106 protein-coding genes, 2 tRNA genes and 2 pseudogenes (2 of these 110 only partly in view) are annotated in these 113,531 nt (G+C 72.7%); 61 read left to right on the top strand and 49 right to left on the bottom strand.

From position 1 onward, the window contains the following. Both DQE82_RS04725 and DQE82_RS04720 read left to right on the top strand, forming a co-directional pair. Positions 1-534: the 3' portion of a hypothetical protein gene (locus tag DQE82_RS04725; protein WP_199495925.1), read on the top strand. It extends 249 nt beyond the left edge of the window; 534 of the gene's 783 nt are visible here — the last part of the coding sequence; the start codon falls outside the window, past its left edge; the stop codon is at positions 532-534. Positions 535-727: 193 nt separating this feature from the next. Next, positions 728-801, top strand: a tRNA-Ala gene (locus DQE82_RS04720). A gap of 57 nt (positions 802-858) precedes the next feature. On the opposite strand, the gene DQE82_RS04715 is transcribed toward DQE82_RS04720, so the two are convergent. From DQE82_RS04715 to DQE82_RS04690, 6 genes are all read right to left on the bottom strand, one after another. Continuing rightward, positions 859-1,554 (bottom strand): proteasome protein, encoded by a 696-nt coding sequence (locus DQE82_RS04715; RefSeq protein WP_069087203.1) that lies wholly within the window; start codon positions 1,552-1,554, stop codon positions 859-861. 122 nt (positions 1,555-1,676) lie between these two features. Further along, positions 1,677-2,120 carry a DUF3592 domain-containing protein gene (locus tag DQE82_RS04710; RefSeq protein ID WP_147265122.1) on the bottom strand — a complete coding sequence of 148 codons (444 nt, stop codon included), beginning with the start codon at positions 2,118-2,120 and terminating at the stop codon, positions 1,677-1,679. A 36-nt stretch (positions 2,121-2,156) separates the two neighbouring features. After that, positions 2,157-2,957 carry a methyltransferase domain-containing protein gene (locus tag DQE82_RS04705; protein WP_113972081.1) on the bottom strand — a complete coding sequence of 267 codons (801 nt, stop codon included), beginning with the start codon at positions 2,955-2,957 and terminating at the stop codon, positions 2,157-2,159. Positions 2,958-3,009: 52 nt separating this feature from the next. Next, positions 3,010-3,393 (bottom strand): hypothetical protein, encoded by a 384-nt coding sequence (locus DQE82_RS04700; RefSeq protein WP_181373821.1) that lies wholly within the window; start codon positions 3,391-3,393, stop codon positions 3,010-3,012. Positions 3,394-3,426: 33 nt separating this feature from the next. Continuing rightward, positions 3,427-4,860: a rifampin monooxygenase gene (gene rox, locus DQE82_RS04695; RefSeq protein ID WP_113972080.1), complete on the bottom strand. Its 1,434-nt coding sequence runs from the start codon at positions 4,858-4,860 to the stop codon at positions 3,427-3,429. 72 nt (positions 4,861-4,932) lie between these two features. Continuing rightward, positions 4,933-5,871, bottom strand: coding sequence for a helix-turn-helix domain-containing protein (locus DQE82_RS04690; RefSeq protein WP_113972079.1), 939 nt, complete (start codon positions 5,869-5,871; stop codon positions 4,933-4,935). Positions 5,872-5,965: 94 nt separating this feature from the next. Between DQE82_RS04690 and DQE82_RS04685 the strand changes: the two genes are divergently transcribed. Beyond that, positions 5,966-6,973, top strand: coding sequence for a saccharopine dehydrogenase NADP-binding domain-containing protein (locus DQE82_RS04685; RefSeq protein ID WP_113972078.1), 1,008 nt, complete (start codon positions 5,966-5,968; stop codon positions 6,971-6,973). Between the two features lie 54 nt (positions 6,974-7,027). Here the strand turns inward: DQE82_RS04685 and DQE82_RS04680 are convergent, their stop codons facing one another. Then, entirely contained in the window at positions 7,028-7,486 is a 459-nt protein-coding gene (locus DQE82_RS04680; protein ID WP_051611237.1) for a lamin tail domain-containing protein, read from the bottom strand. Positions 7,487-7,775: 289 nt separating this feature from the next. Between DQE82_RS04680 and DQE82_RS04675 the strand changes: the two genes are divergently transcribed. Further along, the gene (locus DQE82_RS04675; protein WP_113972077.1) at positions 7,776-9,884 is read left to right on the top strand and encodes a cellulase family glycosylhydrolase; all 2,109 of its coding nucleotides are present in this window, start codon (positions 7,776-7,778) and stop codon (positions 9,882-9,884) included. A 110-nt stretch (positions 9,885-9,994) separates the two neighbouring features. After that, a complete protein-coding gene (locus tag DQE82_RS04670; protein WP_113972076.1) occupies positions 9,995-10,864 on the top strand; it encodes an alpha/beta fold hydrolase in 870 nt (289 codons plus the stop codon). Positions 10,865-10,870: 6 nt separating this feature from the next. Here DQE82_RS04670 and DQE82_RS04665 read toward each other — a convergent pair whose 3' ends face one another. After that, complete coding sequence (locus DQE82_RS04665) at positions 10,871-11,335, bottom strand: hypothetical protein (protein ID WP_113972075.1); 465 nt, start codon at positions 11,333-11,335, stop codon at positions 10,871-10,873. 103 nt (positions 11,336-11,438) lie between these two features. On the opposite strand from DQE82_RS04665, the gene DQE82_RS04660 reads away from it, so the two are divergent. Further along, complete coding sequence (locus DQE82_RS04660) at positions 11,439-11,894, top strand: hypothetical protein (RefSeq protein ID WP_124778959.1); 456 nt, start codon at positions 11,439-11,441, stop codon at positions 11,892-11,894. A gap of 236 nt (positions 11,895-12,130) precedes the next feature. Here DQE82_RS04660 and DQE82_RS04655 read toward each other — a convergent pair whose 3' ends face one another. The 4 genes from DQE82_RS04655 to DQE82_RS04640 all read right to left on the bottom strand — a co-directional run bounded on the left by DQE82_RS04655 (position 12,131) and on the right by DQE82_RS04640 (position 15,167). Beyond that, a complete protein-coding gene (locus DQE82_RS04655; RefSeq protein ID WP_043326835.1) occupies positions 12,131-12,322 on the bottom strand; it encodes a hypothetical protein in 192 nt (63 codons plus the stop codon). Between the two features lie 116 nt (positions 12,323-12,438). Next, positions 12,439-13,158: a VOC family protein gene (locus tag DQE82_RS04650; protein WP_113972074.1), complete on the bottom strand. Its 720-nt coding sequence runs from the start codon at positions 13,156-13,158 to the stop codon at positions 12,439-12,441. A 128-nt stretch (positions 13,159-13,286) separates the two neighbouring features. Next, positions 13,287-14,435, bottom strand: coding sequence for a DUF4352 domain-containing protein (locus tag DQE82_RS04645; RefSeq protein ID WP_113972073.1), 1,149 nt, complete (start codon positions 14,433-14,435; stop codon positions 13,287-13,289). A 75-nt stretch (positions 14,436-14,510) separates the two neighbouring features. Beyond that, positions 14,511-15,167, bottom strand: a complete 657-nt coding sequence (locus DQE82_RS04640) for a 4'-phosphopantetheinyl transferase (RefSeq protein WP_043326831.1) — start codon at positions 15,165-15,167, stop codon at positions 14,511-14,513. A gap of 129 nt (positions 15,168-15,296) precedes the next feature. Between DQE82_RS04640 and DQE82_RS04635 the strand changes: the two genes are divergently transcribed. Beyond that, positions 15,297-15,566, top strand: coding sequence for a hypothetical protein (locus tag DQE82_RS04635; RefSeq protein WP_113972072.1), 270 nt, complete (start codon positions 15,297-15,299; stop codon positions 15,564-15,566). A gap of 51 nt (positions 15,567-15,617) precedes the next feature. On the opposite strand, the gene DQE82_RS04630 is transcribed toward DQE82_RS04635, so the two are convergent. The 3 genes from DQE82_RS04630 to DQE82_RS04620 form a co-directional block, all read right to left on the bottom strand. Continuing rightward, entirely contained in the window at positions 15,618-16,391 is a 774-nt protein-coding gene (locus tag DQE82_RS04630; RefSeq protein ID WP_113972071.1) for a peptidase, read from the bottom strand. 2 nt (positions 16,392-16,393) lie between these two features. Continuing rightward, entirely contained in the window at positions 16,394-17,689 is a 1,296-nt protein-coding gene (locus DQE82_RS04625; protein WP_113972070.1) for a VWA domain-containing protein, read from the bottom strand. A gap of 286 nt (positions 17,690-17,975) precedes the next feature. Then, complete coding sequence (locus DQE82_RS04620) at positions 17,976-19,655, bottom strand: dolichyl-phosphate-mannose--protein mannosyltransferase (RefSeq protein WP_043326824.1); 1,680 nt, start codon at positions 19,653-19,655, stop codon at positions 17,976-17,978. 92 nt (positions 19,656-19,747) lie between these two features. Here DQE82_RS04620 and rsmI point away from each other — a divergent pair, with 92 nt between their 5' ends. Then, the gene (gene rsmI / locus DQE82_RS04615; RefSeq protein WP_370446783.1) at positions 19,748-20,587 is read left to right on the top strand and encodes a 16S rRNA (cytidine(1402)-2'-O)-methyltransferase; all 840 of its coding nucleotides are present in this window, start codon (positions 19,748-19,750) and stop codon (positions 20,585-20,587) included. Positions 20,588-20,647: 60 nt separating this feature from the next. On the opposite strand, the gene DQE82_RS04610 is transcribed toward rsmI, so the two are convergent. After that, a complete protein-coding gene (locus DQE82_RS04610; RefSeq protein WP_233514586.1) occupies positions 20,648-21,475 on the bottom strand; it encodes a hypothetical protein in 828 nt (275 codons plus the stop codon). Positions 21,476-21,602: 127 nt separating this feature from the next. Here DQE82_RS04610 and metG point away from each other — a divergent pair, with 127 nt between their 5' ends. Further along, the gene (gene metG / locus DQE82_RS04605) at positions 21,603-23,405 is read left to right on the top strand and encodes a methionine--tRNA ligase (RefSeq protein WP_043330658.1); all 1,803 of its coding nucleotides are present in this window, start codon (positions 21,603-21,605) and stop codon (positions 23,403-23,405) included. Positions 23,406-23,462: 57 nt separating this feature from the next. Here the strand turns inward: metG and DQE82_RS04600 are convergent, their stop codons facing one another. Together DQE82_RS04600 and DQE82_RS04595 are read right to left on the bottom strand one after the other, a co-directional pair. Beyond that, positions 23,463-24,314, bottom strand: coding sequence for an alpha/beta fold hydrolase (locus DQE82_RS04600; RefSeq protein WP_043326820.1), 852 nt, complete (start codon positions 24,312-24,314; stop codon positions 23,463-23,465). A 61-nt stretch (positions 24,315-24,375) separates the two neighbouring features. Next, complete coding sequence (locus DQE82_RS04595) at positions 24,376-25,620, bottom strand: hypothetical protein (protein ID WP_113972068.1); 1,245 nt, start codon at positions 25,618-25,620, stop codon at positions 24,376-24,378. A gap of 81 nt (positions 25,621-25,701) precedes the next feature. On the opposite strand from DQE82_RS04595, the gene DQE82_RS04590 reads away from it, so the two are divergent. The 6 genes from DQE82_RS04590 (at position 25,702) to DQE82_RS04565 (ending at position 31,594) form a co-directional block, all read left to right on the top strand. Next, a complete protein-coding gene (locus DQE82_RS04590; RefSeq protein WP_113972360.1) occupies positions 25,702-26,607 on the top strand; it encodes a TatD family hydrolase in 906 nt (301 codons plus the stop codon). Positions 26,608-26,686: 79 nt separating this feature from the next. After that, entirely contained in the window at positions 26,687-27,556 is an 870-nt protein-coding gene (gene rsmA / locus DQE82_RS04585) for a 16S rRNA (adenine(1518)-N(6)/adenine(1519)-N(6))-dimethyltransferase RsmA (protein ID WP_030501155.1), read from the top strand. An 84-nt stretch (positions 27,557-27,640) separates the two neighbouring features. Next, positions 27,641-28,594, top strand: coding sequence for a 4-(cytidine 5'-diphospho)-2-C-methyl-D-erythritol kinase (locus tag DQE82_RS04580; protein ID WP_043326815.1), 954 nt, complete (start codon positions 27,641-27,643; stop codon positions 28,592-28,594). A gap of 63 nt (positions 28,595-28,657) precedes the next feature. Beyond that, the gene (locus DQE82_RS04575; protein ID WP_113972067.1) at positions 28,658-30,457 is read left to right on the top strand and encodes an ABC-F family ATP-binding cassette domain-containing protein; all 1,800 of its coding nucleotides are present in this window, start codon (positions 28,658-28,660) and stop codon (positions 30,455-30,457) included. A 97-nt stretch (positions 30,458-30,554) separates the two neighbouring features. After that, a complete protein-coding gene (locus DQE82_RS04570) occupies positions 30,555-31,010 on the top strand; it encodes a DUF4383 domain-containing protein (protein ID WP_043326811.1) in 456 nt (151 codons plus the stop codon). Positions 31,011-31,126: 116 nt separating this feature from the next. Further along, positions 31,127-31,594, top strand: a complete 468-nt coding sequence (locus DQE82_RS04565) for a DUF4383 domain-containing protein (RefSeq protein WP_043326810.1) — start codon at positions 31,127-31,129, stop codon at positions 31,592-31,594. Between the two features lie 24 nt (positions 31,595-31,618). On the opposite strand, the gene DQE82_RS04560 is transcribed toward DQE82_RS04565, so the two are convergent. Further along, entirely contained in the window at positions 31,619-32,296 is a 678-nt protein-coding gene (locus DQE82_RS04560; protein WP_174534858.1) for a TetR/AcrR family transcriptional regulator, read from the bottom strand. 69 nt (positions 32,297-32,365) lie between these two features. Here DQE82_RS04560 and DQE82_RS04555 point away from each other — a divergent pair, with 69 nt between their 5' ends. From DQE82_RS04555 to DQE82_RS04515, 9 genes and pseudogenes are all read left to right on the top strand, one after another. Then, positions 32,366-33,226 (top strand): helix-turn-helix domain-containing protein, encoded by an 861-nt coding sequence (locus tag DQE82_RS04555; protein ID WP_069087187.1) that lies wholly within the window; start codon positions 32,366-32,368, stop codon positions 33,224-33,226. A gap of 15 nt (positions 33,227-33,241) precedes the next feature. After that, positions 33,242-33,313, top strand: a tRNA-Gln gene (locus DQE82_RS04550). A gap of 76 nt (positions 33,314-33,389) precedes the next feature. Then, positions 33,390-34,955, top strand: a pseudogene (glmU, locus tag DQE82_RS04545) (bifunctional UDP-N-acetylglucosamine diphosphorylase/glucosamine-1-phosphate N-acetyltransferase GlmU); the annotation flags it as partial. A gap of 56 nt (positions 34,956-35,011) precedes the next feature. After that, complete coding sequence (locus tag DQE82_RS04540) at positions 35,012-35,992, top strand: ribose-phosphate diphosphokinase (RefSeq protein ID WP_030501163.1); 981 nt, start codon at positions 35,012-35,014, stop codon at positions 35,990-35,992. 284 nt (positions 35,993-36,276) lie between these two features. Continuing rightward, entirely contained in the window at positions 36,277-36,972 is a 696-nt protein-coding gene (locus DQE82_RS04535; RefSeq protein WP_013283957.1) for a 50S ribosomal protein L25/general stress protein Ctc, read from the top strand. Between the two features lie 100 nt (positions 36,973-37,072). Beyond that, on the top strand, positions 37,073-37,663 hold the full coding sequence (gene pth / locus DQE82_RS04530; RefSeq protein ID WP_030501165.1) for an aminoacyl-tRNA hydrolase: 591 nt from the start codon (positions 37,073-37,075) through the stop codon (positions 37,661-37,663). A 39-nt stretch (positions 37,664-37,702) separates the two neighbouring features. Then, on the top strand, positions 37,703-38,536 hold the full coding sequence (locus DQE82_RS04525) for an inositol monophosphatase family protein (protein WP_043326804.1): 834 nt from the start codon (positions 37,703-37,705) through the stop codon (positions 38,534-38,536). A 79-nt stretch (positions 38,537-38,615) separates the two neighbouring features. Continuing rightward, positions 38,616-39,527: a sulfate adenylyltransferase subunit CysD gene (cysD, locus tag DQE82_RS04520; protein ID WP_030501167.1), complete on the top strand. Its 912-nt coding sequence runs from the start codon at positions 38,616-38,618 to the stop codon at positions 39,525-39,527. Next, positions 39,527-40,828 (top strand): sulfate adenylyltransferase subunit 1, encoded by a 1,302-nt coding sequence (locus DQE82_RS04515; RefSeq protein WP_030501168.1) that lies wholly within the window; start codon positions 39,527-39,529, stop codon positions 40,826-40,828. Before cysD ends, DQE82_RS04515 begins: the two co-directional genes overlap by 1 nt. Before the next feature lie 100 nt (positions 40,829-40,928). Here DQE82_RS04515 and galK read toward each other — a convergent pair whose 3' ends face one another. Together galK and galE are read right to left on the bottom strand one after the other, a co-directional pair. Then, positions 40,929-42,083 carry a galactokinase gene (gene galK / locus DQE82_RS04510; RefSeq protein ID WP_113972066.1) on the bottom strand — a complete coding sequence of 385 codons (1,155 nt, stop codon included), beginning with the start codon at positions 42,081-42,083 and terminating at the stop codon, positions 40,929-40,931. Next, a complete protein-coding gene (gene galE / locus DQE82_RS04505) occupies positions 42,080-43,066 on the bottom strand; it encodes a UDP-glucose 4-epimerase GalE (protein ID WP_043326801.1) in 987 nt (328 codons plus the stop codon). The genes galK and galE overlap by 4 nt, the downstream gene beginning before the upstream one ends. Before the next feature lie 177 nt (positions 43,067-43,243). Here galE and DQE82_RS04500 point away from each other — a divergent pair, with 177 nt between their 5' ends. The 6 genes from DQE82_RS04500 to DQE82_RS04475 all read left to right on the top strand — a co-directional run bounded on the left by DQE82_RS04500 (position 43,244) and on the right by DQE82_RS04475 (position 47,810). Then, a complete protein-coding gene (locus DQE82_RS04500) occupies positions 43,244-44,260 on the top strand; it encodes a hemolysin family protein (RefSeq protein ID WP_222949268.1) in 1,017 nt (338 codons plus the stop codon). A 33-nt stretch (positions 44,261-44,293) separates the two neighbouring features. Then, positions 44,294-45,319, top strand: coding sequence for a tryptophan--tRNA ligase (gene trpS / locus DQE82_RS04495; protein ID WP_043326798.1), 1,026 nt, complete (start codon positions 44,294-44,296; stop codon positions 45,317-45,319). 17 nt (positions 45,320-45,336) lie between these two features. Next, positions 45,337-45,924, top strand: a complete 588-nt coding sequence (locus DQE82_RS04490) for a 2'-5' RNA ligase family protein (protein WP_043326796.1) — start codon at positions 45,337-45,339, stop codon at positions 45,922-45,924. 56 nt (positions 45,925-45,980) lie between these two features. Next, positions 45,981-46,922, top strand: coding sequence for a YhjD/YihY/BrkB family envelope integrity protein (locus tag DQE82_RS04485; protein ID WP_043326794.1), 942 nt, complete (start codon positions 45,981-45,983; stop codon positions 46,920-46,922). After that, positions 46,919-47,293: a GntR family transcriptional regulator gene (locus DQE82_RS04480; RefSeq protein ID WP_113972064.1), complete on the top strand. Its 375-nt coding sequence runs from the start codon at positions 46,919-46,921 to the stop codon at positions 47,291-47,293. The genes DQE82_RS04485 and DQE82_RS04480 overlap by 4 nt, the downstream gene beginning before the upstream one ends. Positions 47,294-47,366: 73 nt before the next feature. Next, positions 47,367-47,810 (top strand): hypothetical protein, encoded by a 444-nt coding sequence (locus DQE82_RS04475; RefSeq protein WP_043326791.1) that lies wholly within the window; start codon positions 47,367-47,369, stop codon positions 47,808-47,810. A gap of 6 nt (positions 47,811-47,816) precedes the next feature. Here DQE82_RS04475 and DQE82_RS04470 read toward each other — a convergent pair whose 3' ends face one another. From DQE82_RS04470 to DQE82_RS04460, 3 genes are all read right to left on the bottom strand, one after another. Continuing rightward, entirely contained in the window at positions 47,817-48,179 is a 363-nt protein-coding gene (locus DQE82_RS04470; RefSeq protein ID WP_043326789.1) for a VOC family protein, read from the bottom strand. Between the two features lie 162 nt (positions 48,180-48,341). Then, the gene (locus tag DQE82_RS04465; RefSeq protein ID WP_043326786.1) at positions 48,342-49,976 is read right to left on the bottom strand and encodes a glycoside hydrolase family 13 protein; all 1,635 of its coding nucleotides are present in this window, start codon (positions 49,974-49,976) and stop codon (positions 48,342-48,344) included. Between the two features lie 297 nt (positions 49,977-50,273). Next, positions 50,274-51,353 (bottom strand): LacI family DNA-binding transcriptional regulator, encoded by a 1,080-nt coding sequence (locus DQE82_RS04460; protein WP_043326785.1) that lies wholly within the window; start codon positions 51,351-51,353, stop codon positions 50,274-50,276. Between the two features lie 199 nt (positions 51,354-51,552). Here DQE82_RS04460 and DQE82_RS04455 point away from each other — a divergent pair, with 199 nt between their 5' ends. The 12 genes from DQE82_RS04455 to DQE82_RS04400 all read left to right on the top strand — a co-directional run bounded on the left by DQE82_RS04455 (position 51,553) and on the right by DQE82_RS04400 (position 66,568). Further along, a complete protein-coding gene (locus DQE82_RS04455) occupies positions 51,553-52,806 on the top strand; it encodes a maltose ABC transporter substrate-binding protein (RefSeq protein WP_043326783.1) in 1,254 nt (417 codons plus the stop codon). Continuing rightward, positions 52,806-54,449: an ABC transporter permease subunit gene (locus tag DQE82_RS04450; protein WP_043326781.1), complete on the top strand. Its 1,644-nt coding sequence runs from the start codon at positions 52,806-52,808 to the stop codon at positions 54,447-54,449. Before DQE82_RS04455 ends, DQE82_RS04450 begins: the two co-directional genes overlap by 1 nt. Next, positions 54,446-55,345, top strand: coding sequence for a sugar ABC transporter permease (locus DQE82_RS04445; protein WP_043326779.1), 900 nt, complete (start codon positions 54,446-54,448; stop codon positions 55,343-55,345). The genes DQE82_RS04450 and DQE82_RS04445 overlap by 4 nt, the downstream gene beginning before the upstream one ends. 142 nt (positions 55,346-55,487) lie before the next feature. Continuing rightward, entirely contained in the window at positions 55,488-57,299 is a 1,812-nt protein-coding gene (locus DQE82_RS04440; protein WP_113972063.1) for a glycoside hydrolase family 13 protein, read from the top strand. 162 nt (positions 57,300-57,461) lie between these two features. Further along, positions 57,462-57,803 carry a hypothetical protein gene (locus DQE82_RS04435; RefSeq protein WP_043330653.1) on the top strand — a complete coding sequence of 114 codons (342 nt, stop codon included), beginning with the start codon at positions 57,462-57,464 and terminating at the stop codon, positions 57,801-57,803. A gap of 277 nt (positions 57,804-58,080) precedes the next feature. Next, the gene (locus tag DQE82_RS04430; protein WP_043326775.1) at positions 58,081-59,151 is read left to right on the top strand and encodes a BMP family protein; all 1,071 of its coding nucleotides are present in this window, start codon (positions 58,081-58,083) and stop codon (positions 59,149-59,151) included. Positions 59,152-59,360: 209 nt separating this feature from the next. Beyond that, positions 59,361-60,929, top strand: a complete 1,569-nt coding sequence (locus tag DQE82_RS04425) for an ABC transporter ATP-binding protein (RefSeq protein ID WP_181373783.1) — start codon at positions 59,361-59,363, stop codon at positions 60,927-60,929. Between the two features lie 173 nt (positions 60,930-61,102). Continuing rightward, complete coding sequence (locus DQE82_RS04420; RefSeq protein ID WP_369830096.1) at positions 61,103-62,290, top strand: ABC transporter permease; 1,188 nt, start codon at positions 61,103-61,105, stop codon at positions 62,288-62,290. A gap of 2 nt (positions 62,291-62,292) precedes the next feature. After that, a complete protein-coding gene (locus DQE82_RS04415; protein WP_043326769.1) occupies positions 62,293-63,573 on the top strand; it encodes an ABC transporter permease in 1,281 nt (426 codons plus the stop codon). A 103-nt stretch (positions 63,574-63,676) separates the two neighbouring features. Further along, positions 63,677-64,378: a cytidine deaminase gene (locus tag DQE82_RS04410; protein WP_043330652.1), complete on the top strand. Its 702-nt coding sequence runs from the start codon at positions 63,677-63,679 to the stop codon at positions 64,376-64,378. Positions 64,379-64,518: 140 nt separating this feature from the next. Beyond that, entirely contained in the window at positions 64,519-65,799 is a 1,281-nt protein-coding gene (locus DQE82_RS04405) for a thymidine phosphorylase (RefSeq protein WP_043326767.1), read from the top strand. Between the two features lie 88 nt (positions 65,800-65,887). Further along, a complete protein-coding gene (locus DQE82_RS04400) occupies positions 65,888-66,568 on the top strand; it encodes a DUF4272 domain-containing protein (protein WP_043326765.1) in 681 nt (226 codons plus the stop codon). Positions 66,569-66,574: 6 nt separating this feature from the next. On the opposite strand, the gene DQE82_RS04395 is transcribed toward DQE82_RS04400, so the two are convergent. Both DQE82_RS04395 and DQE82_RS04390 read right to left on the bottom strand, forming a co-directional pair. Next, on the bottom strand, positions 66,575-67,426 hold the full coding sequence (locus DQE82_RS04395) for a putative RNA methyltransferase (protein WP_113972062.1): 852 nt from the start codon (positions 67,424-67,426) through the stop codon (positions 66,575-66,577). 3 nt (positions 67,427-67,429) lie between these two features. Beyond that, on the bottom strand, positions 67,430-67,915 hold the full coding sequence (locus DQE82_RS04390; protein ID WP_043326762.1) for a MarR family winged helix-turn-helix transcriptional regulator: 486 nt from the start codon (positions 67,913-67,915) through the stop codon (positions 67,430-67,432). Positions 67,916-67,972: 57 nt separating this feature from the next. Between DQE82_RS04390 and DQE82_RS04385 the strand changes: the two genes are divergently transcribed. From DQE82_RS04385 to DQE82_RS04370, 4 genes are read left to right on the top strand one after another with little or no spacing between them, the layout of a single operon-like run. Then, positions 67,973-68,599, top strand: a complete 627-nt coding sequence (locus DQE82_RS04385; RefSeq protein ID WP_113972061.1) for a YitT family protein — start codon at positions 67,973-67,975, stop codon at positions 68,597-68,599. After that, positions 68,587-69,156, top strand: coding sequence for an NADPH-dependent FMN reductase (locus tag DQE82_RS04380; protein ID WP_043326759.1), 570 nt, complete (start codon positions 68,587-68,589; stop codon positions 69,154-69,156). Before DQE82_RS04385 ends, DQE82_RS04380 begins: the two co-directional genes overlap by 13 nt. After that, positions 69,153-69,566, top strand: coding sequence for a PPOX class F420-dependent oxidoreductase (locus DQE82_RS04375; protein WP_113972060.1), 414 nt, complete (start codon positions 69,153-69,155; stop codon positions 69,564-69,566). The genes DQE82_RS04380 and DQE82_RS04375 overlap by 4 nt, the downstream gene beginning before the upstream one ends. Before the next feature lie 51 nt (positions 69,567-69,617). Next, a complete protein-coding gene (locus tag DQE82_RS04370) occupies positions 69,618-70,694 on the top strand; it encodes an adenosine deaminase (protein ID WP_043326756.1) in 1,077 nt (358 codons plus the stop codon). Here DQE82_RS04370 and DQE82_RS30990 read toward each other — a convergent pair whose 3' ends face one another. After that, on the bottom strand, positions 70,695-71,033 hold the full coding sequence (locus tag DQE82_RS30990; RefSeq protein ID WP_223201242.1) for a hypothetical protein: 339 nt from the start codon (positions 71,031-71,033) through the stop codon (positions 70,695-70,697). Positions 71,034-71,492: 459 nt separating this feature from the next. Here DQE82_RS30990 and DQE82_RS04360 point away from each other — a divergent pair, with 459 nt between their 5' ends. From DQE82_RS04360 to DQE82_RS04345, 4 genes are all read left to right on the top strand, one after another. Then, positions 71,493-75,158, top strand: a complete 3,666-nt coding sequence (locus tag DQE82_RS04360) for a sensor histidine kinase (protein ID WP_064447624.1) — start codon at positions 71,493-71,495, stop codon at positions 75,156-75,158. Then, positions 75,155-75,559 carry a roadblock/LC7 domain-containing protein gene (locus tag DQE82_RS04355; RefSeq protein WP_013283992.1) on the top strand — a complete coding sequence of 135 codons (405 nt, stop codon included), beginning with the start codon at positions 75,155-75,157 and terminating at the stop codon, positions 75,557-75,559. Before DQE82_RS04360 ends, DQE82_RS04355 begins: the two co-directional genes overlap by 4 nt. A gap of 100 nt (positions 75,560-75,659) precedes the next feature. Further along, complete coding sequence (locus DQE82_RS04350; protein WP_030501200.1) at positions 75,660-76,037, top strand: DUF742 domain-containing protein; 378 nt, start codon at positions 75,660-75,662, stop codon at positions 76,035-76,037. A gap of 1 nt (position 76,038) precedes the next feature. Further along, the gene (locus DQE82_RS04345) at positions 76,039-76,632 is read left to right on the top strand and encodes an ATP/GTP-binding protein (RefSeq protein ID WP_030501201.1); all 594 of its coding nucleotides are present in this window, start codon (positions 76,039-76,041) and stop codon (positions 76,630-76,632) included. A 120-nt stretch (positions 76,633-76,752) separates the two neighbouring features. On the opposite strand, the gene DQE82_RS04340 is transcribed toward DQE82_RS04345, so the two are convergent. The 3 genes from DQE82_RS04340 to DQE82_RS04330 form a co-directional block, all read right to left on the bottom strand. After that, positions 76,753-77,973, bottom strand: a complete 1,221-nt coding sequence (locus tag DQE82_RS04340; protein ID WP_113972059.1) for an ABC transporter substrate-binding protein — start codon at positions 77,971-77,973, stop codon at positions 76,753-76,755. Positions 77,974-78,107: 134 nt separating this feature from the next. Further along, the gene (locus DQE82_RS04335) at positions 78,108-80,501 is read right to left on the bottom strand and encodes a transposase (protein ID WP_113972058.1); all 2,394 of its coding nucleotides are present in this window, start codon (positions 80,499-80,501) and stop codon (positions 78,108-78,110) included. A gap of 40 nt (positions 80,502-80,541) precedes the next feature. Next, positions 80,542-81,531 (bottom strand): DNA primase, encoded by a 990-nt coding sequence (locus DQE82_RS04330; RefSeq protein ID WP_113972057.1) that lies wholly within the window; start codon positions 81,529-81,531, stop codon positions 80,542-80,544. A gap of 115 nt (positions 81,532-81,646) precedes the next feature. Here DQE82_RS04330 and DQE82_RS04325 point away from each other — a divergent pair, with 115 nt between their 5' ends. Next, positions 81,647-81,988, top strand: coding sequence for a PadR family transcriptional regulator (locus DQE82_RS04325; RefSeq protein WP_043326746.1), 342 nt, complete (start codon positions 81,647-81,649; stop codon positions 81,986-81,988). Between the two features lie 48 nt (positions 81,989-82,036). On the opposite strand, the gene DQE82_RS04320 is transcribed toward DQE82_RS04325, so the two are convergent. From DQE82_RS04320 to deoC, 10 genes and pseudogenes are all read right to left on the bottom strand, one after another. After that, a complete protein-coding gene (locus DQE82_RS04320; protein WP_043326744.1) occupies positions 82,037-82,720 on the bottom strand; it encodes a permease prefix domain 1-containing protein in 684 nt (227 codons plus the stop codon). A 67-nt stretch (positions 82,721-82,787) separates the two neighbouring features. Next, positions 82,788-84,584: pseudogene (cydC, locus tag DQE82_RS04315) on the bottom strand (thiol reductant ABC exporter subunit CydC); the annotation flags it as partial. Continuing rightward, on the bottom strand, positions 84,527-86,206 hold the full coding sequence (gene cydD / locus DQE82_RS04310; protein WP_113972056.1) for a thiol reductant ABC exporter subunit CydD: 1,680 nt from the start codon (positions 86,204-86,206) through the stop codon (positions 84,527-84,529). The gene cydD and the pseudogene cydC, both read right to left, overlap by 58 nt. Continuing rightward, positions 86,203-87,210 (bottom strand): cytochrome d ubiquinol oxidase subunit II, encoded by a 1,008-nt coding sequence (locus DQE82_RS04305; protein ID WP_113972055.1) that lies wholly within the window; start codon positions 87,208-87,210, stop codon positions 86,203-86,205. Before DQE82_RS04305 ends, cydD begins: the two co-directional genes overlap by 4 nt. 11 nt (positions 87,211-87,221) lie before the next feature. Next, complete coding sequence (locus DQE82_RS04300; RefSeq protein WP_113972054.1) at positions 87,222-88,469, bottom strand: cytochrome ubiquinol oxidase subunit I; 1,248 nt, start codon at positions 88,467-88,469, stop codon at positions 87,222-87,224. A gap of 103 nt (positions 88,470-88,572) precedes the next feature. Continuing rightward, positions 88,573-89,478: a M56 family metallopeptidase gene (locus DQE82_RS04295; RefSeq protein WP_043326742.1), complete on the bottom strand. Its 906-nt coding sequence runs from the start codon at positions 89,476-89,478 to the stop codon at positions 88,573-88,575. A gap of 9 nt (positions 89,479-89,487) precedes the next feature. Further along, positions 89,488-90,015 (bottom strand): BlaI/MecI/CopY family transcriptional regulator, encoded by a 528-nt coding sequence (locus DQE82_RS04290; protein ID WP_113972053.1) that lies wholly within the window; start codon positions 90,013-90,015, stop codon positions 89,488-89,490. Between the two features lie 734 nt (positions 90,016-90,749). Further along, positions 90,750-91,574: an aldehyde dehydrogenase family protein gene (locus tag DQE82_RS04285; protein ID WP_064447630.1), complete on the bottom strand. Its 825-nt coding sequence runs from the start codon at positions 91,572-91,574 to the stop codon at positions 90,750-90,752. Beyond that, positions 91,567-92,997, bottom strand: coding sequence for an aldehyde dehydrogenase family protein (locus tag DQE82_RS04280; protein ID WP_113972052.1), 1,431 nt, complete (start codon positions 92,995-92,997; stop codon positions 91,567-91,569). Before DQE82_RS04280 ends, DQE82_RS04285 begins: the two co-directional genes overlap by 8 nt. 5 nt (positions 92,998-93,002) lie before the next feature. Next, complete coding sequence (gene deoC / locus DQE82_RS04275) at positions 93,003-93,962, bottom strand: deoxyribose-phosphate aldolase (RefSeq protein ID WP_030501215.1); 960 nt, start codon at positions 93,960-93,962, stop codon at positions 93,003-93,005. A gap of 136 nt (positions 93,963-94,098) precedes the next feature. Between deoC and upp the strand changes: the two genes are divergently transcribed. Next, positions 94,099-94,731 (top strand): uracil phosphoribosyltransferase, encoded by a 633-nt coding sequence (gene upp / locus DQE82_RS04270; RefSeq protein WP_043326733.1) that lies wholly within the window; start codon positions 94,099-94,101, stop codon positions 94,729-94,731. 100 nt (positions 94,732-94,831) lie between these two features. Further along, positions 94,832-95,506 carry a GPP34 family phosphoprotein gene (locus DQE82_RS04265; RefSeq protein ID WP_069087165.1) on the top strand — a complete coding sequence of 225 codons (675 nt, stop codon included), beginning with the start codon at positions 94,832-94,834 and terminating at the stop codon, positions 95,504-95,506. An 86-nt stretch (positions 95,507-95,592) separates the two neighbouring features. Here the strand turns inward: DQE82_RS04265 and DQE82_RS04260 are convergent, their stop codons facing one another. Continuing rightward, positions 95,593-97,257, bottom strand: coding sequence for a phospho-sugar mutase (locus DQE82_RS04260; protein ID WP_104113237.1), 1,665 nt, complete (start codon positions 97,255-97,257; stop codon positions 95,593-95,595). Between the two features lie 49 nt (positions 97,258-97,306). Further along, entirely contained in the window at positions 97,307-99,328 is a 2,022-nt protein-coding gene (locus tag DQE82_RS04255; RefSeq protein WP_043326728.1) for a serine/threonine-protein kinase, read from the bottom strand. Positions 99,329-99,531: 203 nt separating this feature from the next. Between DQE82_RS04255 and DQE82_RS04250 the strand changes: the two genes are divergently transcribed. Together DQE82_RS04250 and DQE82_RS04245 are read left to right on the top strand one after the other, a co-directional pair. Further along, entirely contained in the window at positions 99,532-101,115 is a 1,584-nt protein-coding gene (locus DQE82_RS04250; protein ID WP_043326726.1) for a methylmalonyl-CoA mutase, read from the top strand. 595 nt (positions 101,116-101,710) lie between these two features. Continuing rightward, positions 101,711-102,970, top strand: coding sequence for an amidohydrolase (locus DQE82_RS04245; RefSeq protein ID WP_043326724.1), 1,260 nt, complete (start codon positions 101,711-101,713; stop codon positions 102,968-102,970). Here DQE82_RS04245 and DQE82_RS04240 read toward each other — a convergent pair. Further along, a complete protein-coding gene (locus DQE82_RS04240) occupies positions 102,927-103,928 on the bottom strand; it encodes a DUF4349 domain-containing protein (RefSeq protein WP_113972051.1) in 1,002 nt (333 codons plus the stop codon). The two genes, DQE82_RS04245 and DQE82_RS04240, sit on opposite strands and share 44 nt — an antisense overlap. A gap of 124 nt (positions 103,929-104,052) precedes the next feature. Here DQE82_RS04240 and DQE82_RS04235 point away from each other — a divergent pair, with 124 nt between their 5' ends. The 4 genes from DQE82_RS04235 to DQE82_RS04220 are packed head-to-tail and all read left to right on the top strand — an operon-like array spanning position 104,053 to position 107,394. Beyond that, a complete protein-coding gene (locus tag DQE82_RS04235) occupies positions 104,053-104,682 on the top strand; it encodes an MBL fold metallo-hydrolase (protein ID WP_043326720.1) in 630 nt (209 codons plus the stop codon). 2 nt (positions 104,683-104,684) lie between these two features. Continuing rightward, complete coding sequence (locus DQE82_RS04230) at positions 104,685-105,611, top strand: hypothetical protein (RefSeq protein ID WP_064447636.1); 927 nt, start codon at positions 104,685-104,687, stop codon at positions 105,609-105,611. Positions 105,612-105,648: 37 nt separating this feature from the next. Then, positions 105,649-106,389: a hypothetical protein gene (locus DQE82_RS04225; protein WP_064447637.1), complete on the top strand. Its 741-nt coding sequence runs from the start codon at positions 105,649-105,651 to the stop codon at positions 106,387-106,389. 42 nt (positions 106,390-106,431) lie between these two features. Next, positions 106,432-107,394 (top strand): GNAT family N-acetyltransferase, encoded by a 963-nt coding sequence (locus DQE82_RS04220; RefSeq protein ID WP_043326715.1) that lies wholly within the window; start codon positions 106,432-106,434, stop codon positions 107,392-107,394. A 75-nt stretch (positions 107,395-107,469) separates the two neighbouring features. Here DQE82_RS04220 and DQE82_RS04215 read toward each other — a convergent pair whose 3' ends face one another. After that, positions 107,470-107,925 (bottom strand): gamma-glutamylcyclotransferase, encoded by a 456-nt coding sequence (locus tag DQE82_RS04215; protein ID WP_030501227.1) that lies wholly within the window; start codon positions 107,923-107,925, stop codon positions 107,470-107,472. Positions 107,926-108,031: 106 nt separating this feature from the next. Here DQE82_RS04215 and DQE82_RS04210 point away from each other — a divergent pair, with 106 nt between their 5' ends. Next, a complete protein-coding gene (locus DQE82_RS04210) occupies positions 108,032-109,435 on the top strand; it encodes an NAD(P)H-quinone dehydrogenase (protein WP_043326713.1) in 1,404 nt (467 codons plus the stop codon). Positions 109,436-109,452: 17 nt separating this feature from the next. Here DQE82_RS04210 and DQE82_RS04205 read toward each other — a convergent pair whose 3' ends face one another. The 4 genes from DQE82_RS04205 to DQE82_RS04190 form a co-directional block, all read right to left on the bottom strand. Next, the gene (locus DQE82_RS04205; RefSeq protein WP_113972050.1) at positions 109,453-110,106 is read right to left on the bottom strand and encodes a DUF998 domain-containing protein; all 654 of its coding nucleotides are present in this window, start codon (positions 110,104-110,106) and stop codon (positions 109,453-109,455) included. 95 nt (positions 110,107-110,201) lie between these two features. Continuing rightward, positions 110,202-110,534 (bottom strand): helix-turn-helix domain-containing protein, encoded by a 333-nt coding sequence (locus tag DQE82_RS04200; protein WP_113972049.1) that lies wholly within the window; start codon positions 110,532-110,534, stop codon positions 110,202-110,204. Continuing rightward, positions 110,531-110,899 (bottom strand): type II toxin-antitoxin system RelE/ParE family toxin, encoded by a 369-nt coding sequence (locus tag DQE82_RS04195; RefSeq protein ID WP_064447641.1) that lies wholly within the window; start codon positions 110,897-110,899, stop codon positions 110,531-110,533. The genes DQE82_RS04200 and DQE82_RS04195 overlap by 4 nt, the downstream gene beginning before the upstream one ends. A 53-nt stretch (positions 110,900-110,952) precedes the next feature. Continuing rightward, the gene (locus DQE82_RS04190; RefSeq protein ID WP_043330647.1) at positions 110,953-111,576 is read right to left on the bottom strand and encodes a DedA family protein; all 624 of its coding nucleotides are present in this window, start codon (positions 111,574-111,576) and stop codon (positions 110,953-110,955) included. A gap of 496 nt (positions 111,577-112,072) precedes the next feature. Here DQE82_RS04190 and thrS point away from each other — a divergent pair, with 496 nt between their 5' ends. Further along, positions 112,073-113,287 carry a threonine--tRNA ligase gene (gene thrS, locus DQE82_RS04185; RefSeq protein WP_113972048.1) on the top strand — a complete coding sequence of 405 codons (1,215 nt, stop codon included), beginning with the start codon at positions 112,073-112,075 and terminating at the stop codon, positions 113,285-113,287. A 70-nt stretch (positions 113,288-113,357) separates the two neighbouring features. On the opposite strand, the gene DQE82_RS04180 is transcribed toward thrS, so the two are convergent. Next, positions 113,358-113,531, bottom strand: partial view of an ABC transporter ATP-binding protein gene (locus tag DQE82_RS04180; RefSeq protein ID WP_043326707.1) — the end only. 1,881 nt of this gene lie beyond the right edge of the window; 174 of the gene's 2,055 nt are visible here — the last part of the coding sequence; its start codon lies beyond the right edge, outside the window; the stop codon is at positions 113,358-113,360.

The following is a 113,531-nucleotide window of genomic DNA, read 5'->3' as shown; positions in this document are numbered from 1 at the left end:
GTCTCCGCGCCACCGATGCGCCGCCGTTCCGGCCGGCTCCGGCCCGTCTCCGCCGTCCCGGCCCAGTCCCGCCGACGGAACTCGCCCCGGCGGCGGCACACCCCGGCGATCTACCGCCGGCGCCGGGTGCTCGCCGCGCTGCTGCTGCTCAACCTGGTGGAACTGGGCGGCGTGGTACTTGTCGGACCCGGGTTCTGGATCAGCGTCTCGGTCACCGGCACGCTGCTCGTTGCGTACGTCGTGCACCTGCGGCAGCGTGCCCTCGCCGAACGTCGGCGGCGGCGCGCGGACGCCCGGGAGGCGGCCTGGCTGGCCGCCCGCCAGGCCGAGGTACGCCGCGAGCAGGCCCGGCGCGCGGCGGCCCGGCGGGAGGCGCAGCGCCGGCTGGCCGCCCAGCGCGAGGCGGTCCGGCGTACGGCGATGGGGCTGGACCGTCCCGCGGACCTGCCACCCGCGGCGAGCGGCGGCTCGGTGTCCTACCGGCGGGCGGGTGGCCTGCGCGGACGCCCCTACCAGTCCGGACGAGGCGCCTGACGCCCTCGCCCGGCGCGGCCCTCGTCGCCCGCGGCGGGCGATCTTGGAAGAAATGGGTCGCTCTGGGAGCCGCTTTCTTCCAAGATCTACGTGGGCGGTGGGGCGGTTCGCGTCGTGGGGGCGCTACCTGTTAGCCTTGTCGCCGGCCCACCCGGTGAAAGCTGGGTGGGACCGACGCCGGTTCGCCGGCGGAGGGGCTGTGGCGCAGACCGGTAGCGCACCTCGTTCGCATCGAGGGGGTCAGGGGTTCAAATCCCCTCAGCTCCACCCAGTTCAAAGGCCGTTTCCCGTGATGGGAGACGGCCTTTTTCGAACCCGCTCGCGTCAGTCGAACAGCTGGTCAAGCGCTTTCTGTTCGAGGTCACGCCAGCGCTGGACGTCCTTCAGCGCCTTGGCGATCTCCTTCTCGTCGAGATGGTGGGCGCCTTCCTCCCGGATGCACGCGACGCTGAACGGCCTGCCGACCGACGGCGAGGTCTGCTCCAGCGCCTCCAGCACCCGTACCACGCCCACCACGCCGTACTCGACGGTGCGCGTGGTCATCCGGAAGTGGGACAGCAGCGCGCCGGCCTGCTGAGCCATCGGCGCGCCGGAGCCGATGGCGTGGAAGCCAACGTCCTCGTAGCGGCCGATGAGCCCGTTCGGGTTGATCTCCACGATCCACGGCCCGCCCTGGCTGAAGCCGGCCGCGAGCAGGTACGCCGACACCCCGCCGCCGGAGCCCTCGCCGGGCACGTCCGGGATGTAGTTCTCGTAGTGCTTCTTGAAGACGGGCAGGACGCGCTCCTGCAGCTCGCCGCCGATGTCCGGCGCTTCGAGGATGGCGGTGGCCGAGTCCTGGAGGAGGGGGCGCAGGTCGTTCAGCACTCCGCGCGCGCCGCTGCCGCCCCAGGCGGCGCAGTCGCCGAGCGGGTGCAGCTTCTGCGCGGGGAAGCTCAGACCGCGGTCGCTCTCGGTGATCTGGGAGTCCGCGCCGATCACCACCCCGTCGCTGCAGACAACGGCGAGTACGACGGTCATGGGGTCCTCCTGTGCAGGGGTGCGGGGTTGGGGCGCGAGGTACCCGGCATCCCGCCTGCCTACACCCGGCAGGGACGTCCGTGTGGCGGCTGACACCGGCCACAAGCCGGCGGTGCCCAGAATCAGACTGGGCGGTCTCGGTGAAGGCGCCACCCGGCAAACCCAGCGCCCGACAGCAGGGCGGTGGCGGCCACGAGGTTGAATACCGCGACGCGCTGCGCGCCGTGGTTCTCGGCGTCCTCCACCCCCGGCGCGAGGTCGTCGGGGTTGTAGCGGATGCGTACTCGATCGCCCTCGTCGAGCTCGGGGCTGCAGCTCGTGCACTCCGCGCTCAGGGGTTCGCCGCTACGAGGTGTGAACTCCACGGTGACCTTGCTGGCGCGCCCATGACGGTCGACGTCGACGACTGTGGCGTCTGTGGTGCGGCCGCGGTTCGCGAGGCCAATCGCGGTCGTGCCGTTATAGAAGGCGGCGCAGCACATGAAGGCGGAAGAAGCGGTGAGGATGATCAACGCGCCAATCAGCTTGCGTTGTCGCGGGTGAAGTTGTTCCCAACTTTCGTCCACGTCGCGATGCTAAGCACCGACGTCAACGGTGATGCGCTACGACGACGGCTCGTGGAAGTAGACGGTGGCCGCGGTGAGGAAGAACGTGACCGCGTACGTGAACCGGCCTGCCTCGACCGCCTCGTCGAACTGCTCCTCGAACGCGCGAGCTTCGGCAGGGTCGAGTACGCCGCGCTGAGCCGCCGTACCGGCCCAACTGCGCAGGCCGAGAACGTTGTCGGCGGCGTTCGGGTCCCGTACCAGCAGCGTGCGGGGTTCGACGGTGACCTCGGCCAGGCCGAGCGTGGCGAGAATGCCGGCGTGCTGGTGAGCCAGGGTGCCGTTGCGGAGCATGACGTCGGCCCGGAATCTCAGCACGCGCCGGGCCAGATCCTGGTCGGCGATGTCGAGCACCTGCGTGTCGTAGTCGGGATCGGCGAGAACGATCCGGCCACCCGGGCGGACGACCCTGGCGAGCTCCCTGATCGCGGCGCGGGGATCGGCGAGGTGCTGCACGGTGCGGTCGGCCCAGGCGCCGTCGATCGAGTCGTCGAGGAACGGCAGCTGATGCGCGTCGGCGACGGCGCACCGGGTCAAGCCACGGGCTCGCATGGCGACGGCCATGGTCAGGGAACGATCCACCGTCAGCACGGTGACGTCGTGATCGTCCCTCAGGCGGACCGCGCTCGCCCCGGTGCCCGCACCGACGTCGAGGTAGCGCCGGCCGGGCGACGGGCGGAGCAACTCGCGTACCCGCTGCTGGTATGCCTGGTAGAAGGGCTCGCCGCTCAGGCGGTCGAGCACGCCCACCCACGATTTCGGGTCCGGCTGCCGGTCGACATCGGTGAATCCGTGCACGGACTGGAGCCTATTTCGCCGCTGTCGGTTGAACCCGCAGCGCCGACGCGCGTCAGCGGGGCCGCTTGTCCTCGACGTGGACGACGGTCAGCTCATGGCCGTCTCGATCTCGCTTGTGGCGCCCGTACAGACCGACAGCAAGGTCGCTGTCGTCCGAGACCTCGTCCGGGCCGACGTAGGTCAACACGTCGTGGTGATGGCCGTAGACCGCCCAGCCGGGGCCGGGATCGAGCGTGACGGTACCGAAGTCCGCGGACGGCGAGCCGACGTGGACGGGGCCGTACTCGCGCAGGATCTCGACGGCCTGTGCGGCGAGGTCGACGCCCGGCGCGGGGTCCGGCAGGACGACGCACGTGCCGTGCGCGAACACGACCCAGGACTTGCCGTCTCCCAGGATGATGCGACGCCAGGTGTCGGCCAGGTTGTCGTCGGACATGAAGCTGATCATTGCCGAGTCCGTGCGCCGTCGCTACCCGCGAACCGTCCCGCCGCCGAACCATCTGGTCAGCGCGCCCTCCAGCGTCCGCTGGTCGTCGCCCACCCAAACCACGTGACCGTCCGGCCGCAGCAGCGCCGCCGGCACGTCCAGCTCGTCGCCGGTGCCGGCGACGAGCCCGACCCGGTCGGCCCAGCCGTCCACCGACAGCTTCCCGGTCCCGTCCAGCAACAACCCGCCGCCGGTACGCATCAGCTCGTACAGGCGTCCCTGCGGCAGCGGTACGTCGCGCAGCCGCCGTCCGAGCAGAGGATGACCCTCGCCGACGTCGTACCTGACGCTGATCGCGGTGACCTTCTCGATCAGGAAGCGGTTGACCTCGTCGAAGTCCATGAGCTGCGTCAGCACCTGCCGTACCGCCTGCGGTCCGGGCTCGTTCGTGGTCAGCAGCATCTGCGCGCGCGTGTTCGTCAGCACGTCGGCGGCCACCGGGCGCCGCTCGGACTCGTAGGTGTCGAGCAGGTCGTCCGGCGCCCACCCGTTCACCTCCGCCGCCAGCTTCCAGCCCAGGTTGAACGCGTCCTGGATGCCGAGGTTGAGCCCCTGCCCGCCCAGCGGCGGGTGGACGTGCGCGGCGTCGCCGGCCAGGAACACCCGCCCGACCCGGTAGTGCTCGGCCAGGCGGGTCGCGTCGCCGAAGCGGGACAGCCAGCGGGGCGAGTGCACGCCGAAGTCGGTGCCCGCGTACGCGGTCAGTTGCCGTTTGAAGTCCTCCAGCGTCGGCGGTGCCGAGGTCACGTCGGCCGCCGGCACGACCACCCGGAACACGCCGGGCGTGCCCGACGGGCCGAGCCCGAACCGCTTCTCGGTGCGGCGTACCTCGGTCATGATCGTGGTGATCTCGTCCGGGGAGGCGGTCACCTCCATCTCGCCCAGCAGCGTGTCGACTGTCGACGGCTCGCCGGGGAATCCGACGCCGAGCAGCTTCCGGACGGTGCTGCGCCCACCGTCGCAGCCGACGACGAACCGCGCCCGCAGCGGCGGCGCACTCGCGGAGTCGAGGTGGACGGTCACGCCGCCGTCGTCCTGCTCCAGCCCGGTCACCGCACTGCCGCGCCGGATCTCGGCCCCGACCTCGGCCGCGTGGTCGGCGAGCAGCCGGTCGGTGAGCGTCTGCGGGATGCCGAGCACGTACGGGTGGGCGGTGTCCAGATCGGCGGGTGCGGGCTTGTCGATGCCGGCGAAGAACCCCCGGATCGGGTGCGTGCCGCCGTGTTCCAGGAACCGCTCCAGCAGCCCGCGCTGGTCCATCACCTCGATGCTGCGGACGTGCAGCCCGAGCGAGCGCACGTACGGCGGCGGCTCGGCGTCGCGCTCCAGCACGAGCACGCCGATGCCCTGGAGGCGCAACTCGCTCGCCAGCATCATGCCGGTCGGCCCGCCGCCGACCACGATCACGTCGAACACAGCTTCCCCCGTGCCGATTGTCAGGCGACCGTCCCCTCGGGCGGCACGAACCGACCATAGCCGCTGTGCCGGTCAGCCTCGGCGGAACGTCCGGCGGTAGGTGTCCGGCGGCACGCCAACTGTGCGGTGGAAGTGCCGGCGCAGCGTCGTCGCCGTACCCATGCCTGATGCCTCGGCGACGGCGTCGATGCTGTCGTCGGTGTTCTCCAGCAGTTCCTGCGCCCGCCGGATGCGCTGGGTGGCCAGCCACTGCGACGGCGTGGCGCCGGTCGCGGCGGTGAAGTGGCGGACCAGGTTGCGGGTGCTCATATTGGCCTGGCGGGCCAGGTCCGCGACGGTCAGCGGGCGGTCCAGCCGCGCCATCGCCCACGGCAGCAGCGCGGCGAGCGGGTGGTCCTCGCGGGCCGGGACCGGCGTGGTGACGAACTGGGCCTGGCCGCCGGCGCGGTGCGGCGGCACGACCAGGCGGCGGGCGACCGCGTTGGCGACCGTGGAGCCGTGGTCGCGGCGGATCAGGTGCAGGCAGAGGTCGATGGCGGCGGCCTTGCCGGCGGAGGCGAGCACGGTGCCGTTGTCCACGTAGAGCACGTCCGGGTCGACGTGGACGCGGGGGTAGCGGGCGGCGAGCGCCTCGGTGTGCGCCCAGTGGGTGGTGGCGCGCAGCCCGTCGAGGATGCCGGCGGCGGCGAGCACGAACGCGCCGGTGCAGAGGGAAACCATCCGAGCGCCCGCGTCGTGGGCGGCGCGGACCGCGTCGACCAGGTCGGACGGCGGGTCGGCGTCGGTGTCCTCGATCGCCGGGACGATCACCGTGTCGGCGCGGGCCAGGTGGTCCAGCCCGTGGTCGGGCGTGACGGCGAACCGGCCGACGCCGATCGGGCCGGGGCCGCAGACCACCAGGTCGTACCAGGGGTCGGCCAGCCCGGTCGGGTCGCGGACGAAGATCTCGCAGGCCGCGGCCAGTTCGAAGTGCAGCATCCCGTCGGTGGCGGCGAGCGCGATGGTGGCCATGTCCGAAACTGTACGGGCATTGGCGTTTGCGACACTGGCCCCGCCCCGGCCAGCCCGGCGAGGATCATTCCAGTCGATCTTCTGAGGGGGCGTCATGCGGGTGGCGGTGTTCGGGGCGTACGGGCACACCGGGCGGTTCGTGGTGGCGGAGCTGCGTGAGCGGGGGTACGAGCCGCTGCCGCTCGGGCGCGACGCCGGGAAGCTGGCGGCCGCGTTCCCGGAGGGGGAGCACCGGGTGGCGTCGGTGGACGATCCGGCCTCGCTGGACCGGGCGCTGGCCGGGGCAGCGGCGGTGGTCAACTGCGCCGGGCCGTTCGCCTCGACCGCGGGTCCGCTGATCGAGGCCGCGCTGCGCGCCGGGATTCCCTACGTCGACGTGGCGGCCGAGATCGAGGCCAACCGGGACACGTTCGCGCACCACGCCGAGCGTGCCGAGGCGGCCGGCGTCGCTGTGGTGCCCGCCATGGCGTTCTTCGGCGGACTCGGTGACCTGCTGGTCACCGCCGCGATGGGGGACTGGACGGCGGCCGACGAGGCGCACGTCGCGTACGGGCTGAGCAGCTGGCACCCGACGGCCGGGACGGTCGCCTCCGGCGTCGTGTCGCGCGAGCGCCGCGACGGCCGGCGGGTCCGCTTCACCGACGGGCGACTGGTGTACGCCGACGGCGACCTGCCCCGGCTGGACTGGGAGTTCCCGGCGCCGCTGGGGGTGCGGCCGGTGCTCGGCGAGTTCACCATGGCCGACGTGGTGACCGTGCCGAGTCACCTGGACATCCCGGAGGTGTGCACGTACATGACCGCCGACGCGGCCCGCGACCTGGCGGCGGGGGACGCTCCGGCCGCTGTGGACGAGCGGGGCCGGTCCGCGCAGACGTTCGCCGTCGACGTGGTCGTGCGTGCCGGTGACGTCCGGCGGCGGGTGGTCGCGCACGGGCGGGACATCTATGCGATCAGCGCGCCGCTCGCGGTCGAGGCGGTGCACCGTTTGCTCACCGGGCGTGCCCGGGCCAAGGGTGTCGCCTCGGCCGGCCGGATCTTCGACGCGCCGGACTTCCTGCGCGCGCTGTCGGACCACCTCACCGTGCGGTCGCTCGCGGCGTGACGGACGGAGACGGCCGGCCCCCCGGATCGGGTGGGCCGGCCGTTTCGCGGGTGGTCAGCAGCTGGTGTAGCCGCGTCCGCCCTTGCCCCAGCTGCAGCTGTCGACCAGGCTGCCGGAGGGGTTGCGCAGGTAGGCGGTGTCGCCGTCGTTGTTCCAGACGTACGCGGCGCGGCCCCAGTAGCGGTGGGTGCCCTTGTTGGTGCCCTTGCCGGTGTGGATGACGATGCTGTTCCCGGCGGCCACCTTGAAGTCGCCGGTGAACGAGTAGACGTGGCCGGCCTTGTCGCGCACGTAGTAGCCCTTGAGGTTCTGGACCGTCTTGCGCTTGTTGGTCAGCTGGACGTACTCGGCGTTCAGGCTCGCGTTCGAGCGGGTGTCCTTGCCGGGGGAGTCGTAGTACACCTTGGTGATCATGAAAGGCGGCGTGGCGGCCTGGGCCGGAGCGGCGGCGGCGAACGTGCCGGCGAGGGCGATGGTGATCGCCGACGCGATGCCGAGAAGCCTTCTGCGCACGATGTCCCCTTGAGGTCAGAGCGGTGTTGGCGGGCGAGAGCGTAGCGAGGATTCCCGGCCGAAATTGTTCCCACGAGGCGTGTCCGGCGGGTTTCGGACCGGCTGGCGGGTCCGGTGTGGCCGGTCGTCGAACCGGCCCGGTCGGTGGGGTGAGGCCGGGACGCCGGAACGGTTACGCATCCACATGCGCCGATTGACAATGTTTGGAATCCAAACTTATTCTCGCGCTGGGCGGGTGCGCGCCCCGCCCTCCCCGTCCACGCGCCCACCCCACCACGAAGGAACCACCATGTTCCGCTCTTTCCGTACCGCCCGATTGCGGGTCGGCCTGGTCGCGGCGACCGCCGCCACACTCGTGGCCGGCACCGCACTGCTGGCGACGAACGCCCAGGCGGCGGCCGGCTGCCGCGTCACCTACACGACCGCCAGCCAGTGGCCCGGCGGCTTCACCGCGAACGTCGACGTGACGAACCTGGGTGACCCGGTCAACGGCTGGAACCTGCGCTGGACGTTCCCGTCCGGCCAGCGGGTCACCCAGGCGTGGAGCGCCACGGTCACCTCCTCCGGCGCCGACGTCACCGCCACGAACGTCGGTTACAACGGCGCGATCGCCACGAACGGCACCGTCTCGTTCGGCTTCAACGGCTCCTGGACCGGCGCGAACACCGCGCCCACCGCGTTCACGCTCAACGGCGTGGCCTGCACCGGCGGCGTCGGCGGAACCACCCCGCCGCCGACCACGACGCCACCGCCGACCACGACGCCGCCCCCGACCACGCCGCCGCCCACCACCCCGCCGCCGGCCGGCAACGCCATGGCCGCCGTCGCCGCCATGCAGCCCGGCTGGAACCTCGGCAACTCCTTCGACGCGGTCGGCGCGGACGAGACCGCCTGGGGCAACCCGCGGGTCACCGAGGCGTTGCTGGACAACGTCCGGGCGCAGGGCTTCAACAGCATCCGCATCCCGGTGACCTGGAGCAACCACCACGGCGCCGCGCCGAACTACACGATCGACTCCGCCTGGCTCAACCGCGTACGCGAGGTGGTCGGCTGGGCGCTCGCTGACGGCTTCTACGTGGTGCTCAACATCCACCACGACTCGTGGCAGTGGATCAACACGATGCCCACCGACCGCACAGGCGTGCTGAACCGCTACAACGCGCTCTGGACCCAGATCGCCGCCGCGTTCAAGGACTCCTCGCCGAAGCTGACCTTCGAGAGCGTCAACGAGCCGCAGTTCACCGGCAGCTCCGGCGACGCGCAGAACGCCACGCTGCTCAACGAGCTGAACACGTCGTTCCACCGCATCGTCCGCCAGTCCGGCGGGAACAACGCCACCCGGTTGCTCGTCCTGCCGACCCTGCACACCTCCGCCGAGCAGGCCCGGGTGGACGAGCTGGTCAGCACGTTCAACACGCTCAACGACCCGAACCTGATCGCCACCGTGCACTTCTACGGGTACTGGCCGTTCAGCGTGAACGTCGCCGGCGGCACCAAGTTCGACGCGACGGTCCAGCAGGACCTGACCGACCAGTTCGACCGCGTCTACAACGCCTTCGTCACCCGCAACATCCCGGTGATCATCGGCGAATACGGGCTGCTCGGCTTCGACCGGCACACCGGCACCATCGAGCAGGGCGAGAAGCTGAAGTTCTTCGAGTTCCTCGGCCACTACGCGCGCAGCCGCAAGCTGACCACCCAGCTCTGGGACAACGGCCAGCACTTCGACCGCACGTCGTTCGTGTGGAAGGACCCCGAGCTGTTCGCGCAGATCAAGTCGAGCTGGACCACCCGCTCCGGCACCGCGTCCAGCGACCAGGTGTACGTGCCGCGCACCGGCACGATCACCGCCAAGAGCCTGACGCTCAACCTGAACGGCACCACGTTCCAGGGGCTGCGCCAGGGCACCACCGACCTGGTCAACGGCACCGACTACACGGTCTCCGGCAGCACACTGACGCTCACCGCGTCGGCGCTCAGCCGGCTGGTCGGCTCCCGCGCGTACGGCGTGAACGCCAACCTCCAGGCACGCTTCTCCGCGGGCGTGCCGTGGCGGATCAGCATCATCACGTACGACCCGCCGGTGCTCTCCAACGCGACCGGCACCACCGCCGCGTTCACGCTCCCGGCGCAGTTCCGCGGCGACCAGCTCGCCACCATGGAGGCCAAGTACGCGGACGGCAGCAACGCCGGCCCGCACAACTGGACCTCGTACAAGGAGTTCGACGTGACGTTCGCGCCGAACTACACCGGCAACACGATCGCGCTGAAGCCGGAGTTCTTCGCCGAGGTCAACGACGGTCAGCGGGTCACCCTGACGTTCCACTTCTGGAGCGGCACGAAGCTGACCTACTACGTGACGAAGTCCGGCAGCACCGTCACCGGCACGGTGAGCTGACGGCGACGGCACGGCTCGCGGCGGTGGGCGTCGACACCGCCGCGAGCCGGTCCCGGCGGAGTTCCCCGCCGGACCGATGAGTTCCCGGGCCGGCGACGGTCGACAGAGGCATGAACACGCTTACTCTGCAGACGCCCGAGGTCGACCTCGTCTACGACATTCGCACGACGACCGCCGCCGACGCCGGACACCGCCCGCTGTTCATGATCGGCCAGCCCATGTGCGCCGACGGCTTCGCCACGCTGGCCTCGTACTTCCCGGACCGGACCGTCGTCACGTACGACCCGCGCGGGCTCGGGCGCAGCGTCCGCAAGGACGGCCGCGGCGACGACGTGCCCGAGGTCCAGGCCCGGGACGTACGCGACATCATCGACGCCCTCGGCACGGGACCGCTGGACATGTTCGCCAGCAGCGGCGGCGCGGTGACCGCGCTCGCCCTGGTGGCCGCGTACCCGGACGCGGTGGCCACGCTCGTGGCGCACGAGCCGCCGCTGGTGCAGGTGCTTCCCGACGCCGAGGCCGCCCGGCGGGCCATGGCCACCTGCCAGGAGGCGTACCAGAAGAGCGGCTGGGGGGCGGGTATGGCGGCGTTCATCGCCATGACGTCGTGGCGGGGCGAGTTCACCGACGAGTACTTCGCCCAGCCGCTGCCCGACCCCGCCGCGTTCGGCATGCCGACCGAGGACGACGGCAGCCGGGACGACCCGCTGCTCTCCGACCGCGCCGCGGCGGTCACCCGCTTCCGGCCGGACGTGGACGCGCTGCGCGCGGCGCGTACCCGGGTCGTCGTCGCGGTGGGCGAGGAGTCGGCGGACACCTTCACCGGACGCACGTCGGTGGCCGCGGCCGAGCTGCTCGGCGGCAAGGCCGCGGTCTTCCCCAGCCACCACGGCGGATTCCTGGGTGAGGAGATGGGCCACGCCGGGCAGCCGGAGGCGTTCGCGCGCCGGCTGCGGGAGATCCTCGACGGCGCCGCCTGACCGGACTCAGGCGCGGCGCACGTCGGTGACCATGACCGGGTAGGGGCCGGCCGGCATGTCGGCGCCCGCCTGGTCGGCGGGAACCACGTTCTCCATCCGCAGCCGCAGGGTGGCCGGGTCGGCGGTGTCCACGGTGATCCGCCACTGCCATCCGTCGCCGTACCCGGCGCTCAGCTCGACCGCCGCCGCGCCGCCTGCCGTGCCGGTCAGCGTCATCGGCGTCGGCTGCTGGTGCCACGAGTCGCCCCACCAGGCGACGAGCGAGCCCGGCTGCTCGCCGGCGGCGATCACCAGCAGACCGTCCTGCGGCCCGTCGCCCGGATGGGCCCACGAGTACGACACGGTGGTCAGGTGTCCACCGGCGGCGGTCGCGACAATGGCGGTGGCCGGCGACTCGGCGAGCGGATCGGCGGGCATCAGACGGAAACCGCTGGTGCCGGCCCAGGACCCGGTGACGTCAGTGAGAACCATCGCCCCAGGATAGGAACCACCCCCGACACCGCCCGCCGATGCGGATCACGCGGCGCGCCACCGGGCCCGGTCCTCGCCGGCCTTGCGCGTGCACCGCATCAGCGTGCCCTTGACGGTACGGCCGGTCGCGCCGACCGGCGAGCAGAAAGCGCCAGGGTGGACGGCGCCCTGGACGGTGCCGGTGGACGGCCTGGTGGTCCGGGGCGCGCTCGTGGTCCGCTTCGGTGTCGGCTTGGGCGTGGTCCGCTTCGGCTTCGGCCGGGGCGCCGGACGCGCGGTCGCGGTCTGCGGCGACGGCTCGGCGGCCCGCGTCGTCGGCGGAGCGGACGGCGAGTCGGTCGGTGCGGCGACGTTCGAGGGCGAGCCGGACGAGTGGGCGGCAGGGGGCGGATCGGCGCTGCGCGCGGTCGCGGTCGAGGCGGCGCTGATCGACGCGGGCTTCTCGTCCGTCGCGCCGCCGACGGCGGCGATCCCGCCGCCGCAGCAGCACAGCACCAGCACGCCGCCGGACACGAGCACGGCTTTCGTGCCGCCGGAAAGCCGGCGCCACCAGGACTGATTCGGTATCGGCCATGATCTCTGCGGTGATGGCTTGGTCACGCAACTCAGTCTGCTTGCGTCATCAATGATTGCGATTGGTCAACTGGTGCGTTTCGCATCGACGCTCGGCGACCCGTGCCGCCGATCCGTCGAGACACACAAGCCGATCATCGTGGATGACCGGACGCCGAGAGATCTTGGAAGATTTCGGCCCCTATGGCAGCCGTTTGCTTCCAAGATCTGCGGTACGGGGAGCTAGGCGGTGAAGTTGTCGTCGGCGTCGCGGGCGTCCTCCTGGATGTGCTCGCCGGGGCGCTTGCCGCGGATCTCGTCCAGTTCCCGCACCCGGTCGGCCTCGGCGTGTTCGTCCTGGTTCAGGTCACCCAGACGGGCCCGGGCCGGACCGGCCAGGTTCTCCAGGTCGTTGTTCGCCCGTTCGACGCTCATGCCGCCTCCCCGGATCGTCGCGTGGCGGCCCTCGCCGCCTGCCACGTCGCGTCCCCGCTGACCCGCACGGCAAACCGCCGCCACCGGATCGGCGTCAGCCCGCATCCGGCCGGCGGTCATGCGGTCGGCAGAGCCGTGAGCAGCTCCTCGGCGTGCCGCAGCGTGTCGGCCAGCCGGACGCGCGACTCGTCGTCCAGTGGGACCGACCGGGCCTGCCGTACCCGTTCCCGGGCGGCCTCCGGCTCCCCGAGTTGCAGCGCCATCTCGGCCCGGTAGACCAGCGCCTCCACCAGGACGGCGGGTTCGTCGGCCGCGTCGGGCCGGGCCAGCGCGCCGTCGAGGATGCGCGCGGCCTGAGCGGGATTACCGCGCGAGTCGCCCTGCATCACGGCGTTGCCGAGCGTACGGGCGAGCCCGCCCCGGTCGTCGTCGGCGTCCGGCGTCGAGGCCCGGGCCACGAACCGGATCCAGTTGCCGCCAGGATCGACGATGCTGAACCCGGAATGCCCGTCCTGGTTGCGGCGGGGCCGGGGCCGGGTCATCCGGGGTACGCCGGCGACCAGCACCTTGCCGTACGTGGCGCGCATGCCGTCGGCGAAGGCGCGGTGCAGGACGGTCAGGTCGTCGACCACCACCAGGCAGGAGCCGTACGAGTCGGCGGGGTCGAACCCGGGCATCCCGAAGAAGTGCAGGTTGAGGTCCTCCCGGCGCAGGGCCAGGTACGGGTTGGGGCGCTCCTGCCGGTGCGTCACCTCGAAGCCGAGCGCCTGGTAGAAGGGCGCCACGTCGTCAAGTGAGCGGCAGGGCAGCAGCGGGATGGTCGTCTCGTTCGCCATGCTCCGAGCCTGGCCACCGGGAGCGCCCACGCGCACATGGAAAGGCCCGAACGGCCGACGGGCATTGTCCGAACGGGCACCGGGGCCGGTCCGAGACGGACCGGCCCCGGTGCGGGGTCAGGCGCGGGTCAGGGCTTCCAGGACCCGGCGGTACGGAAGCGGTGCTTGTACTCGACGACGCCGTTCTGGTCCTTGACGTCGAAGATGAGCTGACCGCTGCGCTTGGAGCCGGCGGGCAGGTTGTTGCCCGAGGTCATCAGCTTGCCGCACCCCGAGAAGGCGCCACCGATGCCGTTCTCCTCGGTGCCGTCCTCGGCCACCCAGGAGAAGTAGAACGGGTTGATCGAACCGGTGCCCTTGGTGATCTCGGCGGTCACGTCGGCGATCAGGAACATGCCCTTCTTCGGGCCGGGCATGATCTCGTTGCAGGCGGAGTTCCGGGTCCGGAAGTTGCCGACGGTGATCTCGATGGTGCCGTCGGTGTCGTTGACGATCAGCTTGTCGCCGGCCGGCATGTTGAAGGTCTTGTCGTCGGTGGTGCCCGGCTGCGGCGTGCCGGTGGGGCCGCCGGTCGGGGTCTGCTCGTCCGGGACGCCGTAGGTGACGCCCGGCGTGGGCAGCGAGTCAACCGCCTCCTGGGCCTTGTTCACGCCGCTGTAGACGGCGAAGATGCCGCCACCGCAGCAGAGCAGCAGCAGGAGCGCCGCGACGATGCCGATCGTGATCCAGACGTTCTTGTTCGACTTCTTGGCCGGCGGTCCGAACGGCGCTCCCGGCTGATACGGCGCGCCTGCGGGCGGGTACGGCTGCCCACCGCCCGGCGGCGGGTAGCCCCCCGGCGGCTGATACGCCGCGCCCGGCTGCTGGTACTCACTGCCCGGGGGCGGGTACGCGGTGCCCGGCTGCTGGTACTCGCCTCCCGGCGGCGGGTACGGCGCGCCCGAGGTCGGCGGCGCCGGCGGGAACGCCTGGGTGGGAGCGGGCGGCGGGTACTGCTCACCCGGCCCCGGCTGCGGCGGGTACGGCGCCCCGGAGGCCGGCGGATACGGCGCTCCCGACACCGACGGCTGCGGCGGCCCCGACACCGGCGGCTGCGGCGTGCCCGGAGGCGGTGGGTAGGGCGCGCCCGAGATCGGGGCCGTCGGCGCGTCCGGGGCGGGCGGCGGCTCGTAGGGGTCGCTCGGCGGCATCGGCGCGGTGGGGAACGCCTGCGTCGGCGGTTCCGGCGGCTGCTGGTTCGGGTCCGGTGACCCGGACGGAGGCTGAGGTTGGCTCACCGTACTCCTTGGGGCGCCTTCGGGATTTCAGTCGGAACGACGGTACAAGCCGGGGTCAACCCGGCCGACAGGGCGTCATCGATGTGGCAGGACGGCGGCGGTGCGGACCAGATCGTCGTCCACCGCGAACCGTCCGGTCACGCGCGACGGCGGGTCGGCCACCGGAGCGGCGGCGAGCCGGGCCGGCTCGATCTCGGCGTGGAACGTGCCCGCCTGCGGGTCGAGCGTGACGCGCGCGTCGGCGAAGCCCAGCCAGGTCCCGACGAGCGGGTGCCAGACCTTGTAGACGGTCTCCTTGGCGCTGAACAACACGGTCGGCCAGGGCATCCCGGCCGGCAGCCGGGCCAGGTCCGCCTCCTCGTCGGGGCGGCACACCTTCCGTCGTACCCCGGGGGAGAGCGGGCGGTGCCGCTCGGCGTCGATGCCGACGGCGCGCACGTCGGCGGCGCGGGCGGCGGCGGCCGCGCAGTAGTCCCGGGTGTGGGTGATCGCGCCGACGACGCCGGGCGGCCAGACCGGGGCCCGGTCCGCGCCGGCCGGCACCGGCGTGCCGGTCAGGCCGAGCGTGGCGAGTGCCCGGCGGGCGCAGACCCGGCCGGCGGTGAAGTCGCGGCGGCGGTGCAGCACCGCGCGCTCGCCCAGGGCGGCTCGTTCGGCCGGGAGCAGCTCGCCGGACCAGTCGGCCGGGCCGGCCACCGACACGGCGACCACGGCCGGCAGCAGATCACGCACGTGCGACGGATGACGGAGGCACGCGGTGAACGTACCGTAACGCTGGGGCGTGCGGTGGCGCTGAAGGTGTGTTGCGGGGAGGCAACCGGCCCATCACGACCACGATTCCGAACAGGGAAGGAGCGGCGGATGACGCGTGGCGCGGAGGCACCGGGGAGGCGGGACGGCGAGCACGTGCCGGTGACCCCCGACTGGACCTGCGGCTCGTGCGGTGACGAATGGCCCTGCGCCACGAAACGTCACCACCTGCTGAGCGAGTACCACGTGGATCGGGCGTCGTTGAGCGTCTATCTCGGCTCCTGCCTGGCCGCGGCCACGCAGGATCTGCGCTCCGTGCCGGTCACCGCGCTCCAGGACCGGTTCATCGGCTGGGTGCCGCGCGGCTCGAGGACGATCTGAGCTCCCGGTGGCCGTCGTGTCGGGTTCACGACGGCCACCGGGAGTGGTCCTTCAGCCGCGGCGGGGCCGCCGGGTGAGCGCGAAGCCCACCACGCCGGCCACGGCGGCGAGCACGCCGCCCACGCCGGTCCACACCCAGCGCGAGCCCGCGTCGGGGAGCCAGCCGGTCAGGTCGGTCTCCTCCTCGGCCACCGGCTCGGGGGTCGGCTCGGCGGCCAGCACCGTGCCGGCCCTGGTGTTCGGCACCAGCGGCGCGGCCAGCTCGCCGTCGTCGCCGGACGCGCCGCCCTCGTCGGTGGCGCCGACGAGCATCTCCACCTCGACCGGCAGGCCGAGGTCGGGCTCGGGCAGGTCGGTGACGGAGAGCCGGACGTAGTAGGTGCCGGGCAGCGGGTCGCCCGACCACGGCTCGGCCCACGGCCGTACCCGACGCAGCGTGCAGCCGAGCGCCACGCTCGTGGCCGCCGCGTCCGCTGTCGGCGTCTGCGCGCCGGCCGTGCACGCCTGCCGGCGGCGCAGCCCGTCGAAGACGTCGACGGTCCAGGTGGACGCGCCGGTGCGTCGCTTCGGGAACCTGACGGTGGCGGTGATCTCGTGCACCTGCCCGGCGTCGGCCCGGAACGACCAGTACAGGTGGTCGCCGGTCGACGCGCCCACCTGCACCGGCTGCCCGGCGGTGACGGTGGTGGCGGTGAGGAACGAGGTGCCGGCCTTGGTCACTGTGGTCGCGCCCGGTGACGGACTGGGCGCGGCCAGGGCCGCCGCCGGGGTGAGCGCGAGACCGACGGCGGTGGTCGCCGCCGCGGCGCGGATCAGCGTACGCATGCTCAGTTCACCCTCCACGTGTGCACCCACCAGCGGGTGAGCAGTCCGGCGGCCAGCCCGGTGAGCAGTCCGGCCAGCGTGAGCAGGAGCAGCAGCACCCAGCCGCGGCCGAGGTCCGGCCCGTCCGGGGCGGGGGAGGCGGCGACCACGTCGACCGTGAGCTCCACCGGCATACCCGGCTGGGTCTGCGTGCCGGGCTTGGCCGCGAAGGAGTTGCTGACCACCAGGCAGACGGTTCGCACGGCCTGCTCCGCGCCGGGACTCGGCTCCGGGCTCGGGCCGTCGTCGTCCTCCTCCTCGGCGGCCGACCAGCGCAGTCCGGCGGAGACCACGTCGGTGCGCCCGCTTCCGGCGTCGACGCCGCGGACCAGTTCCCGCCCGTCCGGCGCGGTGGCGCGCAGCAGCACGCCGTAGTCCGGGTTGACCGGCCGGTCCAGCGCGACGCTCACCGAGGCGCGCAGCTCCTGGCCGGGCCGCACCGGCACCCGGTACCAACGGTGCTCGGAGAACGCCTCCCGGTCGCTGTAGACGCCGGGGGCGAGCAGCGGCGCGCCCTGGCACGCCGCGCCGCCGCCGACCACCGCCGGGGTGGCCGTGTACGTGTCCCGGGCCCGGTCGACGAGCTGCTTGATCCGGCCGGTCAGCTCGTCGGCGCTCTGCGCCGCCGTGTAGGTGCCGCCGGTCGCGCCGGCGATGCAGAGCAACTGCTTGCGTACCTTCTCGTCCGGGGCGAGGCCGAGCGTGTCCACGACGAGCCGGGTGCCCTGGGCGGCCAGCTCGCGCGCCACCTCGCACGGGTCGGGCGGGGCGCAGGTGTCCTCACCGTCGGTGATCAGCACGATCCGGCGGGCGGTGCTGCCGGTGCCCAGGTCCTGCGCGGCGGAGCGCAGCGCCAGCCCGACCGGTGTGAAACCGGTCGGTCGCAGCCCGGCGACGGCGGCCTTGGCCTGGGTACGGTCCACCGGGCCGACCGGCACGATCTGCTGGGTGTCCAGGCAGCCCTGCTTCTTGTCCTTGCCCTGGTAGGTGGCGCCGAGCACCCGGATGCCGAGCTGTGTCTCGTCCGGCAGGGCGTCGACCACCTCGTTGAACGCCTGCTGCGCGACGGAGATCCGGCTGCGCCCGTCGATGTCCCGGGCCCGCATCGAGCCACTGACGTCGAGGACCAGCTCCACCTTGGGTGGCTCGGCGACGGGCTCGGAGGTCTCGTCGTCGGCCCCGGCGGGGCTCGGTCCGATCAGCGCGGCGGCCGTCAGCAGTCCGAAGAGGACAATCGTCGATCGTCTCTTGTTGATCACCGGGCGAAGTGTAGTGAGATCCACTTTGGAAGATCATCCGGGTCCGGCGTCCCTCCGCTCCTGCCTGGCGCCGGAGATCGAACCCGTTATGTTCCCGCAGGATGACCCACTGTTAGATGCCGGAGGTGAACCTTTCGGCAGTGGCGTGCCCGTCGCAAATCTGACCGGCCCGCACCCGTTGTGCCCGTGCCGGAGTGTGGTTAAGCTCTGTCTTGCGCGCCCCAATCGCCCGCTTCCCCCGTGGCAGGCGATCGGGGCGCGCTTCTTTGTGCCGGCGCCCGCGCCTCTAGATCCAGCGGCCGTCCAGCCACATCCGCGCCGACCACTCCGCGTACGGCAGCACCCGGCCCACGAAGATCGGGTAGAAGTACGCGAAACAGAGCGCCACCAGCAACACATAGGCGCCCGCGATGATCCCGCCCACCATCCGCCGATCCCGCAGCTGCTGCGGATCGGGTGGCGCGGCCGTAGCGGTCGTCGCGGTTACCGGCGCCGGAGTGGTGATCGCGCCGAGCACATAGACCACCGCCAGCACCAGGAACGGCACCGCGGGCGCGGCGTAGAAGGAGAACATCGTCCGGCCGTCGAGCGCGAACCAGAACCACGGCAGCAGGCCGGCGGCGATGCTGAGCAGGATCGCGCCCGCCCGCCAGTCCCGCCGGGCCAGGCCGAGCCAGGCGGTCGCGGCGATCGCCGGCAGGAACGACCACCACAGCAGCGGCGTGCCCAGCAGCAGCACCTCCGACGCGCAGCTCGGCGCGCCACAACTGCCGTCCCCGGACCAGTGGAACGCCACCGGGCGGCCGAGCAGCAGCCACTGCCACGGCCAGGACTGGTACTTGTGCGGGTCGTCGAGCTGGGTGTGGAAGCCGTACGAGGCCTTGTGGTATTCCCACAGGTTGTTCAGCGCCCCGATGAACGGGGTGTCGCTCAGCTCCGGGTTGTTCGGGTAGCGCTCGGCCAGGCGGTAGTAGCCCTCGTCGCTGAGCAGCCAGCCCGACCAGGTCGCGACGTAGGTGACCACCATCAGCACGCCGGCCGCGAGCAGCCAGGGCAGCTCGTCCAGCACCGCGTCACGCCACGGGCGGCGAACCCCGGCCGAACGGCGGACGCCCACCTCCCAGAACAGCACCAGCAGCGCGAACGCCGGCACGAAGTAGATCGCGCTCCACTTGACCGAGCAGGCGCAGCCGAGCAGCACCCCGGCCGCCAGCCGCCACCACGGCCAGTTCCGCCAACCGGACGGAGGCCGCCCGGCCCGCCCCGGCCGGGTCGGGTCGAGCCCGGCCTCCAGGGCCCGCGTCCAGCGCCGTCGCCGGGCGTCCCGGTCGAGCACCAGCGCGCCGAACGCGGCCAGCACGAACAGCAGCAGGAAGATGTCGAGGATGGCCGTGCGGGACAGCACCAGGTGGAACCCGTCGAGCGCGAGCAGCAGGCCCGCCGCGCAGCCCAGCACCGTGGACCGGAACATCCGCCGGCCGATGCGGACCAGCAGCAGCACCGACAGTGTGCCGGCCACCGCCGCGCCGAACCGCCAGCCGAACTCCGGCGACGTCGTGATCAGGTGGCCCGGCACCGAGACGCCGCTGTCCGCGTCCTGGTAGCCGAAGGCCCACTCGCCGATCCCGATCATCCACTTGCCCAGCGGCGGATGCACCACGTACGAGGGGCCGTTGTCCTTGTAGTTCCACTCGACGCCGCGGTCGATCAGCCCGTACGCGTCCTTGGCGTAGTAGGTCTCGTCGAAGACCTTGCCGGGCGGGAAACTGAGCCCCACGAAGCGCAGGATCGCCGCGATCGCCACCACCACGGCTGTGGCCAGCCACGCCTGCCCCCGACCGATGCGGTCGTCGACGGTGGCGAGCCGGCGCCGCACGGCGGCGGGCAGCCCGCCCCCGCTGCCGTCGCCGCGCTCGGCGGTGGAAGGGTCCGGGTTCGCGCTCTGTGCTGTCGACGCACTCGTCACCCGGCGATCGTAGGCTGCGAGGGTGCCCGGTGGCGTCCATCGTCTCCGAAATTGGTACGACCATCGATGAGGGAGCACGCGCCGTGGGGGAAATGTCCGAGGTCGGACGGCTGGTGTTGCTCGGCGCGCCGCTGGGCAACCCGGCCGACGCGTCCGCCCGGTTCCGGGAGGTGCTGGCCGTCGCCGACGTGGTCGCCGCCGAGGACACCCGGCGGCTCACCCGGCTCGCCCGCGACCTCGACGTGACGGTGCCCGGCCGGATCGTCTCCTACTTCGAGGGCAACGAGGAGCGGCGCACCCCGGAGCTGGCCGAGGTGCTCGTCGCCGGCTACACGGTCGCGCTGGTCACCGACGGAGGCATGCCGAGCGTCTCCGACCCCGGATACCGGCTGGTCCGGGCCGCCCTGGACGCGGGCGTGCCGGTCACCGCCGCGCCCGGGCCGAGCGCCGTCACCACCGCGCTGGCGCTGTCCGGGCTGCCCTGCGACAGGTTCTGCTTCGAGGGCTTCCTGCCCCGTACCCCCGGCGCCCGCCGCTCCCGCCTGCGGGCGCTCGCCGCCGAGGACCGCACGCTGGTGTTCTTCGAGGCGCCGCACCGCATCGCCGGCGCGCTGGCCGACCTGGCCGAGGCGTTCGGCGCCGACCGGCCCGCCGCGCTCTGCCGCGAGCTGACCAAGACGTACGAGGAGGTGGTCCGCCGTCCGCTCGGCGAGCTGGCCGAGTGGGCCGCCGACGGCGATCCCCGGGGTGAGATCACGCTCGTCGTGGCGGGCGCGCCGGCCAGGCCCGCGGTCCGGCCCGACGACGACACGCTGCGCGCCGCGGTGGCCGAGCGCGAGGCGGCCGGGCTGTCCCGGCGCGACGCGATCACCGAGGTCGCCACCGCGTACGGGCTGCGACGGCGCGAGGTGTACGCGGTGGTGCACAGCTGAAAGGAAGGGCCCCTTCTTAACGCCTGCGGTAGAGGAAGGGCCCCCTTTTAACACCTCACCTCACCAGGCGGCGGCCAGGAACCCGACGGTGATCAGCGCCGGCCCGGCCAGCGCCAGGCCGACCGCCCAGCGCCGCTGCCGCTCGTCCGCGAGCCGGGTCGCGCCGGTCCACCTGGCGATCCCGGCGGCGCACCCGGCCACCAGCGCCAGCCCGAGCAGCCAGCGCAGGTGCTGTCCGGGGCCGGTGTCCGCGTAGGCGGTCGATCCGTCCGGCCCGGTCATCCGGGCCGGCAGCAGGGTGCCGGTGGCGGTCCGCCCGGCCGGTACGCCACTGACCCGTACGCCGTGGGCCTGGAACCGGTCGCCGTCGGCCAGGAAGATCCCCCGGCAACGCTGGGTGAGCCCGCCGCCCGCGCACTCGGTGATCATCACGGTGCCGCCTGTCGAATGCCCCGCGGCCAGCCAGAACGGCCCCGCGCTCACCCAGGCGAAGAACGCGGCGAGCAGGCTCAACGCCAGCAGCACGGCGAGGCCGACGGGCGGGGTCGGCGGGAGGACCGGGCGGGCCGGCGCCCGCCGGACCGGCGGCCGGGCGGGGAGCGGGTGCGGCTCGTCGCGCAGCGGCGTGCCGTCCCAGTGCACCTCCTCGATCGGCGCCCAGCCGCCCGCCTGCGCGGCCCTGCGCTGCCAGCGGGGCTGCCGCACCGGCACCCGGCTCGGCACCGCGTCCACCGGCGCGCCGGTGGTGGGCTCCACCTCGACCGGCGGGTCCGCCGGGTCGAGCCGGGGCTGCGGCGCGACGGGCGTGCCCGCCGGGGCGGGTCGCGCCCGCCGGGTGGTGGCCGCCGACGGCTCCGGCGCCGCTGGTCTGTTGGTCACGATGTTCATTTCACACCGGTACGCCCGGCTTGCGGTGAAGCTCACGCCGCGTGTCGGCGACAAATCGGACGTACGGCCGGCGCCTGCCGCCCATTGGTTCGCGGCCCGCCCACCGCAATCACTAGGCTTGCTGCTCATGAGTCACGTTCTCGCCGCGGTCGCCTGGCCCTACGCCAACGGCCCGCGCCACATCGGCCACGTATCCGGATTCGGCGTTCCCTCCGACGTCTTCGCCCGGTACATGCGGATGGCCGGCCACGACGTGCTCATGGTCTCCGGCACCGACGAACACGGCACCCCGATCCAGGTGCAGGCCGACGCCGAGGGAGTCACCCCGCGCGAACTGGCCGACCGCTACAACCGGGTGATCGCCGAGGACCTGCGGGCGCTGGGCCTGTCGTACGACCTGTTCACCCGCACCACCACGCGCAACCACTACGCCGTGGTGCAGGAGCTGTTCACCGGCCTGTACCGCAACGGCTACATCGTCCCGAAGGTCACCACCGGCGCGATCTCCCCGTCCACCGGCCGGACGCTGCCCGACCGCTACATCGAGGGCACCTGCCCGATCTGCGGCTACGACAGCGCGCGCGGCGACCAGTGCGACAACTGCGGCAACCAGCTCGACCCGATCGACCTGATCGACCCCAAGTCGAAGATCAACGGGGAGACGCCGGAGTTCGTCGAGACCGAGCACTTCTTCCTCGACCTGCCCGCCCTGGCCGACGCGCTGCGGCAGTGGCTGGACAACCGCGAGGGCTGGCGCCCCAACGTGCTGCGGTTCTCCCGCAACCTGCTCGACGACCTCCAGCCCCGGGCCATCACCCGCGACCTGGAGTGGGGCGTGCCGATCCCGCTGGACGACTGGCGCGACCGGCCGGACAAGCGGATCTACGTGTGGTTCGACGCGGTCATCGGCTACCTGTCCGCGTCCATCGAGTGGGCCCGCCGCACCGGCGACCCGGAGGCCTGGCGCAAGTGGTGGTCGGCGGACGGGGAAGGGAAGGACGCCCGCTCCTACTACTTCATGGGCAAGGACAACATCGTCTTCCACTCGGTGATCTGGCCGGCGCTGCTCGGCGGCTACTCCGGTGAGGGGGCCCGCGACGGCGAGCCGGGCGAGCTGGGCCGGCTCAACCTGCCCACCGAGGTCGTCTCCAGCGAATACCTCACCATGGAGGGCCGGAAGTTCTCCTCCTCCCGCAAGGTGGTCATCTACGTCCGGGACTTCCTGGAGCGCTACGACGCCGACGCGCTGCGCTACTTCATCGCGGTGGCCGGCCCGGAGAGCAACGACACCGACTTCACCTGGGCCGAGTTCCTGCGCCGCAACAACGACGAACTGGTCGCCGGCTGGGGCAACCTGGTCAACCGGTCGGTGTCGATGGCGGCGAAGAACTTCGGCGCCGTCCCGCCGGTCGACCCGGCCGGGCTCACCGAGGCCGACCAGGCGCTGCTGGACACCGCGAAGGCGGGCTTCGCCACCGTCGGCGACCTGATCGCCCGGCACCGGCAGAAGCAGGCCATCGGCGAGGCCATGAAGGTCGTCGCCGAGGCCAACAAGTACCTCTCCGAGCAGGCGCCCTGGAAGCTCAAGGGCGAGGACGACAAGCCCCGCATGGGCACCATCCTGCACGTCGCCCTCCAGGTGGTCAGCGACGCCAACACGCTGCTCACCCCGTTCCTGCCGCACTCCGCCCAGAAGATCCACGAGCTGCTCGGCGGCACCGGCACGCACGCCCCGATGCCGGTGATCGAGGAGGTCGACGACCTCGACGGCGGGCCGTCGTACCCGGTGCTGACCGGTGACTACACGGTCGGGGCGCGCTGGGAGTCCGTACCCCTGGAAGTGGGCCGGCCGCTCGCGGCGCCGAAGCCGGTGTTCCGCAAGCTCGACCCGTCCATCGTCGAGGAGGAGCTGGCCCGGCTGGCCGGCTGAGCACGCGCGCGAACCGCGGCCCCGGGGATCTCCCCGGGGCCGCGATCGTCCGCCGGGTCAGGCGGTCGCCATGCTCGGCTTGCCGATGAACTCCATGATGGCCTTGTTGACCTCGGTGGGATGGGTCCACGGCGTGCCGTGCGGCGCACCCTTCAGCGTGACCAGCTTGGCGTCGGACAGCATGTTCACCAGCCGCTGGCCCGTCACCGGGAACGGCAGCACGTTGTCCTTGTCGCCCTGGATGATCAGCACCGGCACGTCGATGTTCGGCAGGTCACCGCGGAAGTCGGTCTGCCAGGCGTCCACCGAGTCGTGGGTGCCCTTGGCCGACGCCTGCGCGCCGATCTGCCAGTGCGCGTGGTACGCCTCGTCGCTGACCAGCTTCCCCCGGTTCTCACTGGCGTTGAAGAACGCGTCGCAGAACTGGGTCAGGTAGGCGAACCGGTCCTGGATGATCGCCTTCTGGAACCCCTCGAACATGCTCTTGTCGACGCCCTCCGGGTCGTCGGGCGTCTTCAGCAGGTACGGCGCCAACGGGGCCAGCAGGACCGCCCGGTCCACCCGGTCCGACCCGTACGCGCCCAGGTAGCGGGTCACCTCACCGGTGCCCATCGAGTGCCCGACCAGGATCGCGTTGCGCAGGTCCAGCTCGGTCATCAACACGTCCAGGTCGGCGGCGAACGTGTCGTAGTCGTAGCCCATGGCCGGCTGCGCGGAGTTGCCGAACCCACGCCGGTCGTACGTGATCACCCGGTACCCGGCGTTCAGCAGCGGACCGCTCATCTTCTCCCAGGTCGCCCCGTTGAACGGGAAACCGTGGATCAGCACGATCGGCTGACCGGAACCGTGATCCTCGTAGTACAGGTCGATGGGTGCGGAGTTCTCCGTACCGACGGTGACGAAAGGCATGTCGGGATTCCCCCTCAGCGCGGGCTTCTCGGACCCCAACGGCTTCCCGACCTGCCCCCGTCTATTCGTGCCGGGCCGGATAGGGCAGGTCCATCACCCGGTCGTCGGTCAGCTCGCCGCCGGGCGCCCAGACCTCGTACACGCCGCGTTCCAGACACTGAGCGCCGGTCGCGGCCACCGCGTCCGGATCCGGGCGGCGCAGCCGCAACCGCAGCCAGCCACCCTCCTCCCGCAGCACCAGGCACGGCGCCCCGCGCCAGGTCGCCGTGCGCAGCCGCCGGGCCGGCGTGTCCACCGGGTAGCGGGCCGCCCGGGTCATCGCCAGCACCCGGAACCCGCCCGGCTGGTCTGCCACCGCCTCGTACTCCGAACCCGCGTACGTGCCGACGAGCCGGGTCGAGCGCGGCGCCTCGCCGGTCGGCACGTACTCCTGATCGGCGGCCAGGCCGGGCACCGCGGCGAGCAGGTGCCGCCACTGCGGACCCGCCAGGCGCAGCCAGCCCCGCTGCTCCGCCTGGTAGGTGTAGAGCACCACCTCCACCCCCTCGGCCGGGTAGGCCAGCAGTGTGGCGTTCGCCGGCATCGGCAGGTCGGCGAACTCCCGGGTGACGAACTCCGGCACGAGCTGCGCGCTGCTCGGCACGAACCCGGTGCCCAGCACCGGCGGCCCGAGCCGGTCCCGGGGCGGCAACGCCATGAGCCCCCGGTGAGCCTCGCCCACCGGCACGTCGTAGTCGGCCGGGTCGGCGGCCCGCCAGCGCAGCGCGTACGCCACGTCACCGCCCTCGGAGTCGCCCCGCAGCACCGCCATCCCGGCCGGCGTCCGCAGGTGCGCCACGTCGTGCTCCCGGTAGCAGAAGCCGTGCGGCAGCCACCCCCGCACGTAGCCGGCGAGCTGGCGGGCGGAGAGCACCTTCACCATCCGGGTGCCCGGCCGGATCACCGCCGAGGCCCGCACCGCGGCCAACGTCGGGTCACCCGCCGCCCCCGGCTGCTGGCTGAGCCGGTGTACGTACGCCCAACCCCGGTCCCGGTGCACCGGCATCAGCAGCGGCGCGTCCGTCTCGTCGGCCGTCCCTGAGCCCCCGTGCACCGCGTCCACCTCGGTCGCGTGCACGAACCGGCGCCACGGATAGCCGCCCCCGGGCCGGGGACACCACTCGAAGCCGGGTGCCTCGTCGGCGCTGAACAGCTCGTACGCCGCGCCCCGGGCGATCTCCTCGGCCGGGTGCACCCGGCCGGCGTACGTCACGCGCAACCCGGCCCGGTCGGAGGCGGGCCCACCGGCATGGTCGGTGACTGTCACTCCGGGACGCTAAGCCCGCCAGATGTGGGGCGTGTGAACGGCCGGTGGCGGTCCGGGAACGCCGGCCCGCGCCGGTGTGTGATGCTGGCCGCGATGACCGAGCAGACCGAGACCCGCAAGCAGCGCGCCGCCCGCCGGGCCGGGGAGTTCCCGCCCGCACCCGAGCCGCTGCCCGTACCCGTGCCGGACAGCCACACCCACCTCGACATCACCGTCGGCGAGTTCGGCACACCGCCGGGCGGCGCCTCCGGCGACGACCCGGTGGCCGCCGCGATCGCCGTCGCCGCCCGGGCCGGCGTGGACCGGCTGGTCCAGGTCGGCGTGGACGTCGACTCGTCCCGGTGGGGCGCCGACGTCGCCGACCGGTACGCAGCGGTGCTCGCCACCGTCGCGCTGCACCCGAACGAGGCGCCCCGGCTGGCCGACCTGGACGAGGCGCTGCGCGAGATCGAGACGCTCGCCGGCCGGGACCGGGTCCGGGGCGTCGGCGAGACCGGGATGGACTTCTTCCGTACCGGCGAGGAGGGGCGGGCCGCGCAGGAGGAGAGCTTCCGGGCACACATCGCCATCGCGAAGCGGCACGGCAAGGCGCTGGTCATCCACGACCGCGACGCGCACGTCGACGTGCTGCGCGTCGTCGACGACGAGGGCGCCCCGGACACCGTGGTCATGCACTGCTTCTCCGGCGACGCCGACTTCGCCCGCGAGTGCGTCCGGCGCGGCTTCCTGCTCAGCTTCGCCGGCACCGTCACGTTCGGCAGCGCCGCCGCGCTGCGCGAGGCCGCCGCCGTCACCCCGCCGGAGCAGATGCTGGTGGAGACCGACGCGCCGTACCTGACCCCGATGCCGCACCGGGGACGGCCCAACGCCTCGTACCTGATCCCGCTGACCGTCCGCTTCCTCGCCGAGACCACCGGCGTCGACCTGGACACCCTCTGCGCCGCCATCTCCACCAACGGTGAGCGCGCGTTCGGCCCGTGGCGTTAAGAAGGGGCCCCTCCATATCGCGAGGCGTTAAGAAGGGGCCCTTCCTTCCCCTCCGGCGGGGGCGCTTACGCTACGGGGCGTGACCGGACTCCTCGGCCCGGCGGAGATCCGGGAACTCGCCGCGCGCCTCGGCGTCACGCCGACAAAGAAGCTCGGCCAGAACTTCGTGCACGACCCGAACACCGTGCGCCGCATCGTCACCACCGCCGGGCTGACCCCGGACGACGTGGCACTGGAGGTCGGCCCCGGCCTCGGCTCGCTCACGCTCGCCCTGCTCCCGGTCGCCGCGCACGTGCACGCCGTGGAACTCGACCCGGCGCTCGCCGCCGCGCTGCCGGAGACCGCCGCCCGCTTCGCCGGCGAGGCCGCCGGGCGGCTCACCGTCCACCCGGCCGACGCGCTGCGGGTCACCGCCGCCGACCTGGCCGACCCGGCGCCGACCGCGCTGGTGGCGAACCTGCCCTACAACGTCGCCGTGCCGGTCGTGCTGCACCTGCTCGCCGAGCTGCCCACACTGCGGCACGGCCTGGTGATGGTGCAGAAGGAGGTCGCCGACCGGCTCGTCGCCGGTCCCGGCTCCAAGGTGTACGGCATCCCGTCGGTCAAACTCGCCTGGTACGCCCGCTCCCGGGCCGCCGGCAAGGTCCCGCCGAACGTGTTCTGGCCGGTGCCGAACGTCGACTCCGGCCTGGTCGCGTTCACCAGGCGCGAACCGCCCCGGCCGGACGTACCCCGGAAGGCCGTCTTCGCCGTCGTCGACGCCGCGTTCGCGCAGCGCCGCAAGACGCTGCGCGCCGCCCTGGCCGGCTGGGCCGGCGGCGCGGACCGGGCCGCCGCGGCGCTCGCCGCGGCCGGCGTGGACCCGTCCGCACGCGGCGAATCGCTCACCGTGGAGCAGTTCGCCGCCATCGCCGCGTCGGCCCCCGACGGCTCCGCCGCCGAGCAGTAGGCTGGCGCCGTTGCCCGACCCCGCCGAGGAGCTGACCGTGCAGAAGCCGTTCGACATCCGCCCGCGTCCAGGGGAGCGCACCCGGTGACCGAGGCATGGCGACCGGAGGACGAGGACGGGCAGCGGCGCGGGGCCAGCGGCCCGGTCAAGGTGCGGGTGCCCGCCAAGGTCAACCTGCATCTCGGGGTGGGACCGCTGCGGCGTGACGGCTACCACGAGCTGAACACCGTCTACCACGCGATCTCCATCTACGACGAGCTGACCGCCCGGCGCGGCGACACGCTCACCCTCACCATGGAGGGCGAGGGTGCCGGGGAGCTGGCGCTGGACGACACCAACCTGGCGCTGCGCGCCGCGCACGCGCTCGCCGGCTACGCGGGCGTCGCCCCGCACGCCCGGCTGCACCTGCGCAAGCAGATCCCGCTCGCGGGCGGGCTCGCCGGCGGCAGCGCCGACGCCGCCGCCGCGCTCGTCGCCTGCGACACGCTCTGGGGCACCGGGCTGTCCCGCGACGAACTGGCCGGCATCGCCGCCGACCTCGGCTCCGACGTGCCGTTCCTCATCCACGGCGGCACCGCGCTCGGCACCGGCCGCGGCGAGACGGTCAGCCCGGTGCTCGCCCGCCCCACCTCCTGGCACTGGGTGGTGGCGATCGCCGACGGCGGCCTGTCCACCCCGGCCGCCTACCGGGAACTGGACCGGCTACGCGACGCCGGAGCCGCCGGCACCCCGCTGGGCAGCACCGACGCGCTGCTCGCCGCGCTGCGCCAACGCGACCCACGGGTCCTCGCCGCCACGCTCGGCAACGACCTCCAGGCCGCCGCGCTGACCATGCGCCCGTCGCTGGCCGAGACGCTCAAGGCCGGCGAGGCCGCCGGCGCGCTCGCCGGCATCGTCTCCGGCTCCGGACCCACCTGCGTCTTCCTCGCCGCCGGCGAGTCCGACGCGGGGCGGATCGCCGCCGAGCTGACCGCCGCCGGGGTGTGCCGGGAGGCCCGCGTCGCGCACGGACCGGTCGCCGGCGCCCGCGTGGTCTGACGCCCCGTACCCTTGACTCAGGCGTCCCGGGCCCCGGGACGCCTGAGTCGTGAAAGGTGGGGAATGGCCAACATCGTCAACCTGGACCGGGTGTCCAAGGGGTACGGCGCCGCCGGGCCGCTGCTCACCGACGTCTCGCTCGGCCTCGACGACGCCGACCGGGTCGGCGTGGTGGGCCTCAACGGCGCCGGCAAGTCGACGCTGCTGCGGCTGCTCACCCGCGCCGAGGAACCCGACGACGGCCGCGTCACCCACCGCCGCGACCTGCGCGTCGCCTGGCTGCCGCAGCGCCTGGACCTGGCCCCCGACCTCACCGTGCGGGACGTGGTGCTCGGCACCGCCTGGCTCGGCGAGAGCATGGGCGCCGAGCACGAGTGGGCCGGCGACGCGGGCGTGCGCGCCATCCTCGACGGCCTCGGCATGCCCCACCTCGGCCTGGACACGCCGGTCGGCCCGATGTCCGGCGGGGAACGCCGCCGGGTCGCGCTCGCCGCGCTGCTGGTCCGCGACGCCGACCTGCTCGTCCTCGACGAGCCCACCAACCACCTCGACGTCGGTGGCGTCGACTGGCTGGCCCGGCACCTCGTCACCCGCAAGGGCGCGCTCGTCGTGGTCACCCACGACCGCTGGTTCCTCGACGCCGTCTGCACCACCACCTGGGAGGTCGCCGACCAGACCGTCCGGGCGTACGAGGGCGGCTTCGCCGCGTGGACGCTGGCCCGCGTCGAACGGCAGCGCGTGGCCGCCGCCACCGAGGCCCGCCGGCAGAACCTGCTCCGCAAGGAGATCGCCTGGCTGCGCCGCGGTGCCCCGGCGCGCACCTCCAAGCCCAAGTTCCGCATCGACGCGGCGAACGCGCTCATCGCCGACGTCCCGGAACCCCGCGACACCATGTCGCTGCAACGGCTCGCCACCGCCCGGCTCGGCAAGCAGGTGTACGACCTCGAACACGTGCGGCTGCACGCCGGCCCGAAGGAGATCCTGCACGACACCACCTGGCAGGTCGGGCCCGGCGACCGGGTGGCCATCCTCGGCCGCAACGGCGCCGGCAAGACCACCCTGCTGCGGATGCTCGCCGGGGTGACCGGCCCCGACGGCGGGCGCTTCGCCGCCGGGCAGACCGTCCGGCCCGCGTTCCTCTCCCAGGAACTCGCCGAACTCCCCGGCCACCTGCGCGTGCTGGAAGCCGTCGAAGAGGTGGCCCGGCGCGTGCAGTTCGGCGACCGGGAGATCAGCGCCGCCCAGCTCGCCGAGATCTTCGGCTTCGACGACCGGCGGCTCTGGACCCCGGTGAGCGACCTGTCCGGCGGGGAACGCCGCCGCCTGCAGATGCTGCGCCTGCTCGCCGGGGAACCCAACGTGCTCCTGCTCGACGAGCCCACCAACGACCTGGACACCGACACGCTCGCCGCGCTGGAGGACCTGCTCGACTCCTGGCCCGGCACGATCGTGGTGGCCAGCCACGACCGCTACCTGATCGAGCGGGTCACCGACGTCGCGTACGGCATGTTCGGCGACGGCCGGCTGATGCACCTGCCCGGCGGCGTCGACGAGTACCTGGCACGCGCCGCCGCGGCCGGCGGCCCGGCGCCCGCCGACCTCACCCCGGCCACCACGGCGCCGGAACGCGAGGGCATGTCCGCCGCCGAGGTACGCACCGCGAAGAAGGAACTCAACCGGCTGGAACGGCAGATCGCCAAGCTGGAACAGAAGGAGGCGGCCCTGCACGAGCAGCTCGCCGCGAACGCCACCGACTACGCCCGGGTCGCCGAGCTGGACGCACAGCTCAAGGAGGTACGGGCCGAGCGGGACCGCACCGAGGAGACCTGGCTGGCCCTGGCCGAGGAGCTGCCGGGCGGCTGACCTGCCGCCGGGGTGGGGGGTGTGCGGCGTCACTGACCGGCGTACGGGACAATCACCGGTGGAACCCTCGTCCGAACGGTCTTTTGGAGACGCAGAGATGGCCCACACCCCCGTCAACCACCCCGCGCGGCCGATCTACCGGGCGATCGGCGGGATCGTTGGTCTGTACTTCGTCGTCTTCGGCGGCCTCGGCGTCATCGCCAGCGCCGGTGGCGATTTCTTCGCCCAGGACGACACCAAGGTTCTCGGCCAGGGCACCAACATGGCGTTCTCGCTGGTGTCGGTGCTCGTCGGCGTCGTGATCCTGGTCGGCACCGCGATCGGCCGCAACCTCGACGTGGCGATCAACCAGTGGCTGGCCTACACCCTGATGGTGATCGGCCTGGGCTCGCTGGCGTTCCTGCAGACCGACGTCAACATCTTCAACTTCTCGATCATGACCGACGTCGTGGTCCTGACCCTGGCGCTGGTGCTCCTGATGGCCGGCATGTACAGCAAGGTCGGCTCCGACGAGGAGCACGAGGCATGGCAGAAGGCCCGCCTGGTGCTCTGATCCCTCCTCGTACGAAGGCCCGGCGCGCCGCGCGCCGGGCCTTCGGTGTTTTCCGGACGCGAACGGACAACCCAGGCGACAATTGCCCCGAATCAGTCGCACGACTGGAGGGCACCATGGCGCACTTCCCGGTGAACCACCCCGCGCGGCCCCTCTACCGGGTGCTGTCCGGGCTCATCGGCCTCTACATCCTCGTCTTCGGCGTCTACGGCGTCTTCCTGACCTGGGGCGAAGGGCTGTTCGGCCGGGGCAGCAACTGGGCGCTGGGCCTGCGCACCAACCTGGCCTTCTCGCTGGTCTCGGTCGTCTTCGGCGCGGTCCTGCTGGTCGGCGCGTCCCGCCGCACCAATCTCGGCCACTACATGAACCTCACCGCCGGCGTGGTCTTCCTGGTCACCGGCATCCTGATGATGTCGGTGCTGCAGACCTCGGCGAACTTCCTCAACTTCTCGATGTCCACGGTCATCGTGTCGCTGCTGTTCGGGCTGATCCTGCTCGCCACCGGCCTGTACGACAAGGTCGGCACCGCCGAGCACGCCGAGGAGGAACGGCAGCGCCGCTACCACCCGATCGGCGAGCGCTGACGCGGCTGTTGCGCTGACGCGGCGTCAGCCCCGGGGGATCGGCCCGGGCTTCGACTCCAGGTGCGACAACCCGTTCCAGGCCAGGTTCACCAGGTGCGCCGCCACCGTCTCCTTGCGCGGCTTGCGCACCTCCAGCCACCAGCGCCCGGTCAACGCCACCATGCCCACGAGAGCCTGGGAGTAGAGCTCGGCGAGCTTCGGGTCGTACCCCCGGATGGAGAACTCGCCCGCCAGGATGTGCTCCACCTGGTGCGCCACGTCGTTCATCACGCTGCTGAAATTGCCGGTCGCCGACATCAGCGGCGACTCCCGGACCAGCACCCGGAACCCGCTGGTCTCCTCCTCGATGTAGGTCAGCAGCGTCAACGCGGCCTGCTCCAGCAGCTCCCGCGGATTGCCCGCGGTCAGCGCCGTGGTGATCCGGTCCAGCAGGGCCCGGACCTCCCGGTCCACCACCACCGCGTAGAGCCCTTCCTTGCCGCCGAAGTGCTCGTAGACCACCGGCTTGGACACCTTGGCGCGCGCCGCCACCTCTTCGATCGAGGTCGCGTCGAAGCCGCGCTCGGCGAAGATCTGCCGGGCGATCGAGATCAACTGCTCGCGCCGCTGCGTCGCGGACATCCGCACCCGGGACGGCTTCGCCGCCGGCGCGGGCCGCCGCCGGGCGCGGTCACTGCCGGGAACGTCGGTCACCCGCCCCATCCTGCCAGGCGAGGCGTACGCGGTCCGACCGGACGCCTCGTTGTCGTACGTACGTTCTAAGTTCGGTCCATGGTCGACCCACTCGCCGCCGAGGTGCGCCGCCTGCGTGTCGAGGAGCAGCTCTCCGTCGCCGACATCCGGGCCCGCCTGGGCATCGGCCGCGATCGGGTGTACGCGCTGCTGCGCGGCATCCCGCCGCCTGAGTGGACCCGCCGGCCCCGTGCGCGCGACGACGCCCGCGCTGAGGCGCTGCGGCTGCGCGCGGCCGGCCGATCCGTCAACCAGATCGCGGAGCAGCTCGGCGTGGCGAAGTCGACCGCTTACCAGTGGGTGCGGCACCTGCCGTTGAACCCGGACGACGCGACGGCCGAGCGGCGACGTGCCCATTCACGGGCGATGACGGAGGCGCGCTGGAGCGCGTACCGGGAGTCGCGGGACGCCGCGCAGGCCGCGGAACACGCCAGGTCCGCCGGGGTGGTCGGCGGGCTCGGTGAGCGGGATCTGCTGATGTTGGGCGCCGCGATCTACTGGTGCGAGGGCGCCAAGTCGAAGCCCTGGCGTCGAGCGGTGACGGTCCAGTTCGTCAACACCGATCCGGGGTTGCTGGCCCTCTTCCTCCGCTTCCTCGAAGTGTGCGGCGTAGATCGGACGGTGCCGACCTATCGGGTGAGCATCCACGAGTCAGCGGACGCGGAGGCGGCTGTGCGTTGGTGGGTGAGGCGGCTGCGACTACCTGCCGAGCGGTTTCGCCGCACGGTGCTCAAGCGGCACAACCCGACCACGCTGCGGCGGAACACGGGCGACACCTATCACGGATGTCTCGTGATCACGGTGCCCCGCAGTCGCGAGCTCTACTGGCAGATCGAAGGTATGATCGCCGAGCTGTTCCGGATCACGGACGAGACGCAAGGAAAAGTCGCTGATCCGTAGGTCTTGACATAGCGATGGGGTGTGGGGTAACGGCAACCCGCAGGCCTTTGGAGCCTTGAGCTCCTGGTTCGAATCCAGGCACCCCAGCTCATTCGTCGGATCGCTCCTGGGCGAACGACGTTTGTGTGGCCGGATGCGAATTGTGGCGAGCCGCGTGGTTAGCATGACCGCGAGACTGTCGCCGTCCCGACGGGAGAGCCACGTCGTGTCCCAGCCCCACCTCCGCACCGTTGTCGTGCTCGCCGCCGGTGAGGGCAAGCGGATGAAGTCGTCCCTGCCCAAGGTGCTGCACCCACTGCTCGGCCGTACCCTGCTCGGTCACGTCCTCGCCGCGGCCGGGCCGCTGCGCGCGGACCGCACCGTGGTGGTGGTCGGCCACGGCGCCGACCAGGTCCGGGCGCATCTGACCGACGTGGCCCCGGCGGCGACGCCGGTGCTCCAGGAGCGCCAGCTCGGTACCGGGCACGCGGTCCGCATCGCGCTGGACGCGGTGCCGGACGCGACCGGCACCGTCGTGGTGATCAACGGGGATGTGCCGCTGCTGCGGCCGGAGACGGTTCGGGCGCTCGTCGAGGCGCACGAGGAAGCCGCCGCGGCGGCGACGGTGCTGGCGGCCGAGGTGCCGGACCCGACCGGCCTGGGCCGGATCGTGCGGGACGTGCAGGGGCACCTGGAGCAGATCGTGGAGGAGCGGGACGCCTCGCCCCAGCAGCGCGCGCTGCGGGAGATCAACGCGGGCATCTACGCGTTCGACGCGGCCCGCCTGCGGGAGGCGCTGGGCAAGCTGTCCACCGACAACGACCAGGGCGAGGAGTACCTGACCGACGTCTTCGCGCTGCTGCGCGACGCCGGGGAGCCGGTGGCGGTGCACTGCGCCGCCGACCACGTGGAGACGCTCGGCTGCAACGACCGGGTGGAGCTGTCCGCGCTGCGGCGGCTGCTGCGGGACCGGGTGAACGAGGGCTGGATGCGTACCGGGGTCAGCATCCTCGACCCGCACACGACGTGGATCGACGTGACGGTGACCGTGGAACGGGATGCGGTGATCGACCAGAACACGCAGCTCCAGGGCGCCACGGTGGTCGGCGCGGGCGCGCTCGTCGGCCCGGACACCACGCTCGTGGACACGGTGGTGGGCGCGGGCGCGAGCGTGGTGCGCTCCCACGCGCTCGGCGCCGAGGTGGGGCCGGAGGCCAGCGTGGGGCCGTACGCGTACCTGCGGCCGGAGTCGCGGCTGGGCCGCAAGGCGAAGGTCGGCACGTTCGTGGAGACCAAGAAGACGTCGATCGGTGAGGGCTCGAAAGTGCCGCACCTGTCGTACGTGGGGGACGCGACGATCGGCGACCACAGCAACATCGGCGCGGCCACCGTCTTCGTCAACTACGACGGGGTACGCAAGCACCACACCACCATCGGCAGCCACGCGCGTACCGGAGCGGACAACATGTTCGTGGCGCCGGTGCGGGTCGGCGACGGCGCGTACACGGCTGCGGGTTCGGTGATCACCGGGGACGTGCCGCCGGGCGCGATGGCGGTGGCGCGGGGCCAGCAGCGCAACGTGGAGGGCTGGGTGCTGCGCAAGCGGGCCGGCACGGAGGCCGCGGAGGCGGCGCGGCGGGCCGGTGAGGATGCGCCGGAGTCGGGCGCAGCCGCAAGGGAAGGTGACTGACTCCACGGGGATCGGCGGGCCGTGGGTGGATCGCTGAACCGGGGGCATACTGCAACCGAACACTCCCCGGCCCCACCGCCGCCGGGCACCACCGACATACGGGAGCAGACGGGCCCATGGGCAGCATCGTCGCCGAAAACCGCAAGAGCCTGATGCTCTTCTCCGGGAGGGGTTTTCCGGAGCTGGCCAAGGAGATCGGTGAGGTGCTCGGCGTCGCGCCGACGCCGGCCGACGCGTACGACTTCGCCAACGGCGAGATCTTCGTCCGGTACAAGGACTCGGTTCGTGGTTCGGACGCCTTCGTGGTGCAGTCCGTGACGCACGGCGTGAACACCTGGGTCATGGAGACCCTGATCATGGTCGACGCGCTGAAGCGCGGTTCGGCCAAGCGGATCACCGTGGTGCTGCCGTTCTACCCGTACGCGCGGCAGGACAAGAAGCACCGCGGCCGGGAGCCGATCTCGGCGCGGCTGATCGCCGACCTGCTCAAGACGGCGGGCGCGAACCGCATCCTGACCGTCGACCTGCACACCGCGCAGATCCAGGGCTTCTTCGACGGCCCGGTGGACCACCTGTTCGCCATGGACGTGCTGGCCGAGTACGTGGAGCACAAGTACGCGGGCCGCCCGATGACGGTGGTGGCGCCGGACTCGGGCCGGGTACGTGTGGCGGAGCGCTGGACCGACCGGCTGGGCGGCTGCCCGCTGGCGTTCATCCACAAGACCCGCGATCCGCTCAAGCCGAACCAGGTCGTGGCGAACCGGGTGGTCGGTGAGGTCGAGGGCCGGGTGTGCCTGATCGTGGACGACATGATCGACACCGGTGGCACGATCACCAAGGCGGCGGACATCCTCAAGGAGCAGGGCGCGGCGGAGATCGTGGTCGCCTCGACCCACGCGCTGCTGTCCGATCCGGCGACGGAGCGGCTGAAGAACAGCCCGATCAGCGAGGTCGTGGTGACGAACACGCTGCCGCTGCCGTCGGAGAAGCAGTTGGACAAGCTGACCGTACTGTCGATCGCCCCGCTGCTGGCGCGGGCGATCCGGGAGGTCTTCGACGACGGTTCGGTGACCACCCTGTTCGGTGGCCTGAGCTGAGGAGTGCCGGTCCGGTCGCCGGTGTTCCGGCGGCCGGGCCGATGCCCTGCGGAACCGGCGGCGCGGTGATATGGGGGACTGCCGGAGAGCCGGGAATTCCCTCGGGTAGACTGGTGCGGTTGCCACGGCGAGGGTGCCCGGCGGGCTGCTGACAAGCACCGCACGGAGGCGCCGTCATCGACGCGGTGCTCCGGGCGGTCGTTCATGACCCTAGCCCCAGCGAGCCCCTCGCCCCAGCACCGCCAGACGACAAGCCGCCGCAGCGAAGCATCAGGAGTTTCCCCGTGTCCGAGGTAAAGATCAGCGCCGAGCCCCGTACCGAGTTCGGCAAGGGTGGTGCCCGTCGTACCCGCCGGGCCGGCAAGGTGCCCGCCGTGCTGTACGGCCACGGCGAGAAGCCCAAGCACATCGCGCTTCCGGCGCGGGAGTTCGCCGCCGCGATCCGTAAGGGCGGCGCGAACCAGCTCTTCGCGATCGAGGTCAGCGACGGCACCCAGGTGCTGGCGCTGCCGAAGGCGATCCAGCGTGACCCGATCAAGGACACCTTCGAGCACGTGGACCTGCTGCTGGTCCGCCGGGGCGAGAAGGTCACCGTCGAGGTCCCGGTCCAGCTGACCGGTGAGGCCGCGAAGGACACGCTGATCGTGCACGACCACGACACGCTGTCGGTGACCGCCGACGCGACCAAGGTGCCGGACCACCTGGAGGCGTCGATCGAGGGCGCCGAGCCGGGCACCACGATCACCGCCGCCGACGTCGAGCTGCCGGCCGGCGTCGAGCTGGCCACCGACGAGGAGACCGCTGTCGCCTCGGTGACCGCCGCTCCGACCGCCGAGCAGCTCGAGGCCACCCTCCCCGAGGTCGAGGAGGCCACCGAGGAGGCCGAGGCCGAGGTCGGCGAGGAGACCGCCGAGGGTGCCGAGGGCGCTCCGGCCGCCGAGGGCGAGGAGGCCCCGGCCGAGGCGAAGACCGAGGCCTGACCGGTCCGCAAGGCTGTGCGACAGGCGTCCCCGGTTCCCGGGGGCGCCTGTCGGCGTATCGGGACGGCTGGTCGGGGAAGCGAGCGGGAAGGGGCGTCGGGTGACGGACGAGGCGGGGCCGTGGCTGGTGGTCGGCCTGGGCAACCCCGGCCGGGAGTACGCGAACAACCGGCACAACGTCGGGTTCATGGTGGCCGACCTGCTGGCGGCCCGGGTGGGCGCGAAGTTCGGGCGGCACAAGCGCGCGATGGCCGAGGCCGCGGAGGGGCGGCTGGGGTTCGGCGGGCCGAAGCTGGTGCTGCTCAAGCCGTTGACGTACATGAACCTCTCCGGCGGCCCGGTGGCCGGGTTGGCGCAGTTCCACAAGATCCCGCCGGCGCACGTGATCGCGGTGCACGACGAGCTGGACATCCCGTACGGGCAGGTGCGGGTGAAGTGCGGCGGCGGCGAGGGCGGCCACAACGGTCTGCGTTCGATGTCGAAGTCGCTCGGCACGAAGGACTACGTGCGGGTGCGGTTCGGCATCGGCCGGCCGCCGGGCCGGCAGGACCCGGCTGACTACGTACTCTCGGATTTCTCCCCGTCTGAGCGCAAGGAGCTGGAGTTCCTGGTGGACCGCGCGGCGGACGTGGTGGAGTCGGTGGTTCTCAAGGGCGTGGAGCCGACGCAGAACCTGTACCACGGGGGCTGAGCAGTGGCCGGGGACCGAAGGGCGGGCGACGGGAGCATCATGGGCAGTCCTCCGATGATCGACGGCGGCTTCGCCCGGTGGCTGGCGTCGCGGGCCGGTCAGGCGCTGACGGCGTTGCGGACGGAGATGGGGTTCGCCGACGCGGGCGCGCTCCGGTCGGCCGGGGACAAGGTCTCGCACGATCTGATCCGCACCGAGCTGGCGAAGTGGCGGCCGGCGGACGCGGTGCTGTCGGAGGAGGACGAGGGTTCGCGGCTGGCCTGGACGGCGGAGGTGACGGACGCGGCGTTGTCGCGCCTGAACGCGGACCGGGTCTGGATCGTCGATCCGCTGGACGGCACCCGGGAGTACGCGGAGGAGGGGCGCTCGGACTGGGCGGTGCACGTGGCGCTCTGGTCGCGTCACGCGTCGACGCCGCACGGTCTGGTGGCGGGCGCGGTGGGCCTGCCGGCCCAGCACCGGGTGCTCGGCACGGACCATCCGCCGGCGTATCCGCCGATGACAGTGGAGGCGGCCGTGGGCGGCGGCCGGCGGGTCATCCGGTTGGCGGCCAGTCGTAGCCGTCCGCCGGTTTTCCTGACCGATCTGGCAGAGGACGTCGGCGCTCATCTGGTCCCGATGGGCTCGGCGGGCGCGAAGATCGCCGCCGTGGTCACCGGTGAGGTCGACGCGTACATCCACGCGGGCGGTCAGTACGAGTGGGATTCGGCCGCTCCGGTCGCTGTGGCGACGGCCACCGGTCTGCATGCTTCCCGGATCGACGGTTCTGCGCTGAAATACAACGGGGCCGACCCGCGTCTACCGGATCTGCTGGTCTGCCGCAAGGATCTCGCGAGTCGGTTGCTTGCAGCGTTGCAGCGGCATTCCGGGTAACCTGAGCGTTCTTCTTCACGAGTCCGACCTGAAAGGTCTGGAATCCGATGTACGGATCCGTGCGAATCGAGTTCGTGTCATGACGTCCCCCGCCGCGTACCAGGTGTCGCACCTCGACGCCCTTGAGGCGGAGAGCATCTTCGTGATGCGCGAGGTGGTCGCCGAGATGGAGCGGCCGGTGCTGCTCTTCTCCGGCGGCAAGGACTCGATCGTGATGCTCCGGTTGGCCCAGAAGGCGTTCGCGCCGGCCAACATCCCCTTCCCGGTGATGCACGTGGACACCGGGCACAACTTCCCCGAGGTGCTCGACTACCGCGACCAGCGGGTGGCCGAGCTGGGCCTGCAGCTGATCGTGGCGAGCGTGCCGGAGGCGCTGAACAAGGGCCTGGTCCGCGAGTCCGCCGACGGCATGCGCAACCGGATCCAGACGCCGGTGCTGCTGGAGGCGGTGGAGAAGCACCGCTTCGACGCGCTGTTCGGCGGCGCCCGGCGCGACGAGGAGAAGGCGCGGGCCAAGGAGCGGGTGTTCAGCTTCCGCGACGAGTTCGGCCAGTGGGACCCGAAGAACCAGCGTCCGGAGCTGTGGGCGCTGTACAACGGCCGGCACCACCCGGGCGAGTCGATCCGGGTGTTCCCGCTGTCGAACTGGACCGAGCTGGACGTGTGGCACTACATCGCGCGGGAGCGGATTCCGCTGCCGTCGATCTACTACGCGCACGAGCGCGAGGTGATCGAGCGCGACGGCATGCTCTACGCGGTGAACGAGTTCTTCCGGGCCCGCGCCGGTGAGCAGCCGTTCAAGGCCCAGGTGCGGTACCGGACCGTGGGTGACGCCTCCTGCACCGCGGCGGTCCGGTCGGACGCCGACACGGTGGAGAAGGTGATCGAGGAGGTGGCCGCCACGCGGATCACCGAGCGCGGCGCGACCCGTGGTGACGACCGGGTCAGCGAGGCCGCCATGGAGGACCGCAAGCGAGAGGGCTACTTCTGATGAGCGTCGAGACCCTGGCGCCGGCCGAGAGCGACACCGCGCGGCCGATGGACCTGCTGCGGTTCGCCACCGCGGGCAGCGTCGACGACGGCAAGTCGACGCTCATCGGCCGTCTGCTCTACGACACCAAGTCGCTGTTCACCGACCAGCTCGCCGCCGTCGAGGCGGTCAGCGCGGCGCGTGGCGACGAGTACACCAACCTGGCGCTGCTCACCGACGGCCTGCGCGCCGAGCGGGAGCAGGGCATCACCATCGACGTGGCGTACCGCTACTTCGCCACGCCGCGGCGCAAGTTCATCATCGCCGACACCCCCGGGCACATCCAGTACACCCGGAACATGGTCACCGGCGCCTCGACCGCCGACCTGGCGCTGATCCTGGTGGACGCGCGCAAGGGCCTGGTGGAGCAGTCCCGCCGGCACGCGTTCCTCTGCTCGCTGCTGCGGGTGCCGCACCTGGTTCTCTGTGTCAACAAGATGGACCTGGTCGACTGGTCGCAGGAGGTCTACGAGCGGATCGCCGACGAGTTCACCGCGTTCGCGGCGAAGCTCGACGTGCCGGACCTGACGGTGGTGCCGGTCTCCGCGCTCAAGGGCGACAACATCGTCACCCGCTCGGAGAACATGCCGTGGTACGAGGGTCCGTCGCTGCTGCACCACCTGGAGCGGGTGCACATCGCGTCCGACCGCAACCTGGTCGACGTGCGGTTCCCGGTGCAGTACGTGATCCGGCCGCAGTCCACCACCGTCACCGACTACCGGGGCTACGCCGGGCAGGTGGCCTCCGGTGTGCTCAAGCCGGGCGACGAGATCATGGTGCTGCCGTCCGGCTTCACCAGCCGGATCGCGGCGGTGGAGACCGCCGACGGCCCGGTGGACGAGGCGTTCCCGCCGATGTCGGTGACGGTCCGGCTGACCGACGAGCTGGACATCTCCCGCGGCGACATGATCTGCCGGCCGAACAACGCCCCGATGGCCGTGCAGGACATCGAGGCGATGGTCTGCTGGATGGACGAGACCCGCCCGTTGCAGGTCGGCGGCAGGTACGCGATCAAGCACACCACCCGCTCGGCGCGGGCGATCGTGCGTGGCCTGCACTACCGGCTGGACATCAACTCGCTGCACCGGGACGAGACGGTGGGCGAGTTGAAGCTCAACGAGATCGGCCGGGTCCGGCTGCGCACCACGGTGCCGCTGCTGGCCGACGAGTACCGCCGCAACCGCACCACCGGCGGCTTCGTGATCATCGACGAGGCCACCAACCGTACGGTCGGCGCCGGCATGATCGTCGAGGCCGGCTGACCCCCTGCTTCGTAAGGAAGGGCCCCTTGTTAACAGCGCGCTGTTAACAAGGGGCCCTTCCTCTACCGCAGGCGTTAATAAGGGGCCCTTCCTTACACCCTCAGCCCAGGCGGGTGACGCCGTCGGCCGGGAGCACCGTGAGGGTGCCGGGGGCGGTGAAGCCGCGCTTCGCGTACGCCTCGGTGACGGCGGCGGCCACCGGGTCGGCGGCCTCGGCGTCGACCAGGGCGAGCACGCAGCCGCCGAAGCCGCCGCCGGTCATCCGGGCGCCGTACGCCCCGGCGGACAGCGCCGCCTCGACCGCGGTGTCGATCTCCGGCACGGTGATCTCGAAGTCGTCGCGCATGGAGGCGTGCGAGGCGGTCAGCAGCGGACCGGTGTCGCGGACCCGGCCGGCGCGCAGCAGCGCGACGGTGTCGAGCACCCGCTGGTTCTCGGTGACGACGTGCCGGACCCGGCGGCGGGTCTCGTCGTCGTCGAGGCGGGCCAGCGCGGCGTCGAGGTCGGCCACGTCGACGTCGCGCAGCGCGGTCACCCCGAGCGTCGCGGCGGCCCGCTCGCAGCTGCGGCGCCGGGCCGCGTACTCGCCGTCCGCGTGCCGGTGCGGCGCCCGGCTGTCGATCACCAGCACGGCCAGCCCGGCGGCGTCCAGGTCGAACGGGATCTGCTCGACCTCCTCGGTGCGGCAGTCGAGGAACAGGGCGTGCCCGGCCCGGCCGCGGATCACGGCGGACTGGTCCATGATCCCGGTGGGCGCGCCGACGTAGTCGTTCTCGGCCCGCTGGGCCAGCCGGGGCCACGCCTGCGCGGGCAGGTCGAGGCCGCCGAGGTCGACCAGCGCGGCCAGCACCGCCGACTCGATCGCGGCCGACGAGGAGAGCCCGGAGCCGACCGGCACGTCGGAGGCGACGGCGAGCCGCGCGCCCGGCACGTCGTGGCCGGCGGCGCGCAGCGCCCACACCACCCCGGCCACGTAGGCGGCCCAGCCGTCGACGCCGCCGGGCTCGTCGGCCTCCGCCGCGCCGAACTCGACCGGCTCGTCGTCCAGCTCCGACCAGACCGTCCAGCGTCCGTCCGGGGCGGGCGCGGCGGCGACCACGGTACGCAGCGGCAGCGCGAAGGGCAGCACGAAGCCGTCGTTGTAGTCGGTGTGCTCGCCGATCAGGTTGACCCGTCCGGGTGCCGCCCAGCGGCCGGCCGGCTCGGTGCCGTACCGCTGCCGGAAGCCGGCGGCGGCGCGGTCGGCGACGGTCATGAGGGCTGCCCCGCGACGTGGGCCCGGTAGAACGCCCAGGCGTCGCCGACCATGTCGTGCAGGGTGGGCTTGGCCGGCGTCCAGCCCAGCTCGTCGCGGGCCAGCGCGGAGGACGCGACCAGCTCGGCCGGGTCGCCCTCGCGGCGGGGGGCGACCTCGACCGGCACCGGGTGGCCGGTGACCTCGCGGACCACGTCGACCACCTGCCGGTTGGTGAAGCCGTTGCCGTTGCCCAGGTTGTAGATGCGGTGCCGGCCCGGGGTGGCCGCGTCGAGCGCGAGCAGGTGGGCGCGGGCCAGGTCCTCCACGTGGATGTAGTCGCGTACGCAGGTGCCGTCGACAGTGGGGTAGTCGTCGCCGAAGAGCTGGAGCTTCTCCCGCCGCCCGGCGGCCACGTCGAGCGCGATCGGGATGAGGTGCGTCTCGGGGTCGTGCCGTTCGCCGATGGCCAGCCCGTCGCGCAGGTACGCCCCGGCGACGTTGAAGTAGCGCAGCGAGACGGCGGCCAGGTCGTGCGCGATCGCCTCGGAGGTGAGCGCCATGTCGACGGCCAGCTTGGTCGCGCCGTAGGTGCTGGTGGGGGCCTTGACGGCGGTTTCCGGGATGGGTAGTTCGGTGGGGTTGCCGTAGACGGCGGCGGTGGAGGAGAAGACCATCCGGGGCACCCGGGCGGCGCGGACCGCGTCGATGAGCGCGATCGAGCCGACGGTGTTGGTGTGCCAGTACAGCTCGGGCCGGATCATCGACTCGCCGGCGGCGATGAGGGCCGCGAAGTGCAGCACGCCGTCGTACCCGGCGTCGGGGGTGAGCACCCGGGCGGCCTCGTGCACCGGCAGGTCGACGTGGGTCGCCTCGGGGGCGAGGGCTTCCCGGTGACCGGTGCGCAGGTCGTCCAGCACGGTCACCTGGTGGCCGTGGTCGAGCAGCATCCGGGTCACCACGCTGCCGATGTAGCCGGCGCCGCCGGTGACGAGCAGTTTCACGTCGGTCGTCCTCCTGCCTGGGCCGCGTCCCGCGGCCTTCCCGCGATCACCCTACGGCCGGGGGCGGTGTCGCGGCTGTCGAGTTGAGCCCGCCTCCATTCCATCACAATCCTTCATGACTGAACAGATCCGAACATCGGCCCGAGCGTACGGTGGCCGCTGTCTACCATCCTTCTCATGCGGGAGGGTGGTGGTCCCGGGCCCCGGCGGCGTCCGCCGGGGCGGCTCCGACGCGAACCCGGCCCGCTGGCCCGCACCGTGGCCCGCCTCGTGGTGCGGGCCGCCGACGGCGCCACCCGCCTGGTGACCGACCTGCTCGGCGCCAGCCCGGTCGCCGGCCGGGAGCGGATCAGCGAGGCCGAGCTGCGGGACCTGGTCGCGGCGAACACGCTGCTCGACGCCGACGAGCGCCGGATCATCGACGAGGTGCTGCTGGCCGGCGCCCGGCTCGTCCGCGAGGTCATGGTGCCCCGCACCGAGGTGGTCTTCCTCAGCGCGGCGCTGCCGCTGGCCCAGGCGCGGCGGCTGGTCCGGGACGACCCGCACACGCGCTACCCGGTGGTCGACGGCACCCACGACGACGTGGTCGGCATGGTGCACCTGCGGGACGTGCTGCTGCGCCCGGAACCCGACCGGCCGCTGGTGGTCGGCGAGCTGACCCGCGAGGTGAAACGCCTGCCGGACAGCAAGCGCGTGCTCGCGGCGTTGACCGAGATGCGCCGGGAGGGCCACCACCTGGCCGTGGTCATCGACGAGTACGGCGGCACCGCCGGCATCGTCACCTGCGAGGACCTGGTCGAGGAACTGGTCGGGGAGATCCGCGACGAGGAGCACGGCCCGCCCGAGCCGGAATCCACCGGGCTGCCCGCCGTCGTGGACGGCCGGCTCAACCTGACCGACTTCGCCGAACGTACCGGGGTGCCGCTGCCCGCCGGCCCGTACGAGACGGTGGGCGGGTTCGTGATGGCCGCGCTGGGCCGGCTGCCGGTGGCCGGGGACGAGGTGCCGGTGACGCTCGACCCGGACGGCGGATCGGTCCCCGCCGATCCGGCCGGCTGGCTGCTGCGGGTGCTGGCGCTCGACGGCCGGCGGGTGTCCCGCCTGGCGGTCTCCGCCGCGCGGCTGCCCGAGCCCCGGCGTGAGGTGAACAGTCCGCTTCCGCCCGTACCCGCCCGATCCACCGGCCCGTCATGACGGACGCCGGGGCTTGCTGACAGAATTGCCGCCATGTCCGACGTACCCGCCCGCCCGCGCGTCTTCTCCGGCATCCAGCCGACGGCCGACTCGTTCCACCTCGGCAACTACCTGGGCGCGCTGCGGCACTGGGTGGCGTTGCAGGACAGCCACGACGCCTACTACTGCGTGGTCGACCTGCACGCGATCACCGCCGGGCACGACCCCAAGGTGCTCAAGCACCGCAGCCGGGTGGCCGCCGCGCAGCTGTTCGCGCTCGGCCTCGACCCGGAGCGCAGCACGCTGTTCGTCCAGTCGCAGGTGCCCGAGCACCCGCAGCTGGCCTGGGTGCTCGGCTGCATCACCGGGTTCGGCGAGGCCGGCCGGATGACCCAGTTCAAGGACAAGTCGCAGAAGCAGGGCAGCGAGCGGGCCAGCGTCGGCCTGTTCACGTACCCGATCCTGCAGGCCGCCGACATCCTGCTCTACCAGGCGAACGCGGTGCCGGTGGGCGAGGACCAGCGGCAGCACCTGGAGCTGTCCCGCGACCTGGCGCAGCGGTTCAACTCGCTGTTCGGGCGCACCTTCACGGTGCCCGCGCCGCACATCGTGAAGGACACCGCGAAGATCACCGACCTGCAGGACCCGACGGCGAAGATGTCGAAGTCGTCGTCCTCCCCGGCCGGCATCATCGACCTGCTGGAGGACCCGGCCCGCTCGGCCAAGAAGATCCGCTCGGCGGTCACCGACACCGGCCGCGAGATCGTCTTCGACGCCGAGGGCAAGCCGGGCATCAGCAACCTGCTCACCATCTACTCGGCGCTGTCCGGCCGGTCCATCGACGACCTGGTGGCCGCGTACGACGGCAAGGGCTACGGCGACCTCAAGAAGGACCTGGCCGAGGTGGTGCGCGAGTTCGTCACCCCGATCCAGGAACGCACGAACGGCTACCTGAACGACCCGGCCCAACTGGACAAGCTGCTCGCGCGGGGCGCGGAGAAGGCCCGCGTGGTGGCCGACGCGACGCTGCGTGCGGCGTACGAGCGGGTCGGTTTCTTCCCGCCGGTGCGGTTCGAGTAGCGGCCCGGGCGGGACGGGTGACGCAGCCGGAGGCCGGAGGGGTGGCGCGCGACGTGGCGGGCAATGACGCGGCGCCGGGCGGCGCGGACACGATCCAGATCGGGATCGCCGTCGACATCCCCGAGCCGTGGGGCGGGATGCTCACCCGCCGCCGGGTCGAGGCCGGCGACCCGGCGGCCGTCCCCGCGCACGTCACCCTGCTCGGGCCCACCGAGATTCCGGTACGCGCGCTGCCCGCCGTCGAGGAGCACCTGGACCGGGTCGCCGCCGCGCACCTGCCGTTCACGCTGCACCTGCGCGGCACCGGCACGTTCCGCCCGGTCACCCAGGTGGTCTTCGTGGCGGTGGCGGCCGGGATCAGCGAGTGCGAACTGCTGGCCGCCGCCATCAACTCCGCTCCCGAGCTGCGCCGCGAGCTGCGTTTCCCGTACCACCCGCACGTCACAGTGGCACAGGACGTGCCACCCGAGGTGCTCGACAAGGCGTACGAGGATCTGGCCGACTTCTCCGCGCTGTTCCAGGTGGAGGCGTTCACGCTGTTCTCGCACAGCGGGGCTACCCGGTGGCAGCCCCGGCGCGACTTCCGGCTCGGCGGGGCGAGCTGAACATTCGACCGGCCGGGGCTCCTCCGCCACGGGCGGAGATCAGCGAGGATGACGGGGTGAACGTCTTCGGCCGGATCGAGGCGGCGGTCGGGCGCCGCATCGACGCGGCCCGGGGCCGGTCGTCGGTCTTCGACCACGTGTGGCGGGCCGGGACGCTCTACGCCGACCTGCTCGCCGGGCGGCTCGCCGCCGCCATCGCGTACTACGGCTTCTTCGCCGTGTTCGCGCTCGCGCTCGTCGCGTACTGGGTCTTCGGCGCGGTGCTGCGCGACAACGAGGAGGTCAGCCGCGCGGCCGCCCACTTCCTCGAAGAGAACCTGCCCTTTCTCGACCCGGCGCAGATCGCCGAGAGCAGCAACACCGTCGGCGTGGTCGGCCTGGTCATCCTGGTGTTCACCGGCATCGGCTGGGTGGAGGCGATCCGCTCCTCGCAGCGGCTGATGTACGGCTTCAACCAGCAGCCCGGCAACCTGGTGATGCGGCGGCTGGTCGACCTGGGCGTGCTGGTCGCGGTCTTCGTGCTGCTGTTCGTCTCGGTCGCCGCCGTGGACGCGCTGGAGTCGCTGCTGCGTTTCCTGCTGCGCAGCACCGGCTCGGTGGGCCTGACCACGGTCAGCGCGGTGCTGAGCGTGCTCGTCAACGCCGTGCTGGCCGCCGCGCTGCTGCTCGCAGTGCCCCGGCTGCGGATGAGCCGGCGCCGGCTGCGACCGGCGGTGCTCGCCGTCGCGATCGGCATCACCCTGCTCAACACGGTGGGGCGCTACTACGTGGTACGCACCGAGCGGAACCCGGCGTACACGGTGGTCGCCACCGCCGTGGGCCTGCTGCTCTACCTCTACCTGCTCAACCAGTTGGTGCTCTTCGGCGCGGCGCTCGCCGCTACCAGCCCGTACGGCCGGGTGGTGGACCTGGCCGAGGGCGGCGCCCGGGAGGTGGACGTGGAGGCGGACGTGCTCGACGAGGAAACCGAACCGGGAACGCCGGGAGGGGCGGGATGAGCGCGCGGATCCGGATCGACGCCGCGTCGGCGGTGCCGCCGTACGAGCAGGTGCGCGCGCAGTTCGCGGCGCGGATCGGCGACGGGCGGCTGCCGGTGGGGACCCGGCTGCCCGCGGTCCGGCAGCTCGCGGCGGACCTGGGGCTGGCGGTGAACACGGTGGCGCGGGCCTACCGGGAGCTGGAGGCCGCCGGGCTGGTCCAGACGCGCGGCCGGCACGGCACGGTGGTCGCGCCGGGGCGGGACGACGCCGTCGACCGGTTGCAGCAGGCCGCCGCCGGGTACGCCGTCGAGGCGCGCCGCCTGGGCGTCCCGCCGGAGCGGGCGGTCGCCCTGGTCCGCGCGGCGCTGGACGCCGGCACGCGTGGCTGAGCGTGGTCCCCTGAGCGGGGAGAGTCGAGCCGATGCGTTCCCCGGGCGGATCCCGTCCGACGATGATGGGCCGGTGGGCGCACTCGTGACACTCGACCTGCCGGACGACTCGCCGATGCTCGGCCTGCCGTGGATCATCACGTTCGGCCCGCTCGGCGCGGACGACGAGTGGGAGCCGGTGGTCTGCGGCCCGTACGAGCGGGCGCACGCGCTGGCGCTGGCCGAGGCGGTGGTGGCCGAGGAGCAGTTGATGGCGGTGGTGGAGCCGCTGCTGCCCGCGCTCACGCCGGAGGAGATCCGGGGTGAGATCGCCGCCGCGCAGATCGCCGCCGAGGACGAGGCGGCCGAGATCGACCAGGCTGACCTGTACGGCGACTTCGAGGACGTCATCGACGAGGAGCTGGAACGGGCCGCCGAGCGCGAGCCGGAGCCCGAGCCGGCGAAGGCGCCCGACCGGGAGGAGATCCGGGCCGGGTTCGCCCGGATCGCCGCGCTGCTCACCGCCAAGGGCGGCTGAGGACGCTCAGCGCGGCGGCCCGTCGAGCACGCAGAACTCGTTGTCCTCCGGGTCGACGAGCACCACGAAGCCCTCCGCGCCGGTCTGCCCGACGTCGGCGCGCCGGGCGCCGAGCCCGATCAGTCGCTCGACCTCCGCCGTCTGCCCCTCGTCGGCGACCAGGTCCAGGTGGAGCCGGTTCTTGCCGCGCTTCGGGGTGCCGCTGCCCTGCAACCAGACGGTCGGGCCGGGCCGGCCGGGCGGCGGGTAGAGCTTCGCGTTGCCGTCGTCGCCCTGCGAGACGGTGTAGCCGAGGGCGGCGGACCAGAACCGGGCCATCCGGTCCAGGTCGCTGACATCGAGGGTGTACTGCGCCACGCGTGCGGTCATCCCCCGGTGGTACCCCGGGCTGCCGGGATGGACACCGGCCCCCCGGGAGCGGACTCCCGAGGGGCCGGGACCACCTCACCCCCCACCACAAGGGGTCGGCAGCCCAGCCGCCCGTCGGCGCGGAGCACAACGGACGGCCAGGTCGTTGGCGGGTTACCCGGCTCAGCGCCGTTCGAACCACGCAGCCGCGTCCACCGGCAGGACGTGCCCGTCGCCCCGCTCGGTGAGGTCGGCGCTCGCGACGAGCGGGCGGCCGTGGCCGCTCACCGTCACGTCGGCGCCGCTGATGTTGACCACACAGGTCAGCTCGGCGTCCCCGGCGGCGCGGCGGAACGCGAGTACGCCGGGCTCGGTCTCCAGCCAGGTGATGCCGCCGACCCCGGCGAGCGCCGGGTGCTCGTGCCGGATCCGCAGCGCGGTCCGGTACAGCTCCAGCGTCGAGCCGGGCGCACCGGCCTGGGCGGCCACCGACAGCTCCCGCCAGGTCGCCGGCGCCGGCAGCCAGCTCAGCTCGCTGCCGTCGGGCCCGAAGCCGTACGGGGGCAGGTCGCCGCCCCACGGGATCGGCACCCGGCAGCCGTCGCGGCTCTCCCCGGTACGCCGGAACGCCGGGTCCTGGCGCAGCTCGTCGGGGAGGTCCAGCACCTCCGGCAGGCCCAGTTCCTCGCCCTGGTAGACGTACGCGCAGCCGGGCAGCGCGAACATCAGCAGCGCGGCGGCGCGGGCGCGGCGCAGGCCGACCTCGCCGTCGCCGTACCGGGTGACGTGCCGCTGCCGGTCGTGGTTGGACAGCACCCAGGTGGTCGGCGCGCCCACGATCGTGGACTCGGCCAGCGCCGTGTCGATCACCTTGCGGAACGAGTCGGCCGACCAGGTGGCGTCGAGGAAGTCGAAGCTGAACGCCTGGTGCAGCTCGTCCGGGCCGATGTAACGGGCCAGTCGCTGCGGGGTCTCGGCCCACGCCTCGGCCACCGCCATCCGGCCGCCCGGGTAGCTGTCCAGGATCGGCCGCCAGGCGCGGTAGATGTCGTGCACCTCGTCCTGGTCGAAGTACGGCAGCCGGCCCTTGCCCAGCAGCTCGGACTGGCGCCGGCCGGTGGTCATCGAGTTGAAACCGACGTCCGGCAGGCCCTCGGCCTTGATCATTCCGTGGGCCACGTCGATCCGGAAGCCGTCCACGCCCCGGTCCAGCCAGAAGCGCAGGACGTCCTCGAACTCGGCCCGTACCTCGGGGTGACGCCAGTTCAGGTCGGGCTGGGCCGGGTCGAACAGGTGCAGGTACCACTGGCCGTCGACCACGCGCGTCCAGGCCGGGCCGCCGAAGATGCTCTCCCAGTCGTTCGGGGGCAGCTCGCCCTGCTCGCCCTTGCCGTCGGCGAACAGGTAGCGCTCACGCTCCGGCGAACCGGGGCCGGCGGCGAGCGCGGCGGCGAACCACGGGTGCGCGCTGGAGGTGTGGTTGGGCACCATGTCGACGATGATCCGCAGGCCGAGCGCGTGCGCGTCGGTGATCATCTCGTCGAAGTCGGTCAGGTTGCCGAACAGCGGGTCGACGTCGCGGTAGTCGGCCACGTCGTAGCCGGCGTCGACCTGCGGCGAGGTGTAGAACGGCGTCAGCCAGAGCGCGTCCACGCCGAGGTCGCGCAGGTAGGGAAGGCGCTGCCGGATGCCCTGGAGGTCACCGACCCCGTCGGCGTTCGCGTCGGCGAAGCTGCGGACGTACACCTGGTAGACGACCGCGGACCGCCACCAGTCGTCGTCGGCGGTCCGTGGCGTGGGGGTGGTGGCGGAGGTCATCGCTGTCGATTCCCGTTCTGTGGTGGCGCAGGGTGTCAGAGCAGAATGCCGCCACAGCCCTGCAAGAGTCAAGCATTCCTTGCGCAAGAAATGACAGCCATCACCCGCGCCGACCCTGCCCCCGTCTCCCGCATCCCGGGACGCCCACCACCCCCACTGCCGCCGATCCGGTCGATCATGAGGTTGACGGCAGTCTCTGCCCGCTTTGTCCCCGCCAACTTCATGATCGCCGCGCCCTGAGCCGGGGCTGGAGGGAAGGGGGAGGGAGGGGGGAGGGAGGGAGGGGAGTGCGGGGCGTCAGGCGGGGATGGGGAGGGAGGGGGAGGACGGGCTGGCGGGGCGCTGGCGCTTCGGGGGGTCGGCGGGGCGGGTCACCGCGGTCGAGCCGCGTACCACCAGCTCGGGCCGGAACAGGTACTCGGAGTTCGGGGAGGGGTGGCCGTTGATCTCGTCGACCAGGGCCCGCACCGCCGCCACCGCCATGGCGGCCACCGGCTGGCGCACTGTGGTCAGCGGCGGGTCGGTGAACGCCATCAGCGGGGAGTCGTCGTACCCGACCACGGAGACGTCGTCGGGCACCGACAGCCCGCGCTGGCGGGCGGCCCGGATCGCGCCGAGCGCCATCAGGTCCGAGCCGCAGACCAGTCCGGTCACGCCGCGTTCGATGAGCCGGCCGGCGGCGGCCTCGCCGCCCTCGACGCCGAACAGTGACAGCTCGGTCAGCTCGGTCAGCTCGTCGGAGGTGATGTCGGTGAGGCGCCCCATCGCGGCCTTGTAGCCGGCGACCTTGCGCTGCACCGGCACGAACCGGTCCGGGCCGGTGATCAGGCCGATCCGGCGGTGCCCGAGCGCGACCAGGTGGGCGACCGCCAGTTCGGCGGACTCCCGGTCGTCGCAGGAGACGAACGGCGCGGGGATGCCCGGCGCGTACCCGTTGATCATGACGATCGGCAGCGGCCGGGCCAGCAGCGTGCGGTAGCGGTCGTGGTCCGCGGCGGTGTCGGCGTGCAGGCCGGAGACGAAGACGATGCCGGAGACCTGCCGGTCCAGCAGCATCTCCACGTACTCGTCCTCGCGGACGCCGCCTGGGGTCTGCGTGCAGAGCACCGGTGTGTAGCCGGTGGGGGCGAGCGCGGACTCGATGATCTGGGCGAACGCCGGGAAGATCGGATTGTCCAGCTCCGGCACGACCAGGCCGACCAGCCCGGCGCTGCGCTTGCGCAACCGGGCCGGACGTTCGTACCCGAGCACATCGAGGGCGGTGAGGACGGCCTGCCGGGTCTCGGGGGCCACGCCGGGGCGGTCGTTGAGCACCCGCGACACCGTGGCCTCGCTGACTTCGGCCTGTTGGGCGATGTCGGACAGTCGAGCGCGCATGTGCGGCACTTTAGCCCAACGGCAAAGTCTTGCGTACACTTCTGCAAGCCCTTCCATTCTCTGCAACCTCTTGCTAACGTCCCCGCAACATGCGAGAGCAGCGGCGCAGCACCCCTGTGCCGGTCAGCAAGAAATTTCAGAGGTTTCCACTGGCGGGCCGCCCTTCCCCCGGCGGGCCGCCATGACGACAGGAGTACCGATGCGCATCCGTACCGCGGGTGTGGTCGCCGTCCTCGGCCTGGCGCTCGCCGCCTCCGGCTGTGGTGACAGCGGCAGCGACGACAAGCCGGCCGCCGGCGAGTCCGCCAAGGCGACCGGCGGCAAGCTGGTCATCTGGGCCGACGACAAGCGCACGGCCGCCCTCAAGCCGTTCGCCGAGGAGTTCGGCAAGGAGAACGGCGTGACCGTCGAGGTCCAGGCCGTCTCCAAGGACCTGCAGACCAACTTCGTCACCGCCTCGCAGCAGGGCAGCGGCCCGGACGTCGTGGTCGGCGCGCACGACTGGATCGGCAACCTGGTCCAGAACGGCGCCATCGACCCAGTGCAGCTCCCGGCCGAGCAGAAGAGCGGCTTCAACGAGACCGCGATCAAGGCCGTCACGTTCAACGGCCAGCTCTACGGCGTGCCCTACGCCACCGAGAACGTCGCGCTGATCCGCAACACCGAGCTGGCCCCCGAGGCGCCGAAGACGATCGAGGACCTGGTCGCCACCGGCAAGAAGCTCAAGGCCGAGAAGAAGGCCAGCGAGATCCTGTGCCTGCAGTCCGGCCAGAACGGCGACGCCTACCACATCTACCCGCTCTACACCTCCGGCGGCGGCTACCTGTTCGGCACCACGGCGAACGGCGACTACGACCCGAAGGACCTGGGCGTGGGCAAGCCGGAGTCGATCGCTGCCTTCCAGAAGATCGCCAAGCTGGGTGAGAAGGGCGAGGGTGCGCTGAAGCGCTCCATCACCGGCGAGAACTCCATCGCCACCTTCACCGGCAAGAAGTGCGCGTTCCTGGTCTCCGGCCCGTGGGCAGTGGCCGACGCCAAGAAGGCCAACATCTCCTACGACATCTCCCCGGTCCCCGGCTTCGCCGGTGGCCAGGAGGCCCAGCCGTTCGTCGGCGTCCAGGCGTTCTACGTGGCCGCCAAGGGCAAGAACAAGGCCCTGGCCCAGGAGTTCGTCACCAACTACGTGACCAAGCCCGAGCTGGCCGTCGCGCTGTACAAGGCCGAGCCGCGCCCGCCGGCGCTGACCGCCGCCTTCGACCAGGTCAAGGGCGAGGACCCGGACCTGGCCAAGTTCTCCGAGGCCGGCAAGAACGGCCAGGTGCTCCCGGCGATCCCGGCCATGGCCGCGATCTGGGACCCGTTCGGCAAGGCGGAGGCCGCCATCATCGGCGGCGCCGACCCGGCCAAGACGATCACGGCCGCCGGCAAGACCATCCAGGGTCAGATCAAGTAATGAGCGCGCCGCTGTCCGGCCCGGGGTCTGCACCGCAGGCCCCGGGCCGGGAGCCCGCACGCCCCGGGCTCCCGCGCACGTCCCGTACCGCGCGGCAACACGCGCCGATCACCGCGACCGGCCTCGTCGTCAAGGTGGTCCTGCTCGGCCTGGTGGCCGGGATCGCGATCTGGGCGGCCTTCCCGCTCATCGAGGCCGAACACTGGATCGGGCTGGGCATCCTGGTGGCCACCACCGCCGGCCTGTTCTACCTCTACCTGAGCCGCCGGCACATCCCGGCCAAGTACCTGGTCCCCGGCACGCTCTTCCTGATCGCCTTCCAGGTCTTCCCGGTGCTCTACACCGCGAGCACCGCGTTCACGAACTTCGGCGACGGCCACCGCGGCAGCAAGGACGACGCGATCGTCGCCGTGCAGACCTCCTCGGTGAAGCAGGTCCCCGGCTCGACCGAGTACAACCTCACCATCGCCACGAAGGGCGACCCGGCGAGCGGCCCCCTGGTCTTCCTGCTCAGCGACCCGAAGACCAAGGACGTCTTCGCCGGCGACGCGGACGGGCTGCGCAAGCTGGACGCCGCCGACGTCGAGGTGAGCAGCCTCAGCGGCAAGATCACCGCCGCGGACGGCTACACCCTGCTGAACATCGGGCAGGCCAGCAGCCGCAGCGACGCCGTCACCGCGCTCATCGTGCCCACCGACGAGGGCGCCATCCGCTCCAACGGCCTCACCCGGGCCTACGAGGGCAAGGCGATCCGGGCATACGACGCCGGCTGCGACTGCGTCAAGGACAGCGAGACGGGCAAGACGTGGACCGCCGACGAGGAGTCCGGCTCCTTCGTCGCCGCCGACGGCGAGCGTCTCGCCCAGGGCTGGAAGGTCGACGTCGGGCTGAAGAACTTCAGCACCGTCCTCACCGACCCGAACATCTCCGGCCCGTTCTTCGGCACGCTGGCCTGGAACTTCGCGTTCGCGATCGGCTCCACCGGCCTGACGTTCCTGCTCGGCATGGCCATCGCGCTCGCGCTGCACTCACCCCGGATGCGGGGTACCAACTTCTACCGGGTGCTGCTGATCCTGCCGTACGCCATGCCGTCGTTCGCGATGCTGCTGATCTGGCGGGACATGTTCAACACCGACTTCGGCCTGCTCAACAACCTGTTCGGGCTGGACGTCGACTGGTTCGGCGGCAACTGGTCGGCCCGGATCGCGGTGCTGCTGGTGCAGCTCTGGCTCGGCTACCCGTACATGTTCCTGGTCGCCACCGGCGCGTTGCAGGCCATCCCGCGGGAGCTGACCGAGGCGACCTCGGTCGACGGCGCGTCGCCCTGGCAGTCGTTCCGGTCGGTCACCCTGCCGCTGCTGCTGGTGGCGCTCTCGCCGCTGCTGATCGCGTCGTTCGCGTACAACTTCAACAACGTCAACGCGATCCTGTTCACCACCGAGGGCGGCCCGTTCGCGCCGGACAACCCGACGAACGGCGCCACCGACCTGCTGATCACCTACACGTACCGGCTCGCGTTCGGCGCACAGGGCGCCGAGTTCGGCCTGGCCGCCACCGTCTCGATCTTCATCTTCGCGATCGTGGCGACGGTGTCGGCGATCAGCTTCCGGCGGACCCGTAAGCAGGAGGAGGTGTACTCGTGACCACAATCGCGCGGAAGCCCACGGCCACCCGCACGCCGGCCCGCCGCTCGCGTGGACGCTGGTTCGCGCAGGTCGGCTGGCGGCACGTGGTGGGCGTGCTGGCGGTGGCGTTCAGCCTCTTCCCGATCCTGTTCGTGATCTCGGCGGCGCTCAACCCGCTCGGCACGCTCTCCTCCACCGAGCTGCTGCCGACCGGCGCGTCGCTGGAGAACTTCACGAACCTGTTCGACCGGACCGCGTTCGGCCACTGGTTCCTCAACTCGCTGCTGCTGGCGGGCGTGGCCAGCTTCGCGTCGATCTTCCTGTCGTCGCTCGCGGCGTACGCGTTCTCCCGGATGCGCTTCGCCGGGCGCCGGGTCGGCCTGCTCGCGCTGCTGCTGATCCAGATGTTCCCGCAGTTCCTGGCGATCGTGGCGATCTTCCTGATCTTCACCACGCTCACCGACCTCTACCCGGCGATCGGGTTCAACACCCCGTGGGGCCTGTTCCTGCTCTACATGGGTGGCGCGCTCGGCGCGAACACCTGGCTGATGAAGGGCTTCTTCGACACGCTGCCGAAGGAACTGGACGAGTCGGCGACCATGGACGGCGCGTCGCACGTGCAGGTCTTCTTCCGGATCATGCTGCCGCTGGTGGCGCCGATCCTGGCGGTGACCGGCCTGCTCGCCTTCATCGGATCGATCAACGAGTTCATCATCGCCAACGTGTTCCTCACCGAACCCGAGGCGAAGACGCTCGCGGTCGGCATGTACGGCCTGGTGGCCGGCGAGCGCAACAACAACTTCGGGATGTTCGCGGCGGGCACCCTGCTCACCGCGATCCCGACGGTGCTGGTGTTCCAACTGCTCCAGCGCTACATCGTCTCCGGACTCACCTCCGGAGCGGTAAAGGGCTGAGCCTCCTCGGCTCACGCTGCGGCAAGGGCGTCGTGTCGGCGTACACCGGAGCGGTTCTCGGGCGGACCGCCGCGGTCGGGTGAAACCGACCGCGGCGGGTGCCCGCCCCTCTCCCTGTCGGTACGACGCGAAAGGCAGCACCATGTCCCTTCAGCCGCACCACGACGGCTCCGCCACCTACGTCCCGGAGCAGGAGCCCGCGCTCGGGCAGACCGTCCCCGTCTTCGTCCGGGTGCCGGCCGGATCCGGCGTCTCCCAGGTGCACGTGCGCACCACCGGCGACGGCGAGCCGCGCTTCGCCGAGGCGCGGGTCGACCGCACCGACGGCGGCGACGTGTGGTGGCGGGCCGACGTCGAGGTCCGCAACCCGGTCAGCAACTACCGCTTCCTGCTCGACGGCGAACGCGGCGCCCGCTGGCTCAACGCCGCCGGCCTGGCCGGGCACGACGTGCCGGACAACGGCGACTTCAAGCTGGTCAGCTACGCCCCGCCGCCGGCCTGGGCCCGGGACGCGGTGATCTACCAGATCTTCCCGGACCGGTTCGCCCGCTCGGCCGCCGCCGACGGCCGGACCGTGCCGGACTGGGCCATCCCGTGTGACTGGGACACCCCGGTCGTCGGCCGCGGCCCGGAGACGCCCCGCCAGTTCTACGGCGGCGACCTCGACGGCGTCACCGAACACTTGGACCACCTGGACCGGCTCGGCGTCAACACCGTCTACCTGACGCCGGTGTTCCCGGCGCGCTCCAACCACAGGTACGACGCGTCGAGCTTCGACACCGTCGACCCGCTGCTCGGCGGCGACGCGGCGCTGGCCCGGCTCGCCGACGCGGTGCACGCCCGGGGGTGGCGGCTGCTCGGCGACATCACCAGCAACCACACCGGCGACGCCCACGACTGGTTCACCGCCGCCGTCTCCGACGTCAACGCGCCGGAACGCGAGCTGTACTACTTCGACCTGCCCGGCTCGGACTACGAGTCGTGGAACGGGGTGAAGTCGCTGCCGAAGCTGAACTGGGGCAGCGCCGAACTGCGCCGCCGGTTCGCCACCGCCGAGGACTCGCTGCTGCGCCGCTGGCTGCGCCCGCCGTACGGGCTGGACGGCTGGCGGGTCGACGTGGCGAACATGACCGGGCGGCGGGGCGCTGACGCGTACACCCACGAGGTGGCGCGGCTGCTGCGCGAGGTGGTGGCCGAAACCCGGCCGGACGGGCTGCTGCTGGCCGAGCACGGCCACGACCACACCGGTGACCTGGACCGCGACGGCTGGCACGGGACGATGAACTACGTCGGCTTCACCGACCCGGTCTGGTCCTGGCTGCGGCACGGCGACGACCCGGTGCCGAACTTCCTCGGCACCCCGGGCGGGGTACGGCGGCGCGACGCGGGCGCGGTGCTCGCCACCATGAACACGTACCGGTCGCTGGTGTCGTGGCGCTCGTACACGCACTCGTGGCAGCTGCTCGGCTCGCACGACTCGGCCCGGATCCGCACCGTGGTCGGCGACGCGGCCCGGCAGGAGGTGGCGGCCGGACTGCTCGCCACCATGCCCGGCACGCCCGTGGTCTTCGCCGGGGACGAGCTGGGCCTGACCGGCACCAACGGGGAGGGCTCGCGTACGCCGATGCCGTGGCACCGGCGCCAGAGCTGGGACCGGCGCACGTTCGAGGCGTACCGGTCGTTGCTGACGCTGCGCCGCGACGAGCCGGCGCTGCGGCACGGCGGCCTGCGCTGGGTGTACGCGGACGCGGACACGCTGGTCTTCCTGCGCGAGGCGCCCACGTCGACGGTGCTGGTGCTGGCGAGACGTGCCCCCGGCACCCCGGTCCACCTGGCCGGAGTGGGCGCCGCAGAGAACGTCTACGGCAACGCCCCAGCTCTCCACCCCGACGCCGACAACAAGGTGACCCTCCCCGCCGAGGGCCCCACGTTCCAGGTCTGGCGCCTCCGCTGACCCCGGGCCCTCGCGATCTTGCGGTTTCGGCCCGTGTGCCGCGCCTTTCGTCCCGTTGTGCCGGGGCGGTAACTGCAAGATCGCGGGGGAGGGGTCACGGTATGACGGCAGGTCGGCCGGGTCATTACTACAAAGCGTCGTTGATGGGGGAGGATGGGCCGCGTGGAAGCTCTTCGACTGATTCTTCTCTACGTCCATCTGATCGGTTTCGCGCTGCTGCTCGGCGGCGCGATCGCCCAGTACGTCTCCGGCAAGCTGCGCATCAACGCGGCCATGCTCTGGGGCGCGATCATCCAGATCCTCACCGGCATCGGGCTGTCCGCCCCGCTGCGGGACGGGGACGAGCCGGCCCCGGCGAAACTTGTTACCAAGTTGGTGCTCGCGCTGCTCATCTTCGTCATGGTCTTCTTCTCCCGTAAGCGGGAGACCGTCAACCGCGGCCACTTCCTCGCGATCGTCGGGTTGACGCTGGTCAACGCTGCCGTCGCGGTGTTCTGGCGTTAGTTCGCCGCCAGTCGGGGAAGCTGCGGGAAACGGACGTTCGCGACACCATCGCGCACGCCCGCCGGCCGGATAAGTGACCTGCCCCACCCAAGGGTTACACCGGGGTAACGGACGCTCAACAGTCGTGCACGATTGTCGGCCGGTGGGTGGGCGCGGGCGTACGCTCCCGTCCGTAACGTGGGACGCCGGCCGCACATCGCAGGCCGGCGCAAGGGCTGCGCACCGCGCACAACGCGGTGTGCAAGGGGAAGGAGACGTCTTGCGCTCTGTGCGTGGGATGCGGATTGCCTCCGTCATTGCGGCGGGTGGACTCGTGCTGGGCGCTGCCGCGTGTGGTGAGGCTCCGGACGACGACAACAACGCCGGCGGCGACGGCGGCAAGAAGTTCAGCGCCTGCATGGTGACCGACGTCGGCGGCGTCGACGACAAGTCCTTCAACGCCTCGGCCTGGAAGGGCCTGCAGGAGGCGAAGAAGGAGAACGACAAGATCGACATCAAGTACGTCCAGTCGAAGGCCGAGGCGGACTACGAGGTCAACCTGACCGGGTTCGTCAACCAGAAGTGCGACTTCATCCTGGCCGTCGGTGGCCTGATGTCGGACGCCACCAAGGCGGCGGCTGAGAAGAACCCGAACCAGCAGTTCGCGATCGTCGACGCCAACCCGGGTGTGTCGAACGTCTACCCGATGCAGTTCGACACCGCGCAGGCCGGGTTCCAGGCCGGCTACCTGGCCGCCGGGATGAGCAAGTCCGGCAAGGTCGGCACCTACGGCGGCCTGCCGATCCCGCCGGTCACCATCTTCATGGACGGCTTCGCCGACGGCGTGGCGTACTTCAACAAGGCCAAGAGCAAGAACGTCCAGGTGCTGGGCTGGGACAAGGCCACCCAGAAGGGCTCCTTCGCCAACTCGTTCGAGAAGCAGGACGAGGGCAAGAAGGTGTCCGACGCGCTCGTCGCGCAGGGCGCCGACATCGTGATGCCGGTCGCCGGTGGCGCCGGTCTCGGCACCACCTCCGCGGCCAAGGCCTCGGGCGGCAAGTACTCGGTCGTCTGGGTGGACATCGACGGCTGCGAGAGCACCCCGGACTGCTCGGCGATCCTGACCACCGTCGTCAAGAACATCCCGGACGCCGTCAAGGAGGCCGCGCTGAAGGCCGCCAGTGGCGAGAAGCTCCAGGCCACGCCGGGCTTCGTGGGCACGCTCGCCAACAACGGCGTCTCGATCGCCCCGTACCACGACTTCGACAGCAAGGTCCCGGCGGACCTGAAGGCCGAGGTCGACAAGATCAAGGCGGACATCGCCGCGGGCACCATCACCGTCACCTCGAAGGCCCAGCCGACCAAGTGACGGTTCCGCCGGCCGCCGCGGTGCGATCATCGGCAGCGGGGGCCGGCGGCCACCAGGTTTGACGATCCGGCCGTCCCGGCGCAACGGGGAAGGTACCCCGAGCGCCGGGGCGGCCGATCAGCTTGACTCCCCCCGACATCCCCACCCGGCGTGGTGGCGGCGCGGCAGGTCGCTACGCTGCACCATCGCTCGCACTCCAGGAGGTTGCGCTGAGACTCGAACTGCGCGGCATCACCAAACGGTTCGGTGATCTGGTCGCCAACGACCACATCGACCTGACGGTGGAGCCTGGAGAGATCCACGCCCTGCTCGGCGAGAACGGCGCCGGCAAGTCGACCCTGATGAACGTGCTCTACGGCCTCTACCAGCCGGACGAGGGCGAGATCCTGGTCGACGGCAAGCCGCTGAAGCTTAAGGGCCCGTCGGACGCGATCGCCGCCGGGATCGGCATGGTGCACCAGCACTTCATGCTGGTGCCGGTCTTCACCGTGGCGGAGAACGTGATGCTCGGCGCCGAGCAGGTCAGGGGGCCCTTCGCCGGCATCCTCGACCGGCGACGGGCCCGGCGCGAGGTCGCCGAGGTGTCCGAGCGGTACAACCTGCGGGTCGACCCGGACGCGGTGATCGAGGACCTGCCGGTCGGCATCCAGCAGCGGGTGGAGATCGTCAAGGCCCTCACCCGCGACGTCGACCTGCTGATCCTCGACGAGCCGACGGCAGTGCTCACCCCGCAGGAGACCGAGGAGCTGCTCGCGGTCATGCGGTCGCTCAAGGCCGCCGGCAAGTCGATCGTGTTCATCACCCACAAGCTGGGCGAGGTGAAGGCCATCGCCGACCGGATCACCGTGATCCGGCGCGGGAAGACGGTCGGCACCGCCGAGCCGAGCGCCAGCCGGGACGAGCTGGCCGCGCTGATGGTGGGCCGCAGCGTCCGGCTGACAGTGGACAAGAAGCCGGCCACCCCCGGCAAGCCGGTCCTGGAGGTCTCCGGCCTGGTCGTGGACGACGACCGGCAGGTACGCGCGGTCGACGGCGTCGACCTGACCGTGCACGCCGGTGAGGTGCTCGGTGTCGCGGGCGTGCAGGGCAACGGCCAGACCGAGCTGATCGAGGCGATCATGGGCCTGCGCCCGGTGCTCGCCGGCACGATCAGCCTGGACGGCGAGCCGACGCACGGCTGGTCGACCAAGAAGGTGCTCCACGCCGGCGTCGGCTACGTGCCGGAGGACCGCAGCGTGGACGGCCTGGTCAAGGAGTTCTCCGTGGCGGAGAACCTGGTGCTGGACATCTACGACCGGCCGCCCTTCGGCAAGGGCCTGTCGCTGAAGCCCGAGGCCATCGCGAAGTCGGCCCGGGAGCGGATCGAGCAGTTCGACGTCCGTACCTCCTCGGCCGACGCCGCGGTCGGCACGCTCTCCGGCGGCAACCAGCAGAAGGTGATCGTGGCCCGGGAGCTGTCCCGGCCGCTGAAGCTCTTCATCGCGGCCCAGCCCACCCGGGGCGTGGACGTCGGCTCGATCGAGTTCATCCACAGCCGGGTCATCCGCGAGCGGGACATCGGCACCGCGGTGATGGTGGTCTCCAGCGAACTGGACGAGGTGATCGGCCTGGCCGACCGGATCGCGGTCATGTACCGCGGCCGGATCATCGGCATCGTCGGCCCGGACACCCCGCGCGAGGAGATCGGCCTGCTGATGGCCGGCATCACCCCGGACGCCGCCACCCCGGACGCCGCCACCGCGACCGAAGGCGGCCCTGGCAACGAGGACGAGGCATGACCAACCCGAACCCCGTCTCGGGCTCGCCGGACAAGGAACCGGCGACCGAGGCGCAGGAGTCGCTGAGCGAGGCCCGGGCGACGCCGACGCAGCCGGCCGGTGACACCGAGCAGACGGTGCCCGCGACTGCGACCGCGAAGAGGCCGGACCCGGCCGGGGAGTCCCGTCCCGGCATGGGCCGGATGTTCCTGGACAACCTCTGGGCGGCCAACACGGTCACCGTGACGGTGCTCGCGGTGCTGCTGGCCATGGTGGTCGGCGCGGTGCTGATCATCGTGTCCGACCCGGAGGTGCTGGCCACCTACAGCTACATCACGGCTCGCCCCACGGACGCGCTGAACGCCAGCTGGACTGTGGTCAGCGAGGCGTACGCGAACCTGTTCAAGGGCGCGATCTTCGACCCGGACGCGGTCGGCTTCACCGCCGTCATGAGCCCGATCTCGGAGACGCTCACCTACGCCGCGCCGCTCGTCTTCACCGGCCTGTCGGTGGCGCTGGCCTTCCGCGGCGGCCTGTTCAACATCGGCGCCCAGGGCCAGGCGACGATCGCCGTCATCCTGGCCGCCGTGGCCGGCTTCGCGCTGCCGCTGCCGCCCGTCGTGCACCTGCTGGTGGCGCTGATCGCCGGCGCGCTCGGCGGCGCGCTCTGGGGCTTCATCCCCGGCATCCTCAAGGCCCGGGCCGGCGCGCACGAGGTGATCAACACGATCATGCTCAACTACGTGGCGGTCTACTTCCTGTCCTGGATCATCGTGCAGAACGGGGTGCAGAACCCGAACCGGTCGGACGCGATCAGCAAGCCGGTCGACTCCACCGCGCAGCTGCCCCGCCTGCTCGGCGACGACCTGCGGGTGCACGCCGGCATCCTGCTCGCGGTGGCGGCCACCTGGTTCATCGCCTGGCTGCTCAACCGCTCCACGCTCGGCTTCGAGCTGCGGGCCGTGGGCGCGAACCCGGACGCGGCCCGCACCGCCGGCATCAGCGTGACCAAGACGTACGTGCTGGTGATGGTGCTCGCGGGCATGCTGGCCGGGCTGGGCGGCTCGACCATGGTGCTCGGCACCACCGCTACCGCGCTGACCCCGCTGGTGATCGCGCAGATCGGCTTCGACGGCATCCTGGTCGCGCTGCTCGGGCGCGTGAAGCCGTGGGGCGTGCTGCTGGCCGCGCTGCTGTTCGGCGCGCTCCAGGCCGGTGGCAACCGGATGCAGTCGTACTCCGGCATCTCGCTGGAACTGGTCACCGTGCTCCAGGCGCTCATCGTCATCTTCATCGCCGCGCCTGCCCTGGTGAAGACGATCTTCCAGCTCCGGGCGGCCCGCGCCGCCCGGTTGCAGACGAGCCTCGCGAAGGGCTGGTGAGCATGTCCACCACCGCTGTCCCCGAGGTCGCCGTTACCGCGGTCGACGAGGGTTTCTGGACCCGTAACCGGAAGATCGGCGTGGTCCTGCTGGCGCTCGGCGTGCTCGCGGCGGTGCTGTTCGGCGCGCTCGCGACCGACCAGCACGCCCGGTTCACGCTCAGCGAGACCGAGGGCGGCGCCGCCCTGGAGATCAACGGTACGGTCGGCGCGATCCTGTTCGGGCTGATCACCGCCGCGGCCGGAGGCGCGCTGCTGGCCGGTGTGCCGAAGCGCTGGTTCGCGCTGCTGCTCGGCGCCGGGCTGGTCGCCTTCGTGCTGAGCTTCCTGTGCTGGCAGGTCTCCGCCGCGCCCGAGGGCCGCAACTTCATGCCGCTGGTGAACGTCGTGCGCGGCACGTTCATCCTGGCCCTGCCGCTGATCTTCGGCGCGCTCGCCGGTGTGCTCTGCGAGCGCTCCGGCGTGGTGAACGTGGCGATCGAGGGCCAGCTCCTGATGGGCGCGTTCTCCGGCGCGCTGTTCGGCAGCATGTCCGGCAGCGTCTGGGTCGGCCTGGTGGCCGCCGCCATCGGCGGCGCGTTCATCTCGTTCCTGCTGGCCGTGTTCTCCATCCGCTACCTGGTCGACCAGGTGGTCATGGGCATCGTGCTCAACCTGCTCGCGGTCGGCATCACCGGCTTCCTCTACGAGCGGCTGATGCAGACCGACGCGGCGAAGTACAACAGCGCGCCCCGGTTCGGCAACTGGGAGATCCCGCTGCTGTCCGACATCCCGCTGATCGGTCCGGCGCTGTTCCGGGGCAACATCTTCCTCTACCTCGGCCTGCTGCTGGTGCTGGTCATCCACCTGGCGCTGTTCCGTACCCGGTGGGGCCTGCGGACCCGCTCGGTCGGCGAGCACCCGACCGCCGCCGACACGCTGGGCGTGAAGGTGCTGCGGCTGCGCTACCGCAACGTGATCCTGGCCGGTCTGGTGGCCGGTGTCGGCGGTGCCTCGTACACGCTGGCGCTCTACTCGTTCACCAAGAACATGATCGGCGGTAAGGGCTTCATCGCCCTGGCCGCGCTGATCTTCGGCCGGTGGAGCCCGACCGGCGCGCTGCTCGCGGCGCTCTTCTTCGGCTTCGCCGACCAGCTCGCCACCTACCTGGGCGCGATCGGCAGCAGCATCCCGAGCCAGTTCCTGGCGATGCTGCCGTACCTGGCGACGATCCTGGCCGTGGCCGGGCTGGTCGGCAAGGTCCGGGCGCCGGCCGCCGACGGCAAGCCGTACATCAAGGGCTGACCGCCCGCCGCGACACCGTGCCCGGCGGGGCGACCCGCCGGGCATCGTCGTCTCCGGCCGCGCCGCGACCGATCGGCGCAAATTGGGCAGAATGGGAGTCGTGATGGAGATCGACTGGGAGCGGCTGCGGGCCGCCGCCACCGAGGTCATGCGGCACGCCTACGTGCCGTACTCGAAGTTCCCGGTGGGCGCCGCCGCGCTCGTCGACGACGGCCGCGTCGTGGTCGGCTGCAACGTGGAGAACGCCGGATACGGCGTGACGCTCTGCGCCGAGTGCGGCGTGGTGTCGCAGTTGCACGCGACCGGCGGGGGCCGGATCGTGGCGCTGTCCTGCGTCGACGCCACCGGCGAGCCGCTGATGCCGTGCGGCAGGTGCCGGCAGTTGCTGTGGGAGCAGGGCGGGCCGGAGTGCCTGGTCGAGTCGAAGGGCGGGCCGCTGCGGATGGCCGAGCTGCTGCCGCACGCCTTCGACGTGGCCGACATCGAGGCGGTGACCGGCGAGCACCCGGTGCCGGTGGTGCCGGACCGGCTGGCCGCCTGGCGGGGCCGGGGCACCGTGTTCGTGCACCCCGACCTCTCGGCCGGGCAGCAGGTCTGGACGGCGTACTGGGAGCGGTCCTCCGGCGGCGCCGAGGACGCCGAGACCGGCGTGCTGGAGGAGGGCTCGACCTGGGACGACCCGGCGAGCGCGATCGAGTGGGGGTTGGCGCGTACGCCGCGCGTGGTGGTGGTGGATGCTTCGGGCACTGTCTTCTGGGCCGGTGAGGGTGAGCCTCCGTCGGAGATTCCGGTTCGTTGGGGTTGAGCTGGGGGAATCGGGCCGAGGGTGCCCGGCTCCGGGCGGTCAGGCTTGATCCCTCCGCCGGTCACCCTCGGCCCGATTCCTCGACGGTCACCGTTCGCTGGTGGGTGCGACCAAGCGCGATTACTGATTGGATCTTGTAAGTGAGTGCTTTTACGGCGGTTGACGTCATTCGGGCCAAGCGGGACGGGGGTGTGCTGAGCGAGGGGCAGATCGACTGGGTGGTCGACGCGTACACGAAGGGTCTGGTCGCAGACGAGCAGATGTCCGCGCTGGCCATGGCGATCCTGCTGCGCGGCATGACCGCGCCGGAGATCGCCCGGTGGACCGCCGCCATGATCGCCAGCGGCGAACGGCTCGACCTGTCGCCGGTGGCCCGCCCGACAGTGGACAAGCACTCCACCGGCGGTGTCGGTGACAAGATCACCCTGCCGCTGACCCCGCTGGTCGCCGCCTGCGGCGCGGCCGTCCCGCAACTGTCCGGCCGGGGCCTGGGCCACACCGGCGGCACGCTGGACAAGCTGGAGTCGATCCCGGGCTGGCGGGCGGCGCTCACGAACGACGAGTTCATCGCGCAGCTCCGCGACGTGGGCGCGGTGATCTGCGCGGCCGGCGACGGGCTCGCCCCGGCCGACCGCAAGCTGTACGCGCTGCGCGACGTCACCGGCACCGTCGAGGCGATCCCGTTGATCGCCAGCTCGATCATGAGCAAGAAGATCGCCGAGGGCACGGGCGCGCTGGTGCTCGACGTGAAGGTCGGCTCCGGCGCGTTCATGAAGAACGCCGACGACGCCCGCGAACTGGCCCGCACCATGGTCGAGCTGGGCGGCGCGCACGGCGTACGGACCGTCGCCCTGCTCACCGACATGTCCACGCCGCTCGGCCTGGCCGTCGGCAACGCGGTCGAGGTGACCGAGTCGGTGGAGGTGCTGGCCGGTGGCGGCCCGGCCGACGTGGTGGAGCTGACGCTGGCGCTGGCCCGGGAGATGCTCCACGCGGCCGGGCTGCCCGACGCCGACCCGGAGGCGGCGCTGCGCGACGGCCGGGCGATGGACGCCTGGCGGACGATGATCCGGGCGCAGGGCGGCGACCCGGACGCGCCGATGCCCACCGCGAACGAGGTCGAGGTGGTCACCGCGGCCGAGGACGGCTGGGTCGCGGAACTGGACGCGTACGCGATCGGGGTGGCCGCCTGGCGGCTCGGCGCGGGCCGGGCCCGCAAGGAGGACCCGGTGAGCATCCCGTCCGGCGTGGTGCTGCACAAGCGACGGGGTGACCGGGTACGTGTCGGCGACCCGTTGTTCGAGCTGCGCGCCGAGCACGCCGAGCGGATCCCGGCCGCGCTGGCCGAGGCGCGCGAGGCGGTGCGGATCGCGCCGGACGCGCCGGAGGCGACGCCGCTCGTCATCGAGCGGATCGGCTGAGGGCCATGGTGCCGGGCCGGTCGGAGTCGCTATCCTCCCAGGCCAGGGGGGACCGACCGGCGAGGACCCGAACAGACAGGGACTGACCGTGCGAGTATCCGCCCCCGACCCCCGGGCCGTCCGGGAGGCGAGCCTGGACGAGCTGTCCCGGCTGGGCCTGCCGCTGCCCCCGCCGCAGTTCCCGCTGGTCTGGGAGCCGGGCGACGAGATCGAGCTGCGTCCGACGCCGGAGGTCGAGGCCCGGATCGCGGTTCTGCACGTGATCCTGGCCCGCTGCTTCGGCATGCCCGCGCAGGCGGCGATGAGCTGGCTGCTGGAGTCGCACCTGGTCGACTCGGTGACGCCGCCGGAGTGGCAGTTCGTGATGGGCGGCCGGGGTGACCACAGGTCGTTCGTGCTGCACCACGACGCGCTGTTCTCGCTGGCCTGGGTGCTCGGGCTGGCCAAGGAGCTGGACCCGACGGTGCCGGTGGACGAGCGGCTGGTCGAGCGGATGCCGAACCTGGTGGCGGGGGAGACGTTCGCCCAGTGGCAGGCCCGGATCCTGGCCGCGCCGCAGCACCCCGGGGACGCCGCCGCGCTGCTCGACCTGCACTACTGCCTGGACTGGGCGTACCTGGAGACGGAGAAGGCCGGCGGCGCGCTGCCGGGCCTGGTGGACGCCAACGCGATCGGTCAGCGCCGGTGGGCGCTGGAGTGGGCGGTGGTGCTGCGCGGGCCGTACCACGACGAGCCGCCGGGCTGGGAAGAGGTCGACCTCTCCACCTGAGCCGGGTCAGCGCGGGCGGTGCACGCCGAGCCGGACCGAGAGCGTGACCGGGACCGGCTCGGGCAGCGCGGCGATGCGCGCGGCGAGCCGTTCCGGTTCGGCGTGCCAGGCGCTCGGTCCCATCCCGACGAGCGTGGTGACCTCGGCGCGGGTCAGCGCGAGGCGGGCCCGGTGCCCGGTCGCGGACTCCTCGGCGAAGTGGGCGCCGAGGCTGCCGGCGACCCGGTCGGCCTTGTCCGGGTCCACCCGCAGCAGGTCCAGCGCCTCGACCAGTTCGGCCAGGTGGTCGGCGGCCGGGGTGACGACGAGCAACGCGCCGCCGGGGTCGAGCACCCGGTGGAACTCCGGGCCGTTGCGCGGCGCGAACACGTTCAGCAGCACGGCCACCGACCGGTCGGCCAGCGGCAGGCGCTGCCAGGTGTCGGCGAGCGCGGCGGCGGCCCGCGGGTGGGCGCGGGCCGCGCGGCGCAGCGCCGGCTTGGAGACGTCCAGGGCCAGGCCGGCGGCCTCCGGCAGCGCCGCCAGCACCGCCGCGAGGTAATGCCCGGTCCCGGCGCCGGCATCGACCACCAGGGGGTACGGGTCGACGCCCGCGACGCGTACCGCTGTGGTCGCGAGCGCGGCGGCGACGGCGTCGTAGTGGCCGGCGGCGAGGAAGTCGGCGCGGGCGGCGACCATCTCGGCGCTGTCCCCGGTGTGCGGGGAGCGGCCGGCGAGCAGGTTGACGTACCCCTGCCGGGCGGTGTCGAAGCTGTGCCCGCGGGGGCAGCGCAGGGCGCGGGTGGTGCCGGCGGTGGCGGCGGTCAGCGGTTCGGCGCAGACCGGGCAGCGCAGCCGGGCGAGGATGCGGTCGTCCACGCCTCAGTCCTTCGCTTCCGGGCGGCCGGTGGGGCGGCCGGTGAGGTGGTCGACCACCCGGTGGCTGAGCGTGCCGAGCGCGGCCAGCTCCGCCGGGGTGAGCAGGTCGATCAGGTGCCGGCGTACGGCGGCGACGTGCCCGGGCGCGGCGGCCTCGACGGCCTGGCGCCCGGCCGGGGTGAGCGTGACGACCGAGCCGCGGCCGTCGGTGGCGCACTCCTCCCGGGTGACCAGGCCACGCTGCTGCATCCGGGAGATGTGGTGGGACAGGCGGCTGCGGGACCAGAGCATGCGGTCGGCCAGCTCGCTGAGCCGCAGCCGCTGCTCCGGGGTCTCGGACAGGTCGCTCAGGACGTCGTAGTCCGGCTCGGAGAGGCCGGCGTCCTGCATCAGTTCCCGGGCCAGTTCCAGGTCGAGCAGGCGTCGCATGCGGCGGTAGCCGCGCCACGCGCGGTCCTCCTGCTCGTCCAGCCAACGCGGTTCGTCCACGGACCGATCCTACCGGTGTTGTTGACATGTCACCAAGTTGCGGTCTAGCTTGATGACATGTCAACCAAACTGCCGTCGCGGCTGGTGCGGCTGTTCGCCGGCCTGGCCCTGTTCGGCGTCAGCGTCGCGCTGATGGTCCGCGCCGACCTCGGGCTCGCGTCCTGGGACGTGCTGCACCAGGGGCTCGCCGAGCGCACCGGCCTGCCGATGGGCGTGCTGGTCAACGGCGTGGCGCTGCTGGTGCTGCTGCTGTGGATCCCGCTGCGGCAGCGCCCGGGCGTCGGCACCGTGGCGAACGTCGCGCTCGTCGGCCTGGCCCTCGACGCGACGCTGGCGCTCCTGCCGCCGGTCGCCCCGCTCGCCGGCCGGATCGGCCTGCTGGTCGCGGGCGTCCTGCTCAACGGCCTCGCCACCGCGCTCTACCTCGGCGCCCGCCTCGGCCCCGGCCCGCGGGACGGGCTGATGACCGGCCTGGCCGCCCGCGGCCTGCCGCTCGGCCCGGCCCGCACCGCGATCGAGGTGACTGTGCTGGCCGTCGGCTGGCTGCTCGGCGGCGCCGTCGGCCCCGGCACCCTGCTCTATGCGATCGGCATCGGGCCGATCGTCGCCTGGCTCATTCCCCGGCTCACCGCGCCGGCCCCGGCCGCCGCCCCGACAGGAGTGACCTCACCATGCCCCGCCTGAACGTCGTCGTCGCCAGCACCCGCCCCGGCCGGGTCGGCCGTCGCATCGGTGACTGGTTCACCGCCGCCGCCGTCCGCCACGCCGGCTTCGACGAGGTGCGCCTGCTCGACCTGGCCGAGGTCGGGCTGCCCTTCCACGACGAGCCGCACCACCCGTCCGAGCGGAACTACGTGCACGAGCACACCCGCGCCTGGAGCGCCGAGATCGACGCCGGGGACGCCTTCGTGCTGGTGATGCCGGAGTACAACTACGGCTTCAGCGCGCCGCTGAAGAACGCGATCGACTACCTCTACCACGAGTGGCAGCACAAGCCGGTGGGCTTCGTCAGCTACGGCATGACCTCCGGGGGCCTGCGCGCGGTGCAGATGATCAAGCAGGTGGTGACCACGCTGAACATGACCCCGGTCAACGACCAGGTGGTCGTCTTCCTCCGGCAGGCGCTGGACGAGTCGGGCGAGCTGCGACCCGACCCCGGCCGCGAGGAGGCCGCCGCGCTCATGCTGGATCAGCTCGCCCGGCTGGCCGCCGCGCTCGCCCCGCTGCGGGTGACCGCATGAGCGCCCGGCTGTGGGAGCTGTTCGGCGAGCGCGGGCGCGGGGTGCTCGTCACCCTGCGCCGCGACGGCCGGCCCCAGCTGTCCAACCTCGACTACCTGGCCGAGCCCGGCCTGATCCGCTGCTCCACCACCGACGGCCGGGCGAAGGTGCGCAACCTGCGCCGCGATCCCCGGGCCAGCTTCCACGTGACCACCGCCGACGGCGGGGCGTACGCGGTGGCCGAGGGCACCGTGACGCTCACCCCGCCGGCCGCCGCCATCGACGACGCGACGGTCGACGAGCTGGTCGAGGTGTACCGGCGCATCCGCGGCGAGCACCCGGACTGGGCCGAGTACCGGGCCGCCATGGTGGCCGACGGGCGGGTGGTCCTGCGGCTGGCGGTGGAGCGGGTGTACGGCTGGCGGCCCTGAACCGGCCCGGTCCACCGCCGCGCCCGTACCGGGGGTGACTAGGGTCGGAGCATGGTCGCAATCTCGTACGAGGACATCGTCAAGGTCCCGAAGGCGCTGCTGCACGATCACCTCGACGGCGGCCTGCGGCCCGCGACGATCGTCGAGCTGGCCGCCGAGGTCGGCCACGAACTGCCCACCACCGACCCGGCGGCGCTCGGCGTCTGGTTCACCGAGGCGGCGAACTCCGGCTCGCTGGAGCGCTACCTGGAGACGTTCGCGCACACGGTGGCGGTCATGCAGACCGCCGGCGCGTTGCGCCGGGTCGCCCGCGAGTGCGCGCTGGACCTGGCCGCCGACGGCGTGGTCTACGCCGAGGTGCGGTTCGCCCCGGAACAGCACCTGGAGCAGAACCTGACGCTGGACGAGGTGGTCGACGCGGTGGTCACCGGGTTCCGGGAGGGCAGCGCGCTGGCCGCCGAGGCGGGCACCCCGATCCGGATCGGCACGCTGCTCACCGCGATGCGGCACGCCGCCCGGTCGCAGGAGATCGCCGAGCTGGCCGTGCGGCACCGCGACACCGGGGTGGTCGGCTTCGACATCGCCGGCGCCGAGGCGGGCTTCCCGCCCACCCGGCACCTGGACGCGTTCGAGTACCTCCAGCGGGAGAACTTCCACTTCACCATCCACGCCGGTGAGGCGTTCGGCCTGCCGTCCATCTGGCAGGCGATCCAGTGGTGCGGCGCCGACCGGCTCGGCCACGGCGTACGCATCGTCGACGACATCACCCCCGGCAACCCGCCGGTGCTGGGCCGGCTGGCCGCGTACGTGCGGGACAAGCGCATCCCGCTGGAGCTGTGCCCGTCGTCGAACGTGCAGACCGGTGCCGCGGCCTCGATCGCCGACCACCCGATCGGGCTGCTGCGCGACCTGCGGTTCCGGGTGACTGTGAACACCGACAACCGGCTGATGAGCGGCACCTCGATGTCGCGGGAGATGGCGCTGCTGGTGGAGGCCTTCGGCTACGGCTGGAAGGAACTCCAGTGGTTCACCATCAACGCGATGAAGAGCGCGTTCATCCCGTTCGACGAGCGGCTGCGGATCATCGACGAGGTGATCAAGCCGGCGTACGCCGAGCTGATCGGCTGATCACGACTGGCGGGGGTGGCCGGAGAGCAGCGCGGCCACCCCGCGCAGCACCTGACCGGCCCGGGCCGCCTCGGCACCGAGCCCGGTCTGCCGGCGCAGCACGGCCGGCTCGGCACGCAGCAGCGCGACCCCGCGCCGGAGCAGCACCCGGGGCGCCTTGCGCTGCTCGGCGAGGTCCCGGGCGAGGCGGCGCAGGAACGTCGCGCCGCGTGGGCGGCGCAGCGCGTACGCGCCGGCGAGCACGCCCTGCCGGCGGCACTCGGCCACGATCTCGGCGGCGAAGATCCCCTCGGCGACAAAGATTGGCGATCCGTCGATGTCGAATGGCCGGGTGGCCACCCTGCGGTCCGCGCCGATCGCATAAACCGGCACTTCGGCCTTGCCCTCCCGAGCCAGTCGGGTGATTGTTTGCACCGCCATGTCCGCATCCCAGGACAGTGGGGACTCCCAATCCACCTGTCCGTTCCGACGCGGACACGTAGGGTCGTCGCCGTCCTTGTAGAAGTCGTCCAGGCAGAGCACCGGAAGTCCGGTTCGCTGCGCTATGTATGACTTTCCTGACCCGGAGGGGCCAGCGAGCAGGACAACGCGATGCGGGTGTTCCATTACCTTCAGTGACTCCGGCCAGACGGATAGCTATCAAATTGCATCAACATCTCATCACACCTCCGGTGAGGGACAACCTGGTCTTTCTCTTTGCGGGGCGGCGTGATGGAATCTCGGAGGTCCGACCCGCCGGGTCGGTCGCTCGGCGTTGCCCTCAGGTGACGTCGGGCGCGGTAATGCGAGGGCGGTGACGTGAGCAAACGGCCAACGACGGCGGGCTCCTTCCTGTCGCGGCTGCGCCGGCCGATGAGTCGGCTGCGCGACATGCCGATCTGGTCCAAGCTCGGTCTGATCATGATCGTGCCGACCATCGCCACGGTCGTGGTGGGCACCAGTGGTCTGGTCGACCACCTGGAGACGCTCAACAATGCCAACCGTGCGGGGGACCTGGCCAATCTGATCGGCTACTCGGGTGACCTGATCGACACGGTGCAGGACGAGCGGGTCGGCGCCGTGCTCTTCCTCGGCGCGAAGGAGTTCCAGACCCGGGCGCAGTACCAGGAGGGCTACAACCGGGCCAACCAGCGGGTGGACCAGGCGAAGTCGCCGTACCTGCGGCAGCGTGGCGAGATCGACGACCTGCCGCGCAACTTCGTCGGGCTGCTGGACGCGATCGACACCCAGCTGAAGGACCTCCCGGCGACGCGCAGCCAGGTGCTGAACGGCAAGCTCAAGATCAATGACGCCGACCTGACCTACCGGCAGCTGATCGAGGACCTGCTCGCGATCCGCGACTCCGCCACCCAGCTCGCCGGCGACAACGACCTGAGTGACCGGATGCGCGCGGCGGCCGCTGTCGCCCGGCAGAAGGAATTCCTGACCCAGCGCCGCGTGGTCGTCCACCAGGCGATCACCCAGAACCAGTACACCCCCGCGCTGCGCGAGCAGTTCATCGCCAGCGGCACCGGCCAGTCGCAGGCGTTCGCGACGTTCCAGGCGGTAGCCACCGACCCGGACAAGCTGTTCTACGACCAGACCGTCTCCGGGCCGGACCTGCGCCGGGCGGAGCTCTACACGAGTTTCATCTCGGGCAACAACAGCGGCTCGATGGAGAACGCCCAGTTCGGCGCGGACCAGTGGGACCAGGCCATGGTCGCCAACGCGAAGCTGATGCGGACGGTGGAGTCCCGCCTCGACGGCAACGTGGTCCGGCAGGCCGACGCGCTGCGCTCGGACACCCAGCGCCAGGTGTTCCTGGAGACCGGCCTGCTGCTCACCATGCTGCTGCTGGCCATCCTGTTCGCGTACCTGGTCGCCCGCTCGATGGCCCGCTCGCTGCGCGACCTGCGCCAGGGCGCCCTGGCGGTGGCCCAGTACGGGCTGCCGCAGGCCGTCGCCCGGCTGCGTGACCCGCAGGTGACCGGCCAGCTCACCCCGGTGCAGCTGGCCAACCAGATCGCCGAGCCGCTGCCGGTGCGCAGCAAGGACGAGTTCGGCCAGGTGACCGAGGCGTTCAACGCCGTCCACCTGGAGGCCGTCCGGACCGCCGCCGAGCAGGCCGCCCTGCGGGCGTCCGTCGCGACCATGTTCGTCAACCTGGCCCGCCGCTCGCAGATCCTGGTCGACCGGCTGATCGGCCACCTCGACCGGCTGGAGCGCGGCGAGGAGGACCCGGACCGGCTGGCCGAGCTGTTCCAGCTCGACCACCTCGCCACCCGGATGCGCCGCAACGACGAGAACCTGCTGGTGCTCGCCGGCGCGGACTCCACGCGTGTGCAGCGCGAGCCCGCCGCCCTGATCGACGTGCTCCGCGCCGCCCAGTCCGAGGTCGAGCACTACACCCGGATCGAGTTCGGGGTGATCGACCGGGACATCGAGGTCGCCGCCCACGCGGTGAACGACCTCGTGCACCTGGTCGCCGAGCTGTTCGACAACGCGACCGCGTTCTCCCCGCCCGACTCCCAGGTCATGGTGGAGGCCCGCCGGGTCGGCGACCGTGCCTCCCTATACGTGGAGGACCGGGGCATCGGCATCAGCCCGGAGCAGCTCCGTGACCTCAACGAGCGGCTGGCCACGCCGCCGCAGGTGGACGTCGCGGTCTCCCGGATGATGGGTCTGGTCGTGGTGGCGCGGCTGGCCGCCCGCCACGGCGTCCGGGTCGAGCTGCGACCGGGCACCGACCGGGGCACCGTCGCCGACGTGACGCTGCCCACCACGGTCCTGGTGCCGCGTGCCCTGGCCGGCCGTGGTCCGGGCGCGCCGGCCCTGCCGCCCGCCGCCCCGCAGCAGAGCGGACCGACGCCCGCCTTCGGCGCCCTGGCCGCTTTCGGCAACAACAACCCGCAGAGCCTGCCGCCGGCCCCGCACCCGGGCGCCTCCGGCAACCAGGTCACGCTCGGCGGACGCGCCTTCGACCCGGCGCCGCGCAACGGCTCGGGCACCCCGGCGAACGCCGGTGGCGCTCGCGCCATGCCGGCCTGGTCCGACCTGACCGGCGCCAACCCGGGCGACGGGGACGGCGGGTTCGGCTCCCGGCCCTCGTCCGGCTCCGGATTCGAGCCGCTGCCCCAGCGGCGCAACCCGGCCGAGGGCGACCCGGGCACCAGCGGCCAGCAGCCGGCGATCCCGCGCCAGCTGCCGAGCAGCCCCGAGGCGCGGCCCTACAGCCCGCCGCCGGTCTCCGCGCCGCCGGTCCCGCCGGTGTCGGCGCCGCCGCTGCCGCCGGTCTCCGGCGCCCCGGCCGCCGGCAACCCGCTGCCGTACCGTCCGGTCTCGGCCGCCCCGGTCTCCGGCGACCCGTTCTCCGGCCGTCCGGTCTCCGCGGCGCCGGTCTCCGGCGACCCGTACACGGGCCGTCCGGTCTCCGCCACGCCGGTCTCCGGGCAGCCCACGTCGGCCGCGCCGGTCTCCGGCCAGCCGGCCGCCGGCTACCAGGTCTCCGCGCCGCCGGCGAACCAGCTGCCGGCGCGACCGGTGACGCCCGGGCCGGGCGTCGGTGCGCCGCCGGTCTGGCCGCCGGTCACTCCGGCCCCGGCCCCCGCGGCGCCGGAACGGCCCACCAGCGGCATGGACATGACCACCGAGCTGCCCCGGGTGCCGCGCACGGAGATGCCGGCCACCGCGCAGCCAGCGACCGGCCAGCCGTCGGCCGCCGGCCCGGCGACGAACCAGCCGGCGGCCACCCCGGCGACCAACCGGCCGGCTGCCGCCCCGGCGGCGCGACCGGGCCCGGCAGCGCAGCAGCAGGGCAACCGCCAGCGGTACGCCGACGAGACGATGGAGCTGCCGATCTTCCGGGAGCTCGAGTCGGCGTGGTTCCGTACCCGCCGGCCCGGGCCCCACGAGGAGGCGGCGGCCCCGGCCCCGACGACGAACGGCGGCGACGCCACCCAGCAGTTCGCCAAGGTGGACACCGCCGGCCGGCCCGTGCCGCAGCCGACACCCGCAACGACAGGTAACGCACCGATGGCACACACTCCGACGGCCGGCGGAGCACCGCGTGACAACGGCGCGGCGAACGGGAACACCCGTCCCGCGTACGGCGGAGGGCTGCCCACCCGGCAGCCGACCGCGTCGCCGCAGTCCTCGCCCTGGCAGACCGCGGCCGACGACGGCTGGCGCGCCGCCTCGGCGGCCACCGAGGTGCCGGTCGCGGAGACCACCCAGAAGGGCCTGCCGAAGCGGAAGCCGATGGCGCAGCTCGTGCCCGGCAGCATCGACAAGCCTTCTGCCTCGGTGCAGCGGCGGACGCCGGAAGGCGTCCGGGGCCTGCTGTCGGCCTACCATCGGGGCGTGCAGCGCGGGCGTAACACCGACAGCAACACGACCGGCCCGGAGGGCACTCCGGGCGGGCAGCAGTCCTCGCAGTCTGGCTCAGGCCCGGTGGCCGGGAGCGGGCAGAAGGAGCAACAAGGATGACTACTACGCAGGATCTCGGATGGCTGCTCGCCAACTTCGCCGACCGGGTGCCCGGTGTGGCGCACGCGGTCGCGGTCTCGGCCGACGGCCTGCTTCTCGCCTCGTCCCGTGACCTTCCGCGGGACCGCGCCGACCAGCTCGCCGCGATCGCGTCCGGTCTGGTCAGCCTGACCCAGGGCGCGGCCCGCTGCTTCGAGGGCGGAGCGGTGTTGCAGACAGTCGTCGAGATGGACAACGGATTCCTGTTCCTGATGTCCATCTCCGACGGTTCGTCGTTCGCGGTGCTGGCGGCGCGGAGCTGCGACGTGGGTCAGGTCGGGTACGAGATGGCCCTGCTCGTGGACCGGGTGGGCGATGCCCTGACGCCGCAGCCGCGCACGGCTGTGGGGATGATGGGCTGAATGACGCGCTGGCCGGTGGGTCAGGTGCGGGAACAACAACGACAGCGACGGATGTCACCGGGGCGAGCCGGTGCCGGGTACGAGGGAGGTGAGCGGCGACATGGCGGATCGTGACGAGCCGACCGGCGCATTGGTCCGGCCGTACGCCGTCACCCGTGGTCGTACCCGTCCCCGGCTCGACATCGCCCTGGAGGCGCTCGTCGAGACGACGGTGCGCGGCCGAGCGGTTGCCACTGGCAATGGTGGCCACGGTCGTGAACACCAGTACATCGCCGCGTTGTGTGACGGACGTGTGCAGTCGCTCGCCGAAATCGCGGCGCGGATGCAGCTTCCGCTCGGCGTGGCCCGGGTGCTCATCGCCGACATGGCGACGGACGGCCTGGTCGCGGTCCACGAGCCGACCATTTTGGACGACTCCGACGACGCGGTGGGCACTGAACTGCTGGAGAGGGTGCTGAGTGGACTTCGCAGGCTCTGACATGTCGCACCGGCCGCCGGCCCCGAGCGGCCGAGTGACGTCGGCGAAGATCGTTATCGCCGGTGGGTTCGGCGTCGGCAAGACGACGCTGGTCGGCTCGGTCTCCGAGATCACGCCGCTGACCACCGAGGCGATCATGACCTCCGCCGGTGTCGGCGTCGACGACACCCGGCAGGTGCCGGGCAAGACGACGACCACGGTGGCGATGGACTTCGGTCGTATCTCGATCGACCGGGATCTGATCCTGTACCTGTTCGGTACGCCGGGTCAGACGCGGTTCTGGTTCATGTGGGACGAGTTGGTCCGGGGTGCGATCGGCGCTGTGGTGCTGGTCGACACCCGGCGGCTCGCCGACTGCTTCGCCGCCATCGACTTCTTCGAGCACCGGCGGCTGCCGTACCTGGTGGCCATCAACTGCTTCGACGGCATGCAGTACCACGATCCGCAGGACGTCCGGGACGCGCTGGCGATCTCCCGCGACGTGCCGGTGGTGCCGTGCGACGCCCGTAACCGGGAGTCCACGAAGCACGTGCTGATCTCGCTGGTCGAGTACGTGCTCACCATGCGGCGCTCGCGGGCCGTCGCACCCGCCTGACCGACGCGCGGAAGCGCCCGGCGGCCTGAGGCCACCGGGCGCTTCTTGCCGTCCGGGGACGGACACGGTACGCGGTCGCCCGGTGACCTCCAGGAAGGACTCGCCGGGCGGCGCTCCGGGTCAGCCGAGACGCGTCCAGCCGCCCCGGTAGACCTGGTAGACGGCGAGCGAGTCGGGTTCCATGCCACCGTGCCGCGCGGCGGTGAACGCGTACCCGCCCGCGATGCCCTGGACCGCCTGCGCCTGGAGCAGCGCCCGCAGGCGGCCCCGGTCCAGGCTCGTCGCCATCCGCGCCGACCACGCGAGGAGCTGGAGGGCGTCCGAGGCGTACGGGGCGAAGCCGGGGCTGCCGCCGTGCCGCTGGGTGTAGCGGGTGGCGAAGTCCCGCCGGGCCAGCTGCGCCGTGGTGGTGGCGGTCACCGCGGAGATGTCCAGGCAGGCCGGGTGCACGGCGTATGCGTCCTCCACGGCGGCGGCGTTGGCCCCCTGCACGGTGTCGTCGGCGACCGCGCCGGCGTCGAAGAAGATCGGGCCGCGGTGCCCGGCGGCGCGCAGCTCCCGTGCCGCGGCGCCGGAGTCCGGCGCGGTGGCCCAGACGACCACGCCGTCCCGCTCGCCACCCGCGACGCGGTCGGCGGCGGCACGGAAGCGCCGGCCGGTCGCCGGCAGGCGTACCGTGCGGGCCAGGTCGGTGCTGCTGTCCGCGAGGGCCTCCCGCATCGCCCGCACACCCGAGTCGCCGTGCAGCCCGTCGGCGGCGAGCAGGGACACCTTCCGGACCTTCATGGACTCGAACAGCTCCACCAGGCGGCGTGCCATGTCCACGGCGTCCGGCGTGAGCTTGTAGGTGAACGTGCGCTCGTCGAGCGGCAGCGCGATGCGGTCACCGTAGCCGAGCGATAGGAAGGGCGTCTTGACCTGCTGGGCGGCCGTTGCCAGGGCGACGGAGGTCTCGCCGAGCACGCCGCCGATCAGGGCCTGCGCGCCGGCCCGGGTCAGCTCGGCGGCATGCCGGGCGGCGACCTGCGGGTTGCTGCCGTTGTCCAGGATCTGGAGCCGGACCGACCGGACCAGGTTCCCGACCGGGATGCCGGTGCGGTTGAGCGAGTCGGCGGTGAGCTGCAGGGCCTGCCGCTGGGCGACGCCGAGCACCGATCCCGCGCCGGTGAGCTCCAGGCTCGCCCCGACGATCAGATCCTGGTCGCTCGGCGCGCTGCTGGACGGGCCGTCCTCCGGCCGTTGGCCCTGCGGCGCGCAGCCGGCGAGCAGCACGCTCCCGGCCGCGGCGGCGAGGACGCCCCGCCGGGTGAGCACAGTGGAGTCGAACGCCGGTGTCGCCATTGGAATCGCCTTCCCACCCCGGCGAACAGGCGCCGCCGCTGGTCCGCCGGGTATGTTCCCGGCCGGTCCAGCTCAGCGTCAAATCGCCCAGGTGTGGGATGAAACACCCCACTCGTGGGCCTGGCGGACTCTGATCAGGAGCGGTAACCGGCCGAGCGGTACTCGTACTCCCGGTCGTCCTCGCGGTCCCCGGTGTCGCGGGTGAAGTCCCAGCCGCCGGCCGCCTCGCGGCCCGGACGGCCGCCCACGGCGAAGCCGCCGATCTCCTGGCCGCGTCGCCAGCCCCGGAAGTATCCGGTGGTGTTCTCGGCCAGGCTCGCCGCGTTCCGGACGATCCGCAGGGGACGCTCCTCGCGCAGCGGGGAGCCCGGCACCAGGTTGGCCTGCGGCACCCGCTTCGGCAGGCCGGCCTTGGTCTCCGCGCCGACGGACGGGCGGGCGGCCTGTTCGGCCGCCTGCCAGCCGGTGTCAGCGGTGCTGGACCACTCCAGGTCGGCCTCGTCTCCGTGCCCGACGAACCAGGCGGACTTGGCCTGCGCGAAGATCAGCAGGTCGCCGTCGCCGTCGTCGGAGACCGGCGGCGGGCGGTGCTCCTTCGGCGCGGGACGCCGCTCGGGCGGGGCGGTCATGGGTACGCGGCCCGGGTCGCCCTGGTCGACCAGACGCAGCGGCGGCGTGTCCAGCCCGGGATCGGCCTGCCGGCTCATCTCGTCGCGCAGCGCCCGGTCGGCCAGCGGCGGAGGCTCCACCAGCCGCAGCATCGGCGGCTCCTGCGGAAGGTCGTCGGCGAGCCACGGCGGCGTGACCCGGCCCGGGTCGCTCGGCGCGTCCACGCCCCGTCCGTACGGGTAGGTGGTGCCCTCCCGCTCCCGAGCGGTGTCGTCCTCGTTGTTCACGAGCGGCCAGTTCGCCCGGGAACCGGGCGGGGCTGCCTCCGGCGCCGGTGGGCGCGGGGCCGGCACCGGGATGCTCAGGTCGGTGGCGCTGAACCCGCCGGTCGGCGGTTCCTGGTGCGGATTGGTCTTCGGGCGGGGCGGGATGACGGTGCGCTGCCGCTCCGCCCGCGCCTTGTTGATCGCCGCGGTGGTCAGCGTCGGCCGGAACGGCTCGCCGGCCTCGGCCGGCGGCACGGCGCCGCGCGGCGACGGGGCGATCGGGGTGATGCCGGGCGGCGGCGGAGGCGGCGCGGAGATGGGCCGGTTGGTGGGTCCGTCCACCCGCGACGGCAGCGGCGCGCCGGTCGGCTCGGGCCGGGACGGCGGCGCGGAGGCCGGACGGCCCAGCGAGGCAGCCGGAGCCACGGGAGTCACCGGGGCCGGAGCGACCGGCGGAGGCGTGACCGGGGCGGGAGCGACGGGTGGCGGGGCGAGCGGCCGGGGCGTCGTCGTGGCGGCCGGGCCGGAGACCGGCTCGGGCCGGCCGCGGCGCCCGCCGGGAATCGGCTCCGGGCGGCTGCGCCGGCCGGACGGCTCGGGTGCGCCGGCCGGCTCGGGACGACCACGGTGTGCCGGCTCGGCGGCCGGCTCCGGCCGCACCGCGCGCAGGTCGGTGGCCGGGGCCAGCTCGTCGACCTGCTCACCGCGTCGGGCGGCGGCCCGGCGGCCGGTGGCGGGCGCGGGAGCGGTGCGTTCGGCGAGCGCGCCCACGAGCGCGTCGCATCCGGCGTCACAGGTCCGGACCGAGGCGACCGCCTGCCGTACCGTCTCGGCGACGGCGGCGGTGAGCGTCCGGTTGACGGTGGCCCGCCGGGGTGTCTCGGAGATGGCGACCCGCAGCGCGGTCACCGCGTCGGAGATGTCGCCCGCGTCCGCCAGACCCTCGGCGGCCAGCTGCGCGACCACCGCGTCGGCGGTCAGCCCGCCGTCGCGGCCACGGGCCGCGGAACCGGTGAGCATCCCCGGCTCGGGCAGCGCGTCGAGAACCGCGAGGGCGACCCGGTCCGCCGGGTCCGGATACGCGCGCAGCGCGGCCGGGTAGAGCTCGCGGAGCACCTCGCGCAGCGTCACCGCGGCCGAGTGCCGACCGCTCGCCAGCGCCGCGTGCGCGGCCAGGACCTGCGTGTATCCGGCTAGCTCACGCGGCGCCGGGAGGGTCACCGCGGAGAGCGCGCCGGCCTGCAGCGCGCGGGCCAGCCCGACCGCGCGGCGCTCGGCGGGCGGGGACTGCATCTCCTCCAGGGAGTCGTCGTCGGCGAAGCGCTCGGCGAAGTCGTCGACCGAGTCGTCGTCGGCGATCGCCAGCGGACGGCCGGCGGCGCTCAGCAGCGAGGTGACGATGTGGTCGTCGCTGTCCGCGGCGATGGCCGCGCCGCTCGGACCGCCGGACCGCTCCACCAGCAGCGCGACCAGCTGGGCGTACCCGGCGGCCTCGTCGGCGATCTCACAGACGTGCAGCAGACGGCCTGCGTCGTCGACCACAGCGGACGTCAGCGTCGTTCCGGCCGAAGCCGTTCGGTCGGCCGGATCTGCCGAGGCCAGACCGCAGTACACGCGCACGAGCGCCACGGCGTCGTCCTCCTCCCGGGACACAGGTCTTGCTCTGCCAGAGACTGATGCTCCCCGCTCCGGGTCAGTCGCGCCAGTCCACAACCGCAGAGATCTTGCCGACAATGGTGCGCCAACCCAAACTTGCGGTTTGTGCCCCGATTTTCTTCAGCCGGCGCCGACCCAGGAAACCACCGATTCCGCCGTTGACGGAAGCCCGCAGCGCCTCGTCCAGATCGTCCAGGCTCGAGCCGGCGGAGAGCATGTCCAGCACGGCTGGTAGCCGCAGCGCGTACGCCAGGTCACGGGCGATCTCACCAGCTTCGATGAGTAGCTCGTGGTCCCATGCGTCGTGGCCGCCGCGCAGGTTCTCCACCACCAGGTCGAGTTCGTAGGTGTCCTCGTCCAGCGGGGCGATGTCGGCCGGTTCCAGCCGTTCGGACAATTCATTCCAGCTGTCCAGTTGGGACAGGTCGTTGGGCGCGCCGGAACGGATGAAAGAGACCAATGACTCCGGGGTCTTGAACAGCAGGAGCCGGCCCTTGTGGGTGAGGAAGACCGGCACCTCCTCGTCGCCCGCGGCGTCCTCGTCCTCGTCGTCGTCCTCTTCGTCCTCGGACTCGGTCTTGTCCTCGGTCGCGTCGTCGTCCGCCTCGCCCTTGCGGCGCCCCTTGGCGGCCTTCTCGGCCTTGTCGTCGTCCTCGTCGTCCTCCTCGGCGGAGAGGGCGGCGAACTCCTCGTCGAGGATCACCACCTCCTCGTCGTCCTCGGTCTCGACGACCTGGCGGCGGGCCAGGAAGGGGTCGTCCTGGTCGCGCTCGGCGACGTCGGTCGGGGTCAGCTCGCGCGCCGGCCGGTACGCCCGCAGCGTGAAGCCGGTGCCGGCGGGCAGCGCGATCTCCACCGGGTCGATCCGCACCTCGTCCCAGAGCGCGCGGTCCGCCGGCGGGCGGTCCGCCTCGACCTCGTCGGCTGCGGCGGGCGCGTCGGTGTCGTCGAGCTCGGGCTCGTCGGCGTCGGGCCGTTGGGGCGACTGGCGGGCCACGCTGACCTCCGTGTGCGTTCGGTTGCCCACCCGGCGGCGTCGCGCCGCCGAGTGACTCTGCGCACATACCCTAGTGGGCGAACCGTTGCGGCCGGGAGCCGCACCCCTTGGCGTTCCGGAGGATCGACAAGTAGCGTTGCTACGCATGAAGGCGCAGGCGCTGCACGGACACCTCGACGCGCTGCTGCTCGCCGTGCTGGAACAGGGCCCGCGACACGGCTACGCGATCATCGAGGCGTTGCGTGCCCGCAGCGGCGGGACGCTGGATCTGCCCACCGGCACCATCTATCCGGCGCTGCGCCGGCTGGAGCGGGCCGGGCTGGTGGCGAGCACGTGGAGCACAGTCAACGGCCGGGAGCGCCGCACCTATGAGCTGACCGAGGCCGGTGGCCGGGCGCTGGTGGGGGAGCGGGCCGGCTGGCGCGAGTTCAGCGCCACCGTCGGCCGGTTCCTCGGGGCGGACGAGCCGCCCACGGCCCCGGCCTGAACCCCGCCGGCCGGACCGGTGGGCCGGCCGCTCGGGCGGCCGACCGGCTCAGCCGGCCAACCGCCGCTCGGCGAGCACCCAGCAGCGGGCGGCCCGGACCAGTGCGAACCAGGCCGCGGACACCACCGTCGCCCCGATGATCATCGGGGGCCAGGTGAGCGCGGCGTCCCACAGCCCGACCGACCAGCCGAACAGCGCGCCGCCGGCGGTCACGCCGAGCGCCAGGGCGCCGGTCAGACCGAAACCGATCAGTCGGGCCGGACGGACGAGCCGGGGCGACCCCCACCGGGCGGTGAGCGGGCCGACGAGCAACGCGGCCAGCGCCAGCGCGGCGATCACGCCCCAGATGACGTTCAGCCCGGCGGAGAGCAGCAGGTAGCTCGCCGGCGGCGGGGGACCGCCGCTCCAGCTCGACCCCTGCCAGGTCAGGTCACCGGCGGCGATCAGCACCACCGAGATCAGGAGCGTGCGCAGCGCCAGCCCGCGCAGCGCGCCGGTGGCCAGCTCGGCCTGGAACTCCGGCACGAGCTGCCGGTCGCTGCCGAACTCGGCGACCGCCCGCCGCTCCGCCTCCGCGCGCGGCAGGCCCTCCTCCCGGTACGCCTCGACGGCGTCCTCCAGCGCGTGCCGCGTCTCGGTCAGCAGGTCGGCCTTGAGCCGGTCCGGCCCGTACAACCGCCCGGACAGCTCGCGCAGCCGGCGGTCGACCACCGCCTCGTCATGGACCCGCATGCGCACAAGCCTGCCATCGGGGGACGGGCTACCGCGTCAGGGAAAACCCCGATCGATTCAGTGCGCGCTACGGCGTGACCGCCAGGTAGCCGCGTTCGGCCGTCTGCTGCCGCAGCCACTGCTCCCGGTACCAGCCCGGACGCGCCACCAGCTCGTCGTGCCGGCCGCGCTGTACCACCCGGCCGCCGTCGAGCACCACGATCTCGTCCAGCCCGGCCAGGCCGCTGAGCCGGTGGCTGATCAGCAGCACCGAGTGCCCGGCCGGGGTGGCGGCGAGCGTGGAGTCCAGCACCGCGTCGGCGGCGGACGGGTCGAGCCCTTCGGTCGGCTCGTCGAGCACCAGCACCGGCGGGGCGGCCAGCAGCGCGCGGGCCAGCGCGAGGCGCTGCCGCTGCCCGCCGGAGAGCTGCCCGCCCTGCTCGCCGACCACTGTGTCCCAGCCGTCGGGCTGTTCGCGTACCCAGTCGAGCAGGCCGGCCGCCCGGGTCGCGGCGACCAGGTCCGCCTCGGTGGCGTCCGGACGGCCGAGGAGCAGGTTCTCCTTGACCGTGGCGTGGAAGACGTACGCCTCGGCGAGCAGGCCGCCGACCACCCGGGGCAGGTGCTCGTCCGGGATCCCGGCCACCGGCACGCCGCCTACGGTGACCCGGCCGGTGTCGGGGCGTACCGCGCCGGTGAGCACGGCGGCGAGCGTGCTCTTGCCGGCGCCGCTCGGCCCGACCACCGCCACCCGGCGGCCGGCCGGCAGGTCGAGGTCGAAATCGGCCAGCGCGGGGGCGGCCCCGGTCCGGTAGCGCACAGTCACGTCGGCGAACCGTACGTCGTGGCCGTCGATCGCGGGCTCCGGCGCGCTCGCCGGCGGCGCCGTGGCGGCGGGCTCGGCCAGCAGGTCGGCCACCCGGGCCAGCCCGGTCCGGAGCTGGGCGCGCTGGCGGGCCGCCGCGACCAGCGCGAGGGCCACCTCCACGGCGGCGAGCGACCCGACCGCGAGGACGCCGACGAGCACCCCGCCGACCCCGGCCCGCAGCGCGACGGCCACCACCGCGGCGGCGGTGAGGCCACCCACGAGTACGCCGGTCGCGTCCACCGCGAAGCCGGTAGCGGCGAGCCGGCGTTCCAGCTTCGCCAGCCGCGCGCCCCGGTTCTCGGCGGCGGCGAGCGCGGCGCCGGTGGCCCCGAACGCGGCCAGGTCGGCGGCGCCGTGGGTGAGGTCGACCGCGTCCACCGCGAGCGCGCCGCGCAGCGGGGCGACCTCGTCGGCGGCGCGGCGGGTGAGCCGGGTGGCCAGCGCGGGCAGCGCCACGCCGGCCACCAGCAGGCCGATCGCGAGCACACCGGCGGCCGGCGGTGAGATCAGCGCGGCGACGCCGACCGCGAGCACGCTGACCACCGCCGCGGCCGCGCCCGGTACGAGCACGCGCAGGAGCAGGTCCTGGGCCGCCTCCACGTCCGACACCAGCCGGCTCAGCGCGTCCCCGGTACGCCGGCCGGCGTCGCGCCGGGCGGCGAGCGTGGCGAACACCCGGGCCCGTACGTCGGTGATCATGCGGAGCACGGCGTCGTGCCCGGCGAGCCGTTCGGTGTACCGCAGCACGCCCCGGCTGACCGCCAGCGCCCGGACCGCGACGATGGCCACCGTCAGCCGGTCCAGCGGCGGGCGGCCCGCCGCGCTCATCAGCAGCCAGGTGGCGGTGGCCATCAGCGCCAGGCCGGCGAATTCGGTGGCGGCGGCGAGCAGCCCGGCGCCGAGCAGCCGGCTCAGGTACGGCCGGGCCAGGCGCAGCACCGCCCGTTCCGCGCCGGGGATCATCGGGCCACTCCCGGCCCGGTGGCGGTCGGGTGCAGTTCGGTGACCCGGCCGTCCTCGACGCGCAGGATCCGGTCGGCGTCGGCGAGCAGCGCGGGCCGGTGCGCGACGAGCAGCGCGGTACGTCCGGCGACCAGCCGCCGTGTGGCGTCCAGCACGACCGCCTCGCTGGCGGAGTCCAGTCGCGCGGTCGGCTCGTCGAGCAGCACGATCGGCGCGTCCCGCAGGAACGCGCGGGCGAGCGCGACCCGCTGCCGTTGACCGCTGGACAGGCCGTGGCCGCGTTCGCCGAGGCGGGTGTCCAGCCCGTCGGGCAGCGCGTCGACCACCTCGTCCAGCGCGGCGTCGGCGACCGCGGCGGCGAGCACGTCGTCCGGGGTGTCCGGCGCGCCGAGGCGGATGTTGTCGGCGAGCGACCCGGCGAACAGGTGCGCCCGCTGCGGCACCCACGCCAGTTCGCGCCGCCAGGCGTCCAGGTCGACTCCGGCCAGGTCCACGCCGTCGACGGTGACCCGGCCGGAGGTCGGTGCGACGAAACCGAGCAGCAGGTTTAGCAGCGTGCTCTTGCCCGCGCCGCTGGGCCCGATGACGGCGATCCGGTCGCCGGGCCGGATGGTCAGCGTGACGTCGCGCAGCGCTGTGGTCCGGTCGTACGCGACGCTCACGCCCTCGAAGCGGATCTCGCCCCGGCCGCCCGGCGTGGGACGGCGGGGTTCGGTGGTGGCGGGCGCGTCGGTGGCGGAGAGCGTCAGCGCCTCGTCCAGCGCGGTGAGCCCTTCCATGCTGGCGTGGAACCGGCTGCCCGCCGCACGCAACGGCAGGTACGCCTCCGGGGTGAGCAGCAGCACCAGCAGCGCGGTGGAGAGCGTGAGGCCGCCGCCGAGCAGCCGGATGCCGACCGGCACCGCGACGAGCGCGACGGAGAGCGTGGCGACCAGTTCCAGCACCAGCGCGGACAGGAACGCGATGCGCAGCGTCTTCATGGTGGCCTGGCGGTGGCCGTCGGCCATCCGGCGGACCACGTCGACCTGGCCCCGGGAACGGCCGAACGCGCGCAGCGTGGGCAGCCCGGCCACCATGTCGAGGAAGTGCCCGCCGAGCAGCGACAACCGGCGCCACTGCCGTTCGGTGGCGGCCTGCGCCTGCCAGCCGAGCAGCGCGCCGAAGATCGGGATGAGCGGGATGGTGAGCGCGATGATCAGCGCCGAGCTCCAGTCGGCGAACACGATCCGGGCCAGCACCGCGACCGGCACCGTGACGCTCAGCACGAGCTGCGGCAGGTAGCCGGTGAAGTAGGGGTCCAGCGCGTCCAGCCCGCGCCCGGCCAGCGTGGCGAGCTGCCCGGCCCGCTGCCCGGCGACCCAGGTGGGTCCGTGCCGGCCGACCGCGCCCAGCAGGTCGGCGCGCAGCGCCGCCTTGACCGTCGCGGCGGCCCGCGCCGCCACTGTGCCCTGCGCCCAGCTCACCAGCGCCCGCCCGGCGACCGCCGCCACGAGACCGGCCAGCGCCGGCCGGTGCAGCCGCCCGTCGAACGCGGTGGCCAGCAGCGTCGCCAGCGCGGTCGCCTGGGCGATCACCAGCAGCGCGGTCAGCCCGCCCAGCGCCGCGAGCACGGCGAGGTCGCGCCGGGCCGCGGGGACCCGACGCAGCAGACGCGGGTCGAACGGGCGGCGGTTCACCAGTACACCGGTGCCCTGCCGTCGATCCGTCCCCGGAACACCCACCAGCACATCGCCTGAAAGCCTAGTAGGGCCGGCACGAGCGGTAACGCGAGCCATCCCAACAGTGCCAGCGTCGGACGGCTGGCGGCCGCCTCGGCCACCGTCAGCGAGGCTGCCGGGTCGGCCGTGGAGACCAGGATCCGGGGCCAGAGCGCGGCCCCGACCAGCGGCGCGGGCAGCGCCAGCGCCGTCGCGGTCGCGGCGAAGGCCACACCGGCCCGGCCCCGCCGCAGCGCCGCGCGGGCCGTCAGCAGCGCGGCCACGAGCGCCAACGGCAGGAGTACGGCCACAGCCGGGCGCGCCACCGCGGCGCGTACCCGATCGGAGAGCACGCCCAGGACGGTGGCCGCGCCGACGGCGACGAGTGCGGCGGGCACCAGGGCGCTCGCCAGCCGGGCGAGCGCCGGGGCGTCGGCGGAGGGCAGCCGGAGCGTGAGGAACGTCGCACCGTGCACCGCCACCAGCGCCAGCAGGGCCAGCCCCGCGGCGGCGACGAACGGGGTGGCGAGATGACCGACACCGACCACGTGCCCGTCGGCGCTCAGCGGCACGCCCTGGAGCAGCCCGCCGAGCACCGCGCCCCAGCCCAGCACGGCGAGCACGCTGCCGACCACCACCACCCGGTCCCAGCCGGCGCGCGCCGTTCCGGAGACCGGGCGGCTGCGCAACTGCACCCCGGCGGTCACCAGCACCACCCCGGCCAGCGCGGCGAGCACCGCCGGATAGAAGCCGGAGAGCAGCTCGCCCTCCAGCCGGGGGAACGCGCCGAACAGGATGCCGACGGCCGCCACCAGCCAGACCTCGTTGCCGAGGAAGAACGGCCCGAGCGCGGCGAGCGTGGCTCGGCTGCCCGGCGTCGGGCCGCGCCGGGCCAGCAGCAGGCCGACGCCGTAGTCGTAGCCGCCGAGCACGAGGTAGGTGGCGAAGAAGAGGCCGAGCAGGGCGTACCAGGCGAGTTCCACGGCGGGCTCCCTCAGACGAGCACTGGCTGGTGGTGGGGGTCGGTGTCGGGCGCGGGCGGTCGGCCGAGGGCGGGGTCGTACGCGCCGCGCGCGGCGTGCCGGGCCAGCAGCGTCCAGTTGGTCACCGCGAGCGCGCCGAGCAGCAGGCTGAACCCGATCAGCGAGGCGAGCATCAGCCCCGGCGAGACCGGGGAGACGGCCTGCGCGGTGGGCAGCAGCCCGTACGCGGCCCAGGGCTGGCGGCCGACCTCGCGGGCGATCCAGCCGAGCAGCATCGCCACGAACGGCAGCGGCAGGCCGAGCAGGATCAGCCAGAGCGGGAACCGCAACCGGATGATCCAGTCGCGCCAGAGCAGCGGCAGCAGGAGCCAGAGGGCGCCGAGCGTGAAGCCGATCAGGATCATGAAGCCGAGGCCGACGTTGGAGAGCACCGGCGGATCCCAGTCGCCGGGGCCGAACCGCGCGGTCCAGTCGGCGACGAGCGCGTCGCGCTCCGGCCCGCCGCCGAACTTCGTCGGCTGGAGCTGCGCGACCGGGCCGAACTGGGCGAAGCCGAAGCCCTGGAGCGTGCTGACCGCTAGCGCCGCGGTGACCAGGCCGAGGCGCAGCGAGGTGCGGAACAGCGCGTAGTCGCTGGTACGCCGCAGCAGGTGCCAGGCGCTGACCGCGGCCATCAGCAGGCCGCCGGTGACCAGGCTCGCCGAGATCACGTGGCCGAACGCCATGCCGAACGTGGGATTGGTGAGCAGCGCGCCGAAGTCGGTGAGGTGGGCGACGCCGTCGCGGACCTCGTACCCGACCGGGTTATGCAGCCAGGCGTTCGCCACCATGATCCAGAACGCCGAGGCGTACGCGGTGATCGCCACGCCCCAGAGCAGCGCCAGGTGTACGCCGCGCCGCAGCCGGTGCCACCCGAAGATCCACATGCCGAGGAACGTGGACTCCAGGAAGAACGCCACGAGCGTCTCGATGGCCAGCGGCGCCCCGAACACGTTGCCGACGTAGCGCGACAGCCCGCTCCAGTTCAGCCCGAACTGGAACTCCATCACGATGCCGGTGGCGATGCCGAGCACGTAGTTGATCACGTAGAGCTGGCCCCAGAACCGGGTCAGCCGCTCGTACACCGGTTTGCCGGTGAGGAAGCCGGCCGTCTGCAACCCGACCAGCAGCGTGACCAGGCCGAGCGTGACCGCCACGAACAGGAAATGGATCGAGGTGGTGGTGGCGAACTGGAGGCGGGCGAGGAGCAGCGGATCCACTGTCGTCCTCCCATGGGTCGACTCTCTTGTCGTAGCCAACCTACACGTAGCTTAACTACCTATAGGGGTGTGCGAACCCGGAGAAGTCCCTTAGGGGGCGAGATCAGCTCAGGAACAGGGCGAACGGCAGGGAGACGAGCGTGCCCGCGACGGCGAGCGCCATCGCGCCGAGCACCCGCGGCGGGCGGTCCGCGACGAGCAGCCGCTGCACCCGTACGTCCAGATCGCGGTCGCCGAGTCCGAGCGTGCCCGCCGGTTGCACCCGGTGCTCGGCGGCGGCGAACCGTCGCAGCGCACCGGCGAGCGGCGCGTCCGCGTGCAACTCCCGGGCCTTGTCGTCGGCGCGCATCTCGACCAGCAGCGCCACCCGTGCGTGCGCGTCCCGCACCCACTGGAACCAGGGCAGCGCCCGGCACAACGCGGTGAACGGCAGCAGCACCAGATCGTGCCGCTCCTGGGCGTGCGCCCGCTCGTGCGTGAGCACCGCCGCCAGCTCGGCCGGGTCGAGCAGGTCGAGCGTGCCCGCGCTCACCACCACGCGGGGCCGCACCCCCGGCAGGCAGTACGCCGCAGCGCTCGGGTGGTCCAGCACCAGCGCGCCGGGCACCGTCGGGTCACGCCGGGCCACCAGGTGCAGCAGCTCCCGGTGCCGGCGCTGTGCGCGTACCGCGCCGTGCAGGCTGCGTACCGTCGTGGTGAGCAGCACCACGCCGATGCCGAGACCGACGCCGACCAGGCTGAGGTGCACCGCGCCCACACCGGCCGGAAGCGTGCCGTGGGCCAGGTCGTCGGCCAGCGCCAGCAGCGCCCACCCGGTCGCCCGGTCGTAGACGTCGAGGCCCAGTGCCATCGGCAACCCCATGGCCGACAGGCCGAGCGCCAGCCCGACCGCCTGCCAGCACAGGATCGCCACCCGGGGCGCGCGCCACGTCCAGCGCGCGGCGGCGAGGACCTGCGCGGTCAGCCAGCAGGCCAGAATGGTCGCGGCGAAGTGCAGGGCGTACGCCACGGCGGCCGCCTACCGGTCCGTCGCCTCGTCGAGCGCCGGCCGACCGGGCCGGGGGTCCTCGATCCGGCCGGTCGGTCCGTCCTCGACGGTCGCGGGCCCGGTCGTCCCGGCCTGGGCGGTCGCTCCGGTCGCGGGGCCTGTCGTCCCGGCCTCGGTGGTCGCGGGTCGGGTCGCCCCGGCCTCGGCGCTGAGCGCGGCGCGGAGCACGTCCGCCTCCGTGCCGGTCACCGAACGGGCGAAGCGCACCAGCGCGGCGTCCCGGCTGCCGCCGAGATCGAGGGCTTCGAGCATGAGCTGGGCGATGTGCGCCTCGCGGGTGGCGGCGGGGCGGTAACGCCAGGCGCGGCCCTCCCGCTCGCGCTGCACCATGCCCTTGCCGGCGAGCCGGTCGAGCACGGTCATAACGGTGGTGTAGGCCAGTTCGCGGCCGTCCAGGGCGTCGGCGACCTCGCGCACCGTCACGCCGCCCGAGGCAGCTGGTGCCGCGTCCCACAGCACGTCCATCACCGCACGCTCAAGGTCCCCCAGCCGAGTCACCCACCAATCCTACCCCCGGTAGTAGACCCTCTCCGCCGCCCCGGTCCCCGGTTCCGGTCCCACCCCTCCCTCCCGAAGATCAACACCAGCTCGGGGAGGTGGTGTGGTCCGAGGCGGCTCGATGCAGCCACCTCCCCGTACTGGTGTCGATCTAGCTCTCCTCGGACGACCCCGCCAAGATCCACTCCGCCTCGGGGAAGTGGTGCAGTCCGGGGGCGGTGGATGCGGCCCTCTCGGGGATCTGGTCTTGATCGTGCTGGCCTCGGGGTGGGCGCCTCGGCAAGATCAACGCCAGTTCGGGGAGGTGGTGGCATTCGGGGCGGGTTGATGTGACCACTTCGCCGTACTGGTGTCGATTTTGGTGCGTGGGAGGGCAGGGTCAGCGCCAGTTCGGGGAGGTGGTGCAGTCCCGGGCTGGTTGATGTGGTCACTCCGGGGAAGTGGTGTTGATCTTGCTGGGCGGCCGGGTGAGTGTCGGGGCGCGGCTCGGGTCACTTCGGAGGTTTTGGTGTTGATCCTGTCGGCCTCCTGCGGGGCCTTCGACAAGATCAACGCCAGTTCGGGGAGGTGGTGGCATCCGAGGCGGGTTGATCGGCCCACTTCGCCGTGCTGGTGTCGATCTTGCTCGGCTGCGGGTGCGGTCGACGACCGTTCGCGGGAAGAGCGGGGACGGGAAGTGGCGGCAACCCGGGAGGGTGTGCCGCCACTTCGGGCTGGGACCGGACTGCCGTCTGTCAGACGCCCTTGGGGTGCCAGACCGTCTTGGTCTCCAGCAGCGTGGTCATCCGGGTGATGCCGGGATCGGCGTACCAGTCGTGGTCGGCCGGGGCCGGCCGGAGCACCCGCTTGAGGTTCTCCGCGGCCTTGATCTCCAGGTCGGCGGCCAGCTCGGCGTCGGTGACGCCGGTCAGGTCGATCGCGTTGACGTCCATGTGCGCGGCGAGCGTCGGCACGGTCTCGGTCAGCCGGCCGGTGAGGATGTTGACCACCCCGCCGGGCAGGTCGGAGGTGGCGAGCACCTCGGCCAGCGTCACCGCTGCCAGCGGCGCCGCCGGGGAGGCGGCCACCACGACCGTGTTGCCGGTGACGATCGCCGGGGCGATCACGCTCACCAGGCCGAGCAGCGCGGGCTCCTCGGGGGCGGCCACCGCCACCACGCCGGTGGGCTCCGGCGCGGACAGGTTGAAGTACGGGCCGGCCACCGGGTTCGCGCCGCCGTACACCTGGGAGAGCTTGTCGGACCAGCCCGCGTACCAGACCCAGCGGTCGATCGCGGCGTCCACCTCGTCGGCCGGTACGCCCAGGGCGACGAACTGCTCGCGCCGGCCCTCCAGCATCTCGGCGACGCGGTAGAGGATCTGACCCCTGTTGTACGCGGTCGCCCCGGCCCAGCCCTTCACCGCGGCGCGGGCGGCCACTACCGCGTCCCGCGCGTCCTTCCGGGAGGCAAGAGACACGTTCGCGGATTGCACGAGATACGACCGTCCCGACTCGCTGCGCGGGAACTTCCCGCCGATGAAGAGCTTGTACGTCTTGCGTACCGCGACCCGCTCAGACATTGAGGTACCCCTCCAGCCCGTGCCGGCCGCCCTCGCGACCGTAGCCCGACTCCTTGTAGCCGCCGAACGGCGACGTCGGGTCGAACTTGTTGAACGTGTTCGCCCACACCACTCCTGCGCGCAGCCGGTCGGCCAGCCACAGGATCCGGGAACCCTTGTCGGTCCAGATTCCGGCCGACAGCCCGTACGGCGTGTTGTTGGCCTTTTCGACGGCCTCCGCCGGGGTGCGGAACGTGAGCACGGACAGCACCGGGCCGAAGATCTCCTCGCGGGCGATCCGGTGGGCCTGGGTGACGCCGGTGAAGATGGTCGGCGCGAACCAGAAGCCGCGCTCGGGCAGCTCGCACGGCGGCGACCAGCGCTCCGCACCCTCGGCGGACCCGGCGTCGGACAGCTCCCGGATGCGGGCGAGCTGCGCGGCCGAGTTGATCGCGCCGATGTCGGTGTTCTTGTCCAGCGGGTCACCGACCCGGAGCTGGGCCATCCGGCGCTTGAGCGACTCCAGCACCCGGTCGGCCACCGACTCCTGGACCAGCAGCCGGGACCCGGCGCAGCAGACGTGCCCCTGGTTGAAGAAGATGCCGTTGACGATGCCCTCGACGGCCTGGTCGATCGGCGCGTCGTCGAAGACGATGTTCGCGGCCTTGCCGCCCAGTTCCAGCGTGAGCTTCTTGCGGGTGCCGGCGACCGAGCGGGCGATGGCCCGGCCCACCTCGGTGGAGCCGGTGAACGCGACCTTGTCCACGCCCGGGTGCTCGACCAGCGCCCGGCCGGTGTCGCCGGCGCCGGTGACGATGTTGACCACGCCGGCGGGCAGGTCGGCCTGCTGGCAGATCTCGGCGAACAGCAGCGCGGTCAGCGGGGTGGTCTCGGCGGGCTTGAGCACGACCGTGTTGCCGGCGGCCAGCGCCGGGGCGATCTTCCACGCCAGCATGAGCAGCGGGAAGTTCCACGGGATGACCTGCGCCGCCACGCCGAGCGGCTTCGGGTCCGGGCCGAAGCCCGCGTGCGGAAGCTTGTCGGCCCAGCCCGCGTAGTAGAAGAAGTGCGCGGCGACCAGCGGCAGGTCGACGTCGCGGGACTCCTTGATCGGCTTGCCGTTGTCCAGCGACTCCAGCACCGCCAGCTCGCGCGAGCGTTCCTGGATGAGCCGGGCGATCCGGAACAGGTACTTGGCCCGGTCCCGGCCCGGCATCGGACCCCAGACCTTCTCGTACGCGGTCCGGGCGGCGCGCACGGCGCGGTCCACGTCGTCGGCGCCGGCCTCGGCGATCTCGGCCAGCACCTCCTCGGAGGCCGGGTTCACCGACTTGAAGCTGCCGCCGGAGGCCGGGTCGACGAACGCGCCGTCGACGAAGAGCCCGTACGAGGGCTTGATGTCCACCACCGAGCGGGACTCGGGGGCGGGTGCGTATTCGAACATCGCGTTCAGTCCAGGGTGAAGTAGTCGGGGCCGGCGTAGACGCCGGTCGTCAGCTTGGTGCGCTGCATGAGCAGGTCGTTGAGCAGGCTCGACGCGCCGAACCGGAACCAGTCCGGGCTCAGCCAGTCGGCGCCGACCGTCTCGTTGACCATGACCAGGTACTTGATCGCGTCCTTGGTGGTCTTGATGCCACCGGCCGGCTTGACGCCGACCTGACGCCCGGTGGCGGCGCGGAAGTCGCGGACCGCCTCCAGCATCACCAGCGTCACCGGCAGGGTGGCCGCGACCGGAACCTTGCCGGTGGAGGTCTTGATGAAGTCGCCGCCCGCGAGCATGGCGAGCCAGGACGCCCGCCGCACGTTGTCGTACGTGGCCAGCTCGCCGGTCTCCAGGATCACCTTGAGGTGGGCGTCCCCGCACGCTTCCTTGGTGGCCACGATCTCGTCGTAGACCTCGGCGTAGCGCCCGGCCAGGAACGCGCCCCGGTTGATCACCATGTCGATCTCGTCCGCGCCGGCCTCGACCGCCGCCCGCACGTCGGCGAGCTTGATCTCCAGCGGGGCCTGACCGGACGGGAACGCGGTCGCCACGCTGGCCAGGTGCACGCCGCTGCCGCGCAGCACCTCGGCCACGTACGGGACCATCGACGGGTAGACGCAGACGGCGCCCACGTGCGGGCAGCTCGGATCGGCCGGGTCGGGGCGCAGCGCCTTCGCGGCCAGCGCCCGCACCTTGCCGGGCGTGTCCGCGCCTTCCAGGGTGGTCAGGTCGACCATCCGGATCGCCAGGTCGATCGCCTCGGCCTTCGCCGTGGTCTTGATGGAGCGGGTGCCGAGCTGCGCCGCCCGCTGCTCCGCGCCGACCTGGTCCACGCCGGGCAGGCCGTGCAGGAAGGTCCGCAGAGCGGTCTCGGATCGTCCCAGCTCGGAGAGATCCGACCGGGCCGACGTCGTTGTCGCCGTCATGCCCCGAATAGTACGCACTCGCGAGTCCTGTGATCTTGGTCACGGTGAACGGGTTGCGAGCGTCGTACGTGAGCGGGGTCGCTGGTCGGGCCGCACCCACCGTGCGCCGGTCCACGGAGCGGTAGGTTGAGCGATCGTGGACGTAACCGTCATTGACCATCCGCTCGCCCAGACGCGGCTGACCGCCATGCGGGACGCCCGGACCGACTCGTCGTCGTTCCGGGCCGCGCTGCGCGAACTCACCACCATGCTGGTGTACGAGGCCGCGCGCTCCTTCCCGGTCGAGAAGTACTCGATCCAGACCCCGGTCACCGCCACCGAAGGCAGTCGGCTGGCGAACCCGCCGCTGCTGGTGCCGGTGCTGCGGGCCGGCCTCGGCATGGCCGACGCCGCGCTCGGCCTGCTGCCCGAGTCGTCGATGGGCTTCGTCGGCCTGGCCCGCGACGAGGAGACGTACGAGCCCCGCGCGTACATGGAGTCGCTGCCGCGCGACCTCAGCGGCCTGCCGGTGCTGGTGCTCGACCCGATGCTCGCCACCGGCGGCTCGCTGGAGCACTGCTGCCGGCTGCTCGCCGACCGCGGCTGCACCGACATCACCGTGCTCTGCGTGCTGGCCGCGCCGGTCGGCATCGAGCGGCTGGAGCGCTCCGGCCTGCCGCTGCGCCTGGTCACCGCCTCGATCGACGAGGGCCTGAACGACTCGAAGTTCATCGTCCCCGGCCTGGGTGACGCCGGCGACCGCCAGTTCGGCGGCATGCCCCGTTTCTGAGGCCGGTCCCGGTGCGGAGGGTCGGCCCTCCGCACCGGGAACCGGACTGCCCCGGCGAGTTGGTGCGCGGGGGTGCGGGGAGGCGCTAGCGTTCCGGGCCATGACTGGTGTTGCGCTCGCCGAAGAGCTGCTGCTCCTCGCGTACGACGACGAAACCGGCAAGGCCACCATGCCGCGGATCAGCCTTGACCTGGGCATGGCCGCGGCGGTGCTGGTCGAGCTGGCCCTGGCCGGACGGCTCGCGTACGCGGACGGGAACCTGGCGGTGATCGATCCGGCGCCGACCGGTGAGCCGATCGCCGACGCCGTACTCGCCAAGATCGCCGCGGAGACCCCGCATACACCCTCGTCCTGGGTGCAGCGGCTGCGGCACGGGCTGCGCGACCGGATCCTCACCGACCTGTGCGGGCGGGGCGTGGTCCGGGACGTGGAGGAGACCGAGCTGGACTTCATCCACGTGCACCGCTACCCGGTGGCGGACCCCTCGGTCGAGGCGGACATCCGGCAGCGTCTGGCCGACGCGCTGACCAGCGGGCAGCTCCCCGACGAGCGGACCGCCGCGCTCGCCACGCTGGTCGCGGTGCTGCGCATGGAGCCGGCGCTCGGGCTCACCGGCCCGGCCGCCGAGGATGCCGGGCGCCGCCTGGAGGAGATCGCCGCCGGCGCCGGGTTCTCCGGCTCGGTGAGCCTGGACGACAGCGTGGTGCGCCCGTCGATCAGTCTGGTCATCGCCGCGCTGGGCCAGGCCGTCGACGCCGCCCTGGGCAAGCGGTAAGGAAGGGCCCCCTCTTAACGCCTCCGGTAGAGGAAGGGCCCCTTATTAACGCGAGGCGTTAATAAGGGGCCCTTCCTTACACCCGGTCAGAGGCCGAGGGCGGCGGCGATCTCGTTGCGCAGCTCGGTCACGGCGGCACGCGCGCGCTGCCGGGCCGCCGGCACGTCGCCGCCGGTCACCGGCTCCACCACCTCCAGGTACGCCTTGAGCTTCGGCTCGGTGCCGGACGGCCGGATCACCACCCGGGCCGCGCCGGTGCGCAGGATCACCACGTCCGCGTCGGGGAGCAGGTCGGTCGCCTCGGTCACCGGCTGACCGAGCAGCGCGGTCGGGGTGGCCGCCCGGATCCGGGCCATCGAGTCCGCGATGACCCGCAGGTCCTCCACCCGGACCGAGAGCTGCTCGGTGTGGTGCACGCCGAACTCGGCGGCCAGCTCGTCCAGCCGGTCGAGGAGCGTACGGCCCTCGGCCTTCAGACCGGCGGCCAGCTCGGCGACGGTCAGCGCGGCGGTGATGCCGTCCTTGTCGCGTACGTGCTCCGGCGCGACGCAGTAGCCGAGCGCCTCCTCGTAGCCGTACACGAGCGGCTCCCGGCCGCCGCCGGCCCGGACGATCCACTTGAACCCGGTGAGCGTCTCGTCGTAGGGCAGACCCCGGGCCGCCGTCATGGCGCGCAGCAGCGCCGAGGACACGATCGTGGTGGCGTACAGGCCGGTCACGCCGCGTCGCATCAGGTGGTCGGCGAGCAGCGCGCCCACCTCGTCGCCGCGCAGCATCCGCCAGGACCCGGCGTCGCGTACGGCCACCGCGCAGCGGTCCGCATCCGGGTCGTTGGCGATGGCGAGATCCGCGCCGGTGCGGTCGGCGAGCGCGACGAGCAGGTCCACCGCGCCCGGCTCCTCCGGGTTGGGGAAGCTGACGGTCGGGAACGCCGGGTCCGGCTCGGCCTGCTCCGGCACCACGCCCGGCACGCCGAACCCGGCGTGCGCGAACGCGGCGGTCAGCACCGCGCCGCCCACCCCGTGCAGCGGCGTGTACGCCACCTTCAGGTCGCGCGGCCCGGTCGGGTCCACCACGGCGGCGGCCCGTTCCACGTACGCGGCCACCAGGTCGTCGCCGAGCACCTGCCCGGCCGGGCCGAGCGGCACCTCGGCGAGCGGGCCGACGGCCCGGATGGCCGCCTCGATGCCGGCGTCGGCGGGCGGCACGATCTGCGCGCCGGCGCCCAGCTCACCGCCGAGCTGCGCGCCCAGGTAGACCTTGTAGCCGTTGTCCTGCGGCGGGTTGTGGCTGGCGGTCACCATCACCCCGGCGACCGCGCCGAGCTGCCGGACCGCGAACGCCAGCACCGGCGTGGGCAACGGCCGGGGCAGCAGCAGCGCCGGACGGCCCGCCCCGGTGGCCACCTGGGCGGTGCGCTCGGCGAAGGCCAGCGAGCCGCGCCGGGCGTCGTACCCGATCACCAGCGGGCCCTCGCCGCCCTGGGCGGCGAGCCAGCGCACGAGCCCGGCGGCGGCCTGGGTGACCACGGCGAGGTTCATGCCGTTCGGCCCGGCGCGCAGCGGGCCGCGCAGCCCGGCGGTGCCGAACGTCAGCGGGCCGGCGAACCGGTCGGCCAGGTCGGTCGCCGTGCCGGGCAGCCCGTCCAGGACGGCGCGCAGCTCGTCGCGGTCGGCCGGGTCCGGGTCGTCGGCGAGCCAGCGCTCGGCTCGGACGCGAAGGTCGTCTAGGTCAGTGGTTTCCGCCGCCATTGCCTCTTGATAGCACGGCGGCGGATCACCACTGGCCGTCGGCCTCGACTCAGTTCGCCTCGGTGAGCTGGAACGAGCCGACCATCGCGTCGAAGATCGGCTTGCTCTCCGCGAACCGCGCGTCGGTCGAGGAGAGGTAGAACGAGTAGACCTTGCCGTCCTTGACCACGCCCCGCCAGATGCCGTGACGCATGGACTCACCCTCGCCGCAGGTGTATTCGAGCTGGCCCGCGGTCTGCCCGGCGAGCGGCTGCTCGGAAACCGACACCTCGGTGTAGGGGGCGGGACAGGTCTTGCTCTTGGCGCTGTTCTTGTTCAGGTTCCGCGAGGCGAACTCGGCCCAGCTGATCGAGGTGCCGCCCCACGGCTCGGCGATCACCCGCACCTTGCGGCCCTCGTCCTCGGGGTCGACGTAGTCGACGTAGAGGCCGCCGGTCTGCCGCTGCCAGCCCTTCGGCACCTGGATGGTCACGCCCTTGACGGTCTGCTCCTGCATCTCGGGCGCGGCGGCGGCCGAGTTCGACGGCAGCGTGCCCACGATCGGCGGTGGCGTGTCGTCGCCGCCGCTGGTCAGCGCGATCACGCTCACCAGCAGCACCACGGCGAGGCCACCGGCGGCGGCGAGCTGGACCTTGCGCGGCCACGCCTTGATCCGGCCGAGCAGGCCCTTGGCCGAGCCGAGCGCGCCGCCACCACCGGCGGCCGGAGCGGTGGCCGGCGTGGTCCACGGCTGGCCGGTGCCGGGCACCGACCACTGGTTGCCGCCGCCGTACACCGGCTGGGTGGCGTCGGCGGCACGGCCGTAGACCGGCTGGGTGGTCGGCACCTGCTGGGTGGCGTCCGCGCCGGCGCCCTGGCCGAGCCGGACCGTGGCGTCCGGCGAAATGCGCTGGGTGGCCTCGGGCGCGGGCCCGGACATCGCGCCGGTCGGGGTGTGCAGCGGTCCGGCCAGCGCGTCCGCGCTGGTCTCGTCCAGCGCGGCGTCGCCCGCCGCCGGCTTCTCGCCGGCGGGCCGCTCCCCGCGGCGCAGCGCGGCGAGCCGGTCGGTCAGCGACTCGTCCGGACCGATCATGGCCCGACCGCCGATCTGGCCGCTCGGCTTCGGCTCGGCCGCGATGGCCGGCGGCGTGGTCGGGCGCGGCACCGGCACCACCGCGTACGGGTCGGTGACCGAGTTGACCGCGGTGGCGGTGCTGGTCAGCGGCCCGGCGAGCAGTTCGCGCAGGTTGGCGCGGGCCCGGTGCACGTCCATCCGGCGGGCCGGGTCCTTCTCCAGCAGCCCCATCAGCACGCCGGTGAGCGGGCCGCTGCGCTGCGGCGTGGCGGGCGGGTCCTCGACCACGGCGTGCATGGTCTCGATCGGGTCGCCCTTGTCGAACGGGGGACGGCCCTCGACCGCTGTGTAGAGCGTCACGCCGAGCGAGAACAGATCGCTGGGCGGCCCGAACTCCTGGCCCATGGCCCGCTCGGGGGAGATGAAGTGCGGCGAGCCGAGCACCATGCCCGGCGTGGTGAGCTGCACGTCGGTGGGCATCCGGGCGACGCCGAAGTCGGTGAGCACGCAGCGGCCGTCGGAGCAGATCAGCACGTTGGCCGGCTTGACGTCGCGGTGCAGCACACCGATGGCGTGCGCCACCTCCAGCGCGCCGAGCAACGCGATGCCGATCTTGGCGACGGCGCGCGGCGCGACCGGCCCGTCCTCGATCACCATGTCGGCGAGGCTGCGGGCGTCCAGCAGTTCCATCACGATCCACGGCCGGCCGCCCTCGGTGACCACGTCGTAGACCTGCACCACGGCCGGGTGCTGGATCGCGGCGGCGGCGCGGGCCTCCCGCAGCGTCCGTTCGTAGAGCGCGTCGCGGTCGCTCGGGGCGAGCCCCGGCGGGAGGACGACCTCCTTGACCGCCACGTCGCGGCGCAGCAATGTGTCTGTGGCCCGCCAGACCGTGCCCATGCCTCCGTTGCCCACCGGGGAGCGCAGCGAGTAGCGACCACCGATGGTGGTGCCGGGCGCCGCGCGTCCAGTGGGGGGACTGGCCGGTCCGCCGCTCCACGTCGGAATCTGAGTCACAGAAAAGCCACCGGGGGATATCGAGGGGGCTGGGACACAACCCCTCTATCTTGCTGGTTCCGACGCCCGATGCGAAACCCGACGCGGCGGGCGTTTACCTACTCGACGGTATGTGGCCGGTTGCTCACCTCCGGTGGTGTGCCGTGGCCAGGTGTGCGGTATCCCTCACCCACCAGGCGGTCAGCGCGTCCTACCATCCGGTAATGAGCGATGCGCGGTCAAGCGAGTCGGGTTTCCCGATCCAGGGCGTCTACACGGCGGCAGACCTTCCGGCGGACCTGGAGGCCCGGCTGGGCGAGCCGGGCGAATTCCCGTACACCCGCGGGGTCTACCCGACGATGTACACCTCCCGGCCCTGGACGATGCGACAGTACGCCGGCTTCGGCACCGCGACCGAGAGCAACGCGCGGTACCACCAGTTGCTGCGCGCCGGGACGATGGGCCTGTCCGTCGCGTTCGACCTGCCCACCCAGATGGGGTACGACTCGGACGACCCGATCGCGCACGGCGAGGTGGGCAAGGTCGGTGTCGCCATCGACTCCATCGAGGACATGCGCACGCTGTTCGGCGGCATCCCGCTGGACAAGGTCTCCACCTCGATGACGATCAACGCGCCCGGCTCGGTGCTGCTGCTGCTCTACCAGCTCGTGGCCGAGGAGAACGGCGTGCCGGGGGCGGCGCTCAACGGCACCATCCAGAACGACATCCTCAAGGAGTACATCGCCCGGGGGACGTACATCTTCCCGCCGAAGCCCTCGCTGCGGCTGGTCGCCGACACGTTCGCCTACTGCCGGGCCGAGGTGCCCAAGTGGAACACCATCTCGATCTCCGGCTACCACATGGCCGAGGCCGGCGCCTCGCCCGCGCAGGAGGTCGCGTTCACGCTGGCGAACGGCGTGGAGTACGTCCGCGCGGCGCTCGCCGCCGGGCTCGCAGTGGACGACTTCGCGCCCCGCCTGTCGTTCTTCTTCGTGGCCCGCACCACGCTGCTGGAGGAGGTCGCGAAGTTCCGCGCGGCCCGGCGCATCTGGGCCCGGCTGATGCGTGACGAGTTCGGCGCGAAGAACCCGAAGTCGATGATGCTGCGGTTCCACACCCAGACCGCCGGCGTGCAGCTCACCGCCCAGCAGCCGGAGGTGAACCTGGTCCGGGTGGCGGTGCAGGGTCTCGGCGCGGTGCTCGGTGGCACCCAGTCGCTGCACACGAACAGCTTCGACGAGGCGATCGCGCTGCCCACCGAGAAGGCGGCCCGGCTGGCGCTGCGCACCCAGCAGGTGCTGGCGTACGAGACGGACCTGACCGCCACCGTCGACCCGTTCGCCGGGTCGTACGTGGTGGAGGCGATGACCGCCGAGGTGGAGGCGGCGGCCACCGAGCTGATGGACCGCGTGTTCGACCACGGTTCGGCGGTGGACGCGATCGAGGCCGGTTTCCAGAAGCGCGAGATCGAGCAGTCGGCGTACCGGATCGCCCAGGAGATCGACTCGGGTGAGCGGGTGGTGGTCGGCCTCAACCGGTTCCAGATCGACGAGGAGGAGCCGTACGAGCCGCTGCGGGTGGACCCGGCGATCGAGGCGGCGCAGGGGGAGCGGCTGGCCCGGCTGCGCGCCGAGCGGGACTCCGGCGCGGTGGAGCGCGCACTGGCCGAGCTGCGTTCCGCAGCCGAGGGCGACGCCAACGTGCTCTATCCGATGAAGGAGGCGCTGCGCGCCCGGGCCACCGTCGGCGAGGTGTGCGGCACGCTGCGCGAGGTGTGGGGGATCTACCGGCCGAGCGATCGGTTCTGACGTTTTCAGGCGGCGGTCCCGTCGGCGCACGCAGGTGCCCGGCGCGGGCCGCCGTCGTGCGTCCGGTAGTGGTCTGAACTGGGCAAACGGGGCCGCTGAGGCGTACCGTTGGTCCCCTCCCGGGCGACGGCGCCCGGCCGGTCACGGCGGGTGGCCGGGCGGTGGCGCCCGGTGCCGCGCGTGTGCGATTCGGCGATTCGGGTAACCGGATCGGATGAACGGGACGGACAGCCTGTGCGGTCGACGGCCGGGCGGTCATGTCACCGTCGGGAGTCTTCCGGCAGCCGACAGTTGTCGCGCAATTGTCCGAGCGGCGGTTAATTGCCGTGACTAATGCGACAATTCGGAACAGCGGCCCGGATATTAGTGGCCGTTGAAACGGTTACGCGTTGTAGGAGGTGGGAGGCGGATGACGGGCTCCGACCGTGATCTACCTGCTGTCCCGCAGATATTCGAGCACTCTCACCAGGGCATTCGTGACGCTGCGCGGTCCGACCGCTACGCGAAAGATGTTGCGCAGCGTCACCGCCGGAGGTCTAGGCTGTCTGCTGTTCTACCCGATGATCCATCCATCTCTAGTGATCGAGAATTCGACGTGACGAGTGCGTTGACGCTGCCTTCCGGCGGCCCGCTGGCGTCGTCCCGGCCCGAGGCGCCGACCGGTTCCCAGCCCCTGCCCTTCGAGCTCGACCATCTCCTCGCGCTGCGCGTGCCCGGCCTGATCGCGACCCGCCGGCACCTCCACTCCCACCCGGAACTGTCCGGCGAGGAGTTCGAGACCGCCGCCCTGGTGCACCGCGAGCTGTCCCTCGCCGGGCTGAAGCCGCGCCTGCTGCCGAAGGGCAACGGCGTCATCTGCGACATCGACGGACGCCCGGACGGCCCGGTGATCGCGCTGCGCGCCGACATCGACGCGCTCCCGCTGGACGACCCGAAGGACGTGCCGTACCGCTCGACGGTGGAGGGCGTCTGCCACGCCTGCGGCCACGACGTGCACACGTCGGTGATGCTCGGCGTCGGCATGCTGCTGGCCCAACTCGCCGACATCGGCCAGCTCGACGGCCGGGTACGGCTGATCTTCCAGCCGGCCGAGGAGATCCTGCCCTGCGGCTCGCTGGAGGTCATCGAGGCCGGCGGTCTGGAGGACGTGGTGCAGATCTTCGCGCTGCACTGCGACCCGAACCTGCCGGTGGGCAAGGTCGGCCTGCGGGTCGGCCCGATCACCGCCGCCGCCGACAACGTCACCGTCCGGCTCACCGGGCCGGGCGGACACACCGCCCGCCCGCACCTGACAGTCGACCTGGTGGACGCGCTCGGCCGGCTGGTGACCGAGGTCCCGACCCTGATCAGCCGCCGGGTGCCGGCCAACAGCGGGCTGCTGCTGGTGTTCGGCCACGCCTCGGCCGGCACCCGTTACAACGTCATCCCCTCCGAAGCGTGCGCGGCCGGCACGCTGCGGGTGATGGACCGCGACACCTGGGACGAGGCGCCCAAGATCGTGGCTCAGGTGGTGCGGGACGTGCTCGCGCCCACCGGCGCCACTGTCGATCTGGAATACCTGCGCGGCCGGCCGCCGGTGACGAACGACGCCGGCGCGATCGGCGTGCTCACCGCCGCCACCGCCGCCGCGCTCGGCCCCGACGGCATCGCCGAGACGCCGCAGAGCATGGGCGGCGAGGACTTCTCCTGGTACCTGGAGCACGTCCCCGGCGCGCTCGCCCGCCTCGGCGTGGGCCGCAGCGGGCCCAATGTGGACCTGCACCGGGCCTCGTTCGACGTGGACGAGCGCGCCATCGAGGCGGGCGTACGCCTCATGGTCCAGACCGCGCTGCGGGCACTGGCGGCGGCGCGCTGACCGGAGCGTCGGCCGGACCGGCCGGGCCCGGCGGCATCGGGCCCAGGCCCGGCTGCGGCATCGCGCCCGGGCCGGGCGGCGGCGTCCGCCGGGCCCGCCGGCGCCGCCACAGGAGCAGCAACCACAGCGGTACGCCGATCACCACCGCGAAGGGCAGCACCGCCCCGAGCACGGTCAGCGCGATGCGGGCCGAGGCCCGGAACGCCGTCCACCCGCCGTCCAGCCCGCTGCGGAAGCCCAGATCCGCCTCCTCCTCGGCGGTGCTGGCGTCCTGCCCGAGCAACGTCACGGTGATGGTGGAGAGCGCGGTCAGGTCCGCCAGCCGGCGCTTGCGCGCCTCCAGCGCGGCCAGGTCCGCCTGACGGCTGCCCACCTCGTTCTCCAGCCGGACCAGCTCGTCCACCGAACTCGCCTGGGCGAGCAGCTTGCGGGCGCTCTCCACCCGCGCCCGCTGGGTGGCGATCCGGGCGTCCAGGTCGACCACCTGCTCGGTGACGTCCTCGGTGCGGATCTCCCGGCGCTCCTGGCGGCCGAGGCCGGCGAGCTGGTCGATCACACCGGCGAACTTGTCCGCCGGCACCCGCAGGGTCAGCACCGCCCGGGCCTCGGCGGAGCGGCTCGACCGCCGGTCGCCGCCGACGAACCCACCGGCCGCTGTCACCGCGGTGACCGCCTCCCGCGACGCGGCCTCCACATCGTCCACCCGGATCTGCATCGTCCCGGTGTAGATGATGGACCGCTGGTCGACCCGCAGGTCCGCGCCGCCGGTGCCGCCGGGAGCCGCCTGGTCGCGATCCGCGCCGCCCGCGGCGGGCTGCTCGCGCGCCGCGCCTCCGTCCATGGCCGGCGCAGCCGCGTCGCCGCCGCTGTCCTCGTCCGCGCCGCAGGCGCCCATGGCGAGCGCCGCGACCAGGCCCACCGCCACCAGGGCAAGGCCCCGGAACCGTCGTCCACCCATTCCCCGTACTCCGATCGTCGGCGGCCCCGCCCACCGGGACCGATACCTCGGACGTGGCGCGTGGTCGCGCCGGTTCCGGCAGACTGCGCTGAGGACATCACGATTCGGTATGCGAGGAGTCACGATGCACGTCACCAAGTACTCGCACTCCTGTCTCCGGCTGGAGCACGACGGGGCGGTGCTGGTCGTAGACCCGGGTGGCTTCAGCGAGCCGGAGGCGCTGGACGGGGCGGACGCGGTGCTCGTCACCCACGAACACCCGGACCATGTGGACGTCGCCGCGCTCACCCGGGCGCTGGAGCGGCGGCCGGTGCCGGTGCACGGCCCGGCCTCGCTCGCCGGGGTGCTCGGCGACGCCGCCGAGGCGCTCGTCACCGTCTCGCCGGGGCAGTCGCTCACCGTCGCCGGAGTGCCGGTGCGGACGTACGGCGGGCAGCACGCGGTCATCCACCCGGACATCCCGGTGATCCCGAACATCGGCTACCTGTTCGCCGACGTCCTCTACCACCCGGGCGACGCGCTGTTCGTCCCCGACGACGTGCAGGTGGACACGCTGTTCGCCCCGATCCACGCGCCCTGGTCGAAGTTCTCCGAGGTGGTCGACTTCATCCGCGCGGTCGCCCCGCGCCGGGCGTACGCGCTGCACGACGCGCTGCTCAACGGCAACGGCCTCGGCGTGCTGGACCGGCAGTACACCGCGTTGTCCAAGACCGACTACCGCCGTCTGGAGCCGGGCACCCGGATCGACGTCTGAGCATGGCCGAGGTGCCCGCGGAGGTGATCCGGCAGCTCTACGCCACGCCGCCGGACCGGTTCGTCGCGGCCCGGGACGCCGCCGTCGCGCAGGCGCGGCAGTCCGGCGACCCGCGTACCGCCCGCGAGATCGCCAAGCTGCGCCGGCCCACGGTGGCGGCCTGGCTGGTCAACCTGCTCGCCATCCGCCGGCCCGAGCTGGTCGCCGACCTGAGCCAGCTGGCCGAGTCGCTGCGTGCCGCGCAACGCGACCTGCGCGGCGGCACGCTGCGGGAACTGTCCGCGCAGCGGCGCGCCGTCGTGGGCGCGCTGGTGGCGGAGGTACGCCGTCTCGCCGCCACCGAACCCGCCGCGCCACCGGCCGGGCGGCTGCCGCTGGGCGAGGTGGAGGCGACACTCAACGCCGCGCTGTCAGACACCGAGGTGGCCGAACAGGTACGCGCCGGACGCCTGCTGCGGGCCAGCCACTACGCCGGGTTCGGCGAGGTGCCCCGCCCCCAGCTGCGGCTCGTGACAGGGGGCGAAGAGGCGCCTGTCGTACCGGATCGGGCGGCCGAGCGGGCCGACGCGCGCCGGGCCCGCGACGAGCGGGCGGCGCGGGCCGAACGGGCCGGGCGGCGGCGGACCGCGACCCGGGAGCTGACCCGGGCCCGGACGGACCTGGACCGGGCCGAGAAGGAGCTGGCGGCGGCCGACGCGGCCGAGCGGGACGGCGCCGCGACGCTGGACCGGATCGAGACCGAACTGGCCGAGCTGGAGCGTCGCCGGGCCGTGGCCGAGCAGGAGCTGAGCCGGGCCCGGCTGGCCCGGCGGGGCGCGGAACGGGCGGTCACCGCGGCCCGGCGCCGGGCCGGTGAGGTGGAGGCCGTGTTGGAGGCGCTCGACGCCGAAGAGGGGGATGCCGACACCGGTGACGACCGGGCAGACTGAGCGTGATGAATGGCTACGGTGGAGTGACGGGCGGCCGATGACTCCGGAACAGCTCGCCGCCGCCTGCAAACCGCTGGTGCTCGAACTCGGGGAGGCGTTCGCGCGCTGCCCGTCCACGCTGCGCCGGGCGCGGCTGCTGGGCATCTCCGGGTGGGCCTTCTACATCACCGGACGGGCCGGTGCGCTCGGTGACGTCCGCGCCGAGACGGTCGCCGCGGCGCTGGGCTTCATCGCCCCCGAGGCGGTCACCGACGGCTGGGACGCCGCCGCGCGCACCGTCCCGCCGCTGGAGGTGGCCGCCGCCAACCTGGCCGAGTGCTGCCGGTGGGGCACCGCCCGGCTCGGTGACGGCGCCGAGTCGTCCCGGCTCGCCGCGCTGCTGGGCCGGGCGGTCGAGGCGGCGGACGGCAGCGGCATGCCGCTGTTCGCCGCCTGGCGGGCCATGCCGGTGCCCGATCCGTCGCCGGGCGCCCGGGCGGCGGTCGGCATGCTACTGCTGCGCGAGCACTTCGCCGGGGCGTACCTGCTGGCGGTACGCGCAGCCGGTCTGACCCCGCTGGAGGCGGTGCTGGCCGGGCCGGAGGGCGAGGCGGGCGCGGCGGCGTGCGGCTGGGCGCCCCCGTACCCGCCGGTCGGGCCGCTGGTGCGACGCCGACTGTGGGCCGAGGCGGTGACCGACCGGCTGGCGTCGGCGGCGTTCCGCGCGCTCAGCACCGCCGAGGGGGCGGAACTGCTGGGTCTGCTCGGCGCCGCGCGGAAGCGCGCCCGGCGCGGATAAATGGGAGGCGGCCCCGCCGGTCCGGCTGCCAGGATCTGGCCCGTGACGCTCCCCGCCGGCTGGTCGGCCCGCCGCCCGACCCTCGACGACGTGCCCGCGATCCTGGCTGTGGTGCACGCCTCCGACACGTTCGCCGTGGGCTACCCCGACTTCGACGCCGAGGATGTGCGGTCCGCGCTGATCGCGCCGTTCGTCGACCCGGCGCGGGACTCCTGGCTGGTCACCGACCCGGACGGTACGGCGGTGGCCTGGTCGATCCTGGCCAACCCCAGCGGTGTCGGCCGGGAATGGGTGGACGTCCTGGTCGACCCCGACCGTGGCGCCGACCTGCGTGCGCCGCTGCTGGCGCGGCTGCTGGAGCGGGTCGCCGAACGTGCCGCCGAGCGCGGCCTGCCCGCGCTCACCGCCCGCGCCGGCGTGTACGCGCCGGAGACCCGCTGGGCCGGTGAGCTGGCCGAGGCCGGGTTCACCCGGATCAAGCGCTACATCCGGATGAGCCGCTCGCTGGCCGACCTGCCCGCCGAGCCGGCGCCCCCGCCCGGGGTGACGGTGCGGCCGCTGCGCGCCGACGACGAGAACGACCTGCGGCTGTTCCACCGGATCTACGACACCGCGTTCCGGGACACGCCCGACCACGACCCGCTCGACTTCGAGCAGTGGCGGGACCTGCTGCCCTCGTACGGGAAGGTCTGGGACGAGTGGTTCCTGGCCGAGGTCGACGGCGAGCCGGCCGGCGCGCTCCAGTCCTCCGACCAGGCGCTCGACCAGGACCGGGGGTGGGTGCGGACGCTGTCGGTGCTGCCCGCGTACCGGCGGCGCGGGGTGGGTGCGGCGCTGCTGCGCCGGGCCTTCGCGGTCTACGCGGCGAAGGGCCGCGAAGGGGCCGGGCTCGGCGTCGACCTGGCCAACCCGACCGCACCGGTCACGCTCTACCGCTCCGTCGGGCTGGTGGAGGAGCGCTGGGTCGACATGTACGAGCGGAGCGTGCCCGCCTCGCGGGTGTGACCCGGCACCCCTCGTACCGGGGTCGCCGAGCGCGGGTGCGGCCGCACGGCGCACACTGTGGGTGTGGGAGACGCGCTACGCGGACGCGGTGCCGGTGGGGCGGGACCGCAGCTCGGTGACGTAGTCGTCCGGCGCGCCCGCCTTCTCCGCGGCGTTCGCCAGCTCCGACAGGTACCACGCGGTGGGCAGCCCGCCCTCGTAACCGTCGAACACGTAGACCCACGCGGTCACGTCGCCGTCGAGCGTCGACACGCGCACGGTCAGCCTGCGGTACGTCTCGGCGGTCACGCCCTCGATCTCGTCGAGCTGCGCGGCGTCGTACGGGTGGATGTCGTAGAGCGCCACGAAGACCCGGTCACCCGGGGACTCGACAACGGTGCTGACCGAGCCCTCCCATCCGATGACGTCCTCGCCGGCGAAGGTGAGCCGCCACCCTTCCAGCCAGCCGGTACCCACCATCGGCGAATGCGGGCAGTAGGCGCGCATGCGGGCCGGGTCCAGGTTTGAGCCGTAAGCAGCGTAGAGACGCACGGCGACGACGATAGCCCGGCTGGCGGGTGGGGGAGAATACGACAGTGCGTGTCGAACCCGACGGGGAGAAGAAAGTCACTGTGAGCACAGACGAGGGGCTAATGCTGTGAGCCAGATCGTGATCATCGGCGGCGGGCCGGCCGGGTACGAGGCGGCCCTGGTCGCCGCGCAGTTGGACGCCGAGGTCACAGTGGTCGAGGCGGAGGGGGCCGGCGGCGCCTGCGTGCTCTCCGACTGCGTGCCCTCCAAGACGTTCATCGCCAGCTCCGAGGTGGTCACCGGCTACCGGGACACCGAGGAGTTCGGCGTGCACTCCGACGGCCTGGAGGCGGTCACCGTCGACGCCCGGGCGGTGCACGAGCGGGTCAAGCGGCTCGCGCTGGCGCAGTCCGCCGACATCCACACCAAGCTGGTCAAGGCCGGCGTCGAGTTCGTGGCCGGCACCGCCCGGCTGGGCGAGGACACGCTCGGCCACACCCACCGCGTGATCGTCACCCCGGCCGGCGGCGGCGAGGAGTACTCCATCGCCGCGTCGACGGTGCTCGTCGCGACCGGCGCGACCCCGCGCCAGTTGCCCACCGCCGTACCGGACGGCGAGCGCATCCTGACCTGGCGTCAGGTGTACGACCTGCCCGACCTGCCCGAGCACCTGATCGTGGTCGGCTCCGGCGTGACCGGCGCCGAGTTCGCCAGCGCGTACCTGGCCATGGGCGTCAAGGTCACGCTGGTCTCCAGCCGGGACCGGGTCATGCCGCACGAGGACGCCGACGCCGCGATGGCGATCGAGCGGGTGTTCCGCAACCGGGGCATGAGCATCCTGAACAACTCCCGCGCCGAGGCGGTCCGCCGCGTCGGCGACGGGGTGGAGGTGGTGCTCTCCGACGGCCGCCAGGTCACCGGCTCGCACGCGCTGATCGCCGTCGGCTCGATCCCGAACACCGCCGACCTGGGCCTGGCCGAGTACGGCGTGGAGCTGGCCCGGGGCGGTTACGTGACTGTCGACCGGGTGTCCCGTACCAACGTGCCGGGCATCTACGCGGCCGGCGACTGCACCGGCGTGCTGCCGCTCGCGAGCGTCGCGGCCATGCAGGGCCGGATCGCCATGTGGCACGCGCTGGGCGAGGCGGTCCGGCCGCTGCGGCTGCGTACCGTCGCGGCGAACGTCTTCACCGACCCGGAGCTGGCCACCGTCGGCGTGTCCCAGGACGAGGTGGACGCCGGCAAGACCCCGGCCCGCCAGGTGATGCTGCCGCTGTCCGGCAACGCGCGGGCGAAGATGGACGACCTGGCCGACGGCTTCGTCAAGCTGTTCTGCCGGCCGGCGAGCGGCCAGGTGATCGGCGGCGTGGTGGTGGCGCCGAAGGCCAGCGAGCTGATCCTGCCGATCACGATGGCGGTGGAGAACAACCTCACCGTCAACGAGCTGGCCCACACCATCACGATCTACCCGAGCCTGTCCGGCTCCATCACCGAGGCCGCCCGCCAGCTCATGCTCCACGAGCTGGAGTAGCCCCTTTCTTTCGTCGATCATGGAGTTGCGGCCCCCGATCCGACCGGTATGCCCGGTCTGTGCGGGGTCACAACTGCATGATCGACGACTTTGGTCAGGGCGAGGTGCAGGGCCAGGGTGGTGATGACTGCCGTCTCCGTGAGGATGAGCGCGCGCTCGATCAGGCCCAGCAGGGCCCGGTCGCCGGGGTAGGCGGACCAGATCATCGCGCCCGCCAGCAGCAGGCTGGCCACGGTCAGGCCGCGCAGCCAGGCCGCGGCTCCGGCTGGTGGATGGCGGGCCAGCAGCCAGCCGGCCACCGGCAGGGCCAGGAACGACAGCACCGAGGCGTACCGGTGCACGTACGCGGCGGTGTCCATCGGCGTACCCGGCTCGTTAGTGGGCACCACCGCCGCGGCCAGCAACCCGGCCGACCAGGCGGTGAGCAGCGCGAGCGGCACCCGGCCCGCACCAGACCGCCGCAGCGCCGGCAGCAGCACCACGCTGGCCGCCGCGAGCACCGCCATCGCGGTGTCGATGACGCCGCCCCGATCGGAGACGGCGAAGTCGCTGACGGTCAGCGACCAGGGATCCAGATCGTCGCTCACCCCGACGTGACCCATCACCGCGAGCACCGCCGCCAGGACGATCCCGCCGAGGGCCAACAGGCCGCTGCTCCGCGTTCCAGGCATACGGCCAGCCTGTCGCCGGAACCGCCCCAGACGGATCCGGGACCACCACCCACTTCGCTACCCGGGTCGTCCCCTACCGGACCCCCGAGAACTCGTCAGGCCACGTCGAGGCGGATGTTCCCGATCCGGGCGACCACGTCGAGGTGTCCGCCCAGTCCGGTCACGTAGGCGCGCAGGATGTCCAGGTTGACGCTCTCGCCGTGCTCGATCTGGCTGATCCGTGCCTGAGACAAGCCGGCCGCTTCGGCCAGCTGGGCCTGGGTCATGCCCAACTGCTTGCGGATCTCCGCCAGCTGCGCGCCGCTGACCGAAGCCAGCATCTGCTCGCGGAACTGTCCCCGCCTGGCCACACGCTCGCTGTCGTCCCACGAGGGATCGATACTTCGGGCCTTCGCCTTGACGTCGCGCCAGTTCGCCCCACCACTCATGGCTTTTCTTCCTTCAAGTTGATCAGGTGCTCCTGGAACCGCTCGTCCGCCAACGGAATGGCGAGCCGGTACCAACTCTGCCACTGCCCCGCCTTGTCCCCGGCCACCAGGAAGATGGCTTCACGGGAGGGGTCGAACGCGAAGATCATCCGAACCTCTGAGGCGCCGCTCGAACCTGGCCGTAGTTCTTTCATGTGGTGATATGCGCTGCCCTTGAGCCGGTCGACCAGTGGTCGGCCCAGTGCGGGACCGTGCTCCGCCAGCAGGTCGAGCGCCTCGCTGACGAGGTCAGCGGTGCTCGGCTCACTCGTGCACAGGCCCAGGAACCAAAGCTCGACCTCAGGATGAAGCCTGATCTCCCACACCTGGTCAATATAACGAAAGCTTATGCGCGTGCGGGTCAACTCGGGCCTGAGCGTCAGCTGCCGGTCGAGTCGGCGGTGGCCTCGGCGCGGGTCTGCCGGGCGCTGCTGATCCAGGTCATCGCCCACCCGGCCAGCGCGAACCCGGCCGCCGCCACCCCACCGATCAGCAGCAGCCGCCACGCCGAGTGGGTCAGCGCCGTACCGCCCAGATGGCCGACGAGCGCGCCGTAACTGGACCAGGCGAGCGCCGCCGCCGCCTCGTAGGGCAGGAAGAGGCGGTACGGGTAGCGGCTGCGGCCGGCCGAGAAGCAGGCCGCCATCCGGCCGCCGGGCACGAACCGGCAGAGCAGGATCACCAGCGGCCCCGGCTCGCGCAGCCCGCGGGTGACCCGGGTGACGGCCCGGCGTGCCCGTCCGCGTGGCGTGGCCCGTGCCGGCCGGCGGGTCGGCGTGGTGCGGCCGATCAGGTAGCAGGTCAGGTCGCCGATGAAGACGCCGGCCGCGCCGACAGCGATGGTGACCGGCAGGCTGAGCCCGCCGTAGACGGTCAGCGCCCCACTCGTGATCATGACGAGCTGGGTCGGCACCACCGGGACGAAGGCGTCGGCGATCAGCAGGGTCAGCAGCAGCGCGTACGCCCACATGGGCGACGCGACGTCAGAGATGAGCTCGGCCACGACCGCCACCTCGCCGGAGTTCTCCGTTCGACCGGATCGAGGGTGACGCCGTGTCCGGCGTCACCACCACCGGCCCCACCTGGCGGTGACCAGCGACACCGACGGGCCGTAGGTGTGGAACGAGCCGACCCGGCCGGAAGTGACGGATGGGCGGGGCCGCGGAGCGGGGCGGCGGATCGACGGATCGCGGCGTACCGTTGGCGGGACGCGGCACCGGAGCCGTCGGGTCCCCCGTTCCCGATGTCCGGGCCGCCGCGGGTCGCCGGCAGGTCCCGTGTCGGCGACCCGCACCCTCTCTCCGAAATCCAGGTGCGCCGGTGTCGTCCGCGCGTCTACGGTCGGGGCATGCGCAGCGCGGTAGTGACCACGACGCCGGGTGTTCCCGGCGCGCCGCACTGACGTTTCCGTCGACGAGGCCCCGGGGCGATCCGCTCCGGGGCCTCGCGGCGTTCCGGGCCTGCTCGCCTCCGGGTCGTACCCGATCAAGGAGAGCGACATGATCGACCACCGCAGGCTCGGCCGGGACCTGGAGCTGTTCGTCTCCGACCCGCTCGCGGGCGCCGGGCTGCCGATCTGGCTGCCGGACGGCGCCGCCGCCCGGCACGCCGTCGAGGAGTACGTGCGGGAGCTGGAGCGGCGGGCCGGCTACCGGCACGTCTACTCGCCGCCGCTGGGCAAACGGGAGCTGTTCGAGCTGTCCGGGCACCTCGGCTACTTCGCCGACGACATGTTCCCGCCGATGCGGCTGAGCGCCGACGACGAGTTCGTGCTGCGTCCGGCGCTGTGCCCGCATCACGCGCTGGTGTTCCGCGCCCGTGGGCGCTCCTACCGGGAGCTGCCGCTGCGGATCGCCGAGCTGGGCGGCATGTACCGGGCGGAGCGTTCCGGGGTGCTCGGCGGGCTGTCCCGGGTGCGCGCCATCTCGCTCAACGACGCGCACACCTTCTGCGCGCTGGACCAGGTCGGGGACGAGGTCCGCGAGGTCCTGCGGCTGATCGGCGAGGCGCACGCCGCGCTCGGCGTCCGCCCCGCCGGGTTGCGGCTGTCGTTGCGCGGGCCGGGCCAGCGGTACGTGGGCGACGACGCGAGCTGGGCGCGGGCCGAGGACCTGCTCCGCGCGGCGCTCGACGGGGTGGACGTCGTGGAGGCGCCGGGCGAGGCCGCGTTCTACGGCCCGAAGATCGACATTCAGATCGTGGACGCGGCCGGCCGGGAGTCGACCATCTCCACCGTCCAGCTCGACTTCGACAAGCCGGAGCGGTTCGACCTGTCGTACACCGACTCGGACGGCCGCCGGAAACGGCCGGTGATGGTGCACCGCAGCCTCGTGGGCAGCATGGAGCGGCTGTTCGCGTACCTGATCGAGGTGCACGAGGGCGCGTTCCCCGCCTGGTACGCCCCGGTGCAGTTGCTGCTGCTCCCGCTCGACGCGGCGCAGGCCGACGCGGCCGCCGGGCTGGCCCGCCGGGCCGAGGTGGCCGGGCTGCGGGCCGAGGTGGACCATGCCGGCTCGCTCGGCGCCCGCATCCGCGACGCGGCCCGCAGGCGCATCCCGTACACCGGGGTGGTCGGCCCCCGGGAGGCGGCCGACGGGTCGCTCTCGCTGCGTCTGCGCGACGGCCGGGTGCTCGACCCGATGCCCGCCGCGCAGGCGCTGGGCCTGATCGGCGCGGTGGTCGCGAGCCGGTCGGCGGCGCTGCTCCCGGTCTGACCCCGGCCCGTCCGGGTGCCGGGAAGGCACCCGGACGGGGACCGGTGTCGGACCTGTGGCCGGGTCCACGTCAGTTCCCGACCGGCGTGCCGGCGCCGGCACGCATTCCGTTCGGCGGGCCGGCCGGTGCCGGCGCCGGAACCTCGTCGGTGATCACCGCGCCGGTGAACTGCGCCCGGTAGAGCCGGGCGTACGCGCCACCGGCGGCGACGAGCTGCTCGTGGGTGCCCTGCTCCACGATCCG

The organism is Micromonospora sp. LHW51205 (assembly GCF_003315815.1).
GTDB lineage: Bacteria > Actinomycetota > Actinomycetes > Mycobacteriales > Micromonosporaceae > Micromonospora > Micromonospora chalcea.
The sequence above is the reverse complement of the archived record's forward strand: the minus strand, read 5'-3'. Positions and strand labels throughout refer to the sequence as shown.

Bases quoted from the DNA above. Each gene is read 5' to 3' on its own strand.
- DQE82_RS04200 (WP_113972049.1), bottom strand. From the start codon at position 110,534: ATGAGTGGTGGGGCGAACTGGCGCGACGTCAAGGCGAAGGCCCGAAGT.
- DQE82_RS04465 (WP_043326786.1), bottom strand. From the start codon at position 49,976: ATGACCTCCGCCACCACCCCCACGCCACGGACCGCCGACGACGACTGG.
- metG (WP_043330658.1), top strand. From the start codon at position 21,603: ATGAGTCACGTTCTCGCCGCGGTCGCCTGGCCCTACGCCAACGGCCCG.
- DQE82_RS04355 (WP_013283992.1), top strand. From the start codon at position 75,155: ATGACTACTACGCAGGATCTCGGATGGCTGCTCGCCAACTTCGCCGAC.
- DQE82_RS04450 (WP_043326781.1), top strand. From the start codon at position 52,806: ATGAGCGCGCCGCTGTCCGGCCCGGGGTCTGCACCGCAGGCCCCGGGC.
- DQE82_RS04345 (WP_030501201.1), top strand. From the start codon at position 76,039: ATGTCGCACCGGCCGCCGGCCCCGAGCGGCCGAGTGACGTCGGCGAAG.
- DQE82_RS04340 (WP_113972059.1), bottom strand. From the start codon at position 77,973: ATGGCGACACCGGCGTTCGACTCCACTGTGCTCACCCGGCGGGGCGTC.
- DQE82_RS04630 (WP_113972071.1), bottom strand. From the start codon at position 16,391: ATGCGTACGCTGATCCGCGCCGCGGCGGCGACCACCGCCGTCGGTCTC.
- DQE82_RS04665 (WP_113972075.1), bottom strand. From the start codon at position 11,335: ATGGTTCTCACTGACGTCACCGGGTCCTGGGCCGGCACCAGCGGTTTC.
- DQE82_RS04225 (WP_064447637.1), top strand. From the start codon at position 105,649: ATGACTCCGGAACAGCTCGCCGCCGCCTGCAAACCGCTGGTGCTCGAA.
- DQE82_RS04650 (WP_113972074.1), bottom strand. From the start codon at position 13,158: ATGGCGAACGAGACGACCATCCCGCTGCTGCCCTGCCGCTCACTTGAC.
- DQE82_RS04655 (WP_043326835.1), bottom strand. From the start codon at position 12,322: ATGAGCGTCGAACGGGCGAACAACGACCTGGAGAACCTGGCCGGTCCG.
- trpS (WP_043326798.1), top strand. From the start codon at position 44,294: ATGTCCGACGTACCCGCCCGCCCGCGCGTCTTCTCCGGCATCCAGCCG.
- DQE82_RS04670 (WP_113972076.1), top strand. From the start codon at position 9,995: ATGAACACGCTTACTCTGCAGACGCCCGAGGTCGACCTCGTCTACGAC.
- DQE82_RS04600 (WP_043326820.1), bottom strand. From the start codon at position 24,314: ATGCCTTTCGTCACCGTCGGTACGGAGAACTCCGCACCCATCGACCTG.
- DQE82_RS04515 (WP_030501168.1), top strand. From the start codon at position 39,527: ATGAGCGTCGAGACCCTGGCGCCGGCCGAGAGCGACACCGCGCGGCCG.
- DQE82_RS04375 (WP_113972060.1), top strand. From the start codon at position 69,153: ATGAGCGCCCGGCTGTGGGAGCTGTTCGGCGAGCGCGGGCGCGGGGTG.
- DQE82_RS04415 (WP_043326769.1), top strand. From the start codon at position 62,293: ATGTCCACCACCGCTGTCCCCGAGGTCGCCGTTACCGCGGTCGACGAG.
- DQE82_RS04715 (WP_069087203.1), bottom strand. From the start codon at position 1,554: ATGACCGTCGTACTCGCCGTTGTCTGCAGCGACGGGGTGGTGATCGGC.
- cysD (WP_030501167.1), top strand. From the start codon at position 38,616: ATGACGTCCCCCGCCGCGTACCAGGTGTCGCACCTCGACGCCCTTGAG.
- DQE82_RS04525 (WP_043326804.1), top strand. From the start codon at position 37,703: ATGGGCAGTCCTCCGATGATCGACGGCGGCTTCGCCCGGTGGCTGGCG.
- DQE82_RS04575 (WP_113972067.1), top strand. From the start codon at position 28,658: ATGGCCAACATCGTCAACCTGGACCGGGTGTCCAAGGGGTACGGCGCC.
- DQE82_RS04285 (WP_064447630.1), bottom strand. From the start codon at position 91,574: ATGTCTGAGCGGGTCGCGGTACGCAAGACGTACAAGCTCTTCATCGGC.
- DQE82_RS04455 (WP_043326783.1), top strand. From the start codon at position 51,553: ATGCGCATCCGTACCGCGGGTGTGGTCGCCGTCCTCGGCCTGGCGCTC.
- DQE82_RS04385 (WP_113972061.1), top strand. From the start codon at position 67,973: ATGTCAACCAAACTGCCGTCGCGGCTGGTGCGGCTGTTCGCCGGCCTG.
- thrS (WP_113972048.1), top strand. From the start codon at position 112,073: ATGATCGACCACCGCAGGCTCGGCCGGGACCTGGAGCTGTTCGTCTCC.
- DQE82_RS04560 (WP_174534858.1), bottom strand. From the start codon at position 32,296: ATGGGGCGGGTGACCGACGTTCCCGGCAGTGACCGCGCCCGGCGGCGG.
- DQE82_RS04235 (WP_043326720.1), top strand. From the start codon at position 104,053: ATGCACGTCACCAAGTACTCGCACTCCTGTCTCCGGCTGGAGCACGAC.
- DQE82_RS04675 (WP_113972077.1), top strand. From the start codon at position 7,776: ATGTTCCGCTCTTTCCGTACCGCCCGATTGCGGGTCGGCCTGGTCGCG.
- DQE82_RS04470 (WP_043326789.1), bottom strand. From the start codon at position 48,179: ATGACCGCACGCGTGGCGCAGTACACCCTCGATGTCAGCGACCTGGAC.
- DQE82_RS04320 (WP_043326744.1), bottom strand. From the start codon at position 82,720: ATGCGGGTCCATGACGAGGCGGTGGTCGACCGCCGGCTGCGCGAGCTG.
- DQE82_RS04590 (WP_113972360.1), top strand. From the start codon at position 25,702: ATGCTGGCCGCGATGACCGAGCAGACCGAGACCCGCAAGCAGCGCGCC.
- DQE82_RS04635 (WP_113972072.1), top strand. From the start codon at position 15,297: ATGACGCGTGGCGCGGAGGCACCGGGGAGGCGGGACGGCGAGCACGTG.
- DQE82_RS04540 (WP_030501163.1), top strand. From the start codon at position 35,012: ATGGGCAGCATCGTCGCCGAAAACCGCAAGAGCCTGATGCTCTTCTCC.
- DQE82_RS04610 (WP_233514586.1), bottom strand. From the start codon at position 21,475: ATGAACATCGTGACCAACAGACCAGCGGCGCCGGAGCCGTCGGCGGCC.
- DQE82_RS04690 (WP_113972079.1), bottom strand. From the start codon at position 5,871: ATGGCCACCATCGCGCTCGCCGCCACCGACGGGATGCTGCACTTCGAA.
- DQE82_RS04685 (WP_113972078.1), top strand. From the start codon at position 5,966: ATGCGGGTGGCGGTGTTCGGGGCGTACGGGCACACCGGGCGGTTCGTG.
- DQE82_RS04230 (WP_064447636.1), top strand. From the start codon at position 104,685: ATGGCCGAGGTGCCCGCGGAGGTGATCCGGCAGCTCTACGCCACGCCG.
- DQE82_RS04280 (WP_113972052.1), bottom strand. From the start codon at position 92,997: ATGTTCGAATACGCACCCGCCCCCGAGTCCCGCTCGGTGGTGGACATC.
- DQE82_RS04555 (WP_069087187.1), top strand. From the start codon at position 32,366: ATGGTCGACCCACTCGCCGCCGAGGTGCGCCGCCTGCGTGTCGAGGAG.
- DQE82_RS04440 (WP_113972063.1), top strand. From the start codon at position 55,488: ATGTCCCTTCAGCCGCACCACGACGGCTCCGCCACCTACGTCCCGGAG.
- DQE82_RS04380 (WP_043326759.1), top strand. From the start codon at position 68,587: ATGCCCCGCCTGAACGTCGTCGTCGCCAGCACCCGCCCCGGCCGGGTC.
- DQE82_RS04205 (WP_113972050.1), bottom strand. From the start codon at position 110,106: ATGCCTGGAACGCGGAGCAGCGGCCTGTTGGCCCTCGGCGGGATCGTC.
- DQE82_RS04565 (WP_043326810.1), top strand. From the start codon at position 31,127: ATGGCGCACTTCCCGGTGAACCACCCCGCGCGGCCCCTCTACCGGGTG.
- DQE82_RS04420 (WP_369830096.1), top strand. From the start codon at position 61,103: ATGGGCCGGATGTTCCTGGACAACCTCTGGGCGGCCAACACGGTCACC.
- DQE82_RS04570 (WP_043326811.1), top strand. From the start codon at position 30,555: ATGGCCCACACCCCCGTCAACCACCCCGCGCGGCCGATCTACCGGGCG.
- DQE82_RS04240 (WP_113972051.1), bottom strand. From the start codon at position 103,928: ATGGGTGGACGACGGTTCCGGGGCCTTGCCCTGGTGGCGGTGGGCCTG.
- deoC (WP_030501215.1), bottom strand. From the start codon at position 93,962: ATGACGGCGACAACGACGTCGGCCCGGTCGGATCTCTCCGAGCTGGGA.
- DQE82_RS04370 (WP_043326756.1), top strand. From the start codon at position 69,618: ATGGTCGCAATCTCGTACGAGGACATCGTCAAGGTCCCGAAGGCGCTG.
- rsmI (WP_370446783.1), top strand. From the start codon at position 19,748: ATGTCCGAGGTCGGACGGCTGGTGTTGCTCGGCGCGCCGCTGGGCAAC.
- DQE82_RS04700 (WP_181373821.1), bottom strand. From the start codon at position 3,393: ATGTCCGACGACAACCTGGCCGACACCTGGCGTCGCATCATCCTGGGA.
- DQE82_RS04260 (WP_104113237.1), bottom strand. From the start codon at position 97,257: ATGGCGGCGGAAACCACTGACCTAGACGACCTTCGCGTCCGAGCCGAG.
- DQE82_RS04325 (WP_043326746.1), top strand. From the start codon at position 81,647: ATGAAGGCGCAGGCGCTGCACGGACACCTCGACGCGCTGCTGCTCGCC.
- DQE82_RS04410 (WP_043330652.1), top strand. From the start codon at position 63,677: ATGGAGATCGACTGGGAGCGGCTGCGGGCCGCCGCCACCGAGGTCATG.
- DQE82_RS04500 (WP_222949268.1), top strand. From the start codon at position 43,244: ATGCGGGAGGGTGGTGGTCCCGGGCCCCGGCGGCGTCCGCCGGGGCGG.
- DQE82_RS04250 (WP_043326726.1), top strand. From the start codon at position 99,532: ATGAGCGATGCGCGGTCAAGCGAGTCGGGTTTCCCGATCCAGGGCGTC.
- DQE82_RS04430 (WP_043326775.1), top strand. From the start codon at position 58,081: ATGCGGATTGCCTCCGTCATTGCGGCGGGTGGACTCGTGCTGGGCGCT.
- DQE82_RS04460 (WP_043326785.1), bottom strand. From the start codon at position 51,353: ATGCGCGCTCGACTGTCCGACATCGCCCAACAGGCCGAAGTCAGCGAG.
- galK (WP_113972066.1), bottom strand. From the start codon at position 42,083: ATGACCGTCGCCGACCGCGCCGCCGCCGGCTTCCGGCAGCGGTACGGC.
- DQE82_RS04480 (WP_113972064.1), top strand. From the start codon at position 46,919: ATGAGCGCGCGGATCCGGATCGACGCCGCGTCGGCGGTGCCGCCGTAC.
- DQE82_RS04350 (WP_030501200.1), top strand. From the start codon at position 75,660: ATGGCGGATCGTGACGAGCCGACCGGCGCATTGGTCCGGCCGTACGCC.
- DQE82_RS04265 (WP_069087165.1), top strand. From the start codon at position 94,832: ATGACTGGTGTTGCGCTCGCCGAAGAGCTGCTGCTCCTCGCGTACGAC.